General features: G+C 35.7%; 104 protein-coding genes, 1 other RNA gene and 1 pseudogene (1 of these 106 running past the window's edge). 28 read left to right on the forward strand and 78 right to left on the reverse strand.

The window, feature by feature from the left end; genetic code table 11:
* Window positions 1–2,117, forward strand: a 2,117-nt coding sequence (locus ACL9RH_RS12490) for a GH92 family glycosyl hydrolase (RefSeq protein WP_422693704.1), incomplete at its 5' end; no start/stop codon positions are given.
* Between the two features lie 91 nt (window positions 2,118–2,208).
* Here the strand turns inward: ACL9RH_RS12490 and ACL9RH_RS12495 are convergent.
* A complete protein-coding gene (locus ACL9RH_RS12495; protein ID WP_422694196.1) occupies window positions 2,209–2,913 on the reverse strand; it encodes a phytanoyl-CoA dioxygenase family protein in 705 nt (234 codons plus the stop codon).
* A 25-nt stretch (window positions 2,914–2,938) separates the two neighbouring features.
* Window positions 2,939–4,189: a dicarboxylate/amino acid:cation symporter gene (locus ACL9RH_RS12500; RefSeq protein WP_422693705.1), complete on the reverse strand. Its 1,251-nt coding sequence runs from the start codon at window positions 4,187–4,189 to the stop codon at window positions 2,939–2,941.
* Between the two features lie 220 nt (window positions 4,190–4,409).
* Here ACL9RH_RS12500 and ACL9RH_RS12505 point away from each other — a divergent pair, with 220 nt between their 5' ends.
* From ACL9RH_RS12505 to ACL9RH_RS12520, 4 genes are all read left to right on the forward strand, one after another.
* Window positions 4,410–4,898, forward strand: coding sequence for a BON domain-containing protein (locus ACL9RH_RS12505; protein WP_422693706.1), 489 nt, complete (start codon window positions 4,410–4,412; stop codon window positions 4,896–4,898).
* 6 nt (window positions 4,899–4,904) lie between these two features.
* Window positions 4,905–5,324 carry an SH3 domain-containing protein gene (locus tag ACL9RH_RS12510; RefSeq protein ID WP_422693707.1) on the forward strand — a complete coding sequence of 140 codons (420 nt, stop codon included), beginning with the start codon at window positions 4,905–4,907 and terminating at the stop codon, window positions 5,322–5,324.
* Window positions 5,325–5,413: 89 nt separating this feature from the next.
* Window positions 5,414–8,119 carry an outer membrane beta-barrel protein gene (locus ACL9RH_RS12515; RefSeq protein ID WP_422693708.1) on the forward strand — a complete coding sequence of 902 codons (2,706 nt, stop codon included), beginning with the start codon at window positions 5,414–5,416 and terminating at the stop codon, window positions 8,117–8,119.
* 153 nt (window positions 8,120–8,272) lie between these two features.
* On the forward strand, window positions 8,273–10,132 hold the full coding sequence (locus ACL9RH_RS12520) for a CocE/NonD family hydrolase (protein ID WP_422693709.1): 1,860 nt from the start codon (window positions 8,273–8,275) through the stop codon (window positions 10,130–10,132).
* A gap of 39 nt (window positions 10,133–10,171) precedes the next feature.
* Here the strand turns inward: ACL9RH_RS12520 and ACL9RH_RS12525 are convergent, their stop codons facing one another.
* From ACL9RH_RS12525 to speB, 3 genes are all read right to left on the reverse strand, one after another.
* A complete protein-coding gene (locus tag ACL9RH_RS12525) occupies window positions 10,172–10,783 on the reverse strand; it encodes an alpha-ketoglutarate-dependent dioxygenase AlkB family protein (RefSeq protein WP_422693710.1) in 612 nt (203 codons plus the stop codon).
* Between the two features lie 260 nt (window positions 10,784–11,043).
* Window positions 11,044–11,886: a bifunctional helix-turn-helix domain-containing protein/methylated-DNA--[protein]-cysteine S-methyltransferase gene (locus ACL9RH_RS12530; RefSeq protein WP_422693711.1), complete on the reverse strand. Its 843-nt coding sequence runs from the start codon at window positions 11,884–11,886 to the stop codon at window positions 11,044–11,046.
* A gap of 69 nt (window positions 11,887–11,955) precedes the next feature.
* Complete coding sequence (gene speB, locus ACL9RH_RS12535; RefSeq protein WP_422693712.1) at window positions 11,956–12,813, reverse strand: agmatinase; 858 nt, start codon at window positions 12,811–12,813, stop codon at window positions 11,956–11,958.
* A 211-nt stretch (window positions 12,814–13,024) separates the two neighbouring features.
* Here speB and ACL9RH_RS12540 point away from each other — a divergent pair, with 211 nt between their 5' ends.
* Window positions 13,025–13,684, forward strand: coding sequence for an HAD family hydrolase (locus ACL9RH_RS12540; RefSeq protein ID WP_422693713.1), 660 nt, complete (start codon window positions 13,025–13,027; stop codon window positions 13,682–13,684).
* A 69-nt stretch (window positions 13,685–13,753) separates the two neighbouring features.
* Here ACL9RH_RS12540 and ACL9RH_RS12545 read toward each other — a convergent pair whose 3' ends face one another.
* From ACL9RH_RS12545 to ACL9RH_RS12565, 5 genes are all read right to left on the reverse strand, one after another.
* Entirely contained in the window at window positions 13,754–15,148 is a 1,395-nt protein-coding gene (locus ACL9RH_RS12545) for an arginine decarboxylase (protein ID WP_089737464.1), read from the reverse strand.
* A gap of 122 nt (window positions 15,149–15,270) precedes the next feature.
* The gene (locus tag ACL9RH_RS12550) at window positions 15,271–16,146 is read right to left on the reverse strand and encodes a tyrosine-protein phosphatase (RefSeq protein ID WP_422693714.1); all 876 of its coding nucleotides are present in this window, start codon (window positions 16,144–16,146) and stop codon (window positions 15,271–15,273) included.
* Window positions 16,147–16,211: 65 nt separating this feature from the next.
* Window positions 16,212–16,859, reverse strand: coding sequence for a thiamine diphosphokinase (locus ACL9RH_RS12555; protein ID WP_422693715.1), 648 nt, complete (start codon window positions 16,857–16,859; stop codon window positions 16,212–16,214).
* Window positions 16,849–17,418 carry a cob(I)yrinic acid a,c-diamide adenosyltransferase gene (locus ACL9RH_RS12560; RefSeq protein ID WP_422693716.1) on the reverse strand — a complete coding sequence of 190 codons (570 nt, stop codon included), beginning with the start codon at window positions 17,416–17,418 and terminating at the stop codon, window positions 16,849–16,851. The genes ACL9RH_RS12555 and ACL9RH_RS12560 overlap by 11 nt, the downstream gene beginning before the upstream one ends.
* A 111-nt stretch (window positions 17,419–17,529) precedes the next feature.
* A complete protein-coding gene (locus ACL9RH_RS12565) occupies window positions 17,530–18,114 on the reverse strand; it encodes a hypothetical protein (RefSeq protein WP_422693717.1) in 585 nt (194 codons plus the stop codon).
* A 170-nt stretch (window positions 18,115–18,284) separates the two neighbouring features.
* Here ACL9RH_RS12565 and ACL9RH_RS12570 point away from each other — a divergent pair, with 170 nt between their 5' ends.
* A complete protein-coding gene (locus ACL9RH_RS12570) occupies window positions 18,285–18,776 on the forward strand; it encodes a DinB family protein (protein WP_422693718.1) in 492 nt (163 codons plus the stop codon).
* A 221-nt stretch (window positions 18,777–18,997) separates the two neighbouring features.
* Here ACL9RH_RS12570 and ACL9RH_RS12575 read toward each other — a convergent pair whose 3' ends face one another.
* The 4 genes and pseudogenes from ACL9RH_RS12575 to lptB all read right to left on the reverse strand — a co-directional run.
* The gene (locus ACL9RH_RS12575; RefSeq protein WP_422693719.1) at window positions 18,998–19,951 is read right to left on the reverse strand and encodes a helix-turn-helix transcriptional regulator; all 954 of its coding nucleotides are present in this window, start codon (window positions 19,949–19,951) and stop codon (window positions 18,998–19,000) included.
* Between the two features lie 63 nt (window positions 19,952–20,014).
* Window positions 20,015–21,742 (reverse strand): ABC transporter ATP-binding protein, encoded by a 1,728-nt coding sequence (locus ACL9RH_RS12580; protein ID WP_422694197.1) that lies wholly within the window; start codon window positions 21,740–21,742, stop codon window positions 20,015–20,017.
* 175 nt (window positions 21,743–21,917) lie between these two features.
* Window positions 21,918–23,738: a DKNYY domain-containing protein gene (locus tag ACL9RH_RS12585; protein ID WP_422693720.1), complete on the reverse strand. Its 1,821-nt coding sequence runs from the start codon at window positions 23,736–23,738 to the stop codon at window positions 21,918–21,920.
* A 388-nt stretch (window positions 23,739–24,126) separates the two neighbouring features.
* Window positions 24,127–24,852 (reverse strand): annotated as a pseudogene (lptB, locus tag ACL9RH_RS12590) (LPS export ABC transporter ATP-binding protein); the annotation flags it as partial.
* 152 nt (window positions 24,853–25,004) lie between these two features.
* On the opposite strand from lptB, the gene ACL9RH_RS12595 reads away from it, so the two are divergent.
* Entirely contained in the window at window positions 25,005–25,298 is a 294-nt protein-coding gene (locus tag ACL9RH_RS12595; protein ID WP_422693721.1) for a TM2 domain-containing protein, read from the forward strand.
* A 102-nt stretch (window positions 25,299–25,400) separates the two neighbouring features.
* The gene (locus ACL9RH_RS12600; protein ID WP_422693722.1) at window positions 25,401–26,129 is read left to right on the forward strand and encodes a hypothetical protein; all 729 of its coding nucleotides are present in this window, start codon (window positions 25,401–25,403) and stop codon (window positions 26,127–26,129) included.
* A gap of 76 nt (window positions 26,130–26,205) precedes the next feature.
* Here ACL9RH_RS12600 and hemB read toward each other — a convergent pair whose 3' ends face one another.
* Entirely contained in the window at window positions 26,206–27,195 is a 990-nt protein-coding gene (gene hemB, locus ACL9RH_RS12605; protein WP_422693723.1) for a porphobilinogen synthase, read from the reverse strand.
* Between the two features lie 118 nt (window positions 27,196–27,313).
* On the opposite strand from hemB, the gene ACL9RH_RS12610 reads away from it, so the two are divergent.
* From ACL9RH_RS12610 to ACL9RH_RS12620, 3 genes are all read left to right on the forward strand, one after another.
* Window positions 27,314–27,664 (forward strand): T9SS type A sorting domain-containing protein, encoded by a 351-nt coding sequence (locus ACL9RH_RS12610; protein WP_422693724.1) that lies wholly within the window; start codon window positions 27,314–27,316, stop codon window positions 27,662–27,664.
* Window positions 27,665–27,770: 106 nt separating this feature from the next.
* Window positions 27,771–28,682, forward strand: coding sequence for an ABC transporter ATP-binding protein (locus ACL9RH_RS12615; RefSeq protein ID WP_422693725.1), 912 nt, complete (start codon window positions 27,771–27,773; stop codon window positions 28,680–28,682).
* Between the two features lie 4 nt (window positions 28,683–28,686).
* Window positions 28,687–29,997 (forward strand): ABC transporter permease, encoded by a 1,311-nt coding sequence (locus ACL9RH_RS12620; protein WP_422693726.1) that lies wholly within the window; start codon window positions 28,687–28,689, stop codon window positions 29,995–29,997.
* 220 nt (window positions 29,998–30,217) lie between these two features.
* Here ACL9RH_RS12620 and ACL9RH_RS12625 read toward each other — a convergent pair whose 3' ends face one another.
* The 10 genes from ACL9RH_RS12625 to ACL9RH_RS12670 form a co-directional block, all read right to left on the reverse strand.
* Window positions 30,218–30,889, reverse strand: coding sequence for a porin family protein (locus ACL9RH_RS12625; protein ID WP_422693727.1), 672 nt, complete (start codon window positions 30,887–30,889; stop codon window positions 30,218–30,220).
* Between the two features lie 18 nt (window positions 30,890–30,907).
* Entirely contained in the window at window positions 30,908–31,780 is an 873-nt protein-coding gene (gene sucD, locus ACL9RH_RS12630) for a succinate--CoA ligase subunit alpha (RefSeq protein WP_002977143.1), read from the reverse strand.
* A gap of 90 nt (window positions 31,781–31,870) precedes the next feature.
* Window positions 31,871–32,437: a hypothetical protein gene (locus ACL9RH_RS12635; protein WP_422693728.1), complete on the reverse strand. Its 567-nt coding sequence runs from the start codon at window positions 32,435–32,437 to the stop codon at window positions 31,871–31,873.
* Complete coding sequence (locus tag ACL9RH_RS12640; RefSeq protein ID WP_422693729.1) at window positions 32,437–33,336, reverse strand: UDP-3-O-(3-hydroxymyristoyl)glucosamine N-acyltransferase; 900 nt, start codon at window positions 33,334–33,336, stop codon at window positions 32,437–32,439. The genes ACL9RH_RS12635 and ACL9RH_RS12640 overlap by 1 nt, the downstream gene beginning before the upstream one ends.
* Before the next feature lie 67 nt (window positions 33,337–33,403).
* Window positions 33,404–33,970, reverse strand: coding sequence for an elongation factor P (efp, locus tag ACL9RH_RS12645; RefSeq protein ID WP_422693730.1), 567 nt, complete (start codon window positions 33,968–33,970; stop codon window positions 33,404–33,406).
* 15 nt (window positions 33,971–33,985) lie between these two features.
* Complete coding sequence (locus ACL9RH_RS12650) at window positions 33,986–34,306, reverse strand: hypothetical protein (protein ID WP_422693731.1); 321 nt, start codon at window positions 34,304–34,306, stop codon at window positions 33,986–33,988.
* 39 nt (window positions 34,307–34,345) lie between these two features.
* Entirely contained in the window at window positions 34,346–35,140 is a 795-nt protein-coding gene (gene lpxA, locus ACL9RH_RS12655; protein ID WP_422693732.1) for an acyl-ACP--UDP-N-acetylglucosamine O-acyltransferase, read from the reverse strand.
* On the reverse strand, window positions 35,141–36,538 hold the full coding sequence (locus ACL9RH_RS12660) for a bifunctional UDP-3-O-[3-hydroxymyristoyl] N-acetylglucosamine deacetylase/3-hydroxyacyl-ACP dehydratase (RefSeq protein WP_422693733.1): 1,398 nt from the start codon (window positions 36,536–36,538) through the stop codon (window positions 35,141–35,143). It abuts the gene before it with no gap.
* Entirely contained in the window at window positions 36,531–37,562 is a 1,032-nt protein-coding gene (gene lpxD / locus ACL9RH_RS12665; protein WP_422693734.1) for a UDP-3-O-(3-hydroxymyristoyl)glucosamine N-acyltransferase, read from the reverse strand. Before lpxD ends, ACL9RH_RS12660 begins: the two co-directional genes overlap by 8 nt.
* 71 nt (window positions 37,563–37,633) lie before the next feature.
* Window positions 37,634–38,860, reverse strand: a complete 1,227-nt coding sequence (locus tag ACL9RH_RS12670; RefSeq protein WP_422693735.1) for an HD domain-containing protein — start codon at window positions 38,858–38,860, stop codon at window positions 37,634–37,636.
* 385 nt (window positions 38,861–39,245) lie between these two features.
* Here ACL9RH_RS12670 and ACL9RH_RS12675 point away from each other — a divergent pair, with 385 nt between their 5' ends.
* The 5 genes from ACL9RH_RS12675 (at window position 39,246) to ACL9RH_RS12695 (ending at window position 44,042) form a co-directional block, all read left to right on the forward strand.
* Window positions 39,246–40,712 carry a S41 family peptidase gene (locus ACL9RH_RS12675; protein ID WP_422693736.1) on the forward strand — a complete coding sequence of 489 codons (1,467 nt, stop codon included), beginning with the start codon at window positions 39,246–39,248 and terminating at the stop codon, window positions 40,710–40,712.
* Between the two features lie 132 nt (window positions 40,713–40,844).
* Window positions 40,845–42,389, forward strand: coding sequence for a PglZ domain-containing protein (locus ACL9RH_RS12680; protein ID WP_422693737.1), 1,545 nt, complete (start codon window positions 40,845–40,847; stop codon window positions 42,387–42,389).
* Window positions 42,390–42,509: 120 nt separating this feature from the next.
* A complete protein-coding gene (locus ACL9RH_RS12685; protein WP_422693738.1) occupies window positions 42,510–42,887 on the forward strand; it encodes an MliC family protein in 378 nt (125 codons plus the stop codon).
* A 100-nt stretch (window positions 42,888–42,987) separates the two neighbouring features.
* Window positions 42,988–43,278 (forward strand): YciI family protein, encoded by a 291-nt coding sequence (locus ACL9RH_RS12690; protein WP_422693739.1) that lies wholly within the window; start codon window positions 42,988–42,990, stop codon window positions 43,276–43,278.
* On the forward strand, window positions 43,278–44,042 hold the full coding sequence (locus tag ACL9RH_RS12695; RefSeq protein ID WP_422693740.1) for an exodeoxyribonuclease III: 765 nt from the start codon (window positions 43,278–43,280) through the stop codon (window positions 44,040–44,042). The genes ACL9RH_RS12690 and ACL9RH_RS12695 overlap by 1 nt, the downstream gene beginning before the upstream one ends.
* A gap of 68 nt (window positions 44,043–44,110) precedes the next feature.
* Here the strand turns inward: ACL9RH_RS12695 and ACL9RH_RS12700 are convergent, their stop codons facing one another.
* The 41 genes from ACL9RH_RS12700 to ACL9RH_RS12900 form a co-directional block, all read right to left on the reverse strand.
* Window positions 44,111–44,482 carry a septal ring lytic transglycosylase RlpA family protein gene (locus ACL9RH_RS12700; protein ID WP_422693741.1) on the reverse strand — a complete coding sequence of 124 codons (372 nt, stop codon included), beginning with the start codon at window positions 44,480–44,482 and terminating at the stop codon, window positions 44,111–44,113.
* Between the two features lie 557 nt (window positions 44,483–45,039).
* Window positions 45,040–45,738 (reverse strand): hypothetical protein, encoded by a 699-nt coding sequence (locus ACL9RH_RS12705; protein ID WP_422693742.1) that lies wholly within the window; start codon window positions 45,736–45,738, stop codon window positions 45,040–45,042.
* A gap of 75 nt (window positions 45,739–45,813) precedes the next feature.
* On the reverse strand, window positions 45,814–46,419 hold the full coding sequence (locus ACL9RH_RS12710; RefSeq protein WP_422693743.1) for a hypothetical protein: 606 nt from the start codon (window positions 46,417–46,419) through the stop codon (window positions 45,814–45,816).
* 398 nt (window positions 46,420–46,817) lie between these two features.
* A complete protein-coding gene (gene rimO, locus ACL9RH_RS12715) occupies window positions 46,818–48,119 on the reverse strand; it encodes a 30S ribosomal protein S12 methylthiotransferase RimO (RefSeq protein ID WP_422693744.1) in 1,302 nt (433 codons plus the stop codon).
* A 96-nt stretch (window positions 48,120–48,215) separates the two neighbouring features.
* Window positions 48,216–48,761, reverse strand: coding sequence for a dTDP-4-dehydrorhamnose 3,5-epimerase (gene rfbC / locus ACL9RH_RS12720; protein ID WP_422693745.1), 546 nt, complete (start codon window positions 48,759–48,761; stop codon window positions 48,216–48,218).
* Window positions 48,762–48,775: 14 nt separating this feature from the next.
* Window positions 48,776–49,345 carry a sugar transferase gene (locus ACL9RH_RS12725; RefSeq protein WP_422693746.1) on the reverse strand — a complete coding sequence of 190 codons (570 nt, stop codon included), beginning with the start codon at window positions 49,343–49,345 and terminating at the stop codon, window positions 48,776–48,778.
* Between the two features lie 14 nt (window positions 49,346–49,359).
* Window positions 49,360–50,496, reverse strand: a complete 1,137-nt coding sequence (locus tag ACL9RH_RS12730; protein WP_422693747.1) for an aminotransferase class I/II-fold pyridoxal phosphate-dependent enzyme — start codon at window positions 50,494–50,496, stop codon at window positions 49,360–49,362.
* Window positions 50,497–50,504: 8 nt separating this feature from the next.
* Window positions 50,505–51,578 (reverse strand): GNAT family N-acetyltransferase, encoded by a 1,074-nt coding sequence (locus ACL9RH_RS12735; RefSeq protein ID WP_422693748.1) that lies wholly within the window; start codon window positions 51,576–51,578, stop codon window positions 50,505–50,507.
* 2 nt (window positions 51,579–51,580) lie between these two features.
* Complete coding sequence (locus ACL9RH_RS12740) at window positions 51,581–52,642, reverse strand: hypothetical protein (protein WP_422693749.1); 1,062 nt, start codon at window positions 52,640–52,642, stop codon at window positions 51,581–51,583.
* Entirely contained in the window at window positions 52,632–53,198 is a 567-nt protein-coding gene (locus ACL9RH_RS12745) for a GNAT family N-acetyltransferase (protein WP_422693750.1), read from the reverse strand. Before ACL9RH_RS12745 ends, ACL9RH_RS12740 begins: the two co-directional genes overlap by 11 nt.
* Before the next feature lie 2 nt (window positions 53,199–53,200).
* Window positions 53,201–53,842: a sugar transferase gene (locus ACL9RH_RS12750; protein ID WP_422693751.1), complete on the reverse strand. Its 642-nt coding sequence runs from the start codon at window positions 53,840–53,842 to the stop codon at window positions 53,201–53,203.
* Window positions 53,843–53,845: 3 nt separating this feature from the next.
* Window positions 53,846–55,039: a glycosyltransferase family 4 protein gene (locus ACL9RH_RS12755; protein WP_422693752.1), complete on the reverse strand. Its 1,194-nt coding sequence runs from the start codon at window positions 55,037–55,039 to the stop codon at window positions 53,846–53,848.
* A 7-nt stretch (window positions 55,040–55,046) separates the two neighbouring features.
* Window positions 55,047–56,186, reverse strand: a complete 1,140-nt coding sequence (gene wecB, locus ACL9RH_RS12760) for a non-hydrolyzing UDP-N-acetylglucosamine 2-epimerase (protein WP_422693753.1) — start codon at window positions 56,184–56,186, stop codon at window positions 55,047–55,049.
* A gap of 4 nt (window positions 56,187–56,190) precedes the next feature.
* A complete protein-coding gene (locus ACL9RH_RS12765) occupies window positions 56,191–57,267 on the reverse strand; it encodes an EpsG family protein (RefSeq protein WP_422693754.1) in 1,077 nt (358 codons plus the stop codon).
* 4 nt (window positions 57,268–57,271) lie between these two features.
* A complete protein-coding gene (locus ACL9RH_RS12770; protein WP_422693755.1) occupies window positions 57,272–58,390 on the reverse strand; it encodes an NAD-dependent epimerase/dehydratase family protein in 1,119 nt (372 codons plus the stop codon).
* Between the two features lie 2 nt (window positions 58,391–58,392).
* A complete protein-coding gene (locus ACL9RH_RS12775) occupies window positions 58,393–58,815 on the reverse strand; it encodes a WxcM-like domain-containing protein (protein ID WP_422693756.1) in 423 nt (140 codons plus the stop codon).
* Window positions 58,816–58,819: 4 nt separating this feature from the next.
* Window positions 58,820–59,854 (reverse strand): polysaccharide biosynthesis protein, encoded by a 1,035-nt coding sequence (locus ACL9RH_RS12780; RefSeq protein WP_422693757.1) that lies wholly within the window; start codon window positions 59,852–59,854, stop codon window positions 58,820–58,822.
* Window positions 59,838–60,968: a glycosyltransferase family 4 protein gene (locus ACL9RH_RS12785; RefSeq protein WP_422693758.1), complete on the reverse strand. Its 1,131-nt coding sequence runs from the start codon at window positions 60,966–60,968 to the stop codon at window positions 59,838–59,840. Before ACL9RH_RS12785 ends, ACL9RH_RS12780 begins: the two co-directional genes overlap by 17 nt.
* Entirely contained in the window at window positions 60,965–62,320 is a 1,356-nt protein-coding gene (locus ACL9RH_RS12790) for an O-antigen polymerase (RefSeq protein WP_422693759.1), read from the reverse strand. The genes ACL9RH_RS12785 and ACL9RH_RS12790 overlap by 4 nt, the downstream gene beginning before the upstream one ends.
* Complete coding sequence (locus ACL9RH_RS12795; protein ID WP_422693760.1) at window positions 62,317–63,435, reverse strand: glycosyltransferase family 4 protein; 1,119 nt, start codon at window positions 63,433–63,435, stop codon at window positions 62,317–62,319. Before ACL9RH_RS12795 ends, ACL9RH_RS12790 begins: the two co-directional genes overlap by 4 nt.
* A complete protein-coding gene (locus tag ACL9RH_RS12800) occupies window positions 63,428–64,669 on the reverse strand; it encodes a lipopolysaccharide biosynthesis protein (protein WP_422693761.1) in 1,242 nt (413 codons plus the stop codon). Before ACL9RH_RS12800 ends, ACL9RH_RS12795 begins: the two co-directional genes overlap by 8 nt.
* A 5-nt stretch (window positions 64,670–64,674) precedes the next feature.
* Window positions 64,675–65,319 carry an acetyltransferase gene (locus tag ACL9RH_RS12805; protein WP_422693762.1) on the reverse strand — a complete coding sequence of 215 codons (645 nt, stop codon included), beginning with the start codon at window positions 65,317–65,319 and terminating at the stop codon, window positions 64,675–64,677.
* Window positions 65,309–66,265 (reverse strand): NAD-dependent epimerase/dehydratase family protein, encoded by a 957-nt coding sequence (locus ACL9RH_RS12810; protein WP_422693763.1) that lies wholly within the window; start codon window positions 66,263–66,265, stop codon window positions 65,309–65,311. Before ACL9RH_RS12810 ends, ACL9RH_RS12805 begins: the two co-directional genes overlap by 11 nt.
* A gap of 24 nt (window positions 66,266–66,289) precedes the next feature.
* Window positions 66,290–67,396: a DegT/DnrJ/EryC1/StrS family aminotransferase gene (locus ACL9RH_RS12815; protein WP_422693764.1), complete on the reverse strand. Its 1,107-nt coding sequence runs from the start codon at window positions 67,394–67,396 to the stop codon at window positions 66,290–66,292.
* Between the two features lie 2 nt (window positions 67,397–67,398).
* Window positions 67,399–68,418: a Gfo/Idh/MocA family protein gene (locus ACL9RH_RS12820; protein WP_422693765.1), complete on the reverse strand. Its 1,020-nt coding sequence runs from the start codon at window positions 68,416–68,418 to the stop codon at window positions 67,399–67,401.
* A gap of 6 nt (window positions 68,419–68,424) precedes the next feature.
* Window positions 68,425–68,997, reverse strand: coding sequence for an acyltransferase (locus ACL9RH_RS12825; RefSeq protein ID WP_422693766.1), 573 nt, complete (start codon window positions 68,995–68,997; stop codon window positions 68,425–68,427).
* Window positions 68,998–69,010: 13 nt separating this feature from the next.
* The gene (locus tag ACL9RH_RS12830) at window positions 69,011–70,138 is read right to left on the reverse strand and encodes a DegT/DnrJ/EryC1/StrS family aminotransferase (RefSeq protein WP_422693767.1); all 1,128 of its coding nucleotides are present in this window, start codon (window positions 70,136–70,138) and stop codon (window positions 69,011–69,013) included.
* Between the two features lie 40 nt (window positions 70,139–70,178).
* Window positions 70,179–71,369: an L-2-hydroxyglutarate oxidase gene (lhgO, locus tag ACL9RH_RS12835; protein WP_422693768.1), complete on the reverse strand. Its 1,191-nt coding sequence runs from the start codon at window positions 71,367–71,369 to the stop codon at window positions 70,179–70,181.
* A gap of 6 nt (window positions 71,370–71,375) precedes the next feature.
* A complete protein-coding gene (locus ACL9RH_RS12840) occupies window positions 71,376–72,671 on the reverse strand; it encodes a nucleotide sugar dehydrogenase (protein WP_422693769.1) in 1,296 nt (431 codons plus the stop codon).
* A complete protein-coding gene (locus ACL9RH_RS12845; protein WP_422693770.1) occupies window positions 72,671–75,061 on the reverse strand; it encodes a GumC family protein in 2,391 nt (796 codons plus the stop codon). The genes ACL9RH_RS12840 and ACL9RH_RS12845 overlap by 1 nt, the downstream gene beginning before the upstream one ends.
* An 8-nt stretch (window positions 75,062–75,069) precedes the next feature.
* A complete protein-coding gene (locus ACL9RH_RS12850; protein WP_422693771.1) occupies window positions 75,070–75,891 on the reverse strand; it encodes a polysaccharide biosynthesis/export family protein in 822 nt (273 codons plus the stop codon).
* Window positions 75,892–75,929: 38 nt separating this feature from the next.
* Window positions 75,930–77,858: a polysaccharide biosynthesis protein gene (locus ACL9RH_RS12855; RefSeq protein ID WP_422693772.1), complete on the reverse strand. Its 1,929-nt coding sequence runs from the start codon at window positions 77,856–77,858 to the stop codon at window positions 75,930–75,932.
* A gap of 357 nt (window positions 77,859–78,215) precedes the next feature.
* Window positions 78,216–78,674 (reverse strand): regulatory protein RecX, encoded by a 459-nt coding sequence (locus tag ACL9RH_RS12860; RefSeq protein ID WP_422693773.1) that lies wholly within the window; start codon window positions 78,672–78,674, stop codon window positions 78,216–78,218.
* 57 nt (window positions 78,675–78,731) lie between these two features.
* Window positions 78,732–79,997, reverse strand: coding sequence for a serine hydroxymethyltransferase (gene glyA / locus ACL9RH_RS12865; RefSeq protein WP_422693774.1), 1,266 nt, complete (start codon window positions 79,995–79,997; stop codon window positions 78,732–78,734).
* A gap of 151 nt (window positions 79,998–80,148) precedes the next feature.
* Window positions 80,149–81,054 (reverse strand): NAD(P)/FAD-dependent oxidoreductase, encoded by a 906-nt coding sequence (locus ACL9RH_RS12870; protein WP_422693775.1) that lies wholly within the window; start codon window positions 81,052–81,054, stop codon window positions 80,149–80,151.
* Window positions 81,055–81,167: 113 nt separating this feature from the next.
* The gene (locus ACL9RH_RS12875) at window positions 81,168–82,682 is read right to left on the reverse strand and encodes a glycosyltransferase family 39 protein (protein WP_422693776.1); all 1,515 of its coding nucleotides are present in this window, start codon (window positions 82,680–82,682) and stop codon (window positions 81,168–81,170) included.
* 143 nt (window positions 82,683–82,825) lie between these two features.
* Entirely contained in the window at window positions 82,826–84,037 is a 1,212-nt protein-coding gene (locus ACL9RH_RS12880; RefSeq protein ID WP_422693777.1) for an efflux RND transporter periplasmic adaptor subunit, read from the reverse strand.
* A gap of 82 nt (window positions 84,038–84,119) precedes the next feature.
* Window positions 84,120–85,391, reverse strand: a complete 1,272-nt coding sequence (locus ACL9RH_RS12885; RefSeq protein WP_422693778.1) for an ABC transporter permease — start codon at window positions 85,389–85,391, stop codon at window positions 84,120–84,122.
* Window positions 85,392–85,449: 58 nt separating this feature from the next.
* Window positions 85,450–86,679 (reverse strand): ABC transporter permease, encoded by a 1,230-nt coding sequence (locus ACL9RH_RS12890; protein ID WP_422693779.1) that lies wholly within the window; start codon window positions 86,677–86,679, stop codon window positions 85,450–85,452.
* A 131-nt stretch (window positions 86,680–86,810) separates the two neighbouring features.
* Window positions 86,811–87,167, reverse strand: coding sequence for a four helix bundle protein (locus ACL9RH_RS12895; RefSeq protein ID WP_422693780.1), 357 nt, complete (start codon window positions 87,165–87,167; stop codon window positions 86,811–86,813).
* Window positions 87,168–87,266: 99 nt separating this feature from the next.
* Window positions 87,267–87,956 (reverse strand): ABC transporter ATP-binding protein, encoded by a 690-nt coding sequence (locus ACL9RH_RS12900; RefSeq protein ID WP_422693781.1) that lies wholly within the window; start codon window positions 87,954–87,956, stop codon window positions 87,267–87,269.
* Window positions 87,957–88,380: 424 nt separating this feature from the next.
* On the opposite strand from ACL9RH_RS12900, the gene ACL9RH_RS12905 reads away from it, so the two are divergent.
* The 3 genes from ACL9RH_RS12905 (at window position 88,381) to ACL9RH_RS12915 (ending at window position 91,516) form a co-directional block, all read left to right on the forward strand.
* A complete protein-coding gene (locus ACL9RH_RS12905) occupies window positions 88,381–89,355 on the forward strand; it encodes a ribonucleotide-diphosphate reductase subunit beta (RefSeq protein WP_422693782.1) in 975 nt (324 codons plus the stop codon).
* Window positions 89,356–89,511: 156 nt separating this feature from the next.
* Complete coding sequence (locus ACL9RH_RS12910; RefSeq protein ID WP_422693783.1) at window positions 89,512–89,802, forward strand: hypothetical protein; 291 nt, start codon at window positions 89,512–89,514, stop codon at window positions 89,800–89,802.
* A gap of 55 nt (window positions 89,803–89,857) precedes the next feature.
* Complete coding sequence (locus ACL9RH_RS12915; protein WP_422693784.1) at window positions 89,858–91,516, forward strand: ribonucleoside-diphosphate reductase subunit alpha; 1,659 nt, start codon at window positions 89,858–89,860, stop codon at window positions 91,514–91,516.
* Window positions 91,517–91,738: 222 nt separating this feature from the next.
* Here ACL9RH_RS12915 and ACL9RH_RS12920 read toward each other — a convergent pair whose 3' ends face one another.
* Complete coding sequence (locus ACL9RH_RS12920) at window positions 91,739–94,924, reverse strand: TonB-dependent receptor (RefSeq protein WP_422693785.1); 3,186 nt, start codon at window positions 94,922–94,924, stop codon at window positions 91,739–91,741.
* 322 nt (window positions 94,925–95,246) lie between these two features.
* Between ACL9RH_RS12920 and ACL9RH_RS12925 the strand changes: the two genes are divergently transcribed.
* Together ACL9RH_RS12925 and ACL9RH_RS12930 are read left to right on the forward strand one after the other, a co-directional pair.
* Window positions 95,247–96,137 carry a DUF72 domain-containing protein gene (locus ACL9RH_RS12925; RefSeq protein ID WP_422693786.1) on the forward strand — a complete coding sequence of 297 codons (891 nt, stop codon included), beginning with the start codon at window positions 95,247–95,249 and terminating at the stop codon, window positions 96,135–96,137.
* Window positions 96,138–96,254: 117 nt separating this feature from the next.
* Window positions 96,255–96,485: a hypothetical protein gene (locus ACL9RH_RS12930; RefSeq protein WP_422693787.1), complete on the forward strand. Its 231-nt coding sequence runs from the start codon at window positions 96,255–96,257 to the stop codon at window positions 96,483–96,485.
* Window positions 96,486–96,529: 44 nt separating this feature from the next.
* On the opposite strand, the gene ACL9RH_RS12935 is transcribed toward ACL9RH_RS12930, so the two are convergent.
* The gene (locus ACL9RH_RS12935; protein ID WP_422693788.1) at window positions 96,530–97,129 is read right to left on the reverse strand and encodes a hypothetical protein; all 600 of its coding nucleotides are present in this window, start codon (window positions 97,127–97,129) and stop codon (window positions 96,530–96,532) included.
* Window positions 97,130–97,197: 68 nt separating this feature from the next.
* Between ACL9RH_RS12935 and ACL9RH_RS12940 the strand changes: the two genes are divergently transcribed.
* The gene (locus ACL9RH_RS12940; RefSeq protein ID WP_422693789.1) at window positions 97,198–98,430 is read left to right on the forward strand and encodes an outer membrane beta-barrel protein; all 1,233 of its coding nucleotides are present in this window, start codon (window positions 97,198–97,200) and stop codon (window positions 98,428–98,430) included.
* On the opposite strand, the gene ACL9RH_RS12945 is transcribed toward ACL9RH_RS12940, so the two are convergent.
* From ACL9RH_RS12945 to ACL9RH_RS12965, 5 genes are all read right to left on the reverse strand, one after another.
* Entirely contained in the window at window positions 98,427–99,071 is a 645-nt protein-coding gene (locus ACL9RH_RS12945; RefSeq protein ID WP_422693790.1) for an HD domain-containing protein, read from the reverse strand. The genes ACL9RH_RS12940 and ACL9RH_RS12945 overlap by 4 nt on opposite strands.
* Entirely contained in the window at window positions 99,068–99,913 is an 846-nt protein-coding gene (locus tag ACL9RH_RS12950; protein WP_422693791.1) for a serine aminopeptidase domain-containing protein, read from the reverse strand. Before ACL9RH_RS12950 ends, ACL9RH_RS12945 begins: the two co-directional genes overlap by 4 nt.
* Window positions 99,914–100,001: 88 nt before the next feature.
* Window positions 100,002–100,892: a PfkB family carbohydrate kinase gene (locus tag ACL9RH_RS12955; RefSeq protein WP_422693792.1), complete on the reverse strand. Its 891-nt coding sequence runs from the start codon at window positions 100,890–100,892 to the stop codon at window positions 100,002–100,004.
* A 67-nt stretch (window positions 100,893–100,959) separates the two neighbouring features.
* Window positions 100,960–101,595 carry a DUF4241 domain-containing protein gene (locus ACL9RH_RS12960; protein ID WP_422693793.1) on the reverse strand — a complete coding sequence of 212 codons (636 nt, stop codon included), beginning with the start codon at window positions 101,593–101,595 and terminating at the stop codon, window positions 100,960–100,962.
* Between the two features lie 87 nt (window positions 101,596–101,682).
* A complete protein-coding gene (locus ACL9RH_RS12965; RefSeq protein WP_422693794.1) occupies window positions 101,683–104,298 on the reverse strand; it encodes a valine--tRNA ligase in 2,616 nt (871 codons plus the stop codon).
* A gap of 129 nt (window positions 104,299–104,427) precedes the next feature.
* On the opposite strand from ACL9RH_RS12965, the gene ACL9RH_RS12970 reads away from it, so the two are divergent.
* Both ACL9RH_RS12970 and ACL9RH_RS12975 read left to right on the forward strand, forming a co-directional pair.
* A complete protein-coding gene (locus tag ACL9RH_RS12970; RefSeq protein WP_422693795.1) occupies window positions 104,428–104,892 on the forward strand; it encodes a DUF1573 domain-containing protein in 465 nt (154 codons plus the stop codon).
* 296 nt (window positions 104,893–105,188) lie between these two features.
* Window positions 105,189–106,058 (forward strand): polyphosphate kinase 2 family protein, encoded by an 870-nt coding sequence (locus tag ACL9RH_RS12975; protein ID WP_422693796.1) that lies wholly within the window; start codon window positions 105,189–105,191, stop codon window positions 106,056–106,058.
* A 100-nt stretch (window positions 106,059–106,158) separates the two neighbouring features.
* Here ACL9RH_RS12975 and rnpB read toward each other — a convergent pair.
* An RNA gene (gene rnpB, locus ACL9RH_RS12980) (RNase P RNA component class A) lies at window positions 106,159–106,482 on the reverse strand.
* Window positions 106,483–106,659: 177 nt separating this feature from the next.
* On the opposite strand from rnpB, the gene ACL9RH_RS12985 reads away from it, so the two are divergent.
* From ACL9RH_RS12985 to ACL9RH_RS12995, 3 genes are read left to right on the forward strand one after another with little or no spacing between them, the layout of a single operon-like run.
* A complete protein-coding gene (locus ACL9RH_RS12985; protein ID WP_236855786.1) occupies window positions 106,660–107,151 on the forward strand; it encodes an RNA polymerase sigma factor in 492 nt (163 codons plus the stop codon).
* Window positions 107,144–107,818: a beta-carotene 15,15'-monooxygenase gene (locus tag ACL9RH_RS12990; protein WP_422693797.1), complete on the forward strand. Its 675-nt coding sequence runs from the start codon at window positions 107,144–107,146 to the stop codon at window positions 107,816–107,818. The genes ACL9RH_RS12985 and ACL9RH_RS12990 overlap by 8 nt, the downstream gene beginning before the upstream one ends.
* 58 nt (window positions 107,819–107,876) lie before the next feature.
* Window positions 107,877–109,496 (forward strand): AMP-binding protein, encoded by a 1,620-nt coding sequence (locus ACL9RH_RS12995; RefSeq protein WP_422693798.1) that lies wholly within the window; start codon window positions 107,877–107,879, stop codon window positions 109,494–109,496.
* 63 nt (window positions 109,497–109,559) lie between these two features.
* Here ACL9RH_RS12995 and rpoN read toward each other — a convergent pair whose 3' ends face one another.
* The 4 genes from rpoN to ACL9RH_RS13015 all read right to left on the reverse strand — a co-directional run.
* Window positions 109,560–111,023 (reverse strand): RNA polymerase factor sigma-54, encoded by a 1,464-nt coding sequence (rpoN, locus tag ACL9RH_RS13000; RefSeq protein WP_422693799.1) that lies wholly within the window; start codon window positions 111,021–111,023, stop codon window positions 109,560–109,562.
* 158 nt (window positions 111,024–111,181) lie between these two features.
* Window positions 111,182–112,630, reverse strand: a complete 1,449-nt coding sequence (asnS, locus tag ACL9RH_RS13005; protein WP_422693800.1) for an asparagine--tRNA ligase — start codon at window positions 112,628–112,630, stop codon at window positions 111,182–111,184.
* Between the two features lie 663 nt (window positions 112,631–113,293).
* Entirely contained in the window at window positions 113,294–115,012 is a 1,719-nt protein-coding gene (locus ACL9RH_RS13010; RefSeq protein ID WP_422693801.1) for a helix-turn-helix domain-containing protein, read from the reverse strand.
* A gap of 185 nt (window positions 115,013–115,197) precedes the next feature.
* A protein-coding gene (locus ACL9RH_RS13015) for a fatty acid desaturase family protein (RefSeq protein WP_422693802.1) crosses the window boundary here: on the reverse strand, window positions 115,198–115,343 show its final stretch. Its footprint extends 928 nt past the window's final position; only the last 146 of its 1,074 coding nucleotides appear in the window; its start codon lies off the right edge, out of view; the stop codon is at window positions 115,198–115,200.

Genomic DNA, 115,343 nt, shown 5'->3' on the forward strand with positions numbered 1-115,343 from the left:
TGGCCTTTTCTGCTGAGGTTAAAAAAGGAGAAACCATCCATGTAAAAGTGTCTCTTTCTCCCACCGGATATGAAGGAGCAGAAAAAAATATGTTGGCAGAAGGGAAGATTAAAGATTTTGAAACCGTAAAAAAGCAGGCAGAAACGGCTTGGGATAAGGAACTTTCAAAAATTGAGGTAAAATCTGATGATCCAAACAAATTATCCGTTTTCTATACAGCTCTTTATCATGTTTTCACGCAGCCTAATATCAACATGGATGTGGATGGAAAATACCGCGGAAGAGACAACAAGATATACTCTGCCAACGGATTTGATTATTATACTGTATTCTCTCTGTGGGATACTTTCAGAGGGGCTCATCCACTAATGACTTTAATTGACAGAAAAAGAACGGCAGATTTCATCAATACCTTCATCGAACAATATGAACAGGGCGGAAAACTTCCGGTATGGGAACTCGCCTCCAATGAAACAGAATGTATGATCGGTTACCATGCTGTATCGGTCATTGCAGATGCTATGGCTAAGGGAATTCAGGGATTTGATTATGAGAAAGCTTTTCAGGCATCTAAAAGCTCCGCAATGCAGGATATTTTCGGACTGAATGCTTATAAACAGAATAATTACATCAGTATAGACGATGAGCATGAAAGTGTTTCCAAAACAGTAGAATATGCCTATGATGACTGGTGTATTGCTCAAATGGCAAAGATTTTAGGCAAAAAAGAAGAGTACCAGTATTTCATGAAACGTTCTCAGAACTGGAAAAACCTTTACAACCCTACAACAGGTTTTATGCAACCAAGAAAGAACGGAAGCTGGTATGCGCCTTTTGATCCCAGAGAGGTTAATAACAACTATACAGAGGGAAATTCATGGCATTATTCATATTCTGTACAGCAGGATATCCCAGGGCTGATTGCAGCGCATGGCGGAAAAGAAAAATTTGAACAGTTTATTGATGCCATCTTTGCAGCTCCTGATACAACAACGGGCAGAGAGCAGGTGGATATCACAGGATTGATGGGACAGTATGCACAAGGTAATGAGCCAAGCCATCATATCGCTTATCTGTACAATTTTGTAGGTAAACCTGAAAAAACAGATGCCAAAATAAAGTATATCCTCGATAATTTTTATAAAAACACTCCAGACGGACTGATCGGTAATGAAGACTGCGGACAGATGAGTGCCTGGTATGTTTTAAGCTCAATGGGAATTTATTCTGTAACGCCAGGACTTCCGGAATGGGAAACAACAACGCCTTATTTTGATGAAATCACGATCCATCTTGAAGACGGAACTACAAGAACCATTACCAAAAACACAGCTAAAGCTGAACTGAAAAAGCTTGGTTTTGAAAATATAAAGCCTATGAAAGATTTTAAATATACCGAACAGACCGCTTCACCAGTAATTTCGGCAGACAGAATCTTTGATTTTAATACAAAAGTAGAAATCACTCCATTGAATCCGGGAGACAAGCTATATTACATGACTCTGGATGAATCAGACGCTAATAAAAGAAAGACATTTACTGTGTATAAAGAACCTTTCTCCATCAGTAAAACGACTCAGGTGATGGCTTACGCTGAAAGAAACGGTGAAAAAAGTTCGGTTACCACGGCTAATTTCAACCGAAGACCTAATTACTGGGATATTACGATTCTTTCCAAAGCAACTCCACAATATACTGCCAGCGGAAAACTGGCCCTCATTGATGGAATCCGAGGAGATATCAACTGGAGAAAAGGAGAATGGCATGGTTATCAGGGACAGGATTTTGAAGCGGTTATTGATTTTAAATCTCCTCAGCAGATTACCAATCTATCTTCTACCTATCTTCAGGACAGCAGAGCCTGGATCATGATGCCTAAAAAAGTAGAATATTATGCTTCAATGAACGGAAAAGATTTCATCCTCCTGAAAACAATAGATAATTCTATTGATCCTAAAGATGAAAATGTACAGATCAAGGATTTTTCTACTGAGATACTTCCTACTGAAGCCCGATATATCAAAGTAAAAGCTTATCACTTCGGAAAACTTCCGGAATGGCATCAGGGAGCAGGCGGAGATGCTTATATTTTTATTGATGAAATTTCAGCCAAGTAACATCAAACATAGAAGTTTGTATTGATTATTGCGTCAATATTTAATCTGCGATTATAAAACGCGGCCCTTCGAATTTTCGAAGGGCCGCGTTTTATGCATTCATTCTTTCAGACCAATTCAGTTCTTTTGGCAGCTCCATATCAGAAAACTCAATATGAATGACCCGTCTTTTCTTTCCGTTTGTTGTTCTATTTGAGCCATGTAAGATAAGAGGTTTCATAATCATAATTCCGCCTTTTTCTACATGACAGATTTCTTCTATTTCTATGGTCCAATCGATGGTTTCCGGTCTGTAAATTCCTTTTGCATGAGATTTCGGAACTACTTTTAATGCTCCGTTATTTTCATCGGTATCGTCCAGATGAATTCTGATGGTATATATATTTTCCAACACCGGCAAAGGGGGCTGAACAGCAAACTGATTTTGTTTGGTAGTCCACGGCCCAAAATTATCCACCTCCAATTTTTTATCGACAGAAATAGTCAGATCCTGATGATAGGCAACATACCAGTTGGAGGTTTCAGGTTTATCAAAATAAATACTTTTTACAACAAAATATTGTTCTCCAAAAATCTCTTTAATCACTTTTTTAATATGATCATTAAAGATCAGATCTTTGATTTCAGGGATTTCTTTCAAAAACTGTCGTATTGCAAAAAGGTCTTCAGACTTTCGAAAATTCTCTTTTGAGGTATCAATATTTTGCAGAACAAGGTTGATATCTTCGAGTTCTTTCGGTGAAAAAATGTTGTTGATAACAGCAAAGCCATATTCAAGAATATGGCTTTTTTTTATTTTCTAAGTTATGTAAACTCATGATTTAAATTTTGTCTATAGGTTCGGTTAGCTGTCCTTCCCATTTGGATACTGCAGAGGTTGCCAGTGTATTTCCCAGTACGTTGGTCATACTTCTCCCCATATCGCAGAAATGGTCAATTGGTAAGATTAAAGCGATCCCTTCTGGTGGAATTCCAAACATAGAACACGTTGCTACGATGATTACCAGTGAAGCTCTCGGTACTCCGGCAATTCCTTTTGATGTAAGCATTAACACCAAAAGCATGGTGATCTGCTGTCCAAGAGTCATTTCAATACCGTAGATCTGAGCGATGAAGATTGAAGCGAATGTCATATACATCATACTTCCATCCAGGTTGAAAGAATATCCTAACGGCAAGATAAAAGATACCACTCTGCTGTTACATCCGAACTTTTCAAGCTCTTCTACCAACTTTGGAAATACCGCTTCCGAACTTGTGGTAGAGAATGCAATCAATAATGGCTCTTTAATTCTCTTTAACAAATCGAAAAGACGATTTCCCAAAATAAAATATCCTACTAATAAAAGGACCAGCCAAAGCACTCCTATCGCAAAGAAGAAATCTCTTAAATAAATGGCATACACTTTAAAGATTTCAAAACCATTGGTAGCCACTACAGCTGCAATAGCTCCTAATACTCCAAACGGAGCAAACCACATGATGTAACCTACCATTTTAAGGATAGCGTGGGCAATAATATCAAAAAGCTTTACAACAGGCTGAGAATACGCTTCTCCTAAATTTGCCAAGGCTACTCCGAACATAATGGCAAATACCACAATCTGAAGTACTTCATTGGTTGCAAAAGCTTCAAATAAACTTTTAGGAATCATGTGTTTTACAAAGTCTTCCATAGAAAAGCTCTTGCTGCTTTTAAGAAGCTCATCGGCAGAAGCTACATCCTGAATAGGAAGTTTTGTAACGTGCCCCGGCTCCAGCCAGTTAACAAGAATCAATCCGATGAAAAGAGATACCAAAGAGGCAGAAATGAACCAAAGCATTGCTTTTGTCCCTACTCTTCCGATCATTTTGATATCACTCATTTTGGCAATTCCCACCACCAAAGTAGTAAAAACCAATGGCGCAATAATCATCTGTACCAATCTGATGAAAACAGTTCCCAATAATTTGATATTCTTGGAAAAAGGTTCTGCACTTTCCGGGTACTTCACATGTACTACTCCTCCAATTCCTACTCCCAGGATAAGTGCAATGATAATTGCTATAAAAAGTTTATTCTGTCCTTTCATATATATAGTTCAATTTGCGCAAATATAATAGTTTTTCAATTGGCAGAAGATTTTCTTCAATGCGGGTTTATTTTATATTAAGTTTTTAATCCCTAAAAATTAAAAGTCTGGTTTCGAAAATATTGCAAAAAAATTTAAAAAGATTTATTGATTTTTTATTCTTTTGGTACAAATTTTATTATTACATTTGGTAGTATAACAACATTAATAAATATACAATATGAAAAAAACTATCGCAATGGCTGCATTAGCTGTAGCTGTATCTTTCGGAGCAGTTTCTTGTAAAAAGAAAGTTTCTGATGCCGATCTTCAGACTCAAGCTACAACTGTAGTAACTTCTAATCCCAATGCTTCTGTTGAAGTAAAAGAAGGTGTTGCTCATTTAAGTGGAACTTTCACAGACCAGCAGTCTAAGGATGCGATGATTGCCAAGTTAAAAGCGATCAGCGGAGTAAAAGATGTAATGGACATGTCTACAGTAGCAGCTCCACCTCCACCTCCATCTGTTGAAACCACTTCTGCTGTAGATCCTGCAGTTCAGAAAAAAGTTCAGGATGCGGTAAAAGATTTCCCTTCTGTAAAAGTAGAAGTTGTAAACGGACAGCTTACACTTACAGGAAATGTTTCCAGCTTACAGGCAAGAAAGATCAAAGAATCTGTAGATGCTTTGAAAATCGGAAAATATAACAACAACCTAACTGTAAAATAATTTAAAATGAGCGAATTACAAGATAAATATTCAAGCGTAGTTTCAGCAGCACAGTCTGCAGGAATTTCAAATCTACAGGTTCAGGAGCAGGACGGAATTCTTTATGTTTCCGGAAATGCTTCCAATACTGCAGCTAAAGATGCTGTATGGAACGCTCTGGGAGCTATTGACTCTACGTATTCTGCTTCAGATATCAATATTGACGTACAGGTTGCAGGTCTTACATCCGGAGCATCTTTAACGGTTGCAACGGAAGAATCTAATCTGAACATCAGACAGGAGCCTTCTACTGAAGCTGCTGTGGTAGGTAAAGCTTCCAAAGGATCTTCTGTAACGCTAATAGAACAAACTTCTGATGACTGGTGGAAAGTGAAAACTGCCGACGGCCAGGAAGGATATGCTTATTCAAGATATTTGAGAGCATAGTTAAAAAAAGATAATTTTTTATAAATACTTGTAAGAAACATCCCTATAATTGGGATGTTTTTTTATTTTTACCGCTTTGAAAAAAACAAATGAAGAAAGTCTTATTGTTATTGATGTTGATATGCAATATGGTGGTTGTGAATGCCCAAAAGCTGTATATTGATGGAAAAGTAACTGATTTAGAAAAAAAAACACTCGAAAATGTCACGGTATATCTGCTGAAGGCAAAAGATTCATCTATTGTCAATTATACAGCCAGTAACAAAGAAGGTAAATTTTCTTTGAAAATTGATGAACAGAAAGAACCTTCAATTCTGAAAATTGACACTGAAAAACTTTCCTATTCAAAAACATTTGAAAAGATCAATGAACCTCTCTCATTGGGAGATATACAGCTTGAATCTAAAAAAATTATCAATATCGATGAGGTGAAAATCACCGTTTCTCCTATAAAAATTAAAAAAGATACCGTAGAGTTCAATGCATCGGCCTTTAAGGTACGTCCGGACAGTAATATTCAGGAACTTCTGAAGCAAATCCCTGGAGTGGAAATAGGCAACGATGATAAAATTACAGTCAACGGAAAAGCTGTCGATCAGATTATGGTGAATGGAAAACCCTTTTTTGATAAAGACGGCAAGATGGCTTTACAGAACCTTCCGGCCGATATTATTAAAAATGTTCAGGTGACAACCACTAAAACCAAACAGGAAGAATTCAGCAAACGAGCTCCAAAATCTCAAAATGCAACCATCAATTTCAATATTGATGAAAAGAAAAATAAAGGACTGATTGCAAGGGCTATTATCGGCTACGGTTCTGACAAACGCTATGAAGGAAGCGGAATGGTAAGTTATTTTAAAGGTGACACTAAAGTAAGTCTGATGCTATCTTCTAACAATATCAACTCAAAAAGTGTTTCCGGAGATAATGTTTTCGACAATATGGGAAGCATTCGCGGTGGTGGGACGCAAAGCAGCGGTGGTGGAATTCAAAGGTCTTCAACGATCGGATTGAATTATAATGATAAACTTTCAACAGATGCAGATCTTGATAATCTCAGCTTAAAATATTCGCAATCTAATCAGGAAACAGCATCTAAAGTATCCAGAACCAATCTTCTTCCGAACAATATCCTGAAAACCAATTCTGAAAACAATGGTGAGAATGAATCCAGGCAATATAATTTTGATAACTCAACCAGAATAAAACTGGATCCTGAGACGAATATTTATATATCTCCTTCTTTTTCAAGATCGGAAAGCAATAGTTCCAGCCGATCAAAATCTTCAACGTCAAAAAATGATCAGCTTCTTAATGAAAGCCAGTCTTCCAGTTTTTCAAATAGTCAGAATAATACTTTCAGCCCTGACATCAGCTTTTCCAAAAATCTGAAGAAAAAAGGACGTTCAGTATCTGCCAGAATGAATACTTCTATTTCCGAGTCTTTAACGAATACCGTGAATCAATCTCAAAATACATTCTATGGAGAATCCGGTACAACTGCAGATAACAGGAATCAGCTACAGAAAAACAGAAGCCAGGGTAACGATTACAGCTTCACTGCAGGCTATACGGAACCGATCTCCGATTCTGCGTCCATCAGTCTGGAAATAAACTACAATTCAAAATTATCACGGGATTTCAGAGATTTCAATGATTTTGATGAAACTACCGGCCAATATTCCAAATACAATATTCTCCTGTCCAACAGTATGGAGCAAAAGATCAATCAGTTTTCTCCTGAGCTGTCTTTTTATCTTACTAAAAAGAAAGTAAGTGCCTGGACCAACGTAAATCTTGATATTTCGGATATGAAAGTATATTCTGTTTTTAAAGGCCAAAACTATGAGCTGAAAAAAAACTTTGTGCTTCCAAGATATATGGTGAATTTTCAATATGCACTTTCGGACCGCCAAAGGTTAATATTTTCAAATTCTTCTAGCTTCACAGTTCCGAGTGCTGAAAAACTGATTCCCTACAAAGATGAATCCGATCCTTTAGTTACTTACATCGGAAATCCGGACCTGAAAAATTCATGGATGAACAGCAGTATGATTTCTTTTAACAGCTATAATATGGCTTCTGGAACCAACTATTACATCAATGCAGGTTTTACGTACAGAAACAACGATGTCATCAATTACACCCGATATGATGATACCGGAAAGCAGATCGTCACTTATGATAATATCAGTGGAAATAAAGGGTTCAATATCAGCTCCAGCCTGAGCAAAACTTTTAAGTGGCAGGATAAAAAATTGGTCATAAGCCCTAGATTCATGATGAGCTATATGTACAACAACAGTTCTATCAACGGACAGCTAATTAAAAGTAATGCTTATAATATGAGTCCGACCTTAAATTTAAATTTTGACATTAGAGACAAACTTAGTATAAAACCTTCTTACAGAATCAATTATAATTTTTCCAAATACTCAAATTCTGATATTAAAAGTGTAAATACAACGAGCCAATCCTTAAAACTGGAATTAACCAACTACCTGTTTCAAAGTCGATTGATTTTCGGAAATGATTTCGAATACAATACCAACTCCAATATTGCAGCAGGATTTAAAAAAGATTTTTACTTCTGGAATACCAGCCTGGGATACTCTTTCTATAAAAAACAATTTACAGCAAAAGTGAAAATTTATGACGTATTAAATCAAAATCAGAGCGTAAAAAGAAATATTACAGATACTTATTTTGAAGACCGTGAAGATTTGATTTTGAAACGGTACATTATGTTTTCCCTCAGCATGAAACTGAACCAGTTTAAAGGTAAAAGATAGGAAAATCCTTACTTCTCTATACTCTAAAATTATCGGCCGGACCTCTCCGGCTGATTCTATTTTCGGGACTTTATTTTCTTCGGGGAAAAGCTTTTTAAAGAAGATTCGCCGCTGAACGTGTTTTTATTTTTAAATTAGCATCAAATTTTTTTTATGAAAATCCATATTTCAGTTTTATTTATTCTTTTTTTCATTCTTGGAAAGGCCCAAAAAACGGAACAGAAAGACAATTTCGTTAAAGACAATTTCACCAAGAAAGAATTTTATATTCCCATGCGTGACGGAGTGAAGCTTTTCACAGCTGTATACATTCCGAAAGATATTTCAAATAAGAACAAATATCCTTTTCTGATGCAGAGAACCTGCTACAGCATTGCACCGTATGGAGAAAATGAATACAAAACAAAAATTGGTCCCAATGCTTATTTGATGAATGACAAATACATTTTTGTTTATCAGGATGTACGCGGAAGATATATGAGTGAAGGAACTTTTACCAATATGACTCCACAGGTGGAACATAAAACCAAAAAAGATATTGACGAAAGTACTGATACTTATGATACGATTGAATGGCTTTTGAAAAACGTTAAAGACAACAATGGTAAAGTAGGACAATTCGGAACTTCTTATCCAGGTTTTTATACTGCTGTAGGAACATTATCTCAGCATCCGGCTCTTGTTGCATCTTCTCCACAGGCTCCTATTTCTGATTTCTGGAATGATGATTTTCTTCACAACGGAAGATTTATGTTAGGGTATTTCAGAACTTTCCCTGTATTTGGAGTTCAAAAAACAAAACCGGAAAACAAAGCATGGTACATGGATTCTTTCATCAAGCAGACTTCTGAAGACGGATTAAAGTTCTACAGAGACCTTGGAACACTGAAAGATGCCTATGAAAAGTATTACAAAGATAATTTCTTCATGACCGAGATTATGAATCATACCAATTATGATGAATTTTGGCAGAAAAGAGGACTTCTTCCTCATTTAAAAAACATCAATCATGCGGTAATGACTGTTGGAGGATGGTTTGATGCGGAAGATCTTTCCGGCCCTCTGAATATCTATAAAACGATTGAAAAAACAAGTCCAAAAGCTAAAAATACGATCGTGATGGGACCTTTCTCGCATGGAGGTTGGTCACAGGAACAGGGAAAACACTTCCACAGTGAAACTTATTTTGGAGACAGTATTGCGACTTATTATCAGAAAAATATTGAGACCAGATTCTTCAAACATTATCTGAAAGGAAATACGAAAGAAGATGCAGGACTTCCGGAAGCTTTGATGTATGATACGGGAGCTAAAGAATGGAAAGAATTTTCATCATATCCACCAAAAAATGCACAGAAAGTTAATTTTTACCTGGCTGATAAAACATTAAAAAAGACAGCAGGACAAGGATATTCAGAATATTACAGTGATCCTAATAATCCAGTTTTAAGTTCTGATCATTTAAAAGATTTTAATGGATTTACTCCTAAAAATTATATGTCGGAAGATCAGAGATTTGCAGTGGGAAGACCTGATGTATTAACATTCACCACAGATGTTTTGACCGAAGATATGGCATTTGCAGGTGAAATTATGGCTAAATTAAATATCGCATCAACCTCTACAGATGCAGATTTTGCCGTAAAATTAATTGATGTATATCCTGAAGATTTTAAACCTGTAGAAAAGAAAGACGGTGTTATCTACGGAAACTATCACCAGATGGTAAGAAGCGAAATTATGCCTGCGAGATTCAGAAATTCAAGAGAAAAGGGAGAAGCTTTGATTCCTAACCAGAAAACGGCAGTGAATTTCAGACTTCAGGATGTGGTTCACACTTTTAAAAAAGGCCACAAAATTCAAATCCAGATCAGCAGTACATGGTTCCCGCTTTTTGCGATCAATCCACAGAAATTCTTAGACAATCCGAATTTTGCTACTAAAGAAGATTATACTAAAGCATTCATCAAAGTGTATGATGACAGTTCTATAGAAGCTGAAATCCTTAAATAAACTAAAAGCTGTTCGTTTGAACAGCTTTTTTATTTTTAATTAATCTTCAATGGTCCTAAAGGTCAGATTCACCCGCGGGGTTTTCACTTTGGTGGTTGGAGGAAGTCTGTGAAGCCAATTCTCCTGAGTTTTTCCTTTCATAATCAGTAAACTTCCGTTTTCCAAAAAGACTTCTATCTTTTCTTTGGTTGTTTTATGTTTGAATAAAAATTTTCTTTCTGCTCCAAAGGTTAATGAGGCAATGGCACCATGTTTTTTCAGATCTGTTTCTCCATCACTGTGGTAGGCCATTCCTTCGCTTCCGTCATGGTATAAATTGAGAAGACATGAATTATAGGTTTCTCCTGAAACTTCTTCACATTTTTTCTTTAATTCCAGCAGTTCAGGAGTCCAGAGTTTTGCATATTTGGTTCTTTTAGAATAGGTATACTCAAATGCTTTATCTCCAAACCAAGCTACTTTTCTTTTCGTTAACACCAGTTTTCCAAAAATGACCGCTTCATCATGTTCCCACGGAATTTGATTGAACAAATAATCATAGTAGGAATCGCATTTCTCCTTCGGAAAAATCTTTCCATAGTAATTCACCGTTCCGTCGTGGGGAAGTATGTTTAAAGGATAGTCTGATATATCTTCGAAAAGGCTTAGCATTGTTTTTGTTTTGAATAATACAAGTTACGTAATGTTTTTGGAAAGGGATTTTAGTCTTGCTGTAAAAGACCACCCCGTCAAAAATTCAAAGAATTTTTGCCACCCCTCCAAAGGAAGGGAATATTTCCTTCTTCAACTGAAATATTGGTGACAATCGGAATTTTCCCGGAAACTTAAGTGTACTTCTCAAACAGTTAGTAGTCACTTAAAAAGAACTTAAGTGTTCAAAAAACTTTTGTGGCTTTTGTGATAAAAATAGGTTACGAGTAAATATGTGAACCTTCCCACCCCACAATCAGTTGTTTTCTTTCACTTCCCCATCGGTATCCTCCCAGATGACCTGTAGATTGAATCACGCGATGACACGGAATAAGAAATGCAACCGGATTGCTTCCGATAGCGGTACCAACAGCTCTGGATGCTTTAGGATTCCCTAATTTTTCAGCCAGACTGCCATAAGTAGACAGTTTACCCATGGGAATTGTCAGTAAACTTTCCCAAACTTTAAGCTGAAAATCGGTTCCTTTTAAATGAAGTTTGATGGTATTGAGCTTTGTCCAGTCTTTATCGAATATGGACAATGCATTCTTTTGAAGAGTATCCTCTTTTTCGAAAAAAGAAGCATTGGGAAACTTTCGTTTCAAATCTCCCAATGCTGTTTCTTTATTGCTTTCGAAAGCCATATAACAGATTCCTTTCTCTGTAGAAGCAACTATTATGTTACCAAAAGGGCTTTCAGAAAAGCTATAGTTAATGACAAGACTTTTACCTCCATTTTTATATTCTGCAGGAGACATTCCTTCTATTTTCACAAACAGATCATGAAGTCTGCTGGTGCTGGAAAGACCTGTTTCATAAGCGGTATCGAAAAGACTTGCTTTTTCTTCCTTCAACAAATTTTTAGCATGTTCAAGACTGATGAACTGTAAAAATTTCTTCGGACTTGTGCCTGCCCAGTCCGTAAATATTTTCTGGAAATGAGCGGGACTCAAGTGAATATTCTCTGCCACTTCCTCCAAACTTGGCTGAAGTCTGAAATTGCTTTGGATATATTCTATCGCTTTGGCAATTCTGTGATAATCTATTTGATTTTGTGTGGACATCATATATTGTTTTTACCTCACAAATTTCCAAAGAATATACGGCAGAAAAAATCCGATTCTTGCGGAATATTAGTTGTTGTTATAAATATCGTTATAAGCAAGCATTTTATAATATAACTTCGCAGCAAGGAAAGCGGTTGGCTTAGCCATTGGAGAATCCATCAATTCTACAATATCAAATGCTACAACGTTACATTTTTCGAATACTTTTCTTAATAGTTCCAATGTTGGATACCACTGTAGACCACCTGGCTCAGGAGTTCCTGTAGATGGAGCAATGGAAGGGTCAAAAGCATCAAGGTCAATCGTAATATATACGTTTCCTGAAACTTTTTCCAATACATCATTCACCCAGTTCTCGTTATTGGCAATCTCGTGAGCAAAGAATACTCTTCCTTCCGGCAGATACTGAGCTTCTTCAGCATCCATAGAACGGATTCCCACCTGAACTAAATTATGTTTCTGATTCGCTTCAAACACTGCACAAGCGTGGTTAGAAGTAGAACCGTGGAACTCAGGACGTAAATCTGTGTGAGCATCTAACTGAAGAACGGTAAGGTTTTCAAACTTTTCTCCTACTGCACGAATAGAACCGATGGAAACAGAATGCTCTCCTCCAAATAGAGTAAATACTTTTCCTTCATGATTCAAAAGCTCTTTTGTTTTTTGGTAAACCGCTTCTGTCATTGCTTCAGGACTTGAATTTTCAGAAACTTCTCCAGCTAAATATACTCCCTGAAGGTAAGGCTCAGTTTGTGTTTCGATATCATAAAGCTCCATGTTTTCAGAAGCATCTAAGAATAATTCAGGACCTTTATCTGCTCCTTTTCCCCATGTTGAAGTTCCATCGTAAGGAACTGTTACCAACATTACTTTTGAATTCTCTAACGTTGCGTTTTCCTCGGGAATTCCTGCGTATGTTTTCATGCTTTATTTAAAAATTTTAATGTTTTAAACTTGAAATATTCGCCACAAAGATACGAAGAGTTTATGAGTTGTAACGTAAGTGTGTGGGAGAGTTTATCAGTGCCAGACTTTCCAACTCTTCCCTTTTATCTGCTACCTGTTACCTCCAACCTATCGTTTATTCCCTTTCCACTCTCAACTCAAATAGTTATTTTTGTATAAAACTCATAATATGCCTTTAAAAGCTGTTCTTTTCGATATGGATGGAGTGATTGTAGACACAGAACCATTACATAGAAAAGCTTATTTCAAAACGTTTGATGAATTGGGAATTACGGTTCCCGAAGATTTATATACCTCTTTTACAGGGGCTTCTACCAAAAGTGTAGCTGAAACTCTGATCAAAAAATATAATTTACACCAGACGTACGAAACCATTGCAGAAATCAAGCGTGCCCACTTCAAGGATTACTTTTACAATGATGAGGAATTCGACCTCATTCCTGGGGTAAGAAAACTGATCCAGCATTACCATGACAACGGAATAAAACTTATACTGGCTTCTTCTGCGACCATGACAACGATCAATATGGTTTTTGAAAAATTCGGACTTGAACAGTATTTCAGCGGAAAAATAAGCGGAGCAGATTTAAAAGAATCCAAACCTCATCCGGAAGTCTTTCTGTTGGCTGCTGAAATGGCTGGCGAACCTGTTGAAAACTGCATGGTCATTGAAGACTCTACCAATGGAATTCTTGCGGCTCACAGAGCTAAAATATTCTGTGCAGCTTATAGAAGCCCTCATTCAAAAAATCAGGATTATACGTTGGCAGACACGGTAGTTTCTGATTATGAAGATCTTGAACTTGACAAAATTTCCAATTATTTTTAAATAAAAAAGCTCTCAGAAAAAATCTGAGAGCTTTTTTTTATGTAAGTTTTGCTTCTTTTGGTAAGAAAATTATTTGTATCCAAGAAGTCTTAATACATCTTCAGGTTCCTGTTTTTCACGGAAAATTTCATATTGAAGTTCACCGTTTTCATCTTTCTGAATCAGTACGTGTCTCGGCTGAGGCATCAGACAGTGATGCACCCCACCGTACCCTCCGATCGTTTCCTGGTAAGCTCCAGTGTGGAAGAATCCTATATACAAAGGTTTTGTATCACTGAAAACAGGTAAATAGATGGCGTTGGTATGTTGTTCTGAGTTATAGTAATCATCAGAATCACAAGTCAATCCTCCTAAGAACACCCTCTCATAGGTATCTTCCCAACGGTTAAGCGGAAGCATAATAAAGTGTCTTGAGATCGCCCATGTATCAGGAAGTGTTGTCATGAAAGAAGAATCAATCATATTCCACTTTTCTCTGTCGTTCTGACGTTTCTGAGAGATGATTTTATAAAGATTCGCTCCACTTTCCCCAACGGTAAAGCTTCCGAATTCAGTATAAATATTAGGTTCTTCTACTCCTTCTTCTTCACAGAATTTTTTGATCTGAGAAACGATTTCTTCTACCATATACTGATAATCGTAATCAAAGTTCAATGAAGTTTTAATTGGGAAACCACCACCAATGTTCAAAGAGTCTACTTCCGGAGCAATTTTTTTCAAACGTGCATATACACGAAGACATTTGTACAATTCGTTCCAATAGTAAGACGTGTCTTTAATCCCCGTATTGATGAAGAAGTGAAGCATTTTCAGTCTTGCATTCGGGTGTTCAGCGATTTTCTGGCTGTAATAAGGGATAATATCTTTATACCCAATCCCTAATCTCGAGGTATAGAATTCGAACTTCGGTTCCTCCTCTGATGCGATTCTGATTCCAATATTAAACGTAGAGTCAATACTTTCTGTAAGTTTATCCAGTTCTCTGTAGTTATCAAGAATCGGAGTAATATTTTCAAAACCGCTATTGATCATATCTGAAATCTTTGTCAGATAATCATCCGTTTTGAAACCATTACAGATTACTTCAATGTTTTTATCTACCTTCTCTTTTTCATAAAGAGATTTTACAATATCCATATCATACGCCGAAGATGTTTCTATGGAGATATCATTCTTCAGAGCTTCTTCCAATACAAAATTGAAATGACTGGATTTTGTACAGTAACAGTAGGTATAATTCTTTTTATATTCAATTTTTTCAAAAGCTTCTTTAAACCAGCTTTTAGCTTTTTGAATATTTTGAGAAATTCTCGGCAAATAGCTAATCTTTAGCGGAGTGCCAAATTGCTCTACAACGTCCATCAATGGAACATCGTGAAACAACAAATTGTTCTCAGAAACATTAAATTCCTCAGTAGGAAAATATAATGTCTGATCAATAAGTTCCGAGTACTTTATTTTCATTTCTAAACAAGTGAATTAAGAAATGCAAAATTGCTAAAAAAGTTTGATTTTCGGGTGTTAAAATTATCATAATTTTAATTTAAGACACAATATTACATTCTGTAAAAATTTACGTCTGATAATCAATACATAAACTTTTGAATGTACTCGTCTCTTTTAGCATCAGAAATTCCCAATACCTGCTGAATATACACATCGGTAGACCCATATTTTTTATTGATCTCTTCAAAAGCAGCATCAAGGTATCTTTTTTCTACCCAACTGAGCTTTTCAAGTACCTGCAAATCCATCTTAGGATACAAGAAATGCAATGTATTGGCAAGCCGAAGTCTTTTCTCCACAAGGTTTTTTCTATAGTTGTTGGATAAAAGATATTCGTTGTAGATTGTTTCTTTATCAAATTTCAGGATCATTAAAATAAGGGCTGTAATAATCCCGGTTCTGTCTTTACCTGCAGTACAGTGGTAAAGAATCGGGTCCTTAGACTCCATTATTTCAGTGATGATGGTTTTGATGGTTTCCGGATTTTCTGTAACGTATTCCCGGTAGAAATCAATCATTCTTTTCTCGGCATCGGAAGCATTCACCTTTCCTTTTAATACCAATTTTTTGGCTTGGGCAAGCTGATCTCCCTCGTCTTCAAACGCTGAATATTTTTTATAGGTTATTGGAGCAGGAAGCTGATCTGGCTTTTGAGCTATTTCTTTAGAATTTCTCAGATCGATCACTTCTTTGATTCCCATTTTTTCAAGATCATCAAAAGATTTGCTTTTAAGCTTATGAAGATGAGCACTTCTATAAAATTTCCCTTCTTTTAATGTTTTTCCTTCTGTATTTTTAATATTTCCTACCGTTCGGAAATTAGTCACTTTCTTAATGTTAATGACTTTTTCAGTTTCATTTTTTCCATACTGAGGGGATTCAAAATGCTGCGTTCTACAAGAGATAATGCTGCATAATGAAATGGTGAAAACTGATATTTTTATTAATCTATTCAAAAGTTTTTATTTAACCGATTCTTTTATAATGTGAATATTATTCTACAAAAAGTATACCTTGCTCATTAATATATACTTGGATATTCTATGTCATTGATTCCTATAAAAAACAGAACATCTCCTGATTCATATTCTACAGAAACTTCGTCTTCAATAGCAAAATTTCGGGTTCCTATTCTGGAGGTAATACTAAGGTTTCCGTTTGTCAGAGGCCAATTGAGTCCTTTGGTTGTTATATTATTCACCGCCGGAAAAGGATAAAGAGAAACCATTCTGTTTTTTGCTCCTTTTAATGTAAAGTGATTTGGGATAAAATAATACTCGGAAAACTCATCATAAAACTTAATGTTCATACGGTCTTTGAAAGCATAAGCCACCGTAAGGTTTCCAAGAAAATGATCCTGCTCTCCTCCGCTTCCTCCTAAAACCTCTACCTCAGAAAAGCCTTTTTCCAAAATAATTTCCAAGGCTTTGTGAAAATCTGTTTTATCCTGATCTAAAGTCAAAATAAATTTCTCCTGATACATTTCTTCATCCGCCCCGGAATGAGAGTCGAAATCACCGGAAATAAAATCCAGCTTATCCAGAGGAAAATTCATTCTTTTCACATAATGAAAAGCACCGTCTGTACAGGCAATTAAACCGTAATTCTCAGGGTTGGGTAATGATTTTGGAGCGTCTCCGTTGATGAAAAGTAGTGTCTTATCTCTCATTCGGGTTCCAATATTCTTCCGGTTCGTTGTTGAGCTTTGAAATATATCTTGCCAGAACAAAAAGGTAGTCTGAAAGTCTGTTTAAATATTTGATAAGTTCCGGACGAATTTCTTCCGCTTCATTTAAAAATACTAAAGAACGTTCTGCTCTTCTGCAAATGGTTCTTGCGGCATGTAAAAATGTTGCAGATTTGCCACCTCCGGGAAGGATAAAGTACTGAAGGGGCTCCAGTTTTTCTTCAAAGGCATCCATCCACTGCTCCAGTTCTTCAATTTCTGTTTCTGAAATAATAATCGGAAGACGCGATTTTCCGTTAGCCAGCATCAACTTATCTGCTGGTGTTGCAGCTTCTGAACCTACGGTAAATAAATCAAACTGTATTTTTTTCAATTGTTTCAGAACATCCTGATCTTCAATATGGCTTTTGGCAATTCCGATGAATGAATTCAGCTCGTCTATATTTCCGTAGCTGTCAACTCTTGCACTGGCTTTGGAAACTCTTGTTCCGCCATACAATGCCGTTTGTCCTTTATCTCCTGTTTTTGTGTAAATTTTCATACTACTAAAATACTGCATTTTTACAATGTAAAAAGTAAAATGTAGGAATGATTTCGGGTTTGCTTTGTGATACAGTATAAAAATGGCCGGGAGAAACCGGCCATATCCAAATTATTTATTTACCTCTACGTACTGTATGATGGTCTGATTTTTAGGATTGTAGATAATAGTACTACTGTTGGGAAATCTTTTCAGCTTATAATATTCAATGTTTTTATCATTTTTAATATCCTCAAGAAAACTTGTATCAAAAGTATTCTCGGGAAGAAATTTGGAAGCAAGGCTTATTTTATCGATGATATTTTGTCCATCAATTTTGTGGGCTTTCTTATCCGATTTACTTTCATCAGAAGTAGGTTGATTTTCCAGAAAGGGAAGCAAAGTATTGATATCTGCTTTATATTTGAAAATATAACCTTCGGGTCTTCCAGGAATTTTAATCTTTTTACCTTTTTCTTCGGAAATAATAGAAGGATCTGCCCCTGGAAAAACTTCACTCAGTTTTGCATTCTGGGAATTTGTTAAAGAGTTTACCGATTCATCTACGGCTTTTTTAACGGTTTCTTCTACGACCTGTTGAGTTTTCTGCTGTACCTTTTCTGTGGTTTGCTGAACGGTCTGATCTATTTTTTCTTCAATCTTATTGCACGATACTAATAAAAGAGTAGTGATAGCGGGCAAAATAAACTTCTTCATAATTCTAAATGTTCAATTCTTTTTATCAAGATACATCTTTCTAACGGAAAACAAGGTCAGGATATTTTACCAGGGAAAAAATATTTTTTAATCCGTGAAAACACTACTGACAAACTGTTGTCATAACCTGCTCTTACCTTTGTATCACAATAAACAAAAACCATACAATTATGACAACTACTGCAACAGCTACAAAACAATTTATGACTTCTGATCAGTTACTTAATGACTGGCAGGGACACAGAAATCTGACCAGAAGAGTTATTGAAGCTTTTCCTGAAAAAGATTTGTTCGAATTTTCCATCGGAGGAATGAGAACGTTTGCGAAACTGGCAATGGAATTAATTGGTATTGCGGGACCTGCTTTAAAAGGAATTGTTGAAGGAACTACAGAAGCATATAACGAAGAAGCTTTTGTTCCAAAATCAAAAGAGGAGCTTTTAAAGAAGTGGGATGAAGAAACTGAGGTCATCAACCATTACTTCAATCTGATTTCTGAAGAACGTTTTCAGGAGACTTTCAATTTATTTGGAGAATATGAATTCCCGGTATATCAGAATATTCTTTATTTTGTAGACAATGAGGTTCATCACCGTGGACAAGGATATGTTTACCTTAGAGCATTAGGAATTGAACCTCCTTTCTTCTGGGAAAGATTCTAATACCGCAAAAGACAAGATCGTAAAAAACAGAAGTCTGGAAAGGTCATCATACGATGTCATTTATAAACGGTGGTTTTTCCTCAATCTTAGCAGAACTCATATCATTACTTATTTAGATAGACTTTCTGTTTTTTGTGGTCATAGTCAATTTGCTTATCAACCATTTCATTTATTGCCTCAATTAAGTCACTTTTAACCTCAACAATGACCTTGTTGAGGTTTTATTGATGCCTTTCTATCATTTTGATAAGCATTTCGTTGAGTCTTTCGCGAAGACTTTGAGGTTCCAGAACTGTGGCATAATCTGCAAAGGTAACCAGCCATCGTGGAAATCCATCATTGATCCATTCTGTTTCAAAGGTGAGTTCCACTCCATTTTCTTTTTCTGCCTCATGAATCAAACCGTAATATTTTTTTGAATTGACAAGGTGAGGCATTACTTTTTTATCTACCAAAAGCTTTGCCGTCACTTTATTTCCGTTGGATTTTTTCCGGTAATCATTAACCTGCCCATATTCCTGAACAAAAGGATTGGGTGTTTTCAAAATTTCCAGAATTCTGTCTATACGGAATTGTCTGAAATCTTTTCTAAGCGTACAAAATGCCATAATGTACCAAAAGTTAAACTCAAAGAACATTCCGACAGTTTCGATGGTTCTATTGGTTACTCTTCCGTCTACCGTCTGATATTTGATATTAAGCTGTGTTTTCTCAGCAATACTTTCTAAAATGATAGGAATTACATTTTTCAGAGAATCTCCGGAATCGGTGTGAAAGCTAAAAACATCAATCTGTTTCTCAATATTCTCGATCAGATTTTTATCCGAGTATTTCAGTACGGAACGGACCTTTTCCATTGCTGCCTGATAGTGGTTTCCTAAGCTTTGATGGGAAAATTTCTGCATCAGCTTTTCAGCGGTAATGAAACTTAAGACCTCTTCTTTGGTAAACATAATCGGGGGAAGCTTATATCCTTCCATTAAAGAATACCCATTTCCGGCTTCTCCCACAATAGGAATGCCTGCATTCTCCAGGGTTTTAACGTCCCGGTAAATGGTTCTTATGCTTACGTCAAATTTTTCAGCCAAATCCTGTGCTCTTACAATAGGTTTAGACTGTAATTGGGTAAGAATAGCGGTTACCCGGTCGAGTTTTTTAAGATAATGATCGTTCATATTGCTTGGGCAAAGCTAAAATTCTTTTTTGAAGTTTTCTTACAAATACAAAGGCTTTTTTCTCTAATTTTCTTTGTAGGTATTAACCAGTTTATCCAGGTTTAAACTTCGGGCAGAGGCATCAAAAATTTCCCGGTATGTTCCGTCTTTGTTGTAAAGTTCATCATGAGTTCCATTTTCCACGACTCTTCCTTTTTTCATCACATAAATAGTGTCGGAATCTAAAATCTGAGATAATGAATGTGAAATGATAATTACCGTACGTCCTTCTTTTATGGCATCCAGAGAATTTTTGATCTGTTCTGTGGCAATAGCATCGAGACTGGCAGTAGGTTCATCCAGAAAGATAATCGGAGGATTTTTCAAAAATAAACGGGCTATGGCAATTCTTTGCTGTTGCCCTCCGGAAAGTTGGGTTGCATCATGTCTGTAACCGTCCGGAAGATCCATAATCTGATCGTGCAGATAAGCTTTTTTGGCTGCTTCCTCAATTTGTTCAAAGCTTGCATTCATATCACCGTAGCGAATATTATCTTCAATGCTTCCCTGAAAGATATGGTTTTTCTGAAGTACCAAACCAAGATCGCTTCTTAGAAATGTATTATCATATTCACATAAGTTGACGTCATCCAGAAGAATTTCTCCAGAGTCCGGAAGGTAAAATTTACATAAAAGATTGATCACCGTTGATTTTCCAGCGCCACTCAATCCAACCAATGCTGTTGTTTTTCCATTCTCAATTTTCATGGAAACGTTATGAAGTGCTTTTGTTCCGTTGGGATAGGTAAAGTCTACATTTTTTAATTCAAAAGTTCCTTTGATTTGTTTTTCAATAAAGCTTCCGTTGGGTTCAGCTTCATTGTCAGCATTTAAAATATCAAAATATCCTTCTGCATAGATCATCGCGTCATTCATATCATCATATATTCGGTGTAATTGACGGATAGGCGCCGAAACATTGTTAAAAAGCATGATATGAAGCATGATGGCACCAATGGTCATCTGCTGATCGAGTACCAAATATACTGTTAACAGGATAATGAGAACAACTCCAAATTGTTCCAGAAAAGTTTTTAATCCATCATAAATAAAGTTGGTTTTTCTGGTGAACATCTGGCTTTCCATCAGCTGCATCTGAAGATCATATTGTTTTTTTCCTTCAAATTTTTCACGGACAAAACTTTTGATCACCATAATGGAATTGATGAGGTTCAAGAGCCCCGAGGTCTTTTTTTCTCTCTGATTTCTAAGCTGTCGACGTACGCCACTCAGTTTCTTAGCCTGTAGAGAACTGATATAAAAATAAATTGGAACAATAACGGTAGACACAGCTCCCACATATACATTCTGCATATACATGATAATCAATGCAATGATCGCATTTGAAAATAGCGGAAGAATATCAATAAAAAAGTTTTGTACCAGTTTCGTTAAGCTTTCAATGCCACGGTCTATTCTGATCTGTAATTTTCCGGATTCATGATTTTCATCGTTAAAGTAAGCCACTCGGTACGTAAGAATTTTATCGATCGCTGATTGTGCCAAAATGGAACTTACATTGATTCTGATCTTCTCACCATAGAATTTCTGCCCGAAATTGATAAAAATATTCAGGAGTTCTTTCCCTAATAAAATGATGGAAATAATAACCAAAATATGAATCCCCTCCGTCATCGGATGAGGAAGATGAGTTAGCTTGGTTACTTCATCTACTGTATATTTCAGAACAATCGGGTTAACCTGCGCTGCCAATGCTCCCAGGAAAGTAAGAAATAACGTTCCGTAAATCATAGGACGGTAAGGTCTGATGAAAGGAACCAGCTGCTTGTAAATTCCGAATAGGGTGATGGTTCTGTTGAAAGGTTTTGCCATAGGAATGAGTTAAACTAAAAAACGTACCGTTTTCAAGAGAAAAGGTACGTTTTTATTATGATTTTTCAGTCTATATTCCTTATATATCTTAGATTTATTTGATCCCCAGAAACTTTTTAAGCGCCGGATCTTTCGCACTGATCTCTTTGATTTCTACGTTTCCTCTCGAAGCAATCAATGCAAGCCAGTATCCTTCAATATTTTTAAACAGATAGAACGTTGATGATACAGGATTTCCCACTCCACACATAGGCCATAAGCCTTCATATGCTGCAAGAATTTCTACAGCATTACTTTTAATGATTCTGGAATTATTTAAATAGATATATTCCTTATCTACCAGAAATCCATTAAATGATCGTACAGATCCCGGATCTATCCCTTTTAAAGCGATTAAACCATCACTATAAGAATATAGATAGACGTTATTTTTATCTTTATAATAGCTGTAGGTATCTTTTACTTTTTCAAAAGTGGCTGCATCTGCTGAGGTTTCTTCATTCTTCCAGTAGATCTTATGATCCGCTTGTCCCAAAAACATACTGTAAATACTTTTAAACTGAACGGCACCGTTAATTTTTATAAGATCCTTTTCTCTTGTTTTTGTCTTGTTAATCTGTTCCTGGCTCAAATTTTCAAAAAACCCGGTATTTCTATGATAGGCCTGATCTCCATAGAAAATATACTCGTTCATCTTTTCACTTATAAAGACATTGTTTTTATTGGGGGAGACGGAATAATTAAATGGAATTTTTTTTAAATAATATGTACTCTTATTATTATCATATTCCCTTTCGTACACTCCATTTTTATCAAAACACAACATTTGTTTATCTACTATCCCAAAACTCGGAATATCCAATTGAGATTCGTCCAGCAAAGAATCATATAAAAAGATTTTTTTACCATCCGTAATATAGATATTCACATAGTCATCATTCCATATTTTCACCTGATCTGCATCTGAGATATCAATAGGAAGGATATTTCCTTTGCAATAAATATGATTTTTATCTTTAAAATATGATCCCTCCAAATTAACGAACGTAGCAGCATCGGGATCTTTTACAATATCAGTCTGCTCATAGACATGGTTTTTATCTTTGGAAAAATACCCTGAAATAGTAACAAAAGAAGATGGATCTGCATCAGAAAAAATACGATTTTCATAATAAACATGGTTTTTATCTTTGGAATAAAATGTTCCCAGCTGAATAAAAGAATCTGCATCACTTCCCGGAATAGGTGTCTTGAAGCTACCACTCTTCACAAGAGTATTCTTTATTTTGTAGAAATAAGGACTGAGATATTGCAAATGTTCCCCTTCAAAAAGGAGCTTGTCGCCTCTTTCGTAGACTCCATTTTTATCATAACACAGATCACCTTCCATAAAGATAACCGTATGAATATCTATAGGAGTTAATGTGTTATGGTAATATATCCGATTATTGAATTGATAATATCCACTATTGGCAGAGATGGTACCTTTTGAATCTCTAAGTGGTGTAAATTCTGAAGCTTTAAGGTGTTTAAGTTCAGTCGTATTCTTATAAATTGCTTTTTGAGTTCGCCAGAAAGGACCATCATTCGTGAATCCCATATATTGATAGCCCAGCGTGTCTGTTTTTACAAAGTTACCATTGACAAAAATACCGTCTTTATTTTTGGCCATACGATGATCACTATTTGGAAAAACCGAAAATGATTTTGTATCAGCCTTAACTACTTTTCTTGTTTTTCTATTTTCCTGAAAAACAATAGTATTATCATTTACAAAATAGGTGTAAGGCGCCAGTCTGGGGTTATCCTGAATAACTAAAGCCGGATTAATAACCGGATCTTTTATAGAATCGATTTTCTGAGCATATGCTTTTATTGAAAAAACACAGAAAAAAAAGAATAGAAAACGCTTCATAATACCAAATTATATGATGGCATTAAATATAGCGATTTCTAAAACGCTGTGCCTATCCTTCGTACATGTAGGTAGTAAGATAGTGAAGCTCAGGTCTGCTGGCTTCTTTAGAGTCTGCTTCTGCCTGCTCCAATGAATATTGAGTATTAACCTCTTTTTTCTGGAAGACAAATGAGTTGTTCGCATTTTTATCTACCACGTCATTGAAGATATGTTCTATTTCAGAATTCGCTAATGAAGCAAAGCTGATATCTTCAAAACCGTACATCAGTCGCAGGTCATCAAACTGTTTGAAGTTTTCATCGACAAAACCTTGCAGCTGAGCTTTAGAATCGAAATTTCCTGCCCAGATGTTGTAAGCGTATTTTTTCTTTTTCGGTTTGTCAAGAATACTCTGATAGACAAAGTTTTCACCCAGATACGCTTCTCTTACCTGTGGATCATTCGCCAGGTCTTCCGGAAGTCCTTCTTTCAGGATCTTTCCTTCAAACATAATGTATGTTTTGTTGGTAATAGCAAGGGTCTGCTGTACGTTATGGTCAGTAATCAGGATTCCGATGTTTTTATCCACAAGGCTTCTTACAATTTTCTGAATATCCTCAACTGCAATCGGGTCTACCCCTGCGAACGGTTCATCCAGAAGGATAAAATTCGGGCTTGTTGCCAAACAACGGGCAATCTCAGTTCTACGTCTCTCTCCTCCGGAAAGAAGATCTCCTCTGTTTTTACGAACGTGTTGTAAAGAAAATTCTTCAATCAGTTCATCACATTTAATCTGCTGTTCACGTTTTGAAAGCTTAGTAAGCTGCAATACTCCCATGATGTTTTCTTCCACCGATAATTTTCTGAAAACCGAAGCTTCCTGCGCTAGATAACCGATTCCTTTTTGAGCTCTTCGGTACATTGCATCGGTAGTAATTTCCTGTTTGTCCAGAAAAATTTTCCCTGAAGTGGGCTTAACCAACCCTACGATCATATAAAACGATGTGGTTTTTCCTGCTCCATTCGGTCCCAGCAAACCAACAATTTCTCCCTGTTGAACCTGCACAGAAACGCCTTTTACAACTTTTTTCGGACCGTATTCTTTGATTAAGTTTTCTCCTCGTAAAATCATAGGGCAAATATATCAAAAATATAAACTCACTTTATACCAATTAAACTTTTTGTTTATTTGAAAAGCTAAACTTGTTTGATGATTGTCATATTGTAACTTTTCGTCGATTTAAGCTACTTATCAATAACAAATCAATTATAAATATTAAGGCAATGGAAAATTACAGTTACACAAAAACAGAAAATAGTCAAAGCTCACAAAGCAATGTTCCTTATCGTTCAGAAAAGAAAATTCCTGCTGCCCTACTGGGGATTCTTGTCGGCTGGCTGGCTCTCAATAAATTCTATCTGGGATATACTAAGGAAGGAATTATTCAATTGGTTCTTAATGTCGTTACTTTTGGCGCTGCTTCTATTATTCCTTTTATAGAGGGAATTTTATATCTCTTTATGAGTGATAAACAGTTTGACGATACGTATGTGTATGGAAAAAAAGGCTGGTTATAAAAAACACGGTTTCAGACAAAATCTAAAAATTCCAGTTTTATTCCTGGAAAAGGATGAGGTAAAATACCGTTTTATTCATCTCACATCAACAACAAAATTATTATGCAAAATAACCAAGAGCTTACAGATCTGCTGGCGTTAGATCTGGGCATTACCCTTACCAACCGAAGACCATATGCTAAAGAAGTTTTTAAATGGCAGGATATGGATCTTCTTCCCCACTCTTCCACCGACACTTTACTGTGTGAAATTTTTGAATGGAACGGCCGAAACTGGAGAACCACCGGAAACAATCTCGTCGGATATTTATTTTCTGACGGAACTTTAAATATCATAAAAGAACAACTCATCAATACTCCGAAGCATCCTGCTCTGATTCCTGATTTTGAATTCACAAAAGAGAGCATGGATGAATATGGGATGGCGTTACCTTCTTTGTTTAATATTGGCATCAACGGAAATATTAAAAGTGCCAAAAGCTTTTCTGTAAGGGTAAATAATGTAACCAAATCAAGAATTACAAATATTGACTCTCCAGGAATCGAGATTCTGAAGAACTATTCTCTTTTCACCCAGGATAAGTCTAAAACATACAGAAAGAATATTAAGTTCAATTATCTGAGTACCTCATTATTCTATGCAGAAAGTGTGGAAATTTTTCTAGAAAAAGATTCATCTTCTGACCTAAATTTAAGTTTTCAGACCCAAAATGTAGAAGTAGACGCTAAAATTGATACTGATACCGAGAAACATTTTATTTTGAAATATTCCGGAAATCAGTCTCCTTTTGCAGCAAAGTTTACAAAAGGGAAAGATTTTAATATTATGTAAATATCATTTGTCAAAAAAATAAGAATCGGGCTGTTCCAAGGAACAGCCCGATTCTTTTATGGTAAACTCTGTTGAATTATTTGTTCAAAAGAATGGCAGCTTCTTTAGCAAAATACGTAAAGATCATATCTGCTCCTGCTCTTTTAAAACAGGTAAGGCTTTCAATGATCGTTTTGTCATTATCCAACCAGCCGTTCTGAGCCGCAGCTTTCACCATGGCATATTCTCCACTTACGTTATATACCGCAATAGGAAGATCAATGGCCTCACGTACTTTGGAAACGATATCTAAATAAGGAAGTCCCGGTTTGATCATAATAACGTCTGCTCCTTCTTCAATATCCTTATATACTTCGTTCAATGCCTCGCGGGAATTATGGAAATCCATCTGATAGGTCTTTTTATCTTTCGGAATTTCCATATCATCTTTCGGAGCACTGTCTAAAGCACTTCTGAAAGGTCCATAAAAAGAGCTTGCATATTTTGCAGCATAACTTACAATTCCAACGTCTGTAAATCCGCTTTCTTCCAATGCTTCACGGATCACCATTACTCTGCCGTCCATCATGTCACTCGGTGCTACAAGATCAGCTCCTGCTTCCGCATGAGATACTGACATTCTGGCCAATGCGTCGTTCGTAGCATCGTTCAAAACTTTTCCTTTTTCAATAATTCCGTCATGGCCATAGATAGAATAAGGATCTAAAGCCACATCCGGCATAACGATCATTCCCGGAACAGCATCTTTGATCGCTTTAATGGTATTCTGCATCAGACCGTCTTTGTTCCATGCTTCTTTTCCTGTGTTGTCCTTCAAATGGTCAGACACTTTCATATACAAATTGACAGCTTTTACACCCAAAGAAAATAATTCCTTACATTCCTTCACGGTTAAATCTATACTTCGCCTAAAAATTCCCGGCATAGACGGGATTGCCTCCTGCTTGTTTTCGCCCTCCATTACGAAGATCGGCATTACAAAATCATCAGTTGTAAGCACATTTTCTCTTACCAAACTTCTGATAAATTCATTAACTCTAAGTCTTCTATTTCTTGAATGTATCATTTTGGAATACTTTTTGAATAAGTTTCTACAAATTTAATATAAGTTCTACAAAAAACTATTGTACGAAATTGTAGAATTTGTTATATTTGTTATATATATTCGAGAAATTATAAATTTGATGAAAAAACTTTTACTTTTAATTCTATTTACAGGCACTTTTGTTGGGTTTTCCAACAATTTAAAAGCTCAGCTGAAAGAGCCGGGTTCCATCACTCAAAAAGCAGATGATGGAGTATTGCTTGCCTATCCAAATCCCGCAAAGGATTTCCTTATCATTAAGGCAAAAGATTCTTCTTTAAGAATCAAAAGTGTGACTTTCTATTCTATTTTGGGTATGCAGGTTGCCAGTTATACAGTAAACATGAATTCCGGAGAGATCAATATTGAAAAATTAAAACCCGGAAAATATATGATTCGTTACCTATTAAGTGACAACACGCAAAAAGTGACTCAAATCGTAAAACAATAAATTATAATCCTGATAATCATCAGGATTTTTTCTTTTACCTCTATTCTGTTTTAATATTTCCGTAACTTTCAGAACTTTTTTATACTAATTGTAAAAAAACAATTGAATGCTAAAAGCTGAACATATTAAAAAGACCTATAATGCCGGAAAAAAGGTGGCCCTGGATGATTTTAGCATCCATGTTCCCAAAGCCAGTATTTATGGCCTTTTAGGACCTAACGGAGCAGGGAAAACTTCTTTTATCCGAATCATTAATCAAATCACACAAGCCGATTCAGGGGAAATCTTCATTAATGGAGAAAAACTGAATCCCAACCACATCAAAGATATCGGGTATATGCCTGAGGAAAGAGGTCTGTATAAAAACATGACTGTTGGAGATCAGCTTCTTTATTTCGGAGAGCTGAAGGGAATGAGCAAAAGTGATGCGTTGAATGAAGCCAAAAAATGGTTTGATAAACTTCACATCGACCAATGGTGGAAAAAGAAGCTTTCTGAACTGTCTAAAGGAATGGCGCAGAAAATTCAGTTTGTGGTTACCGTTCTTCACAGACCGCATCTTTTAATTCTTGATGAGCCTTTCTCAGGTTTTGATCCCGTGAATGCCAATTTAATTAAAGATCAGATCATTGATCTTAAAAATAATGGTACGACAATCATTCTTTCTACCCACAGAATGGAAAGTGTGGAAGAAATGTGTGACTATGTTGCCTTGATCAACAATTCCAAGAAGATTATTGACGGAAGGGTTTTTGATGTAAGAGAAAAATTCAAGAAAAATATTTTTGGAATTACGCTTTCTGAGGTAAATAATGACCAACTGGAAAGTTTTAAAGGTAAATATGAAATTTTCAATTTTTCTAATGAAAACAATCTTGTTTCTTTTGACCTGAAAAATGAAGCTGAGCAGAATAATATTTTGCTGGATCTGGTGCACGTGGGTAAAGTGAGATCATTCGACGAAAGAATTCCTAGTATGAATGAAGTGTTTATTAATGCCGTAAGTAACCATTCTTAATTTTATGAATAATATTTTTTTAATTACAAAAAGAGAATTTCTTACGCAGGTTAAGAAAAAATCTTTCATTATACTGACTTTGCTGGCTCCCGTGATGATTATTGCTTTTGGTGCAGTGATCGGTTTAATGTTTAAAGCCAACGAATCCCACAGCATCATAGAAGTAGTTGATAAAAGTGGACTTTTTACCAATGAGCTGAAGTCTAACGACAAGCTGAACTATGTATTTGTTTCTGCAGCGGATGAAAAGTCGAAGATCAATAATCTAAAAGGAAATGAATCTCTGGATGGTATCCTTATTTTACCGGAGCTGAAAAATCAAAATTTTGACGAGCTTGAAAAGGACGCAAGACTGGTTATCAATACAAAAATAGGTTTTGATACGAAGCAAAGAATTGTTTCCGATATCAGCAACGTCGTGAAAAAAGAAAAGATAAAGCAGTTGGGCATTCAGCAAGCGCAGCTTAATGATCTTGATAAGAGCTTCAGCTTAAAAACGATCAATGTTACGAATAACAACAAAGAAGATTCTGATCTTTCTTTTGGGGTAAAATCGGGGCTTAGTATGGTTTTGATGTACGTTACCTTTATGTTCATTATTATTTATGGTGTAAGGGTAATGCGCAGCGTTCTTGAAGAAAAGAACAATCGTGTAGTAGAAATTATTATTTCTTCTGTAAAGCCTTTTGAACTGATGATGGGTAAAATTTTAGGAGTTACTTTGGTTGCGCTTACTCAGTTCATTATCTGGATCACGATGTCTGTCATTGGAGCATTAGTTCTCAATACAGGATTCTCACCTCTTCAGAAAGGGATTCCGGGCGGAAATGATGAAATTGCAAGCAAACTGGATATGGGACAACTGGCAACTCAGATCTCTCACAGCCTTTTGGAACTTAACTTCCCATTGATCATCTTTGTATTCATCGTATTTTTCCTACTGGGATATATTTTCTACAGTTCTATTTATGCCGCCATTGGTTCTGCTGTAGATAATGAAACAGAAACACAGCAATTCACTTTATTTGCTATTTTGCCTCTTACTTTAGGAATGTATGGAAGTTTTACTTTGATGAATAATCCTGACGGTCCACTAGGATTTTGGTTATCTATCATTCCATTTACTTCACCTGTGGCGATGATTGCAAGAATTCCTTTTGGAGTTCCTGCCTGGCAAATTGCATTATCGATCATATTATTGCTGGCTACCACTATTTTTATGATCTTCCTTGCCGGAAAAATCTATCGTGTAGGGATTTTGATGTATGGAAATAAAGCGACTCTAAAAGAGCTTTGGAAATGGATCAAAGGATAACATTGAGCTAGAAAAGCTAAAAAATATAGAAAAGGACAAATTTGCGATAAGCGAATTTGTCTTTTTTTGAACAATACTATTTTATTAACTGGAGTAAAACCTGTTGATGCAAAAATAAAATCTCTTCTAACTTCTACTTATTTGCTTCCAAGAAATATCTAAAAACAAAAATCCCGGAAACAAAGTTTCCGGGATTTTTTTATATTCTGAATAAATAATTCTATTTGAATATATAACTTAAAGTAAGTGCAAGAACCTGTTCAGATTTCTTTTTATCAGTACCCTTGTATTCTTTTGCAAGACCAGGGTAAGTATCACCAAGACCTAAATCATATTTTACCGCTACTTCGAGTTGTCTCTTATAGCTATATCCTACTCCTAGTCCTAGTCCCCAGTTAAAGCTGTTGGCTTTACCGTTTACGCCCGCCGGTTGTCCAGGGTCTGTAACATCCGGATCGTAATAAGGTCTGCTTACAGGAGCATTCTTTACGTTTTGGCTCAATAAAAAGTTAAATCTAGGTCCAATTAAACCAAAGAATTCTGATTCTGCTTCAGAAAAATATCCTTTGAAATAAAGCGGCACACTCAGATAGTTATTAGCATATACTGCATCATAGCCATCCAATCCTTTAGCATCTTTATCTTTCCCAGTTTCTCCAGCACCATAGTACTGAACTTCCGGTTGAATAAAGAACTGGTTTGCCTTTCCTACGGGGATTAACGCCAAAGCTCCACCTTGAAAAGTGTATCTTGGGCCTGAAGGGTTATGGGCATTGGATACTCTAGAGTAGTTTAAACCTCCTGTAACACCAAATCTTGTACTGCTCCATTGCACTTGTGCAAAAGATAAAGCAGAAAGACCGATGGCAGAGGCTAATAAAAGTTTTTTCATATGATTTGGTTTTTTATATTATCCTAGAATTTTTGCTACAGTAGCACCGATATCAGCTGGAGAATCTACAACGTTGATTCCGTTTTCTCTCATGATCTCCATTTTTGCCTGAGCTGTATCTTCTGCACCACCAACGATAGCACCAGCATGTCCCATTGTTCTACCTTTTGGAGCTGTTTGTCCAGCGATAAATCCTACAACTGGTTTAGTAGATCCGCTTGCTTTGTACCATCTTGCAGCTTCAGCTTCTAGTCCTCCACCGATTTCACCGATCATTACAACCGCTTCAGTTTCTGGATCGTTGATGAATAATTCAAGAGCTTCTCTTGTAGTAGTACCAATGATTGGGTCACCACCGATTCCGATTGCTGTAGAAATACCGTAACCTGCTCTTACAACCTGGTCAGCAGCTTCGTAAGTAAGGGTACCAGATTTTGAAACGATACCTACTTTACCTTTTTTGAAAACGAAACCTGGCATAATACCAATTTTAGCTTCTTCAGAAGTAATGATTCCAGGGCAGTTTGGTCCGATTAATCTGCAGTCTCTGTCAGCAATGTAAGATTTTACTTTTACCATATCAGCTACAGGAATACCTTCTGTAATACATACAATTACTTTGATCCCTGCTTCAGCAGCTTCCATGATAGCATCTGCTGCAAATGCCGGTGGTACGAAGATGATACTTACATTGGCACCTGCTTTTTCAACAGCGTCCGCAACTGTATTAAATACCGGCTTTCCTAAGTGCTCGCTTCCTCCTTTTCCTGGAGTAACACCACCTACAACGTTGGTTCCATATTCAATCATCTGACCAGCGTGGAAAGTTCCTTCGTTCCCTGTAAATCCTTGTACAATTACTTTAGAATCTTTGTTTACTAAAATTGACATTTTATTGTTGTTTTAATTTATTTATTTTCAGTTTATACGTCAGACAAAAATAATGATTATTTGTCGTTAAAAAAATTTTTAAATCTGATTTTATTCATCATATTTTTTCAACAGATCGATTAAATCCTGCTCCTTAAGTCTGTTATAATTAATATTTTCAATAAGCGGCTCAAGTTCGGGTTTTTCAACCATTAGCTGCTTCAGTTTTTTCCTGTTATTGACCAGAATACTCAATGGCTGTCTTATATCTCCTTTGAATAAAACATCTGATACAAGAGTAGACCCGTCATAGCCGTGGCGTCTGTATGCTTTCACCCATTTTATTTTCTTCCCGTCATATACTAATTCTACAAGTGTTTTTGTAGATTCTGCAGGAAAATAGATAAAAGTTCTTGGTTTATTTTTAAGATCTGTAAATTCTATTTTCTGAATTTCAGGAGCCGGATATTTAACCGTTTTCCCATCTTCCAGAATTTTAACTTTTTTGTCTGAGAGTGTTATTTCATCAATTTGATCACTCTCAAAAAGATTTGTTCTAAAAGGAATTTTAGCGTTTACAATTCTGTTATCGCTAAATGTAATTTTTGATTCGATCTCTGACTTCTGAGCAAAACTTATTGAATAGATAAAAAGAAACAGTGCTAATAAATTTTTCATTATAAATTTCTTAGTTTAACTTCTTTTTTCAAATAGGTTTTAAAATCTTCTGCAAACATCCCGATATAGGTCCCTTTTTCCAGATCTCTATTGACTCCGGTTTTCCCTAATAATACTGATCCTGCTTCAATTTTATTACCGGAAGCAATACCAACCTGCCCCCATAAGGTTACTTCGTCACCAATAACACAGCATCCTGCAATACCAACCTGAGAGGCGATCAAACATTTTTTTCCAATAACGGTGTCGTGTCCGATTTGAATCTGATTATCCAAAACAGAGCCTTCTCCAATGATGGTGGAGTCTGTAACTCCTCTATCGATGGTGCATCCGTTTCCGATTTCTACATTATTCTCGATGATCACATTCCCTACGGAAATCAGACGGTCGAAGTTTCCGTTTAATTTTCTGTAATAAAACGCATCTCCGCCTAAAACGGTATTGGATTGAATGATCACATTATCGCCAATCTCCGTTCTGTCTCCAATAACAACATTAGGGAAAATAAGGGTATTTTTTCCGATCTTCACATTGTTTCCAATCACTGCTGAAGGGTGAATTCTTGTTCCCTCTCCTATTTCTGCATCGTGAAGTTCTTCTGTGAAGTTATAAATTCTTGTAAAATGAGTATTGATCTTGTTGAAGTCTCTGAAAGGATCATCAGACACCAAAAGAGCTTTACCTTCAGGGCAATCTACTTCTTTATCGATCAAAATAATGGTCGCTGCAGAGTTGAGTGCTTTGTCATAATATTTAGGATGATTTACAAAAACGATATCACCTGGTTTTACCATGTGAATTTCATTGGTTCCCAATACTTCAAAGTCTTCGGGACCTACAAATGCAGAGCCTATTAAATCTGCAATGGTTTTAAGCTTTTGCGGAGAATGGAATCTCATAACAATAGATTTTCTTATAAAACAAAATTCGGACTGCTAATGCAACCCGAATTTATGTAAATTTTATTTATTCTTTTACTCTTTCTAAGTAGCTACCGTCTTCAGTGCTTACTTTAATTCTGTCTCCTGGTTCAATGAACAAAGGAACCATTACTCTAGCTCCTGTTTCAACGATAGCGTTTTTAAGAGCGTTGGTAGCTGTATTTCCTTTTACTCCCGGATCAGCTTCAATCACGTCAAGATATACTGATTGTGGAAGTTCTGCAGAAAGAGGAGTTTCGTCAGCTTCTTTTAGAATGATCGTTACTTCTTCACCCGCTTTCATAAACTGAGCGTTCTCGATCATTTCTTTATTGATATATAATTGAGAGAAGTCATCATTATTCATGAAGTGGAATCCGTTCTCATCATCATATAGATATTGGAATTTTCTTGTGATTACTTTTACTTCCTCAATTTTGTGTCCCGCAGAGAAAGTATTATCAATTACTTTACCGTTGGTTACTGACTTTAATTTTGTTCTTACGAAAGCAGGTCCTTTTCCTGGTTTTACGTGAAGAAACTCGATTACTTTAAAAATGTCATTGCTATATTCGATGCAAAGACCTTTTCTGATATCGTTACTTGTTGCCATTAATTTTGTACGTATTTATTTTTTTTTATTAAATTGTATTCCCTGGCCCTGCATCGTCATTCTGTTAAATGTATTATTATTGAATGTGTTGACATTGTTATTCAATCTGCTTACATTGTTCTGAATTTCAGACTTGTATACATTGGATGTACCTAAGATAGAGCTTCCGGTATTTTTCTGCTTCAGAATATCATTGATGTTATTCTTGGCAATACTATCATTAGATTCTTCAGTGAGCTTTCTTTCTATGGTAAACACTTTTTCTTTTTTACCATCCTCAGTTTTTTCTGCTTGTTGTCCAAACACAAAAGATGTTGTAGAAAGTGTGATTAACATGATTAGGCTTTTCATCATCTGATAAGTAGTTTAAGTTACTTATTCTCTATCCTTACCGGTACCATATCCTTTTACGATACCTCTTGGTGAGTTTTGAATAAATTGTAAGATTTCATCTCTTTCAGCTGTAGGAAGCATTTCTTTTTCAATGTATGCCAACGCCTGAGAAACATTCATTTTCATTTGGAAAATGGCTCTGTAAATCTTTTGGATTTCGAAAATTTTCTCGTTAGAGAAACCTCTTCTTCTTAATCCTACAGAGTTGATACCTGCATAAGAAATAGGATCTCTTGCTACTTTTACATAGGGAGGAATATCTTTTCTGATCAAAGATCCTCCTGAGATCATGGTATGTTTTCCGATTTTACCGAACTGCTGAACTGCGGATAATCCTCCCATTACGGTAAAGTCTCCGATTTCCACGTGTCCTGCAATACCGCAACCATTTGCAATAATCACATTATCTCCTATGATACAGTCATGAGCTACGTGTGAAGTGGCCATGATAAGGCAGTTGCTGCCTACTTTTGTATATCCTAGTGCCTTGGTTCCTCTATTTACTGTTACACATTCTCTTAAAGTCGTATTATCTCCGATAATTGTTTGTGTATCTTCTCCATCGAACTTCAAGTCCTGAGGGATTGCAGAAATTACAGTTCCCGGGAAGATTTTACAATCTTTTCCGATTCTTGCACCTTCCATAATGGTAACGTTAGGACCAATCCATGTTCCTTCTCCAATTTCTACGTCCCCTGCAATTGTAGTAAAAGGTTCTACAATTACATTTTTGCTGATTTTTGCGCGTTTATCTACGGCTGCTAATTGATGAATCATTTAATCAACTTTATTTTTTGCAACTTGAGCCATAAGCTCTGCTTCTACTGCCACTGTATCTCCTACGTATCCGTACCCCTGCATATGAACGATCCCTCTTCTGATAGGTTCGATCAATTCAATTTTGAAAATAAGGGTATCTCCAGGAATTACTTTTCTCTTGAATTTCACTTTATCAATTTTGATGAAGTAAGTAGAATAGTTTTCCGGATCGGGAACGCTTGCCAAAACAAGAATACCTCCTGTTTGTGCCAGAGCTTCTACCTGAAGAACTCCAGGCATCACAGGTTCTTTAGGGAAGTGACCTACGAAAAACGGCTCATTCATCGTTACGTTTTTCAATCCTACTACATGAGAGTCTGAAAGTTCAAGAACTTTGTCAATCAATAAGAATGGAGGTCTGTGGGGCATCAGCTTCATGATACCGTTGATATCGAATACCGGTTCTTTTGTAAGATCAAAATCCGGAACGTTTTTCTTTTTCTGAAGCTTCCACTGGCGGTTAAGTTTTTTAGCAAACTGAGTATTCACATAGTGTCCCGGTTTGTTGGCAATCACTTTACCTTTTATTTTAACTCCTGCTAAAGCTAAGTCACCAATTACATCCAGTAGTTTGTGTCTTGCTGCTTCGTTAGGGTAATTCAAATTAAGATTATCAAGAATTCCGTTGGGTCTGATCGCTACGTTGTCTTTTCCAAAGGCTTTCTTTAATTTTTCTGTTGTTTCAGGAGTAAGATCTTTATCTACATATACGATAGCGTTGGAAATATCTCCTCCTTTGATCAATCCGTGATCTAAAAGCATTTCCAACTCGTGCAGGAAGCTGAACGTTCTTGCAGAAGAGATTTCGTCTTTAAATTCTGAAATATTTTTAAGAGTGGCATTCTGAGTTCCCAATACTTTGGTTCCAAAATCTACCATAGTTGTTACTTCGTAAGTATCTGAAGGGATAATTGTGATTTCCGAACCTGTAGCCGGATCACTGTAAGTAAGCACTTCTTTTACAACCAAATATTCTCTGGCAACGCTTTGCTCTATTACTCCAACACTTTCAATAGCTTCTACAAAGTATTTAGAAGATCCATCCAAAATAGGTGGTTCAGAGGCATCCATTTCCATCACTGCGTTATCAATATCACAACCTACAAGGGCCGCTAAAAGATGTTCACAGGTCGTAATTTTCACCCCTAATTTTTCTAATGTAGTTCCTCTTTCTGTTGCTACAACATAATTTACATCTGCTTCTACCTGAGGATGTCCCTCCAAGTCTGTTCTTACAAATACAAAACCTGTATTTTCTTTAGCAGGTTTAATGGTAAGTTTTACTTCTTTACCTGTGTGAAGTCCAATTCCGGACAGAGTTACCTCTTCCCGAAGCGTTTTTTGCATATCACTCATTAGGATTATCTTTTGAGTTATTCTCAAGATTATTTATTCTACTTACGATTTCAGGGAAATTTCTGAAATGAACATAACTTCTCAAATAGTCATTATAACTGATGGCTGGTGAGCCGTATAATGTTTCTCTGTCGTTAACACTGGAGTTCACCCCACTTTGGGCCTGAATTTTCACCTGGTTACCGATTTTAATATGTCCAACAACTCCTACCTGACCTCCGATTTGGTTCCAATCACCAATGGTGGTAGAACCTGCAATTCCGGCTTGTGCGGCAATTACGTTGTTCTGCCCGATTTTTACGTTATGGGCTATCTGGATAAGATTATCTATTTTGGTTCCTTTTCCAATGATTGTAGAACCAATTGTAGCTCTGTCGATACTACAGTTGGAACCAATTTCAACATCATCTTCAATAATTACATTACCCAACTGTGGAATTTTTTTGAACCCCTCAGCAGTCGGCTGAAACCCAAACCCATCTCCTCCTATCACAGTATTGGAGTGAATGACACAGTTGTCTCCGATGATACAGTAATCGTAAATTCTGGCACCACTGTCTATTTTACAGTTTTTACCAATTTTCACGCCTTTACCTATATATACATGCGGATAGATCTGTGATCCGTCACCTATTTTGGCTTTTTCCGAAACATAGGTAAATGCTCCGATATAAGTTTTCTCACCAATTACTGCCGTATCGTGGATGGACGAGCCATCTTCAATGCCTTCTTTTCTACCTCTCATTTCCTGATATAAATTCATCAGAATCTGAAAAGAAAGATAAGCATCCTTCACAACGATTATGGTAGGGATATAATTATTTTTATCCAGAAGTTTTTCCGAAACGATGATCACAGAGCATTTTGAGGTATCTAAAAAATGAGAAAATCGATCTTGTGCTATAAAAGAAAGATGTCCTGATTCTCCATTTTCAATTGGAGAAACCCCTGTAATAAGTGCATTCTCGTCACCTATTATTTTTCCGTCAATAAAACTTGCAATTTGCGAAGCTGTAAATTCCATATTCTGCAAAGATAAGAAATTCTATAATTTGCAAACATATTTTGGTTTCAGATCGTAAATTTTAATATTATTTAAGAATCTCCCCGTGATATATCTCGCGGAAACATAAGAATATAGCGTGTTGTTTTATTCGTCATAAGTCCTGATAAAAGCTGATCTTCAGACTCATGAAGTCTTATTCTCTTTCCATTTTTCTGCAACAGATAGATAGGCTGCTTTTCTGCATGGTAAGGCACAAGTTTTCTTTTTATCTCGTGCACGAGTTCTTTTCCGTTATCGATTCCGAAAAATTCATTCGTCTTTTTTATTTTTTCATCAATTATCTGCGCATCAAAAGGATGAGAAGAGATAATGGTTTTCGGTAAATTTCTTTGAATTACACACTGGCACCAGTAGGCAAGAACAAAATCATCAGAATTCTGCCATTCTTTCATGGCCTGAATAATATCATTATCATCAAGTTTAGTGAATCGTTCTACATCTTCGTCTGTAGCACCACTTTTTCCTCGGTATAAAAAATATTGTAAGTTTTCGGTAGCAGGCAGCTCAATTCCCTGAGAAATCAGATATTTTGCTCTTTCAAGAATTTTAACCAGAAGAAATTCAGCCAAAGCAGAGGTTTTGTGGTAGTAAACCTGCCAATACATGAACATTCTGGCTGTCAGAAAATTTTCGATGGAATAAATTCCTTTCGCATCAATCACCAGCTCACCTTCTTCACAGACGTTCATCATAGAAATAATCCTTTGGGTATTGATATTTCCTTCAGAAACACCTGTAAAAAAGCTGTCTCTCTTCAGATAATCCAAACGATCTACATCCAGCTGAGATGAAATCAACTGATTGAAAAACTTTCGGTGATATTTCCCCTGAAACATTTCTATTGCCATAGACAACTGCCCATTAAACTCTTCATTTAATTTATTCATCAATAAAAGAGAAAGATTTTCGTGATGCCAGTCATCCATCAGCATACTTTCTAAGGCATGGGAAAACGGACCATGACCAATATCATGCAGCAAAATAGCCAACATCGCTCCTTTTTCCTCTTCTTCTGAGATATCAATACCTTTCTGTTTTAAGGTTTCCAATGCGGTAAACATAAGATGCATCGCCCCCAAAGCATGGTGAAACCTTGTATGGGTTGCGCCTGGAAAAATCAGGTTCAAAAGCCCGGTCTGCCCTATTCTTCTTAGTCTCTGAAAGTATGGATGTTCAACGATATCAAATAAAATTTCATGGGGAATTTTGATAAATCCATGAACAGGATCGTTGATGATTTTTAGCTTATTCTGCATTGAAACGTCAGTATTAGTAAACAAAGTTAGGGATTTTAAATGGGAACGTTTTGTTAAATTATCGGTTTAAATATTGATCACACTTCTACCAAGTGCCAAATCTGTTCCAAAGCTTTCAGATTATTTTAATTGGGAATTTTTGTTTTTGCTAAAAGCGTTTGCTTCTGTTGCCTGAAAGATTTATCTTTGAGAAAAACACGATAGCCTTATAATGAGGAAGTATTTTCTTTTCGTTTTATTCTTTTTAAGTTTAAATTTTTCTACACAAACTTTATCTGAAAATCAGAAACTGGAATCTTTATGCAAGGTTTGGGGATTTTTAAAATATTATCACCCTCAAGTTGCTAAAGGAAATTTTGAATGGGACCAACAACTCCTAAAAAAAATGAGAGAACTTGAAAACATCAACGACAAAGAGGAATTAAATAAATTATACGCCAATTGGATCGATAACTTAGGAAAAGTTGATAGTTGTATAGAATGTTCAAAAAAAGATGACAACATCTATTTTCTTAAAAATTTTGACCTGAGCTGGATCAATAATACTCAGATTTTCACAAAGGAAGTTACACAAAAGCTGTATTATATTGAGAACAACAGAAATATAGGAGATCATCATTATTTTGGAAAAAATGACAAAAAAATTTATTTCCGAAACGAAAAATCTTATGGTTCACCATTTACTTCCAAAGCGATCAGCTTACTTGAGCTTTTCAGATACTGGAATTATGTAGAATATTTCTTTCCCTATAAATATGAAACAGATCAAAACTGGAATGATGTACTTTCGGAAATGATTCCCAAGTTTATCAGTATTAATAATGACACTGAATATCATTTAACATTAGCCGAACTGGTGAGCAAAACCGATGATTCTCATGCCTATCTTTATTCAAAAAATATTAATCTTAGCCTTTATGGCAGCAGAAAAGTTCCGGTAGAATACTCTTATGCGGAAGGAAAATTGATCGTAACAAAAATCTTACGCAACAGGTTTCATGATGAAAGCACATTAAATGTTGGAGACGTCATCTATGATATTGAAGGAAAAACGATCCCTCAAATGGTTAATACTTTCGGCAAGTATATTCCCGCATCCAATTCGTGGGGGAAAATTCATAAGATCAAACATCTTTTTCTTAACAGTAATAAAGATTCTCTTTCTTTAAAGTTTGAAAGGAACGGACAAAATGTAAGCGTTGCCGTAAAAACTTATCCAACGAAGGATATTATTCATGAAAAAGCTTCAGCCCCAGCAAAGTGGAAATTCATCGATCAGAAAAACACAATCGGGTACGTGAATATGGGAATCATTGAAAAGGAAGATCTTGATGAAATGTACAGCCATTTGCAATCTGCCCAATCTATTATTTTTGATCTTAGAAATTACCCAAAACAGACTATCCGACCTTTAAGTTATCTTTTACTTCCTCAAAGTATGCCTTACTATCAATTTAATTTTCCGGAAACCGATTATCCCGGCAAGTTTTACAGCAAGATAAACAGTATAGGAAGAACAAACCCGAAATACTATAAAGGTAATATTATCGTTTTGGTAAATGAGAGTACCCAGAGCCAGGCGGAAACTACAACAATGATGTTTAAGCAGCACCCTAAAGCGAAGATTATTGGAAGCAATACTTCAGGGGCTAACGGAGATGTCATTACTTTTAAGATTGCCGGTCTCGCCACACGTTTTACCGGTCTTGGCGCATATTACCCCGATGGCAGAGAAACCCAAAGAATTGGAATTATTCCGGATATTATTATAAAACCTACTGTGCAGGGAATTAAAGAAGGAAAAGATGAAGTTCTGGAAAGAGCTTTGCTGTATATAAAAACGAATAACTGAATACAACAGAAACCGGATCTGCTGAGAAGCATTTCCATTTAACTAATATTTAACTTTTAATATTTCGATTTTGTGAGATTTTAAAAGGAATTGGTCAACATTTTGATAGAATAACCATGTAAAAAATAAATTATGTCAGAAAAGATATTATGGATCGATGATGAAATAGATTTACTTAAACCTCATATCGTATTTTTAGAAAAGAAAGGTTATCAGGTAACCCCTGTTAACAACGTGAACGAGGCTTTGGAACTTATGGATTCGGAGAAATTTGCTTTAACGCTTATTGATGAAAATATGCCCGGTATTTCGGGACTGGAAGCTATTCCAATGATTAAAGAAAAAGATAATTCTTTAAAAATCGTTATGGTAACCAAAAGTGAAGAAGAACATATTATGGAAGAGGCTATCGGCTCTCAGATTGCCGATTATATTTTGAAGCCCGTAAACCCTAATCAGATATTACTTTCATTAAAGAAAAATCTTCAGCAGGAAAATCTGGTGGAGCAGAAAACTATTTTACAATATCAACAGGAGTTCAGAAATCTTTCTATGGAACTTTCTTACCTGAGAACCTATCAGGAATGGGCAGAATATTATAAAAAAATCCTGAGCTGGGAAATTAAATTTGATAAAGTAGCAGATAATGAATTTGCCGATCTTTTACAATCTCAGAAAGAGGAAGCTAATATTCAGTTTGCCAAGTTTATTGAAAAAAATTATGAACACTGGCTTACAGGTTCCGACAAGCCTATGATGAGTCATACGCTTTTCAAAGAAAAAGTAAAGCCTGAAGTTGAAAAGGAAAAAGTACTTTTATTGATGGTAGACAACCTTCGCTATGATCAGTGGAAGGTGATAGAGCCATTATTTACCAAATATTATAATAAAATATCGGAAGATTATTACTACAGCATCCTTCCTACGGCCACTCAATATGCAAGAAACTCTTTCTTTGCCGGTTTGATGCCTTCTGAAATTGAAAAACGTTTTCCAGATAAATGGTTTAACGATAATGAGGAAGGAAATAAAAATGAATTTGAGCGTGACTTTCTGGAAGATCAGATGAAAAGAATTGGACTTGGTTCCAAATCGATGAAGTATCTTAAAGTACTGAATGCTGATTTTGAAAGAAAAATCTATGATGACTTTAATCAGCATAAAAACAACGACCTTTTGGTGATTGTTTATAATTTCATTGATATTCTTTCTCATGCCAAAACGGACAACCATATTGTAGATCAGCTGATCCGTGATGATAAAACCTTCCGTTCTCTTACTATGAACTGGTTTGAAAACTCATCATTATTAAAGATTATTAAATTAGCTGCAGAAAACGGATATAAACTGGTGATTACGACTGACCACGGAACCGTTTATGTAAAAAAACCAAGCAAAGTGGTAGGAGACAGAGAAACCTCTACCAACATCCGATACAAAACCGGAAAAAGCTTAACATATGATGACAGTGATGTATGGGCTATTACGAATCCGGAGAAGTTATTTCTCCCTAAAGGAAATTTAAGTTCAAAATATATTTTTGCTAAAAACAATATATTCCTGGCTTACCCTAAGAACTACAATCATTTTGTAAATTACTATAAAGAAACTTACCAGCATGGTGGTATCTCATTGGAGGAATGTATTATTCCTATCAGTGTTTTAGAACCCAAATAGTTTTTTTCATAGTTTATTAATTTTGGGTTGGAAGCGGAAAAAATCTATCGATTTTTTCCGCTTCTATTTTTTAAGGCATTCATTTTGCATGCTTACAGACATCCATTAAAATATAAACTTATGAAAAAACACATTTTTATCACAACGGCACTGGCTGCATTATTCTTAACCTCGTGTAATAAAGAAAAAAAAGCAACAGATACTGCTCCTACAACTGTAGACAGTCTTGCACCCAAACCGTCTGATTCAGCAGCTGTTTCCGGCACTAAGGATGAAATTGTAAAAAGTACATCTAAAGACAGCAGTGGAAAAACACTGGAAATGACTTTCAACAATACGAAAAATACAGCAACTGTAGTATTCAACAACGAAACGATCGAATTACAGGGGCAAAAACCTGCATCGGGAATTTGGTATAAAAATGACCATTATGAGCTGAGAGGAAAAGGTGAGGAAATAGAACTTACAAAAGACGGTAAAACAGTTTTTAAAAAGTAATAGTTCTTGCTATACTATAAAAAGTCGGCTTTGAAATTCAAAACCGGCTTTTTTATTTCCGCTTTTTTCCTATAGTTCCTATCTTCGTAAAAAATAAATCATGTTTATTATTTCACTTACCTATAAGAGTTCTATTGAAAGCGTAGAACAACTTATTCCTCAACATAATATTTTTCTTTCTAAGTATTACAAATCAGGACATTTTATAGCTTCGGGAAGAAAAGAGCCCAGAACAGGAGGTATCATCATTGCCAATGCTAAGTCTAAAGAAGTGATAGAAAAAATTATTTCTGAAGATCCTTTTTACATTCATCAGGTAGCAGACTATGAGATCACGGCATTTATCCCTACCAAATACAATGAAAATTTTAAACTTTTTATAGAAGACTAATGAAATTAATTACTTATAACGTCAACGGAATCCGAGCCGCTTTTACTAAAGATTTTTTAGGTTGGCTGAAGGCTGCCGATCCGGATGTCATCTGTATTCAGGAGAGTAAAGCCGGAAACGATCAGATAGATATCGAAAGCCTTGAGAAATTAGGATATCACAGTTATTGGCACTCAGCAGTTAGAAAAGGCTATAGCGGAGTCGGAATTGCTACCAAAATAAAGCCCAACCACGTAGAGTATGGCTGCGGAATAGAAAGCTATGATAATGAAGGAAGAATCATCCGGGCAGATTTCGACGGTTTTTCAGCTATTTCTGTCTATGTACCTTCTGCTTCCAATATTGAAAGACTGGAATTTAAAATGCAGTTTTGTCATGATTTCCTGGCATACATCAAGAATTTGAAGAAAGAGATTCCTAATCTGATTATATCCGGGGATTTCAATATCTGCCATGAAGCCATCGATATTCATAATCCTGTTGGCTTAAAGAATGTTTCAGGGTTTCTTCCTATGGAAAGAGAGTGGATGACAGATTTCATGAACGAATGTGAACTGATAGACAGTTTTAGATTTTTCAACAATCAACCTGACAATTACACCTGGTGGAGCTACAGACAAAATTCAAGAGAAAGAAACAAAGGTTGGAGACTGGATTATAACTTTACTTCCTATAGCTTAAAAGAGAAGCTTACAAGAGCTGCTATTTTAAAGGAAGCCGTACATTCGGACCACTGCCCTGCTTTATTGGAATTGGATATATAATTATCGGATCATTTATATACACAAAAAGCCAGCTGAATCAGCTGGCTTTTTTAATTTAAATCATAAATTTAATCGACAATTTCATATTCCACCGGAATTGTACCATGGTTGGTATCTCCGATTTCATCGAACGCTGCTTTAGACATATCTAAAGATCTTGATGAATGGTAAGGTCCTCTGTCATTAATTCTCACTATTACTTCTTTACCATTTTTAAGGTTTGTTACCTTAACGTTTGTTCCAAACGGAAGCGTTCTATTTGCTGCAGTAAACTTTGAGTTATCAAAGATTTCTCCGCTAGCGGTTTTTCTACCGTTAAATTTATCGTGGTAGTACGATGCATAACTTGTTTTTTTCGCATCTAAGGCATTACTTGTAAAAGAGTAAACACCTAAGGTTGAAATCATCATTATGATTACGAGAATGAATCTTTTCATCATTTTGAACTTTTATTGGTTTTGACAGGGCAAAAGTATCAGGAATCTCATTAAGTCCCTACTCGATATGTTAAAAACTGTTAATTAAACCTTAAATATATCTTAACGAACCCTGTAACCCCTTATGAATAGGGAGTTTAAAGCATACTGTTAAAAAGTGTTAAAAAAAAGCTTAAAAAGTTAACATAATTAACTAATTTGTGCATAATTTAAAATTTATAATTTTAAAACCAATTGAAAATCAATAAATTACAAAATTTAAAAAGTTAAAATAAATTCCAAAAAATTATCTGTGAAGAATAAAACTCTTAAGAACTATATTCCGGGTAAACTTACCTACAGAAGCCTTTTAGTCTTCTACAGTGTTCCTAATGGAACTTGTTTTAACACCTTATTATTTTGTTAAAATGAATAATCTGTTCTATTAACCTCTCTTTTATCAAATTCCATAATGCTTAAAAGACAATGATTAAGATTTCAAACCTAAAATGAGCGCCTCACTTAAAATAAAAAACCAATGATTTCTCATTGGTTTTAGTATGTAATTAAATTTGTCCTGTTTATTTTAAGTACTCCAATACATAATCATATGTATCTGCCGGGTAAACCACAGACATACTAGGAGAACCTGTAATTGCATTTCCTGCAGTAGTTGCTACAGTATAAGAGTATAAGCTTCTATCATATACTGTACCTGTACCTGTCTTATAAATCGTAATTCCGTACATTGTAGTCATACCAGTAGGAGCTGGGATATTTACAGCTGTAGAAGTACCACTTGCTGTAAAAGTTCCTTTAATGGTATAAAGTTGTTTATTTCCTGTAGGAGTTGTTATAATTGTATTGGTAGCAGTTTCAGCTGTTCCGATCGTTACTTTAGGATCAATCGCAGCACTAGTTAATGGTTTCCATGTACCACCATTAACGGTTGCTGATTTATTTTCATAATACCAGTACCCAGGTGAAAGAGTTCCTTGAGTAGTACCTACTCCAGCTACTCCAGTTGTAGCAGTATTATAAACAATCATACCGTCATAACGGGATGGGAAAGATGTTGGAGCACCCGTTGCACCACCACCAAAAGCGGTCAACAAAGTTAAGTCAGTTCTAGGGAATAATAATCCTTTACCAACATTTGGCTGACCATTAGCAGTATTATTTGAAGAAGCGTCAATAAAAGCTGTCATGTTACCAACACCTGCATTAGTTGCGCTATTTACAATTCTTACCTGAGCATATGAAACAGTTGCAATACTCAAAAATCCAACTGCTAGAAGTGTTTTAAATTTATTTTTCATCTTAATAATCATTTTAAAAGGTTTAAAAAAACATTATTAAAGTCCAGAAACTACAGACCAAGGGTTAATAGAATCACCAGTATACATCAATGTAGCTGAGAAAGTAGAGAATATATTTACCAAAGCATTCTCTCTCGGAGCAGGGCTTAAGTTAATGTCCGCAGTTCCTCCCGCAGATACGTAGATCCTTTTACCCACAGGGAAACCTGTAGCAGGTAACGTTAAAGTAACATTAGCTGTGTTTGAGAACAATAAAATATCATCTGTTGGCAGAATAGTATAAGTCGCAGATAAGTTTTTAACTGAGACTGGTGCAACAGCAGTAGTACCACCTACTGCAATCCAAGTATTTGTAGTTTGGCCATCATAATAATAGAATCCAACAGCTGTAACGTTAGTTGTTTTAGCTGTCGCTGTTCCATCTATAGTGGTAATGAAAGCAAGTGCTCCATTCTGAGCAGCTGTATAAGCAGCATCTTTTGCTAATAGCTGAGCTCTTGTCATACGAGGGACTAGTAAGGCATCAGGTCTTGCATTATCTGTAGTAGTAGCTACTACGTCTAAAGTTGCGGCAGGTGTGGTTGTGTTAATCCCCACTCGCCCTTGCTGAGCCTTGGAAAGCGCCGAAAGGCAAACCAGCATTGTAGCTGATAATAAAAATTTTTTCATAAGTTTTTAAAGATTTTAATTACATTATTTTTCATCAATATTTCCAAAAAGAATACGTATCCCAACTCGCGCTTATCATATTTTGACAAAATCATCAAAAAAAATTATTTCATCTGATTTTTAGCCCTAATTCAATAATAACTTACTGAAAACACATGATTTAAAAATATTGCTTATTCCGCAAATTTAAGATATAATTTTTTAATATATATGATTTATGATAAAAAAAATAAAAAATCTTAATATCGAAAAAAAATAACTGATTGATTATCAGAAACCAAACTTTTCTTAAGTTTAGACAGCAATATTAATTTATGTTAATATTTTATATAAAATCATTTTTTACCATCTGGTCTACAGATGATTACAAATTATACCAATTCTCCATATAAGTCAAATTCTTCAGCTGAAGTAATTCTGACTTCGGCAAATTCACCGATAGAAATATAAGTGTTTTCTGCGGATACTAAAACCGTATTATCTACATCTGGAGAATCGTACTCAGTCCTTCCAATAAAGTAGTTTCCTTCCTTACGATCAAACATACATCTGAATATTTTACCGATTTTTTCCTGATTCTTTTCCCATGAAATTTGAGACTGCAGCTCCATAATTTCCTCTACTCTTGCTTCTTTTACTTCCTGTGGGATATCGTCTTCCAGAACGTGAGCCGAAGTATTTTCTTCGTGAGAATAGGTAAAACATCCAAGTCTGTCGAACTTTTGTTCTTTTACCCAGTCTTTAAGCTCCTGGAATCTTTCTTCTGTTTCACCAGGATACCCTACGATAAGAGTTGTTCTGATAGCCATATCAGGAACTTTCTCTCTGAATTTAGCAAGCAAAGCATCTGTTTTTTCGTGAGTAGTACCTCTCTTCATAGATTTTAATAAATCTGAGTTGATGTGCTGAAGAGGAATGTCTATATAATTACATACTTTAGGTTCTTCACGGATAATATCCAGAACATCTTCAGGGAAACCACTTGGGAAAGCATAATGAAGACGGATCCATTCTATTCCTTCTACTTTTACAAGTTCTTTCAAAAGTTCTCCTAATGCTCTCTTCTTATAAAGATCAAGTCCATAATAAGTAAGATCCTGAGCAATAAGAATCAATTCTTTTGTCCCTTTTTTAGCCAATTTCTGAGCTTCAAGAACCAGTTTTTCAATAGGAGTTGAAATGTGACCACCTCTCATTAAAGGAATAGCACAGAACGAACACGGTCTGTCGCAACCTTCTGAAATTTTAAGGTATGCATAATGCTTTGGAGTGGTCGTAAGCCTTTCTCCTACTAATTCATGCTTGTAATCTGCTCCAAGATGTTTCAGCAGAATAGGAAGATCTCTTGTTCCGAAGTATTGGTCTACATCTGGAATTTCTCTGATCAAATCTGGTTTGTATCTTTCTGAAAGGCATCCGGTAACGAATACTTTCTCTACCTCACCTCTGTTTTTTGCATCTACATAATCAAGAATAGTATTGATAGACTCTTCTTTAGCATTATCAATGAATCCGCAGGTATTGATTACCACAATGTCTCCACGGTCTTCGTGAACCACTTCTTTGCCATTGGCTTTCAGCTGGCTCATTAATACTTCAGAATCGTATACATTCTTGGAGCATCCAAGAGTGACTACATTGATTTTCTTCTTCCCTACAGATTTTGTACGCATCGTTTTGATTTTGAGTGTGCAAAGATACAAAATATTGAAGAGTTAGTATAAAAAAATAAAAAACCACTTTAGAAAAGTGGTTTTCAGGGATATACTTTAAAAGTTTTTTTCTTTAAATCCAGGAGCATTCTGGTCTTTTTCCGAAAGTATGGCATCTTTTTCATCCACCTTCCAATCGATATCAAGATCCGGATCATTGAATTTTACACTTCCTTCCGATTCTTTATTATAAAAGTTATCACATTTATAAGAGAATACAGCGTGGGTGCTCAGTACTGCAAAACCGTGTCCAAAACCTCTAGGTACATACAACTGCAATTTATTTTCAGCGGTAAGCTCTATTCCGAACCATTTTCCGAATGTAGGGGAATCTTCTCTAAGATCCACCGCCACATCCCAAACACTTCCTTCAAGACATGATACCAGTTTTGCCTGCGCATGCTCTCCTTTCTGAAGGTGAAGCCCTCTTAATACTCCGTAAGAAGATTTGGAAATATTATCCTGTACAAAATGGCCGTTCATTCCTGTAAGTTCTTCGAATCTTTTCTCGTTGTACTTTTCAAAAAAGTAGCCTCTTTCGTCTTCAAACACCGTTGGCTCTATGATATAACAGTCTTTAAGTGGGGTCTCTTTAATTTTCATGATTGTGTAAAATTCTATTTCAATATGATTATTACTGTTTTCAAGAGAATCTTTGCATCATTTTGGAAAGACATGTTTTCAAAATAATCGAGATTCATTTTTACTTTGTTCGGAAATAATATTTCATCATTATATGCTAAAGGATCTTCCTGATTTTTCAGAAGATTTTCTTCATCTCTGTATTTTATACTGGCTTCACAGGTGAGTCCCGGTTTTAGTTCCAGAACTTTTCTGTCTTCTCCTGCAAGTCTGTCATAATATCCTTCTATATCCGGTCTGGGACCTACAAAGCTCATATCACCTTTTATAACATTAAACAATTGAGGAAGTTCATCCAGTTTGAATTTTCTAAGAATTTGCCCGGTGTTGGAGCAGGTTCTTTTTCTTTCGTGAATTGTTTTAAATTTAAAAATAATAAAAGTTTTTCCGTACTGTCCTACTCTTTTCTGAAAGAACAATCCGTTGGAGGAAGTATCCAGGCTTGCAATAATAAAGATAATGATCAGTATTGGCAAAAGAAAAATGGCTAATATTACCGCCAGGGTAAAATCAAAAACCACTTTCCAATGTTTATACTGATTCATTACATTTTAAGATATTAGTTTCCGAAATATGTACGGATTACTGCCGCAATTCTTTCCCTGTCTTCATCACTAAGATTAGAACCCGACGGAAGGCAAAGCCCGTTATCAAAAAGTTTTTCTGAAACATTTTCTCCGTAATAAGGAGCGCTTTCAAACACAGGCTGTAAATGCATAGGCTTCCAAAGCGGTCTTGATTCTATGTTATCTTCCAAAAATGCAAGTCTCAATCCCTCTCTGTCTTTACCGGTAATTTCCGGATCTACAATGATGGCTGATAACCAATGGTTGGAATAGAATTCATTTCCAGGTTCTGAAAATACGGTTACTCCTTCTATTTCTTTAAAAAGTTCAAGATAGAAGTCGTGCATTGCTCTACGCGAAGCTACTCTGTCATTAAGAACTTCCATCTGTCCTCTACCAATTCCTGCTACAATATTACTCATTCTATAGTTGAAACCGATATGAGAATGCTGATAGTGAGGGGCATTGTCTCTTGCCTGCGTAGATAAGAAAACGGCTTTATCTTTATCTTCCTGAGTATGGCATACTAAAGCACCTCCTCCTGAAGTGGTAATGATTTTGTTTCCGTTAAAACTTAAAATTCCGAAACGTCCGAATGTTCCACAAGCCTGATTTTTATAGGTAGACCCTAAAGCTTCGGCAGCATCTTCGATGATTGGAATCTGATATTCTGAAGCAATAGCCGATATTTCGTCCATTTTTGCAGGCATTCCATATAAATGTACAACAATGATCGCTTTTGGCTTTTTGCCTTTCTGAATTCTGTCTTCAATGGCTTCTTTTAAAGCTTTCGGGCACATATTCCAGGTATCTGTTTCGCTGTCTATAAAAACAGGAATCGCCCCACAGTAAGCAATAGGATTAGCAGAAGCTGAAAATGTCATCGACTGACAGATCACCTCATCACCATGAACCACTCCACACTCGATAAGAGAAAGGTGTAATGCTGCGGTACCTGCAGAAAGTGCTGCCACTTTTGCATTCTGACCTAAAAACTGCTCCAGATCCGTTTCGAATCCGTTAACGTTAGGACCTAATGGTGCCACCCAGTTTTCTGCAAATGCTTCGTTGATATATTGTAATTCGTTACCTCCCATATGTGGTGAGGACAACCAGATTTTAGTATTCATTATTATTTTCAGTTTTGTTTATTATACAAGGGGAAGAATGACTCATCGCTAGGATCCAATTCTTCAAGCCCTATACTTTTTCTATATTCTGAAGTCTGAGCAACTAAATTGTTATAAATAGTCTGATTCAAAATCTTTCTTCCGGTAGAATAAGACACTACATCATTCGGGAAAAATGATTTCTTGTACTTAAAGATCCCATCTTCAAACCCATATCCTCCTCCCAGAACATAATATTTTTTGTCATGTGCTCTAGCCCAGTTCAAGGCTTCAACTTTTAAAAAGTCATTGGGTCTTTTATCAAAAAACTGCTCATCTGTTCCACCAAGAAATGAATAAATTGCATCATCTGATACCAAAAGAAGTTCTGAAGATATTGCTTTTTCTTCAAAATAAATGGTACAGATGGCTGCATGCTTGTTATTATTATTTATAAAAGACTTAAACTGCTCAAAGCTATAGAAAAAATTCTGCTTTGCCTGAGTTCTTATCATCGTCTGAATATAGATATCGTGAAATTCGCTGATTATAGCATCTTCAATATCCTGATAAAAGACTTTACTGGTAAGCAATTCTCTTTTGGCTCTGTTTACATTTTTACGAACCTTCTGATCAAAACTTTTCCATTGAACTTCTTCTTCAAGAATTTCTCCACGGATGTTCAGCATAGTAGGAACAGTTTTTCCTGAGTAGGCAGCTTCATTTCCAAATAAATTAAAACGAATGAATTCACTGACAACATTGTTTTCTGAATGCCATTGATCAACAGCAACCCAAAACGCTTCTACATCTGAAGAGGAAGTATTTTTTGAATAAAACGGTCCGGTATATCCATAAGGAGTTATAAAATCAAAATAGCCTGTTTCCTTTCCATCAATTTTTATTGGATTGAGATAGCCGGGCATTACTATTTTAGCATTATCCGTAATGAATATAAAGCTAATCAGATTACTGATTCCCTTGTCAAAAGTCTCTATAAAGTCAAATTGTGCATACGGATCTGTGATTTCGAAGTCACTTATTATTTTTTTATACTCATTAATCTGATCCAACGATTTTATTTCAACTACTTTCAGCGCCATAATTAATTTGAATAATAAGAATTAAGAATTGTAGCCAGATGTTCTATATCTTCCTGATTGTATCTGAAGTCACAATGCAGGAACATAAATTTTTCCGAAAAGGCTACAGCATCGGCTTCCTCCTGGTTTGGCCATAATACTGCAGGATAAACAGACTTTTCTATAAGATAACTTCTGAAACGGTCTCTTTCTTCTTTGTTATCCATCAGTAAAATAAGTCCCAAAGGAGTTTCCATTGTATCTGTAAGTACATTTAACAGATGAAATTTTTCGGATAGTTTTTCCTGCAAAATCTTATAATTTTCTCTTTTTGCAAGATTTATACTATTTAACGGGATTGAATGAATCAGTCTTTCACCAAATTCAGGAAGCTTTCCCTGTATCTCAAGGTTTCCAAACATGGATTCTGAATCGAGATAGAGTTTTCTAAAATCAGACTTCTCAACATTTTCGCCTTTCATATAATCTGCTTTCAAAAACATTCCTGAAAGCTTCATAAAGAAACTGGAAGCAATAAAGTCTTCGTTTCCTGTATTTTTTGAAGGTAAAGCCAACCCTTTTGGAGACCAGTAAATACCTCCTGTAGGAATAGGCATAGATTTTCTGAGAGAAGCTATGCAAAAATGTGCATCACTTGTCATTACCCAATCTGAAGTTAAACTATGAGTATGATCTTCAATGATATGAGCATTTTTCAAAGATAATCTCTTCGGAGCCTGAACCCCAAAGTAATTGACAATGAAAATAACATTACCATCCTGATCCAGCTCACTGAATGCATTGTGATCAAAGTTTTCAATATAGGGTCCATCTTTATAGGATATTATATTGATAGGCAGCTGCTTTTGATAGTTGATCACTTCATGGCAAAAATATTCCGGAATATAGACATTCTTCCATCCTAATTTTTCTATACCATGTTCTAAAATGGCATATAATGCTGTTCTCCCCGAATAATGCAAATGATATTCGTGTTGTATATAATCCTGAATATATAAAGCATTTTGAGAGGGAGAAAACTGATTGGTATAGAAAAAATCTGAGCCAAATTCTTTAGTTACCATTTTCCCAATATTTAGTTTTTTCTGCCAGTTCAAAGTAATCATCTTTATGAATACCTAGCACAAGCATATTCCAAAATCTATTTTTTCTAAAGCAATAGTTTTTCTTCACTCCTTCAATTGTCCAACCGCATTTCTTTGTATAAACATTAATGGAAGGGGCATTATATTCTATAATTGTGGTATCCAAACGTTCTAGCCCCAATTCTTCAAAGGCATATCTCATAACTGTCATAATGGTATCCACCCCATATCCTTTTCCTCTGGTTTCTTTATCCCCAAGCAGCATTCCGTGGATTGCATTTCTGTCTTTCCAGTTGATGTCTGTGATATTGGCCATTCCAATTAATCCTAATTCTTCAGTTTCAATAGAAAATCTCTGAGAGTTACTTGAAAGACTCTGATTATTGAACCACTTCATCTGATCCTGCATACTGGACGGAAAATGCCATCCTCCCAGTACATAATTTATTTCCGGATCGTTAGACCATTTATGTAATAATTTTAAATCTTCAGCTTCAATAGCTCTTAATTTAACGTATTTTCCTTGTATATTCATAATTATTCTTTTTTGCGAAAATGATATGCTGGTAAATTTTTTGTTATTCCTAAATCATCCACATCATCTACAGTCTGCCCATGGATAATATCTTCTTTTTTAAAGACTTTAAGAAAGGTTTTGAATAAAATTTCAAGATCAAGGCCAAACGAAATATTCTTCACATACTGAACATCAAGCTCAAATCTCTGGCTGAATTTTATAGCTTGTCTTCCATTGATCTGTGCCAGTCCTGTAATACCTGGTCTTACGTTATGTCTGTTTCTGTGATGATCCGTATAAAAAGGAAGATATTCGGGAACCAAAGGTCTTGGGCCAATTAAGCTCATATCACCAATCAGTACATTAAAAAGCTGTGGAAGCTCATCCAATGAAGTCTGTCTGATAATTCTTCCTATAAGTGTAAGTCTTTTTTCGTCAGGCAATAAATTTCCTTCCGCATCTTTTTCATTAGACATGGTTTTGAACTTGACAACCGTAAATATTTTCTCATTTTTACCTGGTCTTCGTTGGGTAAAAAACGGATTTCCTTTGATTGATACTGCCAAAATGATTGTTATAACAAGTATAATGGGAGACAATATCACTAAAGCAGTTAGTGATATCAAAAAGTCAAGCAGCCTTTTAAAAAATTTTTTATACATTTTTTATTTAATGATTTTATCATAGGAAACTTGTACATCGTAGTTCCTTATAAGGTACTGATGTCCTTTTTTTCCCATATTTTGTCTTTTTTCTTCGTCTTTTACAAGATCAATCAAGGTATTGAAATCTTCTACATTTTTACTTTCGCACCATAATCCAAAACCATTATCAACCATGATTTTTCCTAAATCTGTATTTTTATCTGTCGCCGCAATAATAGGTATTCCCAGTTGCATATAGTCTAAGATTCTCGAAGGAAAGTTCGGAATCGTAAATCTGTGATCCAGAAAGACCAATCCTACATCACACGATTGAAGAAGATCCTGATATTCTGCTTTAGGTAAGCTGGAGATCAGTTTTGCATTTTTAGGAGCATGGGTTTTAAACCATTCATCTACCCTATCATATTCTGTTCCCGATCCCACGATAAAAAAGAAAACATCTTCACGGGTAACGTTAGCCTCCAGAACTTTGATTAAAAAATCAATACCCTGGGGCTTTCCTAAATTCCCTCCATACATGAAGGTTACTACTCCCGGAGCTATATTATATTTTTCTCTTAACTGATCTTTAGATGCTGAAATGGTTATTTCATGATCTGTAAAGATCGTATTAGGATTCAGTTCTATTTTATTTTTATCTAAAAAAGGATTGTGTCTGATAACAAAGTCTGCATTCGCCGGTGACATACAGCCAATTGTATCGGAAATCTGGTACAATTCTTTTTCCAGACTCCTGAAATATTTCTGTATCAAACCATTTTCCTTCAGCATTCCGATATCCACTGCATTTTGCGGAAAAATATCTTTTAAAAGCAGATAAGTTCTGGCATTATCACGCTTCTTCACAAATTTAATTACTCTCGTAAAGGTAATAGGAGGCGTGGAATATAATACCAGATCAAAACGGACATCACTGAAATACTTTTTCAATCCCTGTAAATATTGTCTCTGAATGCTTAAGGTTCCGATTCCTTTTTCAACGATATTCGTTTTCTGTATATTAAGTGTTTTAACTTTTAATATTCTGATATCTTCCTGAATAGAAACGGCACTATCTTCATTGTACCTTCTTTCTGTAGGAGTGATCACGAAAACATTATGCCCCTCATTTTTGAATTTTCTGAGGAGATCATTATAAATACTTTTTTGCGAAATATCATCAATTCTTGCCAGGGTCAAAAAAAGTATATTCATATCACTTTTAGTTTGGTTTACTCCAGACAACTCTGTTAATATAGTCTGTGTAACTTATAATAATTCTTACCATTTTTTCAGAAACATTTGGCATAGAGTAATCTGCTACACGTCTGTAGTTTCTTTCTTCGCCTATTTTCTGCTGCTGAAGCTGTACCAGCCCCTGCAAAATTCTTTCAGGAGATAACCCCACCATCATTACGGATGCTTCTTCCATTGCTTCAGGTCTTTCATGAGCTTCTCTGATATTAAGGGCTCTGAAATTAAGAATTGAAGATTCTTCTGAAATCGTGCCAGAATCTGATAAAACGGCAAAGCTTCTCATTTGCAAAGCATTATAATCATGAAACCCAAGTGGTTTAAGGAACTGAATTTCGGGTCTTACCTGAACCTGCTTTTTATCGATCATATTTCTTGTTCTTGGGTGAGTAGATACAATGATCGGATAACCAAATTTTTCGGCAATTTCATTCAGACTCTTCATTAAGCCGTCAAAATTCTTTTCAGAATTGATATTTTCTTCTCTATGTGATGATACCACAAAATACTTTCCTTCTTCAAGGTTCAGCCTTTTCAGTACGTCAGAGCTTTGGATTTGTGGTAAATAATGATTCAGTACTTCATACATCGGAGAACCTGTTTTAATGATTCTGTCTGCTGGAAGACCTTCTCTTAAAAGGTATTCGCGAGCTATGTCCGAATAGGTAAGATTGATGTCTGCAGTATGATCTACGATTTTACGGTTGGTTTCTTCCGGAACACGCTGATCGAAGCATCTGTTCCCTGCTTCCATATGGAAAATAGGAATTTGTCTTTTCTTGGCAGGAATAGCGCACAGACAAGAGTTGGTATCTCCCAGTACAAGGAATGCATCTGGCTTCAGTTCTTCAAGAAGCGGATCTATTTTAATCAAAATATTTCCAACGGTTTCCGTAGCGGTTTTTCCCGCTGCTTCCAGAAAATAGTCGGGTTTACGAAGTCCCAGATCTTCAAAGAAAATCTGGTTAAGTTCATAATCGTAATTTTGTCCTGTATGGACGATAATATGTTCAACAGCTTCAGACGCATCCAAAGCGGATAATACTCTTGATAATCTAATAATTTCAGGTCGTGTACCTACGACTGTTACTACTTTTAATTTCTTCATATATTTAGAAAAAAGTTATTTTTATAAAATGAATTACTACAAAGGTAAAAAATGCCAACACAGTTTGTGAAAACACTTTGTATTTGTTTTTAAGCCCATCAGCATCTGAGATAAAGAACGGATAAAATACAACCAGCGAACCTAGAAACCATGATAAATAGGCGAATCTATGGGCATGATTTACTCTTATTAATAATAAAAGAGCAGTATTTGCAAAAATAAAAACATTCACGATCCGATGATAGGTCACATCTTTTATTTTCTTCACAAATATAAAATAATAGGATATGGCCAAAATAACAAAACTATAGGCAATGATATCCCATCGAAATACCTGCTCCCCAATATTCTCTATGAAATAATTGGTTCTTATGTCCGGAATAAGTTTCGCGATAGTGTATTCAATTTTAATCCCGAAAAAGTAAGAGATCGGAATTAACAATCCCCAGATCCCATACATCCTTTTATCAACTTTACCTATAAAGATTGTTATAATATATCCCAATATAGGCAGTCCTAACGAAAAATGAGTTCCAAAAGACATTATCATCAATATAGCTCTCCACCACTTGTTCTTAACAAAGAGCGCATATAGAAATAATGCAGAGGCCAATCCTTGTCGAAGTCCAAATACATTATAGTTCCAGTAGTACAGTGAAGCAATATGGCCAATAAAGAACAATATCCAATATTTTTTTGAAACTGATCTTGAGACCAACACTGCCAATACTACCGAAATAGCTCCACAGATTACAAAGAAACCTCTATAATTGGTAAAGTAAGATGTGAGCAATATAAAATACCCAAATATCAGATCCTTATCTTTCATCGGTGAGACCTTATAAGTGTCTGCTATCCTGAAAAAGTCTTTATACATCGGAGAATCTATAAAGCCTCCTTCTCCAACAGGCCTAGAACCAATGAGGATGATTAAAAGTAAAGGGATCAGATAAAAGTAACGGGCTGTATTTTCATTGATATTCAGTAATCGTTTTTTCGTATAACTATCTGCAACAACTGCCATAACCAGCAATGAAGCGAACAGATAGAATACGATAGAAAAGGCAACCGGTGTATACATTCATTTATACTTTTACGAAATAGGTATCAGGGTCTTCGGGGTTAAATGGTTCATTGATCCAGAAAATGGTATAAAGATCTTCGTTTCCTATATTTTTAATATTGTGTGTGTACCAGATCGGCATATCTACATAGGCGGGTTCTTCTCCTTTCAGGTAAAAATCAAAAACTTCATCGGTATCAATTTTTCTTAGCTGGATAAGAGCCTCTCCTTTGATCACCGCAAATCTTTCAATTTTTCTGGTATGAAAATGATCTCCTCTTGTAATTCCCGGAACTGTTGTTGAGAAAGAACACTGTCCTCCAATTCCAAGTCTGATTACCTCTACAAAAGCTCCTCTAGGATCTGTATGCTGAGTAAATTTTACAGGGTAATGATTTTTAATATCAAAATAACAACGGAATGTATTGAATAGGTTTAAATCAAAGCCTGATGTAAGCTCAGGAACTTCACCGTTGTCGAAGTATAATTTTTTATAGTTTTCCAGTTTTGCCAATACTTCAGAAACTTTATTGGTAGAAGTATGTTCTATTTCATAGTGTTCTTTGGTATCCTCAGCTTCTATCTGGCTGATGATTTCCTGTACAAGCTCTCCTACATAGATCAGTTTTACTTCTCCATCATTATCAATAACGGGAGTTTCACCATGAGTAAGTTTATAACAGAAAGTAGCAATGAAAGAATTGTAATTGGGTTTTCCAAAAGGTCCGAAAACATTAGGAATGATCATTCCTGTAAATTTACCTCCAGATTTGCGAGCCCAGTCTGCAAAAAGTTCTCTTCCTTCTTTTTTTGATTTCCCATACAGATTGTCTCTGTCTTCCTGAGATGATGAGGAAAATAACACATGAGGTGTTGATTCTGTTCTTTCCAGAGAATCAGTCAGTTTTTTTACAAGTTCAATATTATTATTGAAGATAACCTCAGGATCCGGATGGCGGTTCATTGCGGCAAGATGTACGATAACGTCACATTGCTTTACAAACTCATCAAGCTGATCCGGATGATCAAAGAAAGATCTTTCAAAATTGATTCTTTCATACTGTTCGGGTTTTAACCCTAATGTATTATATAAATGCGAGCCTACAAATCCGTTTTGCCCAGTGATTCCTATTTTTTTCATCATTATATATTTTCAAAATAATCTGAAGGGAAACGATGGTCGTCATCTATTTCACCTAAAGAATAGTTTACCATTACTAAAAGTTTAGCCCCTTCTTCTTTCGCTTCAATGGCTGAGGCATATCCTGCAGGCATATGAAGTACATCCAACTTTTCGGAATGGAGATCGAATGTAAGAATTTCAAGATCTCTTGAAGGATTTTCCCAATGATCTATTTTAGTCAGTTTAATTCTAAAAGATCCTTTTGAGGCAACAAACCAGCGTTGCTCGGTCTGATGCCCTGTCCATCCTCTTGTATATTCGATGCTGTTGTTCTCAATAAAATAAATTCTTTTTATGACTGAAGCATCAAAATCATTATTGAAGAACAGATTTCCTCTATCATCAGCATATTTTCCGCCTTCAATAATTGTTGGAATATTCATTTTTTTAATCCGGATATTGCATTACATCTTCTCCTAAAACCTCTTTTCTGATTAAAGGAAGCTTCAAAAGAAGGTTTTTCATTCCTTCCACATCTTGCTGTTCAGTATTGTGAGAGTGATAATCTTCTATTTTGGAAATGTCTTCTTCTCCTTCAGAAAAATACTGTGCGTAGTTTAGATCTCTGTTATCGGCTGGAATTCTATAGAAGTCTCCCATATCTTCTGCCTTCAGCATTTCTTCACGGGTGCAAAGGGTTTCGTATAGCTTTTCTCCGTGTCTGGTTCCGATTACTTTTATCGGGTTATCTGCTTTGAACATTTCTTTCAGTGCCTGAGCAAGATCTCCAATGGTTCCAGCAGGGGCTTTATTGACAAATAAGTCTCCTGAGTTACCATTTTCAAAAGCAAATAAAACAAGGTCTACTGCTTCTTCCAATGACATTAAAAATCGGGTCATTTTCGGATCTGTAATGGTAATAGAATCACCGTTTTTGATCTGCTTAATAAATAATGGAATCACAGAACCTCTGGACGCCATCACATTTCCATACCTTGTAAGGCAAACAGTAGTATTTTCCAGGTTTCTGGAAGCGGCAACGGCCACTTTCTCCATCATTGCTTTAGAGATTCCCATTGCATTGATAGGGTATGCTGCTTTATCTGTACTTAAGCATATTACTTTTTTAACGTTACTTGCAGCAGCTGCATCAATTACATTCTGTGTTCCTTCTACATTTGTTTTTAATGCCTGCATCGGAAAGAACTCGCATGATGGAACCTGCTTTAAAGCGGCTGCATGAAAGACATAGTCGACTCCTCTCATTGCGGGTTCAATACTTCTGTAATCTCTTACATCTCCGATATAGAATTTCAGTTTATCGCTCTTAAACTGATTTCTCATATCATCCTGTTTCTTTTCGTCACGGGAAAAAATACGGATCTCTTTAAAATGATCTGTATTGATAAATTTTCTAAGAACCGCTGTTCCAAAAGAACCTGTACCTCCGGTAATAAGTAATACTTTATTTTGAATATTCATCGAAAATTTTTAACATATTATTATAATGACTGATAAAGGAATAGCTGTTCTTAAAATGCTTTTGTGCACTTAAACTCATCCTTTTAAAGTCTTCTTCATTCACACTATTGATAGATTCTGCGATAGATTCCGGATCGTTGTAGTTTACAAAGAAACCGGTTTCTTTATCCAGATTCATATACTGAATATCTCTGTATTTGGTGGTAATCAATACACATCCATTTTTTAAACCTTCTATAAGGGATATAGGCTGGCCTTCTGCATTATAGTTGGTAGGTAAAACTAAAAAGTTAGCTTCCTTTAAAAGCTGGTCTTTGGTTTCTCCCTGCACTAAGCCCTTATATACAACATTTTCTTCCAGATTATTTTCCTTCACAAAATTATGAAAGTATTCTTTTGCTTTTTCAATGTTATCAAAAGTTAAATCATCTGAATTACTTAGAAAGTTTCCACAAAAATAAACCTGTGGAGAAATATTATATTTTTCTTTTAGAATCAGGGATGAGTGTAAGACATCCAGATATCCTTTACTTTCAATAAGATTAGAAAGATACAGAATGATGGGTTTCTGCTGGTCATATGTTTTTTGGACCGGCTGATTACTGTCAAACTCCGGAATTCCATTAGGAACTGCCTTTACTTTATTTTTATAGTTATCTACAAAATCAAAAAGATCTATATATACTCTTGACAACACTATAATACAATCACACTGATCATAGGTTTTCTTAATTACTTTTTGAAAGAACGGGGATTGCTCCAGGTAAAAAGTCTTAAAGTTTCCTCCATGTAAATGAGCAATTACTTTTTTTCCAAATAATTTGGAAATCCAGATAAACATAAAGTCTCGATAAAAGCCAAGTTTTGACTGAGCAACCGCAATATAGATAAATTTTGATTTACCGATGGTTGCCAGATAAAACAGTATAAGTTTGCAGCATGCTTTTATATATTCTGCTATTTTCTGAAGGTTACTCGTAGTATCTACGTCTATAGAGATATATTTAAATGGAATTTTCTGATTTTTCAGTCCTTCCATAAGTATATCAAAACATAATGACTGTCCGCTGATATTTTTGGAAGAAGATTTTACTCCCATTAAGACAAATTTCATATTTTCTGAAGCTTTACATTACCCGGGCTAAATATTCTAACAAGAACAAAAACAATAAACAGGGTAATTATATTAATAACAAAATTAAGGATGATCATATTGGAAAACGCAATAGATCCCGAAATAAACAAGGTATAAAAATAAATGTATTTAAATCTACCCTTTGCGCAACCTTTATACAATACATTGGCAATTCCGCCGATTAAAAAATAAGTGATAAGGAGACCTATCTCTCCAAAATTCATATATGCTGCATAATTCCCAGGCGGATAAGATGTTTTATAGTCATCATCTATTCTATAGGACGGTTCGTAGATAAATCTTTTTTCATATGACATTACAGCAAGATAAAGCCCGTCATCTCCTTTTGGCAGTTTATCAATACTCCCTCTAACAATAGGATGAAGAAGGATTTTAAAAATATCTTCATAACTTTTTCCATACCATAAGACATTCTTGTCAAACATATCAATGATAAAAAGATACCTGTCGAGTCCACTTATATCTGAGACAAGCTGATACGACTTATAAGAGTCATCATCCTGAGAAGTGATAATATCTACCACACCTTCATTTCTCCATACAGCGCCTCCTCTGAACTTTGGAATAACAATAATTACAAGAAACAAAATTCCTGCTGAAACGAGATATTTGGGTTTTAAAACCTGCTTAATCGTAAATTGTTTCTTTGCCTGCAAGACGATAAAACAAAATACAAGAAGATAAACGATTTGGGTACGTCCTCCTGATAATAATGAAGACATAAGAAATGCGGCAAAAAATGCTCCAAGGCTAATTTTCTGAACAAGATTGAGTCTGTCTTTGATCAAATATAGGTATATAACGTAATATCCTATAATCTGTTGTACATAATAAATATATCCTAGTTTACTTACAATTTCATTTCTATTAATAAATATTTCAAAAATACTCTGGAGATTTAATGATTTGATGTTGTAAAGAAATAGGGCATAAAAAACAATACTCAGCATCAAAATCAGATTTTTACCGGATTTAATCTGAATATGATCCAGATTAGCAGTGATATTTCCTAAGATTTTGCTCCAGAATGACCTCATTCCGATCATAAAAGAGATAATGCTAAGAACCTGAAGAATGATAAACTTCAACAAAAGATCATTGACATCCAACGGGTTAATAGGTGTGTAGATAATACCTGGATCATTGATGATATAAAACATATAAGGCACCGTCAATGCTGAAAAAAACAACATAATGTTGATGGGCAACAGTGCGTCATATTTTTCATAACCCAAAATTCTGTAATTCTTTTTTGCAAAGAAAAATACACCCAGAATAAATATGATATATAAAATAATTATAAATGTCATTTAAGCTTTTTAAGTATTTCATCGTTAACCGAAATAAATGCAGGCCATGAGTAATTTTCTTCTGCCAATTTTCTGCATCTTACAGACATTTGATCCAATTCCGGGTCGTTTAAAATTTCTATTACTTTTGAAGCAATATCTTCAGGATTTGTAGTAGAGATCTTACCTACATTCTGATTACAGTAGGTATCTGTAATCATAAATCTCTCTTCTTCATTATCTGCTAACATAATCACTGGTACACCCGAACTGAAGGCTTCTAAGGTTACCAATCCTAGATTAGGACCATCTACAGTCTGCAGGTAGAGATCAAACATAGGAATAACTTCATTGACATTATCAATAAATGGTCTTAAAATCACCTTATCGGAAAGATTATATTTTTTAATCATTTCCAAAAGACGGTCCTGCTCTGGTCCTTCACCATAAATAACTCCGATAATTTTTTCATCTTTTATATGACGAAACGCTTCCACAAAGAGATCTACCCTTTTTACAGGAAATAGCCTACAGCAAATTCCTACAATTTTTTTATCCAGAGGAAGATCAAACTTTACTCTGTTTTTTTTATCCGAGATATTAAATTTCTCTATATCTACAGGCAATCTATTGATAATTACTTTGGAGGGATCTACCTGATTTTTTTGTTTTAACTGTAAAGATAAGTATTCACTTAAACCTATAAAAATATCTGTTCCTTTATTTGGTAAGCCTGTTTTCCACATCTTTTTTTCTTTGGAGCTCGAATTTTCATAAACGTGCATTGTAATGTAGATAATTTTCAGCTTTTTATTGAAAATTTTCAATAACCAAAAAACCAGAGCAGAATCGGGTTGACTGAGATATATGGTATCAATATTATTATCTTTAAGATATTTTTTTACCTTAAAAATCTTGGTCAGCATTTTTATAGTTCCTGTTTCAGGAGCATTATCAAATTGGTGAATTCTATTTTTGTCGATAGATGGAAAACGGTCAAGAAGATCCATATTTCCGGAGAATATCGCATAATGAACTTGATCGCCCTTATTATCCAATTGCTCGAAAAATTGGGCAGAAAAACTTTCTGCACCTCCAAAACATAAGGTATTGGAAACGATCAGTATATTATTCATTTTCTTTTAAAATTTGTTTATTAATAACGTACATGGAAAGACCAAATAAAATGGTACACCAAAGTATATTGTATGCTATAAAAGCAATGACTGCTCCCTGAAGTCCGAAATAATTGGTAAAGGGATAGTAAAGCAATGCCGCAACGGTAATCATACAAAGTGAAAAATACAATGCCACTTTGTTTTTATCAATCACCGTAAAAAGATAATTGTAAGGAATCTGTATAAAGAAAATAACTATTGAAATCAATGAGATTTTCAACAGCCATACATGATTCATATCGAAATTTTTAAAGAGATAATTGATGTAATCTGCTGCAAAATATGAGACCAATAAAAAGCAAAGCCCTGCCCCTAAAAAAGGAATAGTAAGTTTAATCGAATTATTTTTTAACCTTTGAAGTGATTCTTTATACCAATCGATCTGTTTGTTGATGATAAAACTACTGATTGCACTTGTAAAAATGGAAAATATTCCCATGATAGAAATAATGATACTGAAAAGTCCAAAATCTTCAGGACTACAGACTTTTTTCACAATGAAAATGTTCAGTCTTGTAGAAAGAAGGTATACAGAACTACTTAATAGTAAAGGAAATGTTCTTTTGAAAAGATCATTCTGATAGGTATCAAAAAAGACAAATACTTTCGCAATATTCTCTTCGATGAATAGAAGAGAAAAATTGATTGCACACCATACAATACTATTTACCAGGAAGATAAAGCTAATTTGAGATAAATCCAGATTCTCATAAATCCCTGCCACTACACTTCCTATAAGACTAATGTAATGCAGACTTTTTAAGATTGAAAATTTCAGGATTTTCTCTTTGGAAAGCAATGTATAATAGTACGTTTCTGAAAGAGAATCTATTCCCCTAGAAGCCACCATGAGTAGGACAATTTTACTCAGAATATTTAATTCAAAGAGTAAGAATGCAATGACAAATATTGCCAATGAAATAAAGCCTCTTGTAATATAGAGTGATACTGCATATTTATCCCTGATTTCAGTTTTGAGCACAAAATCGCGCCTCATTGTTGTAAGAAGTGCTACTCCAAGAATACTTGCTATCAACTGCCCCGTTGTATTGGCAAAAGTAAGCTCCCCAATTTCGGCGAGCGTTGCCTTTTTTGCTAAGAAAATGAGTATAGCAAAAACAGAAAATCCAGCAATATATTCTGGAATTGACATCAAAAGAATATTTTTGAAAGCTTTTATTTTACTTTTCATAAATACTATTTATCAGTTTTTCCAGAGATTTCTTTTGCGGGATTACCTATCACCACTACATTTTCTTTAATATCACAAATGACATTGCTTCCGATCCCAACCATTGTATGTTTTCCAACTTTTACTCCATTCTTAAAATTAGAAGAAGCTCCTAAATAACAATTTTCTCCAATTATGACGTCACCACAAATCGTATTATTTGCGGCAACAAGTGTATAGTCTCCAATTTTTGAATCGTGATGTACAACTGTATTGGGAAGAATGCATATATGATTTTCTATTTCAGCATTTGCAGTAGCTACTACTCCTGCCATAATAAGAACATTTTTTCCCACTTTCACATTCTTGCCGATCATAGCTTTAGGATGTATAATGGTTGTAAATCTGTCAATTCCTATTTGAAGACCATCAATAATTTGTTTCCTTTTCTTATAAGAAGCAGGACTGCCATTGACAGCCAAGACTTTTGCTTCAGGAAAATCCTGAAACGCCTCTCTGCCATACACTTTAATGCCATACTGTTCTGTTCCTATGATTGAGATATCATCAGAAATAAAACCGATACAGCATTGTTCTGCAGAAAGACAGTCTAGTGCCTCAATGCCAGTCCCGCTATAAGGAAATATTAATATTTCTTCTTTAGTTTTCAATAGATTTAAAGTATTCTGCTGTTCTTAAAATACCTTCTTCAAGATCTACTTTTGCTTCGAAACCTAAAATTTCTTTTGTTTTTGTTACACTTGGAATTCTCATCTCGATATCAGCACTTAAAGCATCTTTAAACATAATTTTGCTGCTGCTTTTTAATACTCGACACACAGATTCAGCTAATCCAAGAGTTGTAATAACTGTTCTCTGGTTACCTAGGTTAAAGCTTTCTCCAATTGCTTTAGGATCTTCAATACATCTGATTAGACAGTCAACGAAATCATCAACGAAACACCAAGCTCTGATTGCTGTACCATCTCCGTAGATGTAGATATCTTCGTTTTTAAGTGCTTTTTTGATGAAAATCTGTAAAGCACCTTCTCCGGTTTGTCCAGGACCATATACGTTGAAAGGTCTTACAGTTACCACTGGAAGTGCGTGTTGTTTGTAGTATGCGTGAGCTAAGTGCTCTCCTGCAAGTTTACTTACAGCATATACCCATCTAGCTTCTCCTACGCTTCCTGCAACAGCAGTATCTTCTTCTCTACTTTTGAAAGCATGGCTACCGAAAATTTCAGAAGTACTGAAATCTACAAATCTGTCTGTTACTCCGTTTACTTTTGCAGCTTCCAAAGCGTTTGCAGTTCCGATCATGTTTACGCTCATTGTTCTTACAGGATCTTTGATTACAGTATCAATACCTGCAATACCTGCTGCGTGCACAACAACATCAGCACCTTTCATGCTTTCTGTTAAAAATGGTAAGTCTAGAACATCCCCTTTGATGATTGTTAAATTTTCATGGTTAGCAACACCACTAGAACTCAAAGTATCTCTGTGAAAGTTATCATAAACAACAATTTTATTGTTCTCTATGTAATGCTTAATCAGAGTGTTTGCAATAAATCCTGCTCCTCCAGTAATAAAAATCGTTTTGTTAGTTATCATTTGAAATAATTTATTTATGATTAGTTATATTGTATTTACTATTTGTGAGATCTTATAAACAGTATCTTCTGTAAGTTTCTCATATAAAGGTATTGCAACTCCTTTCGAATAAGCTCTATAAGCATTCGGGAATTTTTCTTTATAGTCCAGATTGTATTTGTCTGCGTAATACTTCATTGCTGGAATGCACTGAGCTCCATAATTGGCCCCAATTTTATTGTTTCTTAAAAATTCAAGGACTTCGCTTTGCTGTAGGCTGTCATCAATCAAGACATGGAAAGTCTGCCATGTATGATTTCTTCCTTCCGGTACTACTGGCAAAGTAATCTTTGGATTTTTGATTTCTGACAGATAGATATCCGCCAATTTTTGTTTCAGTTCAAGGATATTATCCAATCTCTGAATCTGGCTGTGAGCCAATGCTGCCTGAAAATCTGTCATTCTGTAGTTGTATCCAGCTTCTACAAATTCCATTCTGCCATCCTGCATTTCGATACCATGATTTCTCAGGATTCTTACTTTAGCCGAATAGTCTGCATTATTTGTTGTCAGAATTCCTCCTTCACCACTTGTAATACTTTTACGCGGATGTAATGAGAATGATCCAAAATCACCAAATGTTCCTACTTTTTTATTGTTCTGAGTAGCTCCTAAAGCACATGCAGCATCTTCAATAACTTGAAGATTGTGTTCTTTAGCAATATTCATTACACCTTCAATATCGCAGGCTAATCCAAATTCGTGAACTGGAATAATCGCCTTTGTATTAGGAGTGATCGCTTCTTTTATTTTTGCAACATCAATATTGAATGTATTTTCATCAATATCTACAAAAACACATGTTGCTCCTACCAATTCCACTACATTCGCCGTAGCTACATAGCTGAATGCAGGTACAATCACTTCATCACCAGGGCCTATTCCTAAAGTAACCAATGCAAGGTGTAAAGTAGAGGTACCATTGCTTAAAGCTGAAGCATGAGCTGCTCCCAAATAATCGGAGAAGAAGTTTTCTAATAAACCTACGTTTTCTCCCTGTACCAACATTCCTGATTTCAATACATCCACCACACGGTTAATGTCTGTTTCATTAATATCCGGACTTGCCAGAGGAACAAAATTTGACAACATAATTAGTTTTTTAATTGGTAAATTCTTTCGATAATGTCTACTACTTTCAAGCCTTCAAGGGCGTTGGTAGTAATGGTATTTCTGCCTTTCAACACATCCACTACGTTTTCAATAATATAGTGGTGGTTTGCTGCAGAACCTTTGTACGCACCGTAATCGTTCCCTGGGTTAGTAGGTGCCAATTCCGGCATGATATAATCTTTTACATTACAAACTTCTACTTTATCCATATACTGTCCACCGATTTTAACGGCTCCGTTTTCAGCAATAATAGTCATAGAACTTTCAAGATTCTGATTCCATACTGAAGTGGAATAGTTCAACGCTCCCATTCCTCCATTTACAAAATCAAAGCTTACAAACCCTGAATCTTCGAAGTCTGTAAGGTTGGCATGGTTAAAGTCTGCAAATTTCGCCTGAATATTGGTAATGTCTCCAAATAACCAATACATGATATCAATAAAGTGAGAAAACTGAGTGAATAGTGTTCCACCATCCAGATTCAATTTTCCGTGCCATGATTCCGGCTTATAATATCTGTCATCACGGTTCCAATAGCAGTTTAGCTGAACCATATAAATTTCACCTAGTTTTCCGCTTTCTACCATTTCTTTTACCCATGCAGATGGCGGAGAATAACGGTTTTGCATTACGGCAAAAACCTGCTTATGTTTATGTAATGCCTGAAAGATCAGTTTTTCTGCATCCTGCTTGTTCAAAGCCATTGGCTTTTCTACCACAATATGTTTTCCGGCATCAATTGCTTTGTACGATTGTTCAAAATGGAATCCGTTTGGAGAAGCGATATTGATCACATCTACTTCAATGCCTGATTTCAAAAATTCGTCTAATGATGAAAAGAAAGGTACATCATAACTTTCGATTCCCAGCGCAGATTTATCTTTTACATCAATCAGAGCAACCAGTTCACACTCTTCATTTCTTGAGATCATTTCGGCATGTCTTTTTCCGATATGCCCGCAGCCTACGACTGCAAATTTTATTTTTTCAGCTATTTGCATCCTTGTTTAAATTTTCGAAACTTTATTATTGTCAAGTTGATATTGTTCTCCACTTTCTTCGCATACAGCGATGCCTTCTTCATTGAAATTAAGACGGTGTCCAAATTCGCTCATCCATCCCATTTGTCTTGCCGGATTTCCTACGACTAAAGCATAGTCGGGAACTTCTTTTGTCACTACGGCTCCCGCACCAATAAAGGCATACTTTCCAATATCATGTCCACACACAATTGTTGCGTTGGCTCCAATGGAAGCACCTTTCCCGACGTGGGTTTTTAAGTATTCATTTTTTCTGTTGACTGCACTTCTGGGATTGATCACATTGGTAAAAACCATAGAAGGTCCTAAAAAAACATCATCATCACAGATTACGCCTTCGTAGATGGAGACATTGTTCTGTACTTTTACATTTTTCCCTAAAATAACTTTAGGGGACACCACTACATTCTGACCAATATTACATTTTTCTCCTAGAATACAATCAGGCATAATATGTGAAAAGTGCCAGATTTTAGTTCCGGCTCCTATTTTACATCCTTCATCTATAATAGCTGTTTCGTGTGCAAAAAAATCCGACATATTGTATTGATTGTTATTGATTAAAAAAGTTTTTGATCTCAGCAATAATATAGTCTGAAGATTCCTGATCAAATTCTGTATGTACAGGAAGTGACAGTACCTCCGAACAAAGCATTTCTGTAACCGGAAGGCTGAACCCCTCTTCTACATACTGCTGAAAAGCTTCCTGCTTATATAACGGAAGCGGATAGTAGATCATACTTGGAATATTTTTTTCGCCAAGATATTGTTGTAAGGCATCTCTCTTTCCGTTTTTCACTCTTAATGTATACTGGTGGAAAACGTGAGTAGAGTGCTTTGCTCTTTCCGGAACCTGAATTTCTGAAATACCAGCAAGGTTTTCATCATAATAAGAAGCCATTGTATTTCTAGCTTCTGAATATTCGTCAAGTTTTGTAAGTTTCACTTTAAGAACGGCTGCCTGGATGGTATCTAATCTAGAGTTGCAACCCAGAACTTTATGATGGTATTTTTTCTGCTGACCGTGGTTGGCAATCATTCTTATCTTTAATGCCAGTTCATCATCATTGGTCATCAAGGCCCCACCATCTCCGTAGCATCCTAAATTTTTTGAAGGGAAGAAAGAGGTACACCCGATATGTCCTATCGTTCCGGTTTTCTTTACGCTACCATCTGAAAAGGTATAGTCTGAACCAATTGCCTGAGCATTATCTTCAATTACAAAAAGGTTATGCTTCTCTGCAAATTCGATGATATTTTCCATGTTGGCACTTTGTCCGTATAAATGAACCGGAACAATTGCTTTGGTTTGAGGAGTGATGTATTTTTCTAATCCATTGAGTTCGATATCAAAGGTATTTTCATCTACATCTACCATGACAGGCTTTAGTCCTAAAAGACCAATAACTTCTGCAGTGGCTACATAAGTAAAGGCAGGACAAAGGACTTCATCACCAGGCTTCAAGTCAAGTGCCATCATTGCGATCTGCAATGCGTCTGTACCATTGGCACATGGAATGACGTGTTTTACGTCTAAATATTTTTCAAAATCCTGCTGAAATTCTTTTACTGCAGGACCATTGATGAACGCGGTATTATCAATACATTCCTGAATACCGGCATCAATTTCGTTTTTTATTTTCTGATATTGACCTTTAAGGTCAACCATTTGAATTTTCATATTTATATCTGTTTTGGATATCATACAGAAAGCGCTGGCTTTATTTTTCTATAAGCTCACTTATTTTGTTTCCAATAGCAAAGCATGAGGTTGCAGCAGGGGAAGGTGCATTTCTGACATGAATGATATTTCCGTTTTTCACGATATCAAAATCATCAATTAATGCGCCGTTTCTGTCGCACGCTTGTGCTCTTACTCCGGAACCTCCCGGTACAAGGTCGCTTTCCTGTATTTCAGGCATTAGTTTTTGTAAAGCTTTTGTAAACGCAGATTTCGAAAGAGAACGATGAACTTCTCCCATTCCTGTTTTTCCGTATTTGGCTACAATTTTTCTAAAACCTGGCCATGTTAAAGTCTGCATGGTTTCATTAAAATCGAAATCAAAAAACTTATAGCCTTCTTTTCTGAATGCTAAAACGGCGTTAGGACCGGCTTCGATATTTCCGTCGATCATTCTTGTAAAATGAACGCCCAGGAAAGGGAAACTAGGATCCGGCACAGGATAGATAAGATGCTTTACGAGATGCTTTTTCTCATCTTTTATTTTATAGTACTCACCTCTGAAAGGAATGATAATGACATCATTCTTTTCGTTGGTCATTTTTGTGATTTTATCTGAGTAAAGACCGGCACATGAAATCAGTTTCTTTGCTTTAAATTCTGACTGATTGGTTTTGATGATCACTTCAGAATCTTTATTGATAATGTTTTTTACTTCATTATTAAACTTCACTTCACCTCCCAGCTCTTCAAAGAGTTCTTTTATTTTTTTGGCAACGCCAGGATAATCTATGATCCCGGTTTGCGGAACTTTAATGGCTTTTATTCCTTCGCAATGAGGTTCTATTTCACGGAATTCTTCTCTGGAAAGGTATTTCAGATCCTGAAGACCGTTTTCTACTCCTCTTTTATAGATATTATCTAATAAGGGAAGTTCTTCCTGAGAAGTAGCTACGATAATTTTTCCACAAAGGTCATATTTGATTCCGTATTTTTCAGCAAAATTAATCACTGAATTGTATCCTTCTATGCAGTTGGTTGCTTTAAGGCTTCCCGGCTTATAATATATCCCGCTATGAATTACTCCACTGTTGTGCCCAGACTGGTGTAATGCTACATCTTTTTCTTTTTCTAAAATAAGAATTTTAGAATCAGGGTTTTTACGTTTAGCCTGATACGCGGTGGCCAGTCCTACGAGACCTGCACCTACGATTACAATATCATAATTCATTGTCTGTTACAATCTTGCGTCTACCAAATTTCTGTCTAAACACGCTTTGGTATCAAACACCACTGCATTGTCTTTTTTCAGGGTATTAAGATCCATTTCAAGGAACTCGTTGTGAGAAACGGCAATAATCAGGGAGTCATATTTTTTACCTTCAATAAGGGTATCTAGAATAGTAATTCCATATTCATGATTCACTTCTTCTTTGCTTGCCCAAGGGTCGTAAATGTCTACATTCACTCCATAGTCTGAAAGTTCTCTGTAGATGTCTACTACCTTTGTATTTCTTACGTCCGGGCAGTTTTCTTTAAAGGTAACTCCCAGAATCAAAGCTTCTGAATCTTTGATCACTCCTCCTTTTGCAATAAGAAGCTTCACTACTTTAGAAGCTACGAATTTCGCAATAGAGTCATTCACTCGTCTTCCTGATAAGATAACATCCGGGTGATATCCTAGCTGTTCTGCTTTATGAGCAAGGTAATAAGGGTCTACTGAAATACAGTGTCCTCCTACTAATCCTGGTTTATATTTCAGGAAGTTATATTTTGTTCCGGCAGCTTCCAATACATCGTTGGTATCGATACCTACTCTGTCGAAAATCAAAGCCAGTTCATTCACAAAAGAGATGTTAACGTCTCTCTGTGCATTTTCAATAGCTTTTGACGCTTCCGCTACTTTGATGCTAGGTGCTTTGTGGGTACCTGCAGTGATAATTTTTTTATAAAGCTGATCTACTTCTTCTGCAATTTCTTCGGTAGAACCAGAGGTTACTTTTTTAACGCTTGTAAGAGTATTTACTTTATCTCCTGGGTTGATTCTCTCCGGAGAGTATCCTACAAAGAAGTCTTCATTGAACTTCAGTTTTGAATATTTTTCTAAAACCGGAACACATTCTTCTTCTGTACATCCAGGGAAAACAGTAGATTCATAGATAATGATATCTCCTTTTTTGATGATCTCTCCCAACATTTTTGAGGCAGAAATCAAAGGATTTAGATCCGGTGCGTTGTATTTGTCAATAGGTGTAGGAACTGTTACAATAAAAACATTGGCATCTGAAATTTCGGAAAGCTGGCTTGTAGATCTGTATCCTATAGTTCCGTTTGATTCTTTAAATCTTTCAAGACCAGTACTCAGTTTGTCAAGGTCCGCTTCAAGAGTGATGTCCTGTCCCTCATTCAGCTGCTCTACACGCTGTGCGTTGATATCAAATCCTAATACAGGATAATGAGCGGCAAATTCCAGTGACAATGGAAGTCCTACATAGCCTTGTCCAATAACTGCTATTTTATATGTTTTCATCATTAACTAAGTTTATTTTTTATTTTTTGAAACCATGTTTGTTCAACTTTATTATTATATCCGTAACCGTATTTGTTACTATAGCCTAAGTTTTCTCTGTTTACGTCATTTACAACAAATCCAACATTTTTGATCTTCTTCTGCTCAATATTGGTATTGGCAAAGTCTATCAATGCTTTCTCTGTATACTTAGATCTTGATACGTAGATTGTAGCATCGGCAAAATCTGCAATAAGGAAAGTATCGGTAACCAGAAGCAATGGAGCTGTATCCAAAATGATATAATCATATTTAGATTTAAGTTCATCCAACAATGCTTCGTAACGTCCGTTAGATAATAATTCTGTTGGGTTTGGCGGAATCATTCCTGAATAGATCACATCCAAATGCGGGTTGAAAGATGATACATGGATAATATCTTCCATTTTGGTATCATCAGAATAAAGATATTCAGTAAGACCAATTAGTCCTTTTCTAGCCGGGTTATATCTTTGTAATTGCGGGTTTCTGATATCGGAACCAATAATGATCGCTTTCTTTTTAGGGTTAGCTAAGGTAAGGGCAAGGTTTACAGAAGTAAATGTTTTACCTTCACCTTTCACGGTAGAAGTTACAAATACCACTTTACCACCGCTCTTATCTTTAGGAAGCATAAAATTCATATTGGTAATAAGAATTCTGAATGCTTCTGCCATTGGAGTAATTTCATTCATTCGAACAACTTCAGATTCTCCTTTTTCAAGACTTGGCAATTCTCCGATAATAGGAGCTTTTACCAATTTCTCCACATCATGTTTAGTAATGATTTTGTTGTTGAAGATGGTAGACAGATATACAATAAGGAAAGGAATAAGGAATCCTAAGAATAATGCCGAAATAAGTACCACTTTTTTGTTCGGTGCAATAGGGCTTCCGGATGCATATGCCATATCGATAACTCTCGCTTTAGGAGCATTAATAGATTCTGCAATAGCCGTTTCTTCTCTTTTCTGAAGTAATAAAAGATATAAGTTTTCTTTAATCTGCTGTTGTCTTTCAATACTTCTGAACATTTTCTCTATAGAAGGAAGTTTAGAAATTTTACCTGAAACTTTATTCTGCTCCCCCAAATATTCATTTCTGGCTAGCTCAAGTCCGGTTTTGTTTCTTTGTAAACTCTGCTCTATAGACTGTCGCATAGTATTGATCTGCTTAGTAAGATCTACAACAGTTGGGTTTTCAGGAGTTGCAGATTCTAGCAATCTGTTTCTCTGAAGAATAAGTTGATTGTAAGTGGAAATTCCGGCAACAGCTTCAGGACTGTTTAACCCAACATTGGAAGGCAGTGCCTGATATTGTCCTTGTCTCCCTACAAAGCTGATTAATGCATTTGTAAGTTCCAATTGTGCATCTACATCTAGCTGTTTAGCTCTTGCCGCCGCAGAACTTTCTAAGCTAATTTTAGCTTCGGTCTCAAGGTCGGTAAGGTTATTTTGTGACTTAAAGGTTTCTTTTTGATTTTCAACATCTCCAAGTTCACCAGTAAGTTTTTTAATTCTGTCTTCAATAAAGTCTAATGTTTTTTTAGATTCTGAGTTTTTATCCAAAATAGCATCTCTGTTGTACGCTACTACAAGAGCATTAAGAACATCTTCTGCTTTTGTAATCTCCGGATAACTCATATCCAGCATCAGTACTGTTGCATCTTTATTGATCAAACTTACGGCTAACGCACCTTGTAAAATTCCTACTTTATCATCTACGCTTGAAATGTAAAGTTCCAGATTATTGGTTTCTGCATCCTTTACTGCAGATGCATTATATTTATCATTTTTCGTAATGATGATATTCGCAAAAGGAAGGCCGATCGTTTTACCAAAAGTAGTAACGATTTCTTTTTTAGGCTTTTCTGTACTTACGGTAAGTTTATTTCCTTCTATTTTTAAATTAACAGGAGTTGGAATTCCCGGTTTTTCGTTGATTACTCTCACTTCAATAGGAGAAGTTTCTTTGTAAAGCTCAACTTTTCTAAGTTTAGATTTGGCATAGATATCAGTCTGAAGATTCTGATTAATGACTACTTCTCTCATTAACCTTTTAGATTTCAGAATTTCTATTTCATTGGCTATACTGTTTGTTTTCAATCCTCCGAAACCAGAGAAATCTGGTAAAACCCCAAGCTCGTTCCCCATCGGTGAAGATGAGTTTTTAGCATCTTTTACAAGTACGGTAGTCTGTACATTGTAAACTGGCGTCATAAATTTCAACGAAACATATCCTATTATTAAAGCTACCAATGCACTCAGTACAAACCATGGCCATTTTCTTAAATAGGGTTTTATTATTTCATTAATATCAATACTACTCGAACTATTTTCTACTTCTAAAGATGCTGAAGGCTGTTTGGTGTTCATTAATTTTTTTATTTCTTAAATAAACTTATTACTACTGCTACTGCGGTGATTGCTATAGACGCTGCTGTAAGATAAAGGGTCGTATTTGGATTTTGTTTAGAGGTAAGATCTCTCACTTTATTAGCAGAAACAATAACGGCATCACCTTGTTTCAGATTATAATACGGTGAATTAATCAGATTAGCATCCTGAAGATTAACACGGCCATGAGAAACCACTCCATTTTCTGTTCTGATGATTAATACATCATCTCTTTTTCCATATTGTGTTAAATCTCCGGCAAGCCCCAAAGCATTCCAAATCGTTGCATGCCCACTCGATACGACATAATCTCCCTGTCTGTTTACTTCTCCCAGAACAGTAACTTTAAAGTTAGCAAGTTTTATATTGACAGTGGGGTTGATCACATATTGGGTCATTCTTGTTTTGACTTCATCTTTAAATTCCATCATTGTCTTCCCTGAAGTATTCAATTTTCCCAACACAGGAAAGTCAACATCTCCGTTGGCATCCACAATATAGGTTGGTCCTGAAAGTGCAACAGTTCCTTGATTAGGGGTATTTCCTCCTGCCAAAGCATTGGTTTGAACAAGTTCTGATGAAGAATAATTTTGATTAAAAGGCTTTACCACATCCATGTCCTTTGCTGTAATCAGGATAATAAGCTGATCCCCTACCTGGATTGTATTGGCAGAATTTTTGGCAGAGGCACTGATGGCCGTCTGTTCTATATTCTGCATATAATTCAAATCATTTTTCGCATTGGGATTGACTTTACAGGAAACAACCAAAGACGATGCCACTACTATTGCCAATATTTTACCTCTCATTATTTTTTAAAATTGTACAAATATACATTTATATTTTTCTATTTATCCAGAGCCTCATAGATGGAATTGTTACTCCTAAATTCTGGAACTATTGTTTTCAAAATTCTTACAACTTCTACTTTATCTCTTCTTAAAGAAGCTTTAGTAATTTGTTTTGTAAGGGTATCTATTTCCTCAAATCCCATAGAAGGATCTTTGGAGATCATAATCTTTTCATTATGGGTAGGAAGTGTTTTCGCGTCATCGCTTAAAAGTTCTTCATACAACTTCTCACCAGGTCTTAATCCTGTATAAATAATCTTGATATCAATATTAGGTTCAAATCCTGATAGCTTGATCATTCTTCTCGCCAAATCAAGAATTTTAACAGGTTCACCCATATCAAATACAAAGATTTCTCCTCCCTCTCCCATTGTTCCAGCCTGAAGAACAAGTTCGCAAGCTTCCGGAATGGTCATAAAGTATCTTACAATATCAGGATGGGTAATCGTTACCGGACCTCCGGCCTCAATCTGCCTCTTAAAGTGAGGAATAACAGAACCATTGGATCCTAATACATTTCCAAATCTTGTAGTGATAAACTTGGTAACGTTCCCTTCTACATTCTGAAGAGACTGTACAAAAAGTTCTGCAGCACGCTTAGAAGCACCCATTACGTTAGTAGGATTTACAGCTTTATCTGTAGAAACCATTACAAATCTGTTTACTTTATATTTGCTGGAAAGTCTTGCCACAATCTTAGAACCCAGAATATTCACAAAAATAGCTTCGTGGGGGTTTTCTTCCACCAAAGGTACATGTTTGTATGCCGCAGCATGATATACCATTGAGAAATTATAATGCTGGAACAGAGATTCCATTCTGTGCTGGTTTGAAACATCTCCCAAAACAAATTTGAAGGCAATGTGAGGAAATTTCTCTCTCATTTCCAGCTCAATATCGTACAGTGGGGTTTCTGCCTGATCTAGAACGACAATCAGTGAAGGATTGAAAAGCGCAACCTGTCTTACAATTTCGCTACCAATAGAACCTGCTCCACCAGTTACCAAAACTGTTTTTTCAGAATGCCTGCTTCTTACTTTTTCGTTTTGAATTTTAATAGGTTTTCTATTCAGCAAATCTTCGATCTGAAGATTTCTGATAGCGCCTCCTACGTCACTGTCTCTCAATTTCTGTACGGAAGGTGCTTTGAAAATATTAAGGTCTTTTTCCAGAAATAAGTTTACCCATGAATTCACTTCATCTCTGGCCATCATTTCTTTTACAATCAGAACTCCGTCAAGAATCAGATCTTCTTTGGTATGTTCTTCAATTCTTTTCTTTTCATAAATAGGCTTTCCCAGCAAAGAAGCTCTTTTAGAATCGGTTCTCTGTGTTAAAAAACCAACTACCTGATAAGGAAGGCTTGGGTTATCAAGAATAGCTCTTGCAATAGCAATAGATTGTTCATCAATTCCTAATACCAATATTCTTTTTTTCAGTGCGCTTCTTCTGTATTCTCTTACGACATGGAAGAATTCTTTAACATACAGTCTGAAAAGAAAAAGCCCCATGAATGAAATGACAAAATACAAGATCAGATAAGGAGTCATTATAAATTTACTCCCGGTAATCCAGAAATAAAACATATTGATAGTTCCCACCGCCAGCATTGTACAAAAGCAAGAGATAAGAAGTTTGAACAGGTCGATAAATGTAGAATGGCGGATGATACCGGCATATGTTTTAAAGAGATACATAAAAGCCGTATTCATCAAGATCATAAAGACAAATACGATGCTTTTATCTTCATGATAAATAAATTCCCGCTGAGTAATTTTCTCGATAATGTAAGTAGAAAGAAACAGGGATATAACCAGAATAATAATATCTATTACGAGTATTATCCATCTAGGAAGATATCTTACGTCTGAGAGATTGACAACATTATCCCCTCCAAATATTTTTTTCCTAAGAGAATTATACATTGTCTTTATTTGTGTCCATATTTAATTAAAATAAAATATCTAATCAACCCGCCCATCAGCGATAATTCCGATACAATCATGCAAAAATAAAATAAATTTATCTCAATATGTCGAAATCTAAAAATAAATTTGATGGTCTCTTTTTGAAATTCAATAATTCCATCTGATATAGCAAAGTGCAGCGACAAAAATCATACCATAAAAACTCTATGTAAAGTGATATGTGTTCATAAAGAGCTGCTAATTACAAATGCTTTTCTATAAAATATTTATTAAATCTCTATTTATCAATCGCTTCAATAAATTGATAAAATTATGTAAAAAAAAACGTATTCACATTTTAAAATTCATTAATATTTAGTCAAAAATATTAATAATTTTTTCATATTCAAAACCTTTACTCATCAAATATTTTATTGTCTTAGTTTTTTTTTGATACTCTTTCAAACCAGATTGTTTAGCGTAATAATCCTCGAATATTTTCCGAATCGTATTGGTATAATCCTCTTCAAAAATCTCATCAAAACATGAGCTGATGAGCCTTTCAGAAATCTGCTTTTGCTTCAGATTCATTTTGATTTTGTTTTTCCCCCAATGCTTTATATAAAATTTGCCTCTGATGTAGCTTCTTGTAAATCTTTCTTCATTCAAAAAATTTTCTTTGAGAAGATAAAGCATGATTTCTTCTTTAGCTTCATCTATCAGGAGGAATTCTCTCATTTTCTGTTCCACTTCGTAGTGGCAGCGATCCTGGTAAACACAGTAGTTGACTAGTTTTTGTTTGATTTCGTCAAAGGTAAAAGTTTTTTTTTCCATTCGGTATAAAAAAAGAATGAGCGATCGCTCATTCTTTGTATTATATTGTAAAGCGCATTAATAGTTAAATAGAGCTTTACCTTCCATTAATTCGTTAACCTGCTTTCTTACAGAGGCAAGTACTTCTTCATTTTTGATATTATCTACCACGTCAGAAATTAATCCTGCAATAGTATCCATATCATTTTCTTTAAGTCCTCTTGTTGTGATCGCAGCAGTTCCCAATCTGATTCCAGATGTTGTGAAAGGTGATTTATCATCAAAAGGAACCATGTTTTTGTTACAAGTGATATCAGCAAGTACCAGAGCTTTTTCTGTTTCTTTACCGTTTACCCCTTTATTTCTAAGGTCTACCAACATAAGGTGGTTATCTGTACCTCCGCTTACAATATCAAACCCTCTGTTGATCATTGCACTAGATAATGCCTGAGCATTTGCTCTCACTTGTTTTGCGTAAGTTTCGAACTGTCCGTCCAAGGCTTCTCCGAAGGCTACAGCTTTACCGGCAATCACGTGTTCAAGCGGCCCTCCCTGAATTCCTGGGAATACTGCTCCATCCAATACCTGACTCATCATTTTTGTTTCTCCTTTTGGAGTTTTGTGGCCGTAAGTATTTTCGAAGTCTTTCCCCATCATGATCATCCCTCCTCTTGGTCCTCTTAACGTTTTATGAGTTGTTGTTGTTACTACGTGGCAGTGCTCAAAAGGTGAATTAAGTAATCCTTTGGCAACTAAACCTGCAGGGTGTGCGATATCAGCCCAAAGTGTAGCTCCGATCTCATCAGCAATTTCTCTGTATTTAGCATAATCAAGATCTCTTGAATAAGCAGAGAAACCAGCGATCAACATTTTTGGTCTTTCTCTTAATGCTACTTCTCTCATCTGATTGTAGTCGATAAGACCAGTTTCTTTTTCTACCCCGTAAGAAACTACCTGATACTGAATTCCTGAGAAATTTACACCAGAACCGTGAGTAAGGTGGCCTCCCATGGAAAGATCCATCCCCATGATTTTATCACCTGGTTTCAAAACTGCAAGGTAAATAGCAGCATTCGCCTGAGAGCCTGAATGCGGCTGAACATTCACATAGTCAACACCAAAAAGCTCTTTTGCTCTGTTGATAGCTAGTGTTTCAACCTCATCTACTACTTCACAACCTCCATAATATCTTTTCCCGGGATATCCTTCAGCATATTTGTTTGTAAGTACACTTCCCATCGCTTTCATTACGTTTTCAGAAACAAAGTTTTCTGATGCAATAAGCTCTAATCCATGGGTTTGTCTTTGTCTTTCTTTTTCAATCAGGTCGAAAATAATGTCCATTTTACTTTTAGTTTTTGAAATTTCCTCCCCAAATGTACGGAATTTTCAGTGAGATTATGATATTAAAAAAAATGATTTTTTAACACAATCTACAGGAAAAGTAAAAAGGTAATTACAATATTTTATAAAATTTATCCTATCAAAGAGAATCTTAGAATTCGTCTTCGCAAAGCTCTTTATTCACCATTGCTCCTGCAAAATTACCCTGAGCTGTTGCATTGGCTACAGACCTCATCATGGTAACGTTATCTCCACAGGCAAAAACACCGGGAACAGTTGTTTTCTGCATAGCATCTACTTTGATAAAACCTTGTTCTGTAAACTCACAGCCCAAATGTTCTGAAGCATCAAAATTTTGCTGAAAAGGAATTTTCGCATACAAAGCTTTTAACGGAACAGACTTCCCATTTTTGAAAACGATATTTTTAAGTTTTCCTTCATCATGTTCTATACATTCAATTTCATCCTCGTTGATATTGATCTTGTTCTGAGCAAATTTGTCAGACTGTTCAGCTGTAAGTGCCGATTTCCCGTTCGTGAAAAGAGTCAGCTTTTTTGTCAGGTTAAAAATCATCTTGGAGAATTCATAGGCCATTTCTCCATTGGCAAGAATCCCGGTCTCTTCATTTCTAACCTCATAACCATGACAGTATGGACAATGTATGACTGATATTCCCCAAGATTCAGCAAATCCGGGAATATCCGGCATTACATCTTTAATTCCTGAAGCAAGAATTATTTTCTTCGCCTTGAACTTTTCGCCAGATATTGTTTCAACTTCAAAACCGGTTTCTTTTTTTGATGCTTTTAAAGCAGTTCCATCGTAAAAGTGAACGGTATTATATTTTTCGACATCTTTTTTGGCAAGTTCACCAATTTCTTTCGGTGTTTTTCCGTCGTGGGTAATAAAGTTGTGGGAGTGTGGAGTCTGCCTGTTGCAGGGTTTATTGTCATTGATAATTAAAACTTTTCTCAGGGATCTTCCTAAGGCCATTCCTGCAGATAATCCGGAATAGCTTCCTCCTATGATAATAACGTCGAAGTTTTTATTTTCCATAATTGATAATTGGTAGTTAATACTGCAAATTTAAAACAAAAATCACTATTGCAACAAAATTGCAATAGTGATTTTCTATTTTGTTTTTAAAGAATTTTAAAATAGTTCTTATATTATCTGCTTTTAATTTTTACCATTTCATCTTGCAGTCTTTTCCGTATGTCTATTTTAGCTCCTTCAAATCTGAAAACTGTAGTTCCATATTCTCTGGCAAACTTATTGTCAACAAAACCTGCAATTTTAGAGTGTTCGAAAAAAGCTCCTGTTTTTTGTAGTTCATCTTCGGGACGGTCTTTAACTCTGATCAGGTTTTTATATTTTTTACTTAAATCAAACCAATTGATATAATCCGCATTGAATGAAACTGCTTTTATCCCTTTGGTTGAGTAATAGTTGATGGCTCCTGCCTGTCCGTAATTATCACAAAGTACGAGTGTATTTCCTGTTTTTGACAAGCTGGTATATTCATGATCTACTTTTTGGGCCAATTCTTTCCAACCCAGCATATCAGCAAAATCTTGGGGCAATGCATGATCTTTCCCATCTTCCCAACGTAAGTCTCCAAATTTCGAATAGATTTCCGGATGGCTTGCAATAAATTCCGGGCTTTTATTAGGAAATGAAACATTATACATAGGAATAAACAAAATTACCGGATGCAGAAGGCAAACGGGTTGAAGAAAACGTTTCCATCCATTCTTAAGAAGATGCCCAAGGTAAACAGAACCAAAAGCTATATAAATAGGGTAAAGTCCGATTGCATAGTAGTTTTTTGCCTTAAAAAAGACAAACAGTCCAATCGTTATAACAAATCCCCAGAAGAAAAAACTCAATTTTTCAAATGGTTTGTAAAACAGTAGAGCATAAAAACCAAAAAGAATCACAAAAGCTACTCCTATAAAGAAAAGAAGTTGAGATTTGAAAAAATCGAATCTGTCTACATTCACCAATTGGGTATCGGCAAGTTCCTTCATATGATGAATAACAGGAAAGCCATTGTTGTACTGCCAAAGAAGATTAGGTAAAATAATCATAAACGCCAAAAGTGCAGCGCCATACAGATGAGGGTTGGCAAAAATTTTTCTTTGTTTTGTCATCAAAATTGCCGGAAGAAAACCTAATGCAAGAAATACAATATTATATTTGCTCAAAATCCCTATTCCAAAAACGAGTCCTCCCCAATAAAGCCACTTGATTTTCTCTGTATTCACATATAGTATTACAATATAAAAGAAGAGAGTCCAAAAAAGTATGTCCATCGAATTAGGCTGAAACAGCATATTGATGCGAAGTAAGACGGAAAACAGGAGTCCTAAAGAAGCCAGTACAAGTGCAAAAAGACTGCCCTTTAATTCTTCAATAGCCTTCCAGACCACCACCATGGTAAAAGCACCCAATAAAGCAGGAAAAAACTTCACCCAAAATTCAGAGTTACCCAATGTTTTGATAAGCCATGCCAACCATGAGCTCACCGGAGGAACCGATAAATATCCCCATGCCAAATGATTCGCCTGATCCAAATGCAGATATTCATCTCTCTGCAATTCATACTCCGGGTTGATCAGGATATATTGAAGAACAAATTTTGCAACGACAAAAAGTAAAAGTATCAGGTAGCGTTTTTTCATGGGTTATAATTAATAATTAAATGTAAGACATTTTATCGCCGCTTTTCGTTACATATTTTCTTTAAAACTTTCATTATACATAAAAAAAATCCCAAAGAAAGATCTTCAGGATTTAACAATTTAAAAGTATATAGTGTCGTTTATTATTTTGCTTTTGACTTTTCTTTTAATTCTTCTTTGTCTTTATCAGACGGGTTCCAAACTTTCACTTCGGAATCTTTATTAATATCTGATCCTGGAAGAATCTGCACATTGATACCATCGCTTGCTCCAAGTTTAACATAGGTCTTCTTGAATTTCCCATCTTTTTGTTTTACTTCTACGAAAGGAACATCTTTACCTTGTTTCTTTTCGTACTGTACTAAAGACTCATCCAGAAGTAATGCATTTTTCTGAGAGCTTAAAACAATTTCTCCGTTGGCAGAGAAACCTGCTCTGATATATTCATTATTAGGATTGCTTACGTTACCTTCTACCGGAAACTTGATTGTTCCTGCGTTATCTTTACCTTTAGGTGCAATCATCGTCAGTTTACCAGGGAAAGTTTTATTTTGTAAAGCTCCGATCACGATATTCATATCCATTCCTTGGCTTAGTTTTCCTGCCTGAGCCTCGTCGATTTCTCCTTTAAAAATCAATGCATTCAAATCTGCTACTGAACAGATGGTAGTTCCCGCGTTAAAGTTATTCGCTTCAATCACCTGGCTTCCTGGTTTTACAGGCACTTCAAGTACGGTACCTGAAGCTTTGGAACGGATCTCTGTAGTTGCTAATCCTTGCCCCTGAAGTTCTGGAGTGGCTCCTGTTTTAGCAATCTGTAATCTTTTTTGAGCGGTATTCAATTGCTGTTGAGCATTTTTCAAAGTTTGCTGCTGAGAGAACAGCTGCTGCTGGGAATTAAGAAACTCCTGCTTGGAAGCAACGCCTTGCTTGTAAAGTTTCTCCTGCATCTCAAACTGCTTCTGCATATTTCCTACATTCATCTGGGCATTACTGATCTGGATCTGCGCATTCTGAACTTCCTGCTGTGCAGCATTTACTTCAGAGATACTTGGAACAATTTTCACTGTTGCAATAAGCTGTCCTGCTTCTACTTTATCTCCTTCTTTTACCAGAATCTTGTCTATAATCCCTGCAATATTGGGCTTAATCTCAATTTCCTCTTTGGGAACAATTTTTCCTGTTGCCATCACCTTATCATCCATATTCTGAACGGTAGGTTTACGGGTAAGGAAAGCTTCTCCTTCTTTTGAGTTTGATTTCACAAGATAGCCAATCCCTGAGAACAATGCCACTGCAAAGAAAAGCCCCAACACAATATAAATGGCTTTTTTCCAAGTGAATTTCTTTTTCATATGTATAGTTTATTTTTTATTAAAAATTGAATGGTTTAAAAATGAAAAGATGAATGGGTTGATCATTTTATTTTTAAATTAATTATTCTGTTCTTAAAGCTTCAATAGGTCTGATCTTTACAGCTCTCTGCGCGGGAATCATTCCTATGATCAATCCCAAAACGACCATTACTGCCATTGCGGCAAAAACATTTCCATAATTCACTGTCGGATTATAGAATGGGAAGGAATCCTGGCCTTGGGTGACTGCATTTAAGATCATCAAAACAAAAATCCCAAACATAAAACCGAGTAGCCCCGAAGAGAGTGTGATAACAACACTTTCCAACAAAATCTGATTTCTTACTTCTGCCGGCTTTGCTCCTAAAGCTCTTCTGATTCCTATTTCTTTCGTTCTTTCTTTTACGGTGATTAACAGGATATTTGAAATGGCAATTACACCGGCAAGAATGGTGAGTGTTCCTACAATGATGGTTAGTAGCTGCATTCCGGTAAGAAAACCTGTCAGTTTTTTAAATTCTTTGCCAAGGTTGAAGCTTCCAAAAGCATTGGTATCTTCCGGGGAGACTTTGTTTTTTGTTTTTAAAGCCTGCTTTACGTCTTCTTCTACTTCATTCACGTTGGCGTTGGGCTTACTCACAATGGCAAACATATCAATCTGGTCCCCTGCATTATACATTTTAGTATAAGTGGAAAGTGGGATAAAGGCCGTCTGGTCATTTTCAAAACCGCCTCCTTTTTTTACTCTGAATACTCCAATAACATTAAAGAACAATCCTTTGATATTGATAGACTGACCGATTGGGTTTTCTTTTTTCTTAGAATCGAAGAAGTTCTTATAAATTTCTTCACCTATTACCACCACATTTTTGTTCCCGGAAACATCGGCATCGTTGATGTATCGACCGAAAATAAGTTTCTTTTCTGAAATTTTATTTCCTACAGAGTAATCTCCCGTCAAAGAATAAGTAGCACTTTTACCATTTCTGGACATTGATTCTCCCGGTGTTCCGGTAAAACTTCCTCTTGCATTCTGAGGTGATATATAATCTACCTGTGTAACTTTTCTTTTCAGCATTTCCATATCGGATAAGTTCAAATGAACTTCTCTGCCTTTGGGAAATCCTTCGTAAGGAATAGAGGTTCTCTGCGCCCATAGAAAGATAGAATTGGTGGCAAAACCCGAAAACAGTTTATCGAAACCATTCTCCATTCCTTTAGCCGCACCAAGAAGGCTTACATATAAAAACATCCCCCATCCTACTCCAATCATGGTAAGGAACGTACGAAGCTTATTATTCCTTAATGAATAATAGATCTCCTGCCAAGTATCTTTTTTAAATATGATATTCACCTTTTTGAATTATTGAGTTATAAATTCTAATCGTTTTTTCTATTGTGTGTTTGCCTGATTATTCTGTTCTTAATGCTTCAATCGGTTTAATTCTTGAAGCTCTGTAAGCGGGAACAAATCCTGCTACAAGACCAGAGAAAATCAAAGCAATAAATGCCATGAAGATTGCTCCCCATCCTACGCTTGGACTTTTGATAAAGAACTCCTCAAGGCTGTCTCCAATGAGACTGAGTGCCAAAACTCCTACTCCTACTCCAATGAGCCCGGAAACAACCGTGATGACAACACTTTCCTGAACAATCAAACCGACAATTCCACTAGGTTTTGCTCCAATGGCTTTTCTCACCCCAATCTCTTTGGTTCTTTCTTTTACAATATATACCATGATATTACTGATCCCTATAATTCCGGCCAATAATGTTCCCAACCCAATAAACCCAACAATAGCTGTAAGTACTGCCATAAAGGTGAAGGTATCGTTCATGTTTTTAGCATTATTCCAAACACGAATTCCGTTTTCGTCATCGGGAGAAACACTTTTTCTTGCTTTCAGCTTATCTTTTAATTCATCTCCATATTTAATGGCTTGTTCGGGAGTCAGTTTATCACTATATGATATATAAGCAATATTGATGGTATCCGAACCTTTCTTCATCTGTTGTAACGTGGTAATAGGAACTGTAATATGTCTTTCATCCCAGTCACCTCCGTCATCCGAGAATACCCCAACTACTTTGAACATGGTTCCGTTGATGTCCAGCTCTTTTCCTACAGGACTACCATTCTTGATCAAATCTCTCTGAACCATTCTTCCAATAACGGCAACATTTTGCTTGCCTTCGAGATCACGGGGAGTAATATATCGGCCATCAATCATTTTTCTGTTTTCAATGATCTGCTCTCCCGGTTCTGCTCCGTGTACCTGATAGGTACCACTTTCTTTTCCATATTTTACCATTAAACTGGCATTATATCTTGGACTGGAGGCTCCTACATTTTGCTTCTCAGCATTGATCAGGAAATCGTAGTCGCTATTATTCATTGTCACGTTACGATCCGACTGTAGTCCTTTATAAGCCAAAGTCGTTTTCCCTGTAACAATGGTAATAAGGTTTTTAGCATCTCCTGAAAATCCTTCAGAGAAAGCATTTTGAAGGCCCTTTCCAATTCCAAAAAGAACAATAAAAATAAACAGTCCCAAGGCTACCGTGAACCCTGAAAGCACCGTCCGAAGTACATTACTGCGGATAGAACTGAATATTTCCTGCCAACGATCTAGGTCAAACATAGTTTTTATTTTTTTACTTTGTAAAAAAGTCAATTAGCTGTGCGTTCAATTTTCTTTGAAGTCAATTAACTGCGTTGTCAATTTTATTCTTAGCTCAATATGATTACATTGCCAAAGCCATTTTCACATGTCTACTCTCTTTTTAACATTTTACTTAATAAGATAAATGTTGTCTTTATCAAATTTTCTATTTTTCGCAATTCTTCTCTTTTGATGTAATTACAGTCTATTACTATATCAAAACAAGAATCTAATTCAATAACAGAACCTCTTGCGATTTCAAAATACCTCTTTCTTTCGAGTTCTGATCTTCTTGAACATCCTTCAGTAATATTTAATACAACCGAAGTTGAAGCTCTCCGTATCTGATCAATTATGTTAAACTTTTCATGATTCGGAATCTCAGCCAAAATTTTGTAGCATTCTATTCTTAATTCTCTGGCTGATTGATAAACATCAAGTTTATAATGGTTCAGATTTAAAAACATTTATATCTTTTTTCATATTCATTTGTGTGTGTTATAAATTATTTGTCTTTCTCATTGAAAAATTCACTTGCGAAACAAAATTGACTATTGAGTATTCACTTATAATACAATCTGCTTAATAAATTCATCACTTTCAATGATTCCGTCTTTCAGCACTACATTTCTTTTGGTTTGTGCAGCAACATCAGGTTCGTGGGTTACTACGATGATTGTTTTTCCTTCATTGTTAATATCCTGAAGAAGTTTCATAATATCATGAGTCGTTTTGGAATCTAACGCCCCTGTAGGTTCATCCGCCAATACCACTTTAGGATCGGTAATCAAAGCTCTTGCAATAGCAACTCTTTGCTTCTGTCCTCCGGAAAGTTCACTAGGAAGGTGATTCGCCCATTGTGCCAATCCTACTTTTTCAAGATATTCCATTGCTTTCTGATTACGTTCTTTTCGGGGTACATTTTGATAATATAAAGGAAGAGCAACGTTTTCCAGAGCAGTTTTATAGTTGATCAGATTGAAAGACTGAAAAATAAATCCCAGAAATTTACTTCTGTATTCTGCTGCTTTTACTTCAGATAAATGTTCGATAGGAACTCCATCCAGCTCATAGGTACCTGAATCTTTTTCATCCAGAATTCCAATAATATTAAGAAGTGTAGATTTTCCGGAACCGGAACTTCCCATAATAGAAACAAACTCGCCCTCAGAAATCGTAAGATTAATTCCCTTCAGAACATGAAGCTTGCTTTTCCCTGTATCGTATGACTTATGTAAATCCTGAATTACTAACATTAAGTGATGTATGTTTTATACCCAATAAGTAGATGATATTTTCAAATTGTTACAAGAAAGAAAATTTATTCAAATATTTTTTTGTTTAACAGTTTATTCCTTTATTCATAATATTTTACAAATTATTGTTTAATCGTAACTTAGGTTTTACACCCATTTATCAGCAATATTGCGGTCTAGCCTATTGTTCTAGCCAGTTTCATGTAAATGTGGAAAACTTTTGAAGCTAAAAGTCAGCCTATTAGTATTTACCTCTTTTAAAATCAGTTCTTTTTTTCGAACTTTGTATCTAGTTCTTTACAAGAAATATGGAATTGTGAAAGTGAATAACTAAGATTCACAATAATCAGAAACACAAAAAGTTAAGTATTTCTGGAACGTTATCCACAGAGATCTAAATTATTTAATTATAAAGATATTTAATATGGGAATTTTTGATAAAAGAGTAAGTTATAAGCCATTTGAATACCCGGAGGTTCTTCAATTTGTAGAGGCAATCAACAAATCGTTCTGGGTACATTCGGAAGTGGACTTTACTGCAGATGTTCAGGATTTTCATTCGCAGTTGGAACCACATGAAAAGCACGCTGTGAAAAATGCGCTGTTAGCCATTGCACAGATCGAGGTGTCTGTAAAGACATTCTGGGGGAACCTATACAATCACCTACCAAAGCCGGAATTCAATGGATTAGGATCTACTTTTGCGGAATGCGAGTTCCGTCATTCTGAAGCATATTCCCGTCTCTTGGAGGTATTAGGATATAATGACGAATTCCTTAACGTAATTGAAATTCCTGCTGTAAAAGGAAGAATCGAATTTTTAGGGAATGCTCTAAAGCACGCTAATTCTGCAACTCCTAAAGAGTACGTTTCTGCATTATTATTGTTCAGTATTTTAGTAGAAAATGTTTCTCTTTTCTCTCAGTTTGCCATCATCCTTTCTTTCACAAGATTCAAAGGATTTATGAAGAATGTTTCCAACATTATTGCATGGACATCCGTAGATGAGCAAATTCACGCCAATGCAGGAATCTACCTGATCAACAAAATCCGTGAGGAGCAACCTGATCTGTTAACAGACAGCGACATCGAAGACATCTACACATTGGTAGACGAATCTATCGCAAAAGAAGGAGATATCCTTAGCTGGATCTTCGAATTGGGTGAAATCGACAACGTATCGAAAGAAGATCTTCTGAACTTCATGAAATACAGAGTAGATGACAGCTTGAAGAAAATCAACATGAAGCCAAAATACAACATCACTCCTGAGCAGTATAGACCAATGGTATGGTTCGAGGAAGAAGTTTTTGCCAATTCATTAGATGATTTCTTTGCGAAAAGACCGGTTGATTATACCAAGCACGACAAAAGTATTACAGCAAACGATTTGTTTTAATACAGAGACGCGAGCGAAGCGAGCGTCACAGCAGATAGTATTAGATTAACGTCATTCTAAAAATGTACAACGGTACATCAACATAATAAAAAATCTGACACCAGGATTTCTTAGTAGTTGGAATGACAATATGTTTAAATAAATATCAAACACAAAATGATTAATGTAATAGTAACTTACACCGTAAAACCGGAATTTGTTCCAGAAAACAAAGCTAATATTCAAAAGTTTTTGGATGATTTTAAAAATTTAGATCAGTCTGCTTTTGAATATAAAGTATATGTAAAGGAAGATGGGGTTACTTTTCTACATTATTCAAACTACACCAATGAAGAAGTTCAGCATGAGGTTTTGAATGTACCTTCTTTTAAAGAATTTCAGAAATTAAGAGATGAAAGCGGGCTGAACGACTCCCACAAAGTAGAATTTTTACAATCAATAATATAAAAAAACAAAATTCCGGGGTGATAATCTCATCCCGGAATTCGAAAATATAACATCTATGGAAGAGCAAAATTCAAATATATGGTGGCTCAATGAAGAGTCTGAACAAATGTTGAACAGAGGATATCTGTTGAAAGGCGAAACAGTAGACGGAGCTATCGACAGAATCACTACTGCTGCTGCAAAAAGGTTGTACAAACCAGAACTCCAGCCAGCATTCAAAGAAATGATCACTAAAGGATGGATCAGCTTCTCTTCTCCTGTATGGGCCAATATGGGAACAGAAAGAGGTCTTCCTATTTCATGTTTCAACGCTCACATCCCGGATAGCATTGAAGGAATTACTCACAAAATGGGTGAAGTGATCATGCAGACTAAAATCGGAGGAGGAACTTCAGGGTATTTCGGAGAATTAAGAAACAGAGGAACTGCAGTTACTGATAACGGAAAATCTTCTGGAGCAGTTTCATTCATGAAGCTTTTTGATACGGCAATGGATGTAGTTTCTCAAGGAGGAGTAAGAAGAGGTGCTTTTGCTGCCTACCTGGATATTGACCACGGAGATATTGAAGAATTTTTATCAATTAAAGATATCGGTAGCCCGATTCAAAACCTGTTCACCGGAGTTTGCGTTCCAGATTACTGGATGCAGGATATGATAGACGGTGATATGGAAAAACGTAAAGTATGGGCAAGAGTATTGGAAAGCCGCCAGCAAAAAGGTCTTCCTTACATTTTCTTTACCGATAACGTTAACAGAAACAAACCTCAGGTTTATAAAGACCAGAGAATGACGATCAATGCAAGTAACCTTTGCTCTGAGATCATGCTTCCTTCAACAATGGAAGAATCATTCATCTGCTGTCTGTCTTCTATGAACCTTGAATTATATGATGAATGGAAAGATACAGATGCTGTAAAATTAGCAGTATACTTCCTGGATGCTGTATTATCTGAATTTATCGATAAAACTGAAGGTAACTATTACCTACAGGGAGCGAGAAACTTCGCAATGCGTCACAGAGCTCTTGGATTAGGAGTTTTAGGATATCACTCTTATTTACAGAAGAATATGATTCCGTTTGAAAGCTTTGAGGCGACTCAGTTCAACGCAAGAGCATTCAGACATATCAAAGATCAGGCTGAGCAGGCTTCAAGAGAACTTGCCAACATCTATGGAGAACCAGACGTATTGAAAGGGTATGGACTGAGAAATACCACTACCATGGCTATTGCTCCTACCACTTCAAGTTCTGCAATCCTTGGACAAACCTCTCCGGGAATTGAACCTTTCTCTTCTAATTATTATAAAGCAGGTCTTGCAAAAGGAAACTTTATGCGTAAAAACAAATACCTGGCAAAACTATTGAAAGAAAAAGGACTGGATAATGAAGAAACATGGAGAACAATCATGTTGAATCACGGTTCCGTACAACACCTAAACGAGCTTACTCCTGAAGAAAAAGCAGTATTCAAGACGTTCAAAGAAATTTCTCCAATGGAAATTATTTCTCAGGCGGCACAAAGACAACAATACATTGACCAGGCACAATCTCTGAATCTACAGATTCCTTCTACAATGCCTGTAAAAGATGTCAACTACCTTTATATTGAAGCTTGGAAAAAAGGAGTAAAAACACTTTACTACCAAAGAAGTTCTTCCGTTTCTAAAGAAATGATGGTGAACTTTGTATCATGTTCAAGCTGTGAAGCGTAAAATCAAGTAATAAACACGCTATATTTATGAAAGCATACCGAAAGGTGTGCTTTTTTTATGCCCTAATGATTGAGGATTCCTTTAATGTAAAATACTGATGAGACTCAACATGTAATTTCTTGATCATTCAGTCATCAAAATCTATCATACAAAAAAGTCCGGAAAGAAAATCCGGACTTATGAAAAAGAACTTCTTTGAAGTAAAATGGTCTAATAAAATAATTAAAAATTATATCGTACTCCCAATTGTGCCTGGAATCTTGATGCAAACTGATCAATGGTATAAGGCAACCCTGGGGTTTTAAAGTTATAGGTAGGGTCTCCGGCTGCAGGCTGTCCTGTTGCAACGTTTCCAACTTTTGTAAGACCAACGCTGGCTGTAGAGTTAAAGGTATTCGGTACAAAATATACTTTACCCCAGTCTTTGTTCAATAAGTTGGTAAAATTGATGATGCTCAATGAAATCTGAATACTGTTCTTAGATTTTTCGCTAAACCTGATTTCATCCATGATTTTGATATCTGCCTGTACATTCCAAGGAGTGAAATCACCGTTTCTTTCTGTGAATTTTCCTCTTCTGGACTTCAGATAATCATTATTGTTAACAAAATTTTCATAATCTGCAATCTGCTGTTGTGCAGTTACCAATACATTTCCAGATCCATCTTTGATAGGAACAATATATTTAGCAGCTTCGGCAGCATCTTTAAAGATATAAGCAAGTCCGGCAGCCTGCCCTGTATTAGCAATCGTACTGTTTATAAATCCCCATGAGAAAGGATTTCCCGACTGTGCATTGAAGTACACATTGGCAGATAATCTGTTCAGTTTGGAAACATTAAATCCATATCCAAGATTAGCTACAATTCTGTTTTTGATCGCAAAATTCGAAGTAGTCAGCTTAGGATCGTTAGGCGTCAGAGATTGGTTCATCTGCCAGTTACTTTCCATAGAGTTTCTGATACCATTCGTAATATCCTTAGCATCACCATAAGTATAGGCTACAAAGAAGTTGAATCCAAAGTTATACGATTTCGAAAGCTGTGCTGTTAAATTGTATCGGTAACCTTCTTTAGTATTTGATAACATGTAAGCGTTCGAGAAGTTGTTGTTGATGTTGGTTGTATAAATTGGCATTTCATGATCCACATCATAGCTGTAATACGACACATTATCCGTTTTATTCACCTGCTGGAACTTCAGATCGTAAAGCACTTTTGTATAGATTCCTTCCAAAGTAAGTTTATATCCTGAAAGCGTATAATCAAAAGCTAAAGAACTTCTCCAAACTCTTGGCATTTTAAAATTATTATCAACAAGGTCTACCTGTACTTTTGAAGAGTTTTGCCATTTCGGGAAATTGGCACTGTTCAAAGGATCTCCATTGGTGGCCAGCTGAGTAGCAGTAGGAGCGTTATAATCATAACTTCCAAAACCAACACCATCATTATAATAAGCATATCCAAGCCATGCAAATGGAATTCTTCCCACAAAGATACCTGAACCTCCTCTCAATACCATTGATCTGTCTTCAGTAACATCGATGGTAAATCCTAATCTCGGAGAGAATGTAGGTTTATTAAGGTAATTATTGGTAAGCTGGCTTAGCGGAGTATAAGTATAGGTGTTTCCATAATTCGGATCTTGTGGTGAGCTGTTAACAAGTGGGCTCAGCTGTGGCTTATTAGGTAAATCTGTATAATCCACTCTTACTCCCGGAGACAATCTTACTCTTCCCCAGTTGATCTCGTCCTGGAAATACATGGAAAGAAGATTCACTTTGTACTGCGCATAAGGATTATCAAAAAGAGTCTGTCTGCTATCTCCGTTAAAAGGATAAGTACCTCTTATTCTGGAAGGAGTACCATTGTAAAAATCATTAAGAGATTTATAAGAAATCCTTCCGTTTAATGCATTTACAAATCCATAATCAATATTATACAACTCGTTGTGAGTTCCTAATAAGAAAGTATGGTTTCCTGTTTTATAAGTCAGGTTGTCTGTAATTTCAAAAGTCTTCTGTTTCATATTGAAAACAGTGGCTTCTCTGTCATTACCCAACAAAATTGTTCCTCCATTATAATTGATCTCAACCTGCGGGAACATTGCGTTTCCTGAAGTTGGATCTCTGTAGTCATGAATAGATGAATATCCAAGAACTAAATTATTGCTCCATTTATCATTAAAACGGCTCTTCAATTCTAAAGTAGTGGTAGAAGCCGTATTCTTCTGAATAAAGTCCATACTGGAGAACCTGAAATTCGCTCCATCTCTTTCAAGGTTGGAAGCTTGAGAGAATACAGTATTATTTTTAATGGATAAAGTATGTTTATCATTAATTTTCCAGTCTAACTTATTGAAAAGTTTAGAACTTTCAGAGAAGTTATTGTATTGGTTAAAGCTTCCTACGTTGAAGCCATATTTATTTCTCACAAAATCTGAGATCTGCTGAGCTGTCTGTTCGTTCACCAAAGCATTAGGATCATTGGCGTTGTAGAATACAGGGTCTGTTCTTTTGGTATATTCAAGATTGGTAAAAAGGAAAACTTTATCCTTTACGATTGGTAAACCAACTCTTCCACCATAAATGAAATCCTGAAAATCGCTCGGCATTTTTGAGTTATCCCCTACTCTGTTTCTTCCTGTAATTGCAGCATTTCTACCGTATGAATAAAGAGATCCTGTAATCTCATTACTTCCACTTCTGGTAACGGCATTAATACTTCCACCCAAGAAATTCCCCAACTTTACATCATAAGGAGCGATATACACTTGTACATCCTGAATAGCATCCAAACTTATAGAATTGGAACGCGTACTGCTTCCCGGCATTCCGGAAGTTCCCGTCTGTCCACCCAATGAAGGACTGAAACCAATAGCGTCATTGTTGATAGAACCATCGATGGTAACGTTATTGTATCTGAAATTGGTTCCGTTGAAAGAGTTATTGGCACTCTGAGGAACCAGTTTTGTAACATCCTGAATTCCTCTGTTAATATTCGGAAGCCCGGAGATTTGCGCCTGGCTGATTCCTACTCCGTTTTTTACAGTAGTTCTTTTAGAAGTAATTTTTACTTCATCAATTGTTTTTTCTTTGCTTCCAAGATCCACCACCGGTAAATCATTGCTTCCCAAAGAAAGCTGTAAACTAGGATTCTCATAAATCACCTGTGATCCATCAGATATCTCGATTTTATAAGGACCTCCTGGCTGTAGATTGTCCAAACTAAACTGCCCTTTACTGTTACTCTTAGTTTCAAAGACACTGTTGGTAGGAATATGTACTACCTTTACAGTTACTTCAGAAGAGATTCCTTTTAATCTTCCAAAAATCTTAGAACTGGTTTCCTGTGAAAATGCAAAACCAAACGATAATAAAGCAAAAGCACAGATGATTTTTTTCTTCATATTTTATTGCTAAAAACTTGCCGTAAAATTAGATTTAGTAAACAGGAAGTATGGTAACATAAAATTAACATTACGTAACAGAATGTTTAACATTTCCTTAAAAAAAACTTAATCGAGATCGTAAAGCAAACCTTGATAATTTTCATATAAAAATCTACCTGATCAGGTGAAATTCACCCCAAACCCTGTTGATAAAAGCACTTAAAAGTAATTCTGATGAGGTATAAAAAATTCATACAAACGGAACTCTGCGAAAAATAAAATCCCTTTCTTTTTTTGGTTTATATTTGTGTTTATTATTTAATACTATAAAACGACAGATATGAAATTCGGACAAGTAGAAGACCCATCAAAAATAAATTTCGCCCTTCCTAAAGATCATTCCAGAACCAAGGAAATTTTAAGTACCAATAAAAAAGGGCTTGAAAATATTTCTATCGGATGCGCCAAATGGAACAAAACCGACCTTAAAGGATTTTACCCTAAAGGAACAAAGGATGAACTGACCTATTATGGTACCCAGTTCAATTCTATTGAGCTAAATGCTACTTTCTACGGAATGCCTACTCCGGATCAGGTAAAGACATGGAAAGAAAAAACACCGGAAAACTTCAAATTCTTCCCCAAGATTACCAATACCGTCTCCCATTTCAAAAGACTGATTGATGTAACAGATCCCGTGACACATTTCGCATCAGCTGTTATGAATTTTGATGAAAAACTGGGAATGGCTTTCCTACAGCTTCACGATAATTTTAAACCTAAAGATTATGACAGGCTGGAAAAATTTGTTAAAGAATGGCCAAAAGAAGTTCCCCTCGCTATAGAGCTTAGAAATACAGAATGGTTTACCAACGAGAAAATTCTTAATACAACCTGCGAACTTTTTGAAGCACACAACATCACCAACATTATTGTAGATACCGCCGGAAGAAGAGATATGCTTCATATGCGTCTTACGACTCCAAATGCATTCATCCGCTATGTAGGAGCCAATGCTGAAAGTGATTATGAAAGACTGGATGACTGGCTGCAACATTTGACAAAATGGAAAAAGGAAGGCCTTCAGAATCTGTATTTCTTCGTACACCAAAATATAGAAAAAGCGTCTCCACTATTGTCCGCTTACTTCATCAAAAAGCTAAACGAAGAATGGAAAAAGGAGATTCATATTCCGCAGATGGCAACAGAAAGCACAGGAACACTTTTTTAAATATTCCTTTCGACTGATCTGCAAAAAACAGAGAAAATCCTTTTCATAGCAGAAAAATTTGTAAATTAGAGTATCTCGTATTCCTGGTAATATGAGGTACTTTTTAAATTATATATCATGGAAAAGGAAATTTGTAAAATCAGTATTGCCAGCAGCTGGCTTGGTGATGAATATATCTTTTATGATAATCATAAGATAAAAAGAATATTTGATAACCACAGCTTGAACTCCAACCGGGTTGAATGGCTTGAACCTTCACAAATCAGTAAACAAAATAAGGACAAATTGGTAAAAGCCTGCCCCGAAGAACTTAAGGAGCAGATCATGCAGATCTTAGATTACCCTTAACCGTTTCAATGCTAATGAATGTACTGAAACAATCATTAGCTAAACTATTTTGTCTTATTTTTTTTCAAAAGAAGGACAAGGTTCAGGAATAAAAGCAGAAAATCCAGTGTGATCCATATTCCAAGTTTTGTATTTTCATAATTATAGGCATCAACCTGCTTTTTGGCAGCATCAGAAAGTTTCATGCTCTGGTTGATGTAGTTTTGTACTTCTACAATCTGGTCAATATTTTTATTGGGTACAGAGTGCTGTGAAAAATAGACAAGGTTCTTTTTTCCAAGATATCCTGCAATCCAGTATTCATCAGACTGATCCATTTTCAGATATTCTATTCTGTAGTATTCAGGACGGATCTTTCCAATATGTTTGGGCTCGAGTGTCGTATTCTTGTCTGTTTTTTTTACATTGATCAGATAAAAATCCAATGTCTGCGGAAGTTTATTAACGACCTGCAGCCCCACCGAATTAGCAACAAATGCAACAGCACTTTTCTTGATAAACCAATAGGTAAAAACCGAAATCGAAAAAACAACGGTCACAATGCGAAACAGTTTGGCCCATTTTGCCATCCTTCCCGATTTCACCTTAAATAGAACCAGAGAAAGGATACAAGCAAGAAAAATGATAAAAATAATGAGTGTCATATTTTACAAAGATACTTCTTATCTGTATTTTATCTATATTTGCCGGCAAATTTTAACTCAAATAAACCATGAAAAAAACGCTTTCGTCACTTCTTTTTTGCAGTATTGCTTCTTTTTACGCCCAGGTCAAATTCGAAAAAGGGTATATTATCGATCAAAATGATATAAAAAAAGAGGTTCTGATCAAAAATAAAGGATGGGTAAGCAATCCTGACAATATCATTTATAAAACAGACGAGAATTCGGCAGAGGATAAAGGAACTCCTTCTACCATCAAAGAATTCGGAATATATAACGACTCCAAATATGTTACTTATAATGGTAATATCGACTACTCCTCCGATGACATTTCCAATTTCTCTAACACTAAAGAACCCAAGTTTGTAAAAAGCTCCGTATTCCTGAAAGAACTCGTAGCAGGAAATAAGAATTTATATACCTACAAAGGTCATATTACCCGATATTTTTATTCAGAATCAGATTCCGTTATTCATCCTTTGATCTATAAAAAATATTTCTTTAACGGGAACAGTTCTCAGGTGGCCACCAACGAGCAGTATCTTGATCAGCTAAAAACTATTTTTGCGGATAACAACAGTGCTCAGGCTTTAGTAAACAGAACACAATATACAGCTTCCAGCTTAACGAAAATATTTAAGACTTACAATGGTGAAAGTTCTGACGGTTCCACTGACCAATCTTTCACTGAAAGTAAAAAGAAGGTAAAATTCAACCTTAGTATCCGACCGGGAATTAATTTTTATGCTCCATTAGAGTTGAAAGAATCGTACCGAAATCCTGGCTTCCCTTCAAAATCTAACTTCAGAATAGGAGTAGAAGCAGAATTAGTTTTACCGTTTAATAAGAATAAGTGGTCTGTAATTCTTGAGCCTACTTATGCACAGTATACCAATAAAAAAACAACTATCCGAACAGATGATAATCTGTATAATATGACAATGGATAGCTATTCTTTTATTAATATTCCTTTAGGAATAAGATATTCTATGTTTTTGAATGAAAAATCAAGAATCTTCGTTAATGTTGCTACCAATGTATTGAATGTAAGAACAAGTTCTTCAGCTTCAATAGATGTGGATTACGATAATGTTGTATTTGATAAGATTGCTCTTGCTTCCACTCAAGCCTTCAGAGGAACATCTTTTGGGGCAGGATTCAATTACAATAACAAATTCAGTGTAGAAGCAAGACTAAGTAGCAGTACGAATATTCTTTATAAGGATCTTCCGAATGCAGATCTTAAATCTTTCTCTTTAATTCTGGGATATAATATTTTCTAATCTACATTCCATTCTTTATAAAACTGGTCGAGGAAATTCAGCATATACTGATGTCTTTCTTCGGCCATTCTTTTTCCTTCCGGTGTATTCATCAAGTCTTTCAGAAGTAATAATTTTTCATAAAAATGATTGATGGTTGTACCGTTGGATTTTTTATATTCTTCTTTAGACATTCCTAAGTTAGGCTTTACTGCAGGGTCATACATCAGATTATTTTTGAATCCTCCAAAGTTGAATGTTCTGGCAATTCCAATAGCGCCTATCGCATCAATACGGTCCGCATCCTGTACGATTTTAAGTTCAATAGATGGGTTTTCCGGAGCCTGGCTTCTGTTTTTGAATGAGATATTCTCAATTACAAATAAAACCTTCTGGATAACCTCTTCTGAAATATTCTGGCTCTCAAGAAATTCTCTTGATATTTTCGGAGCAATGGTTTCATCTCCGTTATGAAATTTAGGATCGGCAATATCATGTAACAGGGCGGATAATTCTACCACTTCTTTGTCGCAATCTTCTGTATCTGCAATTTTTCCGGCAAGTTTCCATACTCTTTCAATGTGAAACCAGTCGTGTCCTGCTTCTGCTCCTTCCAATTTTTCTTTTACAAATTCTACGGTTTTGTCGATCGTACTTTTCATTTATCTATCAGTTCATTTAAAATAATATCCCAAAGTTTGCTGTTATAGCTTCTAAAAAAATTGACATGTCCGATTTCATTTTTATCAGATTCGGAAGTTTTTACCAGCCGGTAAGTGGGTTTGAGGTTAGGATAGGTATCATTCAATAAACTCAGCACTCCTTTTTCTGTTAGCCAGACATCATCTTCAGCACGAATGACGAATACATTCTGCGTTAATTTTTTAGAATAGTCATCAATTTTCTCCAACAATCTGTTGGTTGATTTCTTGTTTAAAATTAAGGTTCTCCAGTCATATGCACAATTTTTTGGAAGACTTTCTCCAAGTCCGAACCAATTTGCCGGGAAATATCCTAGCAGTGAAGTGGTTAGCGGCTGGGCAATTCCAAAGCCCAAATACGCTTCTATTTTTGTTTTTGTGCGGAGGTTTCCAACGAAGGCATTTTGGGTTCCTACGAAGATGAATTCTTCAAATATCTTTGAGTCTTCATTCATCCCCAGAATCAGTGCTCCTACGGAATGTCCCAGGCAATATTTTCTGTATTGAGGGAATGTGTTGATGATATAATCTGTTACAGTTTTAAAATCCTTTGAGCCCCAAATTCTCATGGAACTGTGGAATCCTTTCATATTTTTCGGTTTCGAAAGACCAATTCCGCTGTAATCATAAGTAATCACTGTAAATCCTTTTTCAGAAAAGTAATGGGCAAAGGAAAAATAAACCTGTTGCTTCACTCCTGTGGCGGAATTGATGAGTAATAGTTTCCCATTACTTTTTTCAGGATTGAAAAGATGAACGCTAAGGGAAGTATTGTTTTCTGTGGTCAATATTAGTTTTTCCATATGATAAAAGAAAAAATCCACTATAAAAGTGGACATTTTACCTATATTTTTATGTTAAGTTTTAGACTTTTGATATGCCTTAAATAGTTTAAGAAAGAAAATCTGCCATTCTGGGCAATCCTGTTTGAGATCCTTTTCCTCCTGAAACCCTTGATGAAACTTCATTTCCAAACTTCACGCATTCTTCAATGGAATTACCGTGACAAAGTGCTATGGCGAATCCGGAAGTAAAAGCATCACCCATTCCCATTTTGTAAACGGTTTCATCTTTATCATTTCTATAATACTTCATTTCGTTACCGTCAAAATAAATGGTTGAGTTGGTATCGTCTCTTACAAATACTTTATTATAGTATTTTTTAAGAACGTCCTCTCTCTTTTCTTCTCCGAAAATAGTATACAGTTCATTGCTTTTGGCCACAATAAAATCAACATTTTCTAAAATATCTTCACTGATTCTCACAGCGGGTGAAGCATATAACCCCACCTTTTTTCCATATTTCTTTGCTTTTTTCACTGTATATTCTACAACATCCATAGATACTTCAAGTTGTATCAGAACAAGGTCTACGGTATGGAAATATCGGTCGGCCTCGTCAATATGACTTGTTTTAAGATATTTATTGGCTGCCGGTACCACTACAATTGCTGCATTTCCATGGGAAGTGGTGACATAAGCTGTACCTGTTGCTTCTTTGTCTGTTTCATGAACAAATCCCACATTCACATTTTCACTCACCAGGTTTCTCATAATCTGCTGACCAAGAGGATCCATACCTACACATCCTACAAAATATACACTGGCACCCAACCTGGCTGTACCTACTGCCTGATTGGCCCCTTTCCCTCCAAAATAGCTTTCTGAATTAACGGCCAAAACCGTTTCATTGGGCTGAGGAAGTTTTTCGGTTTCCAGCACTAAATCTATTGATGAGCTTCCTACAACGATAATTCGGGGTTGTTCTGATGAGAAATACATTGTGTTTTATATGGGGCTTTAAAGTTTAATATTTTATAAAAGGTACTTCAAAAATAGCTAATTTAAATTAACTTATCTCAATAAATTCAGTAATTATCTTTGCAGGCTTCTGATCTTTATCATAGCCGATATAACTGGCATAAAAACCTTCGCCGTATCCTGTTTCAAAAGCAAAAATTGTCCCCGGATGTTTCTCAGAAGGCTTCAGAAATGCATATTGGTCTATTGCACCATTCTCATCAAAGAAATAATCATGGAAAAACTCCTCATAGATTCCCATAAAATCTCCTCCTTTATTCTGATATAGTTTTTGCTCAAGATCGTTGAGGCTGCTTTGGGTATCTACGTCCATAAAACATCCCATTCCGCTTTCCACAGGATATCCGAAAACTTCTTCTTCAGCCAGGTCTTTAATATTCTGCCCTGTTGTGGTGGCAAGTTTCCATTCTTTGATTTCTGAATTCGTGAATATAATTTCTGCGTAGGCCACACAGTTGCTTTCTCTTTCTTTATGTAGCATTACAGAAAAATCTCCTTTCGGAAATTGGGTTGTAAAAGGAAGCATATCATTTGTGATCAAGGGGTCACAAGCGACGAGTTTTCCACTGGAAAGATAGATCTTCCCTACTTCAAAACTTTCCAATAAGGGACTCTCTACAAAGTCCTTTGAAAATAGTTTTTTTATGTTTTCTAAATGTGTCATTCTATTTATTCTTTAAATCATCAGGCTGGATACAATTATTCACCTGTATCCAGCCTGAGATTTCGACAAAGTTAATTGTCTGTATTTTTATAAACTTTTCAGTTTTTCTTCAAGGATCGCAATCTTATCCAAAGCGTCTTTCTGCTTTTTACGCTCTACCTCTACTACTTCAGGTTTTGCGTTGGCAACAAATTTCTCATTGGAAAGTTTCTTTTCTACTGAAATTAAGAATCCTTTTAAGTATTTCAATTCTTCTTCAGTTTTCTCTTTTTCTTCTCCCAAATCAAGATTTTCACTCAAAGGTATAGAAACTTCAGTCGCTCCTACCAGGAATGTAAAACTTGGTTTATCAGTTTTCTGTCCGAAATGGATATCAGAAACATTGGCCAATTTTCTTACTACTGCTTCGTTGGCAAATTCTGAAGCATTGGTATATATCTCAACGGTTTCTCTTGGTGAAATTCCTTTTGTCTGGCGGTAGTTTCTTACTCCGGAAATCAATTCAGATGCTGTTTCAAAGTTTTTAATGATGGTTTCATTAAATTCTCCGCCGTTTTTCTGCTGAGAGATCATTAGAGCTTCTTCAATACTTCTTTCTGAGATTGTCTGCCACAATTCTTCGGTTAAGAACGGCATAAACGGATGAAGCAGCTTCATAAGTTCTTCAAATAAACCAATTGTTTTGTTATAAACATCTTTTGAAATTCCTTCACCATAATTCGGTTTAATAGCTTCAAGATACCAACCGCAAAAATCATCCCAAATTAATTTGTAGATTAAATGTAAAGCATCAGAGATTCTGAATTTCTCAAACTGATCATTAATTTCAACAATCGTTTTATTCAGTTTATTTTCAAACCATTCTATAGTCTGGATTTCTGTTGCATTTGCAGGTTTATCTTCATGATTCCACATATTGATCAAACGGAAAGCATTCCAGATCTTAGTGGCAAAGTTTCTTCCCTGAAGCATTAAATCTTTATCAAAAAGAAGGTCATTTCCTGCTGCAGAACTCAATAGAATACCTACACGAACTCCATCAGCTCCAAATTCAGAGATCAGCTCCAGAGGATCTGGTGAATTCCCCAGAGATTTGGACATCTTTCTTCTTTGGCTGTCTCTTACAATTCCTGTAAAATACACATTCTTGAACGGAACTTCTTTTCTGTATTCCAATCCTGCCATAATCATTCTGGCTACCCAGAAGAAGATGATATCCGGACCGGTAACAAGATCAGAGGTTGGATAATAATAGTTGATATCTTTATTTTCAGGATCAAGCAGCCCGTCAAATACAGACATTGGCCACAACCATGAAGAGAACCACGTATCTAATGCATCATCATCCTGTCTAAGGTTTTCTATAGTCAGACCTGAATTCCCTGTTTTTTGTTTTGCCAGTTCTAAAGCATCTTCTTTAGTTTCTGCCACTACGAAATCATTTTCTCCTTCTCCATAGTAATACGCAGGAATCTGCTGTCCCCACCAAAGCTGACGGGAGATATTCCAGTCACGGATGTTTTCCATCCAGTGTTTGTAAGTATTCTTGAACTTTTCCGGGTAAAATTTCACCTCATCATCCATTACTACATCCAAAGCAGGTTTAGCAATTTCAGACATTTTCAGGAACCACTGTACAGAAACTTTAGGCTCAATAACGGCACCTGTTCTTTCTGAAGTTCCTACTTTATTTACATAATCTTCGGCTTTTAACAAAAGATCTTTTTCTTCCAGTTCTTTTGCAACCAGCTTTCTTACTTCAAATCTGTTTTTTCCTGCATAGTGAAGTCCATGCTCGTTAAGATTTCCATCATCGTCTAAAGCATCAATCATTTTCAACTGATGTTTTTGTCCGATTTCATAGTCATTGGTATCGTGTGCAGGCGTAATTTTTAGAGCTCCTGTTCCAAATTCAATATCAACATATTCATCCTCAATAATCGGGATTACTCTGTCAACGATCGGTACGATTACATTTTTGCCTTTCAGGTGAGCATATCTTTCATCATTTGGATTGATACACACCGCTGTATCCCCGAAAATAGTTTCAGGACGCGTGGTAGCCACTGAAAGAAATTCTTCTGAACCTTCAATTTTATATTTAAGGAAATATAATTTTCCGTTTTGCTCTTTAAAAATTACTTCTTCATCTGAAATATTGGTTTTTGCTTCCGGATCCCAGTTTACCATACGGTACCCTCTGTAGATCAATCCTTTATTGTATAGATCTACAAAACTTTTGATAACCTGCTGAGACAGTTTATCTTCCATGGTAAAACGGGTTCTGTCCCAATCACATGAACATCCCAGTTTTTTCAACTGTTCCAGGATGGTTCCCCCATATTTATTAGTCCATTCCCAGGCATGCTCCAGGAATTGTTCACGGGTAATATCAGATTTATTGACCCCTTCAGACTTCAATTTAGCAACAACTTTAGCTTCAGTAGCGATTGAAGCGTGATCTGTTCCCGGAATCCAGCAGGCATTAAACCCGCGCATTCTTGCACGACGGACCAGAACATCTTGAATAGTATTGTTCAGCATATGCCCCATGTGCAAAATCCCCGTTACGTTTGGCGGAGGAATGACCACGGTGTATGGCGGCTTGTTATTAGGTTCTGAATGAAAATACTTGTTCTCCATCCAGAAGTTATACCATTTCTGTTCTGTTTCCTGTGGATTATACTTTTCTGAAATCTGCATAAATTCTATTTCTTTGACTTACAATTTGCAAAAATAGTCTAAAGAAAAAAAATTTTAAGCATGAATTAAAATAATTTTTAACTTTGTTTCACAAAATTTATCTAACAAATATATCTAACATTCAAGAATATGAAGAAATTAATCGCAGGAATTGCATTGTTCGGAACATTTGCACTTGCATCTGCACAAACTATTACATTTGATAAAACGACTTTTGACTACGGTACTATCAAGCCAAGCTCAGACGGTACAAGATTCTTTACTGTAACGAATTCAGGTGATAAGCCTTTGATTATTTCAAACGTAAAACCTTCTTGCGGATGTACTACACCTGAGTTTAGCCAAGATCCGATCATGCCAGGAAAATCTGCTAAAATCAAAGTAGGATACAATACTTCTATTCCTGGAGGTTTCAACAAAATGATTGAAGTTTTCTCTAACGACCCTGCAAACAGCAGAAGCGTAATTTACATCAAAGGAAATGTAGATGCTAAAGCTCCTGAACCAAAAGTATTGACTCCAGAAGAGCAAAAAGAAGCTGCTAAGGCTGAGAAAAAAGCTGCAAAACTTGCTAAAAAGGCTGCTGCAAATTAATCTTTACTCAAAAAAAATAAAGGAACCGTCTCTATAGAGGCGGTTTTTTTATTACATTTATGTTTGATTAGATTGTAGATGATGGGTGATAGGTGGCAGAAAATAGTGTTGAAATCTATCATATATATCTAGGTTTTGGCTGATATTTGGATTTATTTTCCTTTAAAATAGCCGGACTAAAACACACTCGTATTGAATTTTAATAACAACATCTTTTAATCTTTTAATCTTTTAATCTTTTAATCTTTTAATCTTTTAATCTTTTAATCTTTTAATCTTTTAATCTTTAAAAATATATGGACACCAATTTCTCAGATGACTTTAAAGTAAACGGAAAATTTTCAATCAAGAAGGCCAATACTTCATACAAAGGAAAACTTACCAAAGACGAAGGAGCAGAATTATTAATTCAGGAAAAAGAAAAGCTTCGTGAGTTACAGGAAAAATTATATGCTGACGGCAGCCAGTCTCTTTTGGTGGTTTTACAGGCGATGGATGCAGCAGGTAAAGACAGTATGATTGAGCATGTTTTCGGAGGAGTAAATCCACAGGGCTGTAATGTAACCAGTTTCAAAACACCAAGTTCCAAAGAATATTCCCACGATTTTTTATGGAGACATTATCTTGCGCTTCCTCAAAAAGGGATGATCGGGATTTTCAATCGCTCACATTATGAAAGTGTATTGGTTTGTAAAGTACATCCCGAATATAATTTAAGTGAAAAAACATGGTCTTCGGTAAAGGATTTCGATGATAAATTCTGGGAAAACCGATATGAAAGTATCCGAAATTTTGAGAAGCATCTTGCTCAAAACGGTACAACCATTGTCAAAATATTCTTAAACGTATCGGAAGATGAGCAGAAAAAAAGACTTCTGGACAGAATCAACGAACAGGAAAAAAACTGGAAATTTTCAGCAAGTGATCTTCCGGAGAGAGCTTTATTCAGCAAATATATGGAGGCTTATGAAGCGGCAATCAATGAGACTTCTAAAGATCATGCCCCTTGGTACGTACTTCCTGCAGACAATAAATGGTTTGCTAGAGTTGCTGCCATTCAGATCATTATTGATGCTCTGGAAAAAATGAATCTAAAATATCCAACCCTTTCAGATAAGGACAAAGAAGAATTACAAAACGCAAAAAAACAGTTGGAAAGCGAATAATCTTATAAAGGATGAAAGTGGAAGTTCATCGTTTGAAGGTTCAGATCTCTTATAATCTTCAGCTTTGGGCTTCCTTCCTTTTGTGTTTACGGTTAAAAAAATTACGAGAAAATCTATAAGCCGGATTTTGTACTTCCGAAGAAGTGCCTGTTATTTATCTACGTTTTACATTGCTGCAAAACTTGAGCTGATTACCCCTCGGCTTTCAGGACGAGCCGCCCCTATTTTCATTACTGAAAAGAACCGATATACTTACCATTGCACCGCAAAGAGTTTACCTGGTTTCACTACAGCCGAACTGTACTTGCTTTCTGTTGCACTTGTCCTACCCTCGCGGGTGACGGATGTTATCCGCTTTGCTGCTCTATGGTGTCCGGACTTTCCTACCTCCCGAAATCGGGAAATCAACAAGCCGATTTTCTCGCAGCGGCAAAGATACATAATTTTTTATGAAGAGACTGAGGAATCCTTGAAAGTAAAGGAAGTGAATACACAGATTGGTTCACCCGATTTATTGTAACCTTTCAGCTTATTTATGATTTTGCCATAATTCCTCTTCTCCAATTACCACTTTATTATTATCTTCGTGCATTATATATCTATGAATTCCAGAGAAAAAGAATTTGCGCAGCTTATCAAGGATAATCAGGGTCTGATTATTAAGGTATCTCGCCTTTATACGAACTCTCTGGAGGATGAGGAAGATCTTTTTCAGGAGATCGTGTTACAACTTTGGAGAAGTTACGACTCATTTAAAGGAAACTCAAAAATTTCCACATGGATGTATCGTGTAGCGCTCAATACAGCCATTACCCTCTTTAGAAAAAAAAGCAAAAGCCTTCCTACCAATGAACTGGACATCAACCACAAAGACTTCGTGGAAGATGATGATGAAAAGCAGCAGCAGATATCGCTTTTGTATACTGTAATCAAGACTCTTCCGAATGTTGAAAGGGCCATTGTCATGATGTATCTTGATGATCTACCTTATAAGGATATTGCGGAAAACCTCGGAATCACAGAAGTGAATGCCCGAGTAAAAATGAACAGATTAAAGAAAACCCTTAAAGAACAGATGGAAAAATATGCCTGAATTTGATTTAGACAGCTTTAAAAAGACATGGCAGGAACAACCTGTACAACCAAAATATGACAACCGTGAAATTCTTCAGATGTTGAATAGAAAGTCACGCAATTATGTAAAATATATTTTCTGGATCAGTGTTGTAGAATTTCTATTCTTTTCTGTTTTAGGATTGTTCTATTTCTTCCAGGAAGAAGAATCTGACAGTTTCCGCAAAATGCTAGAAAGACTGGGTGCGCAGGAAGCACCGGAAGTAGAAAATAATTTTGGCCATGCTTATTTAGCAATAAAAATTATAAGCTTGCTGATTACAGCTTACTTTGTATTGAAATTCTACAGCAATTACCGCAAAATAAAGATTGAGGAAAATCTGAAAGGGCTCATTACAAGAATTATCAAATTCAAAACAACAGTTAATGCATTTATTTTAATCAGTATTGTGCTTCTTATTTCCTTTACATTTGTATTGGCTGCTTTTATATTCTATACATTAAATTCTCAAAATGTACAGCCAAGCAATGCCGATCTTACTATTACGGTTGTTGGGCTTACAGTAAGTACTTTGCTTGGGATTTCTCTGATCTGGCTATACTACAGGCTTGTATATGGTACAATCATTAAAAAACTTGATAAAAATCTACATCAGCTTAAAGAAATAGATTCTCAGGAAAATTAGTATACATAGGCATAGTTCGGGATATAATCAGTAATTTTATTCCACCAAATCTTAAACTATGCCCTTATCTTATGTTTATGGAACTTCAGAGGTTCCATTATTAGGACAGACTATTGGAGGTAATCTGAAAAAGACTGTCGAAAAATACCCCCATCAGGAAGCTTTAGTCTGTGTCCATCAGAACTACAGAGCTACTTATCAGGAATTTTATAATCAGACCACTGCTGTTGCCAAAGCCCTGCTATTTTTAGGAGCAAAAGCCGGCGATAGAATCGGAATATGGTCTTCCAACCGTTACGAATGGGTTCTTCTTCAATATGCTACGGCCAGAATAGGAACTATTTTAGTGAATATCAACCCAGCTTACCGAACTCATGAGCTTACGTATGTACTCAACCAATCTGAAGTACGGTTTATTTTTTCTTCTTTAAGTTTTAAAACCAGCAACTACAAAGAGATGGTGGAATATGCCAAAGAGGTATGCCCCACCCTGAAACATGAGATATTCTTTGATGATAATTGGGAAGAGTTTGTGAATAATGGTCAGAATATTTCTGACGAAGTTCTTCACAGCTTTGAAGAGCACGTGCAGTTTGATGATCCTGTGAACATTCAGTATACTTCAGGAACTACAGGTTTCCCGAAAGGAGTTACTCTTTCTCATCATAACATTTTAAATAACGGTTATTTCATTGGGATAAGGCTGAAATATACCGAAAAAGACCGTGTCTGCATTCCGGTTCCCTTCTATCATTGTTTTGGAATGGTTATCGGAAATATATGCTGTACTGCTCATGGCGCTTGTATGGTGATTCCTAATGACAGTTTCGATGCAGAGATTACATTAAAAGCTGTTTCCGACGAAAAATGTACTTCTTTATATGGCGTTCCCACAATGTTTATTGCAGAACTGGCAGTAAAAGATTTTGATACCTACGATTTTTCAAGTTTAAGAACCGGAGTGATGGCAGGATCAGTATGCCCACCAGAGATCATGAAAAAAGTAGAAAACCTTATGAATATCAAGGAAATGAGCATCTGCTATGGAATGACAGAAACTTCCCCCGTATCTACTCAAACACTGATTGGAACTCCTCTTGAAAAACAGGTAAGTACAGTTGGAACTGTTCAGGATCATCTCGAAATAAAAATTATAGATGAAAACGGAAAAATTCTGAAACGAGGTGAACATGGTGAACTATGTACAAGAGGCTACTCCGTCATGCTGAAATACTGGAACGATCCGGAGAATACCCGAAAAGTTCTTGATGAAGGCCGATGGATGCATACCGGAGATATGGCCGTAATGGATAAAGACGGTTATATTACCATTTCCGGAAGAATTAAAGACCTTATTATTCGGGGTGGTGAAAATATCTCTCCCAAAGAAATTGAAGATTTTTTATACACCTATACCCATATCCTGGATGTACAGATCATTGGAGTTCCCAGTGAAAAGTTTGGAGAGGAAGTAATGGCATGGGTAAAAGTGAGAAAAGGATTTACGATCACAGAAGAAGAGCTTTTAGAATACTGCAAAGGAAAAATTGCTCACTATAAAGTTCCTAAGTACTGGAAATTTGTAGATGAATTTCCAATGACGATCTCCGGAAAAATACGAAAAGTAGAAATGAGAGAAATTTCTATGAAAGAACTCGGATTGGAAGCCAGAGTTTAGATTTTTAACCTTGTATACAAAATAAAAAAGCATTTCAGATTGAAATGCTTTTTCTATACTATTTTAAAGTTCTTTTCTTAATCTTGCTACCGGAATATTAAGCTGTTCACGGTATTTTGCAATCGTTCTTCGGGCAATATTATATCCCTGTTCTTTTAAGATCACCACCAGAGCATCATCTGTAAGGGGTTTTCTTTTGTTCTCTTTACTGATCACTTCCTGAAGATGCGTTTTGATTTCTTTAGTAGAAACCTCTTCTCCATCATCATTCGTCAAACTATCTGAGAATAAATCTTTAAGATATACAATCCCATTAGGCGTATCAGCATATTTACTTTTTACCACTCTTGAAATGGTAGAAATATCAAAACCGGTAATATCAGCCACATCCTTTAGGATCATTGGTTTCAGCGACTTTTCATCTCCTGTGATGAAATAATCTTTCTGGAACTTCACAATGGCTGTAATGGTCTGTAATAAAGTATTCTGACGTTGATTGATCGCGTCTATATACCATTTGGCAGCATCCAGCTTTTGTTTGATGAATAAAGCAGCCTGCTTATGCTCAGATGAATTCTTATCATGAGAATAAGTGGTCAAAATATCTTTATATTCTTCAGAAACTCTTAATGTAGGCGCATTCTTGCTGTTCAGCATGGGGATTACCTGCCCGTCTTTCACCTGAATTACAAAATCTGGAATAATTTCCTGATTGATCGTAATAGTCTGAGTATCAAAATTCCCACCTACTTTAGGCGAAAGTTTGGAGATTTCATCCAGTGCATCTTTAAGATCATCTTCTTCAATATCATATTTTTGAATAATCTTGTTATAATGCTTATTCGTTAAAGCATCAAACTGATGTCTCAGAATATTGGCAGCCAGAGAAACCGCTTTATCAGAGCTTACTTTCTTCTCAATCTGCAGCAACAGACATTCCTGAAGACCTCTTGCTCCTACTCCTGGTGGATCTAGTTTTTGAACATAGTTCTCAAGGATGTCTTCCACTCTTTCTTTGGTAGTATAAATTCCCTGTGAGAAAGCAAGATCATCTACAATAGACTTGATCTCTCTTCTCAGATATCCGTCTGTATCCAGGTTTCCAATAAGGTATTCTGCAATCCTCAGATCTTCATCACTGATATTTACCAGATGAATTTGCTCCATCAAATAATCATATAATGACTGTCCTTCCGTCAGAAGGCTCTCGTTATCGAATTCTTCATCATCCGGAGAGTAGTTACTGGATGCGGTTTTATAGCTTGGTTCATCGTCATAGATATATTCATTGACGTCGAAATCTGTTTCAATGCTTTCCGTACCCTCATCCTGATAAGCATCTTCCAAAGAAGAATAATCATCTTCCTTAGAATCTTCCTTGGCAATTTCCAAAGCAGGGTTTTCTTCTAACTCTCTCTCCAACTCCTCTTCAAATTCAAGAGTGTGAAGCTGAATAAGCTTCATCAACTGGATCTGCTGAGGGGCCAGCTTCTGTCCTAATTTGAGTTGTAAGTGTTGTTTAAGCATATTCTTATTTGCGTTTTAACATAACATATTCTACGAATTTAATAAATTTATTTGATAAAAAACACATTTAGCATGATTTTTGCTTTATACATTGAATATAATAAACTATTAAATAATAAAAAAAGCCTTAATCGTAGATAAGGCTTTTTTTTATTGTTCTAGAATTCAGCGCTTTTCGGCGTTCTTGGGAAAGGAATCACGTCTCTGATATTGGTCATTCCTGTTACAAAAAGAACCAGTCTTTCCAGTCCTAAACCAAAGCCTGCATGCGGTACAGAACCGAATTTTCTGGTATCAAGATACCACCAAAGTTCGTGCTCATCTACGTGCATATCTGCCATTTTCTGTTTTAGTACATCTAATCTTGCTTCTCTTTCTGATCCTCCGATGATCTCTCCGATACCTGGGAAAAGAACGTCCATTGCTGCAACAGTCTTATTGTCATCGTTCAGTTTCATATAGAAAGCTTTGATTTCTTTTGGATAATCAAACAATACCACCGGGCATTCGAAATGTTTTTCAACTAAAAATCTTTCATGCTCAGACTGAAGGTCTGTTCCCCAACTTTCAACAGGGTAAGCAAATTTTCCTTTTTTGTTCTCCTTGGAGTTCATTAGGATCTCAATAGCCTCTGTATAGCTTACACGCTTAAAACGTTTGGCAATTACATTTTCAAGTTTCTCAATAAGACCTTCTTTTGCTCTTTCTTTCTCAGGTTTTGTTTTTTGCTCTTCTTCGAAACGTTTATCTAAGAATTCAAGATCATCCTTACAGTTATCCAATACATACTGGATCACATATTTAAGGAAATCTTCAGCAAGGTCGATATTATCTTCTAAGTTGTTGAATGCTACTTCCGGTTCAATCATCCAGAACTCTGCAAGGTGTCTTGTCGTGTTTGAGTTTTCAGCACGGAAAGTAGGTCCAAAGGTATAAATTCTTCCCAATCCCATCGCTGCAGTTTCTCCTTCAAGCTGACCTGAAACGGTAAGGTTAGTTTTCTTTCCGAAGAAATCCTGTGCAAAATCAATCTCTCCTTCTTCAGTTCTTGGCATATTGTTCAGATCGAAGTTGGTTACTCCAAACATTTCTCCTGCTCCTTCTGCATCTGCTCCTGTAATTACCGGAGTGTTGATGTAGAAAAACTGATTCTGGTTGAAGAATGAGTGAACGGCAAAGCTTACTGCGTGACGTACTCTGAAAACCGCTCCAAACAAATTGGTTCTGAATCTTAAGTGTGCCTGCTCACGAAGTTTTTCCAAACTGTGCTTTTTAGGCTGAAGAATGGTACTTTGAAGTTCTTCTGTAAAGTTATCTCCTAAAATGATGATCTTTTTAGCAATAATTTCAACAGATTGTCCTGCTCCCTGGCTTTCTACCACTTCTCCTACTACTTTAAGGGAAGAAGCTGTACTGATATTTTTGATGATTGCCTCGTCAAAATTTTCGAAATCAACAACTATCTGCAAATTATTAATCGTAGATCCATCATTAAGTGCAATAAAGCGATTAGCACGGAATGATTTTACCCATCCGTAAACTGTAATGTCATGATGTAATACTTTCTTGTAATCCTTTAGGATTTCTTTGATCGTTTGCTTTTTCATTTGTTGATGATAAATTTTTTATATAAAAATTAATGTTGGCAAAGTTACAAAAAAACAGCGCAACTTCATGGTTACGCTGTCTTTAAAAATCATTTATCAAGTATTTAAACTTACAGCTAAAAAAAACTGTCTATTTTTCTGCTCTTCCGTCTTCATTTTTAAAGTTGAATTTCAAATCAATGGTCCTTAAAAAACGTTGATCTGAATTGAAAACATTCATTTCATCACTTTAAGAAAAGGATAAAATTCATTACTTTGAGTTTTCATGGAAATGGTTTTTAGTATAAAAAAATGGTTATTAGTTTTAAATGATAACTGGATATTTACAGTCTGTTTTTCTTTACTCGATTTATACTTTACTAAATGATTATCGTTTTTACGTTTCTAACTTTTTTACTATTTACTTCATGATTTTGTCTTCATAATTTTCTTAGTTATTCTTATCAATATCTCTTCCGGCCGAAAGTTCTACTGATTATTTTTGGATGTAAAGATCTTGCAGTGCGCACCTACAAGATATCAATAATTGTGTTTTTACCTCTGAAGCAAAGATGCGGTAAAAGGAAATGATGAAACAAGCAAATGGTCTATAAATTCATAAATCTATAGGCATAAAATCATGAATTTACATATATTAAATAACTGATAATAAAATAATTAAAATCAAACCACTTCCATATTCTCAATTTCTTTCAAATAAACAGAAAGAGGTGTTCCTGTTCTTTTTTTGAAGGCTAAAGTGAAGGCCTGTTCATTATTGTATCCTAATTCTTCTGCAATAAAAGGCAGCTTATATGATCTGAATTTTCGGTCATTGGCCAATCTGTTGATGGCATAGTCTATACGGAGATCATTGAGATAGGTTGCAAAATTTTTCCCTTTATAGGTATTGATAATTTCGGATAAATATCTGGAATTGGTTTTTACTTTTTTAGCAAGACTTCCTAAGGTGATTCCCTTATTTAAAAATTGATCTTTGCTTTCGAAGATTTCCAACTCTTTTAAAATCGTCTGAACGATATCTTCGGAAATTACTTTTGTTGCTTTGTCTTCTGAAGTGGTAATATTCTGAACAGAGATTTCATTTTTTAGTTCCATTCTTTCACTCACTCTGTTTTCATTAACAGACTGAATAAGATCCTGGGCAATTTTTTTGTATTTCTTTTCAGATTTCTTATACTTAAAATAAACGTTGATGAATAATAAGTGGGATATCAAAAGTAGACTGAGAACAACATAAAAGAGATTCTTTCTTTTTTGAAGTTCATTGGTAATTGATTCTTTTTCTTGCTGTAGCTCCGAAGCATCGTACCTTCTGGGAAGTTCTCTGGATATATATCTGAACTGTGTATCCAGGACTTTATCTACTGCCAGAAATCGATCTACATAATACAGCTGTTTTTCTATATCATTATTTTCTTTGTAATACTTAATAAGGTAGGTATATACTTCTCTGAGCTCCGGATACATATAATATCTTTTGAGAATCATAGAGTCGATCTTTCTGAAACAATCGGTTGCCTTTTCTTTTTCTTTTAATCCATCATAGGCTTTTCCCATGTTGAATAGCGTGTAATGTTCGCTTCTCCTGCTTTGCTCTTTAGCAGTAAAGAAATGTTTTTTACATTCCTGTAGGTTTTCAATGGCCTTCTGATAGTTTTTCGATTGCAAATTATAATTTCCCAGCAGTCCAAGACTTTCGTAGTAACGGTAAGTATCGTTTTCTTTTTTCGACTCCTGCAGAGCTTCCTTTATCAGAATATAGGCAGAATCCATTTTATTGATTTCGATGTAAGCATCTGCCAAGCTCAGTTTGAGAGTATTTTTCTCATCTTTATTCATATAATCGGCTTCATATGCATAATGTCTCAGCGTTTTGGCTGCTTCTGCATGTTTTCCTATATAATTATTCAGGTAAGCGAGACTGATGTGTGCCAAGGCAATCTGTCGTTTGTTCTTTTTTTCTTTTGCATATTTCAGTCCTAAGATATAATTATTAAGAGCCAATTGAAGATTCTCTGTCCTGAAATAAAGGTTTCCTTTTAGAAGATAAGTTCTGGCAGGATACCTATTTTCTTTAGAATTTTTAGTGAGCTGCTGTAAGCTGTCGAGGTATTTTAAGGCATTGGGTAAAGTTTCATCAAAGTGCAGCATTACATATCCTTCTGCAATATTTTGATTACTTTTCTCAGATTTAGCTTTCTTAAGATAATACTTTGCTAATTTTTGCCTGCTAGCGGCATCTTCAAGCTTTCCGCTATAGAATTCTTTTTCAAGTTCCTGATAAGAGCGTTTTTCCGAGATACCCTTTTCTATGATATTGGTTTGTGCATGAAACAGGTTACACACAATTAATAATAGGATCAGATATTTTTTTTTCATTACTTATTCAGGCTATCTTACAAAAATATTATTTTTATTCAGTACATCTGTTTTTCTTCTCTGCTTTTTCATGGATATAAGCGTATTTATTATTAAAAATTAGTTTTAATTTGGTTCCAAATTTCCCTTTTTGGACAGAAAACAATCAACATTCTAAAAAAAAAGGAAATATAATCTCTTAAAAATCACTTACTCAATTTCCAGAGATACTGATAATGAGATCTTACAGCCTCAGCAATACTCTTTTCATGATAGGGAAACTTGTTTCTGACAGCCGCTTTTTTAATCGCAGGAGTGATAATGGTATACAAAGTATGAGGCAATCCCGGAA

The organism is Chryseobacterium sp. Mn2064 (assembly GCF_049319685.1).
GTDB lineage: Bacteria > Bacteroidota > Bacteroidia > Flavobacteriales > Weeksellaceae > Chryseobacterium.

Bases quoted from the DNA above. Each gene is read 5' to 3' on its own strand.
- ACL9RH_RS12500 (WP_422693705.1), bottom strand. From the start codon at position 4,189: ATGAAAGGACAGAATAAACTTTTTATAGCAATTATCATTGCACTTATC.
- ACL9RH_RS12505 (WP_422693706.1), top strand. From the start codon at position 4,410: ATGAAAAAAACTATCGCAATGGCTGCATTAGCTGTAGCTGTATCTTTC.
- ACL9RH_RS12510 (WP_422693707.1), top strand. From the start codon at position 4,905: ATGAGCGAATTACAAGATAAATATTCAAGCGTAGTTTCAGCAGCACAG.
- ACL9RH_RS12515 (WP_422693708.1), top strand. From the start codon at position 5,414: ATGAAGAAAGTCTTATTGTTATTGATGTTGATATGCAATATGGTGGTT.
- ACL9RH_RS12520 (WP_422693709.1), top strand. From the start codon at position 8,273: ATGAAAATCCATATTTCAGTTTTATTTATTCTTTTTTTCATTCTTGGA.
- ACL9RH_RS12525 (WP_422693710.1), bottom strand. From the start codon at position 10,783: ATGCTAAGCCTTTTCGAAGATATATCAGACTATCCTTTAAACATACTT.
- ACL9RH_RS12530 (WP_422693711.1), bottom strand. From the start codon at position 11,886: ATGTCCACACAAAATCAAATAGATTATCACAGAATTGCCAAAGCGATA.
- speB (WP_422693712.1), bottom strand. From the start codon at position 12,813: ATGAAAACATACGCAGGAATTCCCGAGGAAAACGCAACGTTAGAGAAT.
- ACL9RH_RS12540 (WP_422693713.1), top strand. From the start codon at position 13,025: ATGCCTTTAAAAGCTGTTCTTTTCGATATGGATGGAGTGATTGTAGAC.
- ACL9RH_RS12545 (WP_089737464.1), bottom strand. From the start codon at position 15,148: ATGAAAATAAAGTACTCGGAACTTATTGATCAGACATTATATTTTCCT.
- ACL9RH_RS12555 (WP_422693715.1), bottom strand. From the start codon at position 16,859: ATGAGAGATAAGACACTACTTTTCATCAACGGAGACGCTCCAAAATCA.
- ACL9RH_RS12560 (WP_422693716.1), bottom strand. From the start codon at position 17,418: ATGAAAATTTACACAAAAACAGGAGATAAAGGACAAACGGCATTGTAT.
- ACL9RH_RS12565 (WP_422693717.1), bottom strand. From the start codon at position 18,114: ATGAAGAAGTTTATTTTGCCCGCTATCACTACTCTTTTATTAGTATCG.
- ACL9RH_RS12570 (WP_422693718.1), top strand. From the start codon at position 18,285: ATGACAACTACTGCAACAGCTACAAAACAATTTATGACTTCTGATCAG.
- ACL9RH_RS12575 (WP_422693719.1), bottom strand. From the start codon at position 19,951: ATGAACGATCATTATCTTAAAAAACTCGACCGGGTAACCGCTATTCTT.
- ACL9RH_RS12580 (WP_422694197.1), bottom strand. From the start codon at position 21,742: ATGATTTACGGAACGTTATTTCTTACTTTCCTGGGAGCATTGGCAGCG.
- ACL9RH_RS12585 (WP_422693720.1), bottom strand. From the start codon at position 23,738: ATGAAGCGTTTTCTATTCTTTTTTTTCTGTGTTTTTTCAATAAAAGCA.
- ACL9RH_RS12595 (WP_422693721.1), top strand. From the start codon at position 25,005: ATGGAAAATTACAGTTACACAAAAACAGAAAATAGTCAAAGCTCACAA.
- ACL9RH_RS12600 (WP_422693722.1), top strand. From the start codon at position 25,401: ATGCAAAATAACCAAGAGCTTACAGATCTGCTGGCGTTAGATCTGGGC.
- hemB (WP_422693723.1), bottom strand. From the start codon at position 27,195: ATGATACATTCAAGAAATAGAAGACTTAGAGTTAATGAATTTATCAGA.
- ACL9RH_RS12610 (WP_422693724.1), top strand. From the start codon at position 27,314: ATGAAAAAACTTTTACTTTTAATTCTATTTACAGGCACTTTTGTTGGG.
- ACL9RH_RS12615 (WP_422693725.1), top strand. From the start codon at position 27,771: ATGCTAAAAGCTGAACATATTAAAAAGACCTATAATGCCGGAAAAAAG.
- ACL9RH_RS12620 (WP_422693726.1), top strand. From the start codon at position 28,687: ATGAATAATATTTTTTTAATTACAAAAAGAGAATTTCTTACGCAGGTT.
- ACL9RH_RS12625 (WP_422693727.1), bottom strand. From the start codon at position 30,889: ATGAAAAAACTTTTATTAGCCTCTGCCATCGGTCTTTCTGCTTTATCT.
- sucD (WP_002977143.1), bottom strand. From the start codon at position 31,780: ATGTCAATTTTAGTAAACAAAGATTCTAAAGTAATTGTACAAGGATTT.
- ACL9RH_RS12635 (WP_422693728.1), bottom strand. From the start codon at position 32,437: ATGAAAAATTTATTAGCACTGTTTCTTTTTATCTATTCAATAAGTTTT.
- ACL9RH_RS12640 (WP_422693729.1), bottom strand. From the start codon at position 33,336: ATGAGATTCCATTCTCCGCAAAAGCTTAAAACCATTGCAGATTTAATA.
- efp (WP_422693730.1), bottom strand. From the start codon at position 33,970: ATGGCAACAAGTAACGATATCAGAAAAGGTCTTTGCATCGAATATAGC.
- ACL9RH_RS12650 (WP_422693731.1), bottom strand. From the start codon at position 34,306: ATGTTAATCACACTTTCTACAACATCTTTTGTGTTTGGACAACAAGCA.
- lpxA (WP_422693732.1), bottom strand. From the start codon at position 35,140: ATGATTCATCAATTAGCAGCCGTAGATAAACGCGCAAAAATCAGCAAA.
- ACL9RH_RS12660 (WP_422693733.1), bottom strand. From the start codon at position 36,538: ATGAGTGATATGCAAAAAACGCTTCGGGAAGAGGTAACTCTGTCCGGA.
- lpxD (WP_422693734.1), bottom strand. From the start codon at position 37,562: ATGGAATTTACAGCTTCGCAAATTGCAAGTTTTATTGACGGAAAAATA.
- ACL9RH_RS12670 (WP_422693735.1), bottom strand. From the start codon at position 38,860: ATGCAGAATAAGCTAAAAATCATCAACGATCCTGTTCATGGATTTATC.
- ACL9RH_RS12675 (WP_422693736.1), top strand. From the start codon at position 39,246: ATGAGAGAACTTGAAAACATCAACGACAAAGAGGAATTAAATAAATTA.
- ACL9RH_RS12680 (WP_422693737.1), top strand. From the start codon at position 40,845: ATGTCAGAAAAGATATTATGGATCGATGATGAAATAGATTTACTTAAA.
- ACL9RH_RS12685 (WP_422693738.1), top strand. From the start codon at position 42,510: ATGAAAAAACACATTTTTATCACAACGGCACTGGCTGCATTATTCTTA.
- ACL9RH_RS12690 (WP_422693739.1), top strand. From the start codon at position 42,988: ATGTTTATTATTTCACTTACCTATAAGAGTTCTATTGAAAGCGTAGAA.
- ACL9RH_RS12695 (WP_422693740.1), top strand. From the start codon at position 43,278: ATGAAATTAATTACTTATAACGTCAACGGAATCCGAGCCGCTTTTACT.
- ACL9RH_RS12700 (WP_422693741.1), bottom strand. From the start codon at position 44,482: ATGATGAAAAGATTCATTCTCGTAATCATAATGATGATTTCAACCTTA.
- ACL9RH_RS12710 (WP_422693743.1), bottom strand. From the start codon at position 46,419: ATGCTGGTTTGCCTTTCGGCGCTTTCCAAGGCTCAGCAAGGGCGAGTG.
- rimO (WP_422693744.1), bottom strand. From the start codon at position 48,119: ATGCGTACAAAATCTGTAGGGAAGAAGAAAATCAATGTAGTCACTCTT.
- rfbC (WP_422693745.1), bottom strand. From the start codon at position 48,761: ATGAAAATTAAAGAGACCCCACTTAAAGACTGTTATATCATAGAGCCA.
- ACL9RH_RS12725 (WP_422693746.1), bottom strand. From the start codon at position 49,345: ATGAATCAGTATAAACATTGGAAAGTGGTTTTTGATTTTACCCTGGCG.
- ACL9RH_RS12730 (WP_422693747.1), bottom strand. From the start codon at position 50,496: ATGAATACTAAAATCTGGTTGTCCTCACCACATATGGGAGGTAACGAA.
- ACL9RH_RS12735 (WP_422693748.1), bottom strand. From the start codon at position 51,578: ATGGCGCTGAAAGTAGTTGAAATAAAATCGTTGGATCAGATTAATGAG.
- ACL9RH_RS12740 (WP_422693749.1), bottom strand. From the start codon at position 52,642: ATGGTAACTAAAGAATTTGGCTCAGATTTTTTCTATACCAATCAGTTT.
- ACL9RH_RS12745 (WP_422693750.1), bottom strand. From the start codon at position 53,198: ATGAATATACAAGGAAAATACGTTAAATTAAGAGCTATTGAAGCTGAA.
- ACL9RH_RS12750 (WP_422693751.1), bottom strand. From the start codon at position 53,842: ATGTATAAAAAATTTTTTAAAAGGCTGCTTGACTTTTTGATATCACTA.
- ACL9RH_RS12755 (WP_422693752.1), bottom strand. From the start codon at position 55,039: ATGAATATACTTTTTTTGACCCTGGCAAGAATTGATGATATTTCGCAA.
- wecB (WP_422693753.1), bottom strand. From the start codon at position 56,186: ATGAAGAAATTAAAAGTAGTAACAGTCGTAGGTACACGACCTGAAATT.
- ACL9RH_RS12765 (WP_422693754.1), bottom strand. From the start codon at position 57,267: ATGTATACACCGGTTGCCTTTTCTATCGTATTCTATCTGTTCGCTTCA.
- ACL9RH_RS12770 (WP_422693755.1), bottom strand. From the start codon at position 58,390: ATGAAAAAAATAGGAATCACTGGGCAAAACGGATTTGTAGGCTCGCAT.
- ACL9RH_RS12775 (WP_422693756.1), bottom strand. From the start codon at position 58,815: ATGAATATTCCAACAATTATTGAAGGCGGAAAATATGCTGATGATAGA.
- ACL9RH_RS12780 (WP_422693757.1), bottom strand. From the start codon at position 59,854: ATGAATATTCAAAATAAAGTATTACTTATTACCGGAGGTACAGGTTCT.
- ACL9RH_RS12785 (WP_422693758.1), bottom strand. From the start codon at position 60,968: ATGAAATTTGTCTTAATGGGAGTAAAATCTTCTTCCAAAAATATCAGC.
- ACL9RH_RS12790 (WP_422693759.1), bottom strand. From the start codon at position 62,320: ATGACATTTATAATTATTTTATATATCATATTTATTCTGGGTGTATTT.
- ACL9RH_RS12795 (WP_422693760.1), bottom strand. From the start codon at position 63,435: ATGAATAATATACTGATCGTTTCCAATACCTTATGTTTTGGAGGTGCA.
- ACL9RH_RS12800 (WP_422693761.1), bottom strand. From the start codon at position 64,669: ATGAAAAGTAAAATAAAAGCTTTCAAAAATATTCTTTTGATGTCAATT.
- ACL9RH_RS12810 (WP_422693763.1), bottom strand. From the start codon at position 66,265: ATGATAACTAACAAAACGATTTTTATTACTGGAGGAGCAGGATTTATT.
- ACL9RH_RS12815 (WP_422693764.1), bottom strand. From the start codon at position 67,396: ATGTTGTCAAATTTTGTTCCTCTGGCAAGTCCGGATATTAATGAAACA.
- ACL9RH_RS12820 (WP_422693765.1), bottom strand. From the start codon at position 68,418: ATGCAAATAGCTGAAAAAATAAAATTTGCAGTCGTAGGCTGCGGGCAT.
- ACL9RH_RS12825 (WP_422693766.1), bottom strand. From the start codon at position 68,997: ATGTCGGATTTTTTTGCACACGAAACAGCTATTATAGATGAAGGATGT.
- ACL9RH_RS12830 (WP_422693767.1), bottom strand. From the start codon at position 70,138: ATGAAAATTCAAATGGTTGACCTTAAAGGTCAATATCAGAAAATAAAA.
- lhgO (WP_422693768.1), bottom strand. From the start codon at position 71,369: ATGAATTATGATATTGTAATCGTAGGTGCAGGTCTCGTAGGACTGGCC.
- ACL9RH_RS12840 (WP_422693769.1), bottom strand. From the start codon at position 72,671: ATGATGAAAACATATAAAATAGCAGTTATTGGACAAGGCTATGTAGGA.
- ACL9RH_RS12845 (WP_422693770.1), bottom strand. From the start codon at position 75,061: ATGAACACCAAACAGCCTTCAGCATCTTTAGAAGTAGAAAATAGTTCG.
- ACL9RH_RS12850 (WP_422693771.1), bottom strand. From the start codon at position 75,891: ATGAGAGGTAAAATATTGGCAATAGTAGTGGCATCGTCTTTGGTTGTT.
- ACL9RH_RS12855 (WP_422693772.1), bottom strand. From the start codon at position 77,858: ATGTATAATTCTCTTAGGAAAAAAATATTTGGAGGGGATAATGTTGTC.
- ACL9RH_RS12860 (WP_422693773.1), bottom strand. From the start codon at position 78,674: ATGGAAAAAAAAACTTTTACCTTTGACGAAATCAAACAAAAACTAGTC.
- glyA (WP_422693774.1), bottom strand. From the start codon at position 79,997: ATGGACATTATTTTCGACCTGATTGAAAAAGAAAGACAAAGACAAACC.
- ACL9RH_RS12870 (WP_422693775.1), bottom strand. From the start codon at position 81,054: ATGGAAAATAAAAACTTCGACGTTATTATCATAGGAGGAAGCTATTCC.
- ACL9RH_RS12875 (WP_422693776.1), bottom strand. From the start codon at position 82,682: ATGAAAAAACGCTACCTGATACTTTTACTTTTTGTCGTTGCAAAATTT.
- ACL9RH_RS12880 (WP_422693777.1), bottom strand. From the start codon at position 84,037: ATGAAAAAGAAATTCACTTGGAAAAAAGCCATTTATATTGTGTTGGGG.
- ACL9RH_RS12890 (WP_422693779.1), bottom strand. From the start codon at position 86,679: ATGTTTGACCTAGATCGTTGGCAGGAAATATTCAGTTCTATCCGCAGT.
- ACL9RH_RS12895 (WP_422693780.1), bottom strand. From the start codon at position 87,167: ATGTTTTTAAATCTGAACCATTATAAACTTGATGTTTATCAATCAGCC.
- ACL9RH_RS12900 (WP_422693781.1), bottom strand. From the start codon at position 87,956: ATGTTAGTAATTCAGGATTTACATAAGTCATACGATACAGGGAAAAGC.
- ACL9RH_RS12905 (WP_422693782.1), top strand. From the start codon at position 88,381: ATGGGAATTTTTGATAAAAGAGTAAGTTATAAGCCATTTGAATACCCG.
- ACL9RH_RS12910 (WP_422693783.1), top strand. From the start codon at position 89,512: ATGATTAATGTAATAGTAACTTACACCGTAAAACCGGAATTTGTTCCA.
- ACL9RH_RS12915 (WP_422693784.1), top strand. From the start codon at position 89,858: ATGGAAGAGCAAAATTCAAATATATGGTGGCTCAATGAAGAGTCTGAA.
- ACL9RH_RS12920 (WP_422693785.1), bottom strand. From the start codon at position 94,924: ATGAAGAAAAAAATCATCTGTGCTTTTGCTTTATTATCGTTTGGTTTT.
- ACL9RH_RS12925 (WP_422693786.1), top strand. From the start codon at position 95,247: ATGAAATTCGGACAAGTAGAAGACCCATCAAAAATAAATTTCGCCCTT.
- ACL9RH_RS12930 (WP_422693787.1), top strand. From the start codon at position 96,255: ATGGAAAAGGAAATTTGTAAAATCAGTATTGCCAGCAGCTGGCTTGGT.
- ACL9RH_RS12935 (WP_422693788.1), bottom strand. From the start codon at position 97,129: ATGACACTCATTATTTTTATCATTTTTCTTGCTTGTATCCTTTCTCTG.
- ACL9RH_RS12940 (WP_422693789.1), top strand. From the start codon at position 97,198: ATGAAAAAAACGCTTTCGTCACTTCTTTTTTGCAGTATTGCTTCTTTT.
- ACL9RH_RS12945 (WP_422693790.1), bottom strand. From the start codon at position 99,071: ATGAAAAGTACGATCGACAAAACCGTAGAATTTGTAAAAGAAAAATTG.
- ACL9RH_RS12950 (WP_422693791.1), bottom strand. From the start codon at position 99,913: ATGGAAAAACTAATATTGACCACAGAAAACAATACTTCCCTTAGCGTT.
- ACL9RH_RS12955 (WP_422693792.1), bottom strand. From the start codon at position 100,892: ATGTATTTCTCATCAGAACAACCCCGAATTATCGTTGTAGGAAGCTCA.
- ACL9RH_RS12960 (WP_422693793.1), bottom strand. From the start codon at position 101,595: ATGACACATTTAGAAAACATAAAAAAACTATTTTCAAAGGACTTTGTA.
- ACL9RH_RS12965 (WP_422693794.1), bottom strand. From the start codon at position 104,298: ATGCAGATTTCAGAAAAGTATAATCCACAGGAAACAGAACAGAAATGG.
- ACL9RH_RS12970 (WP_422693795.1), top strand. From the start codon at position 104,428: ATGAAGAAATTAATCGCAGGAATTGCATTGTTCGGAACATTTGCACTT.
- ACL9RH_RS12975 (WP_422693796.1), top strand. From the start codon at position 105,189: ATGGACACCAATTTCTCAGATGACTTTAAAGTAAACGGAAAATTTTCA.
- ACL9RH_RS12985 (WP_236855786.1), top strand. From the start codon at position 106,660: ATGAATTCCAGAGAAAAAGAATTTGCGCAGCTTATCAAGGATAATCAG.
- ACL9RH_RS12990 (WP_422693797.1), top strand. From the start codon at position 107,144: ATGCCTGAATTTGATTTAGACAGCTTTAAAAAGACATGGCAGGAACAA.
- ACL9RH_RS12995 (WP_422693798.1), top strand. From the start codon at position 107,877: ATGCCCTTATCTTATGTTTATGGAACTTCAGAGGTTCCATTATTAGGA.
- rpoN (WP_422693799.1), bottom strand. From the start codon at position 111,023: ATGCTTAAACAACACTTACAACTCAAATTAGGACAGAAGCTGGCCCCT.
- asnS (WP_422693800.1), bottom strand. From the start codon at position 112,630: ATGAAAAAGCAAACGATCAAAGAAATCCTAAAGGATTACAAGAAAGTA.
- ACL9RH_RS13010 (WP_422693801.1), bottom strand. From the start codon at position 115,012: ATGAAAAAAAAATATCTGATCCTATTATTAATTGTGTGTAACCTGTTT.